The sequence below is a fragment of the Streptomyces sp. NPDC054872 genome (assembly GCF_053610705.1).
In genome coordinates this window covers 1-109,473 of the sequence record NZ_JBSGYY010000015.1, presented here as the reverse complement: position 1 = coordinate 109,473, position 109,473 = coordinate 1, and the positions used below count along the sequence as shown (strand labels likewise).

Below are 109,473 nucleotides of genomic sequence, written 5' to 3'. Positions count from 1 at the left end.
GTGGAAAGCGTGGCGGGCGTGCCGGAGCGGCAGGTCAGCGCATTTCCGGTGGGCGCCACTCAAGGAGCAACAGCGTCGCGTCGTCGCGCAATTGGTTGTCCTGCCGGTCGAGGATGGAGTGGATGAGCTGACGCAGGGCCTCGGGCGCGGGTTCACCCGCGGCGGTCGCGCGGATGATGCTGTCCGTGAACCGGTCCAGGCCGAACTGGGAACCGCCCCCGGTGCGCAGCTCGGTGACGCCGTCGGTGTACATCAGCACCCGGTCACCCGGCTCGAGTGCCTGCTCGTGGACCTCCCACTCCACGCCGGCCAGCTGAGCGGGCGTCCCCATGGGCGGCTGTGACGGCCGCTCGAGCGCCCGGTCGAGCACGCGGTGGTCCCGGATCAGCAGGGGCGGCGGATGACCGCAGTTGCACCACCGCAGGATGCCGTGGGCCAGATCGACCTGAGCGAGGATCCCCGTGCAGAACTGCTCGGGCAGCCAGTCGGCCAGCGCGTGCTGGACGGTGTCGACGAGTTCGGGCAGTTCGACGCCCGCGCGCCGGGCGTTGCGGCAGCCGGCCATGGCCACGGCGGTCGTCAGGCCCGAGGCGAGGTTGTGGCCCATGGCGTCGAAAATCGCCACGTGCAGGGTCGACGGGGTCAGCGAGTGATCGAAGGCGTCGCCGCCGATCTCGTACGCGGGTTCGAGGACGGCCGTCGAGATCACACGGGAGTTGCCGATCGTCCTGGGCGGCAGGAAGGCCCGGAGCATCTCGGCGGGAAGCTGCATGGTCTCGGACCGGGTCCGGCGCGCGAAGCTGTCGCTCGACGCCCGCTTCGAGGTGATGGTCATGGCCAGGATGGACGCCAGCATGCGGCACCGGCGCAGCAGCGCGACATCGATGGCCGAGGCCGTGGCGCCGATCACGCCGAGGCGTTCCGCGCCGTCGATCAGCGGCAGCCACGCGACGATCCTGCCGTGGGCGAGTTCCTCGACACGCAGCGTGTGCGCCCGGTAGGCCGAACCGGCGACAGAGGTGTCCACACCGAGCGTGGGCGGCCCGTCGGCCAGCGGCACCAGATCCCGCTGCTGGAGGTCCACGAGATAGACGTCGATCCGGTCGAGCCCGACGGCGTCGGCGAAGCGCCGCGCCAAGGCAGGGAGCTCCATCGGCGCCGCCGCGTGCGCCGAGGCGAGCAACTGCTCGAACAGCTGCTCTCCGGGGCCGGGCTGCCGAGGGTCTGACTTCCCCGAGCCGGTGCTCCCGGGGCCGGGACTTCCGAGACCCGGGTTCCCGGGTTCGGGCTCCCTGGAATGGCTCGCCATGTGTGATCACCGCCTCACCAGCAGTCTCACATCGGCCCGCTGATCCCGCCCGGCCTCGGGCGTGCGGGGCACCCATCTCGCCTACACCCGCCGGATTCCCGGCCTTCCCGGGCCTTCCCCGGTGCCTCGAAGAGGCCGTCTCACCGGTCGACCCCGGTCCGCGGAGGCCGCCGCGCGCAGCGTAAGGTCGCGGACCGGCCGCATGCGGCCGATCTGAACCATTACCGCCACCCGAACAAGGAGCCGCTGGTCATGCCAGCCAATGACGCCGCTGAGGCGCCGATCTACGAAACCCTCGTCCAGGAGCACGGCGACGTCCTCGCGACAGCCCGCAAGGCCGCCGAGGAGACTCAGCAGAGAGCCGAGGCCGTGCTGGACTTCAGGGGGCCGATCACTGTCGTGCCCGACGCCCCGTCCGCCGAACCCGCGGCGTAGGCGTCACTCCGGTCACTCCGGGGCACGGAAGGTTGCGGCCCTCACATGCCCCGCCGTCCTTTGTGGGCGACGCTGGAAGCACACGTAAGCCGTCGTGGTCCCCGCCGGCCGGAGGTGCTGATGGATCCCGTCGAGGCGCTGGAACGGATCGCCTTCCTGCTGGAGCGCGGCCGTGCCCCGACCTACCGGGTACGGGCCTTTCGCACCGCGGCCGCCGTGGTGGGCGGTCTTGCCGAGGGCGAGGCCGCGCGACGCGTCGCGGACGGATCCCTCGAGTCGCTCAAGGGGATCGGACCCAAGACCGCCGGTGTGATCGGCGAGGCGCTGGGCGGCGACGTGCCGGGGTATCTGCAGCGGCTCGAAGGTGAGGCGGACGCCCCGCTCGCCGGGGGCGGCGCCGAGCTGCGGGCGCTCCTGCGCGGTGACTGTCACCTGCACTCCGACTGGTCCGACGGCGGCAGCCCGATCGAGGAGATGGGCCGTGCGGCCCAGGCGATCGGCCACGAGTGGGCCGTGCTCACCGACCACTCACCACGGCTGACCATCGCGCGCGGTCTTTCACCGGAGCGGTTGCGCGAGCAGTTGGCGGTGGTGGCGGACCTGAACAAGCGCTGGGCGCCCTTCCGGCTGCTCACGGGCATCGAGTGCGACATCCTGGACGACGGTTCGCTCGACCAGGAGCCGGAGCTGCTCGACCGGCTGGACGTCGTGGTCGTCTCCGTGCACTCCAAGCTGCGGATGGACGCCGCCGCGATGACACGGCGCATGGTCGCCGCCGTCAGCAACCCCCGGGCCGACGTGCTCGGTCACTGCACCGGCCGTCTCGTCACCGGGCGCGGCAGACCGGAGTCGCAGTTCGACGCGGACGAGGTGTTCGCAGCGTGCGCGGCCGCGGGCACCGCGGTCGAGATCAACAGCCGCCCCGAACGGCTCGACCCGCCGCGCAGGCTGCTGCGCCGGGCCGTGGACGCCGGAGTGCTGTTCTCGGTGGACACCGACGCGCACGCGCCGGGCCAGCTGGACTGGCAGGTGATCGGCTGCGAGCGGGCCGAGGAGTGCGGTGTGCCCGCCGAACGCGTGGTGACGACCTGGACGGCGGAGAAACTGCTGACCTGGACGAGGGAGAAGCGGGCGGCGGCCTGAGCGAGGCGCGACGTACCGAGGCGCGACGACCCCGGTGCCTTCGGCTCACAGACCGCCCGCCAGCAGCCGGTCCGGGGTGAGGGGCAGTTCGCGCAGCCGCAGACCCGTCGCGTGGTGCACCGCGTTGCCGATGGCGGCGGCCGTCCCGACGATGCCGATCTCCCCGATCCCCTTGCTGCCCATGGGGTTGAGGTGGGGGTCGTCCTCGTCGATCCAGTGCGCCTCGATGGCGGGCACGTCCGCGTTGGCCGGTACGTGGTAGGCGGCGAGGTCGGCCTCCGTGAAGTCGCCGAAGGCCGCGTCCATGGTGCTGCCCTCGGTCAGCGCCATGCCGAGGCCCATCGTCATCGCCCCGATGAACTGCGAGCGCGCGGTACGGGCGTTGAGGATGTGCCCGGCCGCGTACACCCCGAGGAGCCGGCGCACCCTGACCTCACCGGACACCGTGTCGACGCCGACCTCGGCGAAGTGGGCGCCGAAGGCGTGTCGGGCGTAGTCGCTGTCCGCGTCGGCGTTGCCCTCGGTGTCGGCGGTGGCGCCGACGCCCTCCGGGGGCAGCTGCTGGTCCCGCTGTCCGGCCAGGCGTGCGGCCAGACGCGTGCAGGCCTCGTGGACGGCCCAGCCCCAGGAGGCCGTCCCGGAGGAGCCGCCCGCCAGCGGCGCGTCGGGGAGGTCGCTGTTGCCGATGTCGGTGCGTACGGAGTCCAGCGGGACGCCGAGCACGTCGGCGGCGACCTGGGCGAGCACGGTACGGGCACCCGTGCCGATGTCGGTCGCGTTGACGCGGACCACGAAGCTGCCGTCGGGGTAGGCGTGCGCGCTCGCCCGGCTCGGTCCGACGACCACCGGGTAGGTGGCCGCGGCGACCCCGCTGCCGATGAGGACGGGGCCCTCCGTACGCGAGCGGGGGCGCGGGTCGCGCTCGGACCAGCCGAAGCGGCGGGCGCCCTCGCGCAGGCATTCGGCGAGGTGACGGCTGCTGAAGGGCTTGGCGGAGTCGGGCTCGGTGTCGGTGTCGTTGCGCAGGCGCAGTTCGACGGGGTCCATGCCGAGGGTCGCGGCGAGTTCGTCCATGGCCGACTCCAAGGCGTACATGCCGGGCGCCTCGCCGGGGGCGCGCATCCAGGAGGGGCTCGGCACGTCGAGGGGCACCACGCGGTGGGTGGTGCGGGCGTGCGGCGAGGGGTACATGACGCGCGTGGCGGCTGCTGCGGTCTCCACGAACTCCTTGATGCGGGAGGTGTGCGCGGTCACCTCGTGGATCACGGAGGTCAGCCTGCCGTCCCGCTCCGCGCCCAGCCGCACCCGATGCAGTGTCGGCGAGCGGTGGCCCACCACGGCCGCCAACTGGCGTCGCGGCAGAACGAGTTTGACGGGCCGTCCGGTCGCGCGGGCGGCCATGGAGGCCAGCACCACGTGCGGGCGCGGCGTGCCCTTGGAGCCGAAGCCGCCGCCGACGTGTTCGGAGGTGACCGTGATCTGTTCCTTGGGAAGCGCGAACAGGGCTGCCAGGACATCGCGGACGGTGGTGGCGCCCTGGCTGCTGTCGTGCACCGTCAGTCGCCCGTCGTGCCACTGCGCGGTGGCCGCGTGCGGCTCCATGGGGTGGTTGTGCAGGGGCGGCACCCGGTAGGTGACGTCGACGCGGGAGGGCGCTGAGCCGAAGGCACCCTCCGCGTCGCCGCGGACGTGCTCTCCCGATGTGCCGTCCTCGTCCTCGGGTACGTGGGCCTCGGGGTGGTCGGCCTTGAGGGTGACGTCGTGCGGTTCCTCGGTGTAGGTGACGCGGACGGCCGCGGCGCCTTCGCGCGCCGCCTCCAGGCTGTCGGCGACGACGAGCGCGACGTACCAGCCCCGGTGCGGCACGCGCGCGTCCTGCAGCACGCCGAGCGTGGCGTCGTCCGGCTTCTCCAGGCGAGGTGCGTTCAGATGGGTGAGGACCTCGACGACACCGGGCACCTCCCGGGCCGCCGTGTCGTCGACGGCACTGACCGAGCCGCGCGCCACCGTGGCGGGCACCGGCCAGGCGTAGGCGCACCCTTCGGGGGTGTGCTCGGCGGCGTAGAGGGCGGCCCCGGTCACCTTCTGGGGGCCCTCCCTGCGCTCGGCGGGCGCTCCGAGGGCGCTGACGGTGTCCGGCATGGGGATCTCCCTGGAAGCGGAGGGCAGACGGGGCTGGGTTCAGGCGACGGGGGGCGAGTCCGCCAGGTGCCGAAGGACGTCACACGCGAGATCGCGGGCCAGACGCACCTTGAACGCGTTGTCGTGCAGCGGCTCGGCCGCCGAGAGCTCGGCGTCCATGGCCGCCCGGAACGCCTGGTCGCTCGGCGCGCCGCCGCGCAGTTCCTCCTCGGCGCGCCGGGCGCGCCAGGGCCGGTGGGCCAGGCCGCCGAACGCGATGCGCGCCTGGCGTACGACGGAGTCCTCGACGTCCAGGACCACGGCCACCGAGGCGAGCGCGAAGGCGTACGAGGCGCGGTCGCGGGCCTTGCGGTAGGCCGAGGGCAGTCCCGCCGTCGCGGGCGGGAGCAGCACTCCGGTGATCAGCTCGCCGGGCGCGATCTCGGTGTCCTGTTCCGGACGGCCGCCGGGCAGGCGGTGGAACTCCGCGGCGGGCACGGTGCGTCGGCCCCGTACGCCGTGCAGTTCCACCTGGGCGTCGAGCGCGGCCAGCGCGACCGCCATGTCGGAGGGGTGCGTGGCGATGCACTGCGGCGAGTGGCCGAGGATCGCGTGGTCGCGATGGACTCCGTCGCGTGCGCCGCAGCCGGTGCCGGGCTCGCGCTTGTTGCACGGCTTTCCCAGGTCCTGGAAGTAGGGGCAGCGGGTGCGCTGGAGAAGGTTGCCGCCGGTCGTGGCGACGTTGCGCAGCTGGCCCGACGCTCCCGCGAGCAGGGCCTGGGCGAGCACCGGGTAGCGCTCACGCACCAGCGGGTGGGCGGCGAGATCGCTGTTGCGCACCGTTCCGCCGGCCCGGACGGACCCGTCGGGCAGCTCCTCCACCGCGTCCAGCGGCAGCCTGCTGACGTCGATCAGGGTCCCCGGGCGTTCGACGCCCAGTTTCATCAGGTCGACGAGGTTGGTGCCGCCGCCCAGATAACGGGAGCCCGGGCGGCCCGCGTGGGCGGCGGTCGCCTCTTCGACGCTGTAGGCGCGCACGTACCGGAAGGGCTTCACCGGGTCACGTCCTCGACGGCCTCGACGATGTGCGGATAGGCGCCGCAGCGGCACAGGTTGCCGCTGAGCCGCTCACGGATCTCGTCCCGGGTCAGCTCCATGGGGGCGCCGGTGTCCGCGCTCGGATCGGTCACGTGCGAGGCGTGGCCGGCAGCGGCCTCCGCCAGGGCGCCGACGGTCGAACAGATCTGGCCCGGCGTGCAGTAGCCGCACTGGAAGGCGTCGCGCTCCAGGAACGCGCGCTGTACGGGATGCAGCCCTTCGCCGTCGTCGGAGCGCAGCCCTTCGACGGTGGTGATGTCGCACCCCTCGTGGGCGACGGCGAGGAGCAGGCAGCTGTTGGCGCGCCTCCCGTCGACGAGGACGGTGCAGGCGCCGCACTGGCCGTGGTCGCAGCCCTTCTTGGCGCCGGTGAGACCCATCTGTTCGCGCAGGACGTCGAGCAGCGTCGCACGGTGGTCGACGGTGGGACGGCAGGGCGTGCCGTTCACCGTCAGGGGCACTTCCGACCGGTACACATCGGTCCCCATGGCGTTCTGCTCCCTCGTCGAAGCGTTTATCTGCGGTTGACCGCGTAACCAGCCTGGGTCAGGGGACACGTTCCGGCATGTCGTGCGCGTGCATCGGGCCGAGCGGGAGGGGTGACGACGACAGGACCGCCGCCCCGCAGGGGACGGCGGTCCTGTCACGCCATGGGCTTACGGCTTACGGTTCACGGCTTGCGGGCGAGGCCGCCGTGCTCGCCGATGGGCTCCGGGGTGGGGGAGTCGGGGGCCGGGCGCCAGAAGGGGACCGAGACCACACCCGGGTCCAGGAGTTCCAGGCCGTCGAAGAACGCCGTGATCTGGTCGACGGGGCGCAGGAAATAGGGGACGGCGCCGGTCTCGTTGTAGGCGTCCTGGGCCTGTTCGTAGGCGGTGTCGGTGCCTCGGGAGCCGTCGTTGATGGAGAGGTAGCTGCCGGAGGGCAGGCCGTCCACCAGGCGGGTGACGATGGCGCGCGCCTGGTCGTAGTCGGCGACATGGCCCAGGATGTTGCTGAGGATCAGCGCGGTGGGGCGGGAGAGGTCGAGCGTCTCGGCTGCCGCCGCCAGGATGCGGTCGGGGTCGGAGAGATCGGCGTCGACGTAGGCGGTCGCGCCCTCGGCCGTGGAGGTGAGCAGGGCGCGGGCGTGCGCCAGGACCATCGGGTCGTGGTCGACGTACACGATCCTGGACCGTGGATCGAGCCGCTGGGCCACCTCATGGGTGTTGTCCACGGTCGGCAGGCCGGTCCCGATGTCCAGGAACTGCCCGATGCCCGCCTCCGACACCAGATAGGTGATGTTGCGGCGCAGGAAGGCGCGGCTGCTGCGGGCCACGGTGACGATGCCGGGGAAGACGGAGCTGTAGGCGTCGCCCGCCTCCTCGTCGACGGGGTAGTTGTCCTTCCCGCCAAGCCAGTAGTTCCAGATCCGGGCCGAGTGCGGCACCGATGAGTCGATCTTCTGTTGCGCCGCAGGTCCGGGCGTCGTGGCGTGGTCGGTCATGGGTAGCGTCCGTCTTTCCACCGAGGCGTGAACTGTTCAACGCACAACCTACGTCCCAACCGTCCGGGCGCGTACACCAGTTCACGTTCTCGGCGCGTTCCTCGGCGCGTTCCTCGGCTCGTCCGCGGGAGGTCGTGTCGACGGTATGGCGGGACCTCGCGGCCTCCGCGAGTATGACCCCCTTCGCGCGGGCGCCCCGCCGGGCTCCGCGGAGCCTTGGCGGCCGGGAGGAAGGGCATCGCGATGGGATCACACGCGGCGGCGGGACGGCGCAGGCCGATCGTGCTCGTGGCGCTCGGCATCACCCTGCTCGCCGCCCTGCTGTCCATCCCCAGCGCGGGAGGGGCGCCGCGCTCGGCCGACGCCTGCGGCAGTGTCGGCACCGAGCTGCCGCGCGGCGACTGCGGGCCGTTCTGGCAGGTCGTCGCCGAGGACTTCAACGGTGACCGGGTGCCGCTCGGCGCGTTCAGCGACTGCGACCATCGCGCCGACACCTCGGCCGCGTACTGCGATGGACTCGAAGGTGCCTACCGCGACAACTGGTGGGCCTACCCGACCGGTTGGCGCGACACCTCCAACGACCGCGGCCGTGACGTCGTCGGTGTCTACCACCCGGAGGACACCGTGAGCGTGGGCCCTGCGGAGAACGGCGACGGCCGTATGCGCATCCGGATGTGGCGGCCCGCCGACGGAGGCCCGGTGCACTCCGCCGCCGTCGTACCGCGCGCCGTCATGCAGATGAAGTACGGCAAGTACAGCGCCCGCATCAAGGTGACCAAGCCGGCCCCCGGTTACAAGTCGGCCTGGCTGCACTACGGCGGAGGCTGCGAGATGGACCACCCCGAGGGCAACTGGTCCGGATCCCTCACCGCCTTCCATCATCCGTGCGGCGGCGGCGAACAGGGTTACTTCCGAGGCGCCGACGAGTGGACCGAATGGCACACGGTGTCGACCGAATGGACCCCGGGACATGTGCGCTTCTTCGTGGACGGACGCGAGACCGGACATGACACCCGGGGCGTCCCTGACCGGCCGCTGTCCTGGATCCTGCAGAACGAGAGCGCGCTGGAAGGCCCCGGGGCTGCGCCCGGCAGCAGCGCGCAGCTGGAGATCACCTGGGTCGCCGCTTACGCGTACGACTGGAAGTAGGCGCGCGGGGCACCCGAGTACCGCCGCGTGGCGCGGGCGACGGGCTCACGCGTGCGCGAACGGTGAGGTTTCAGCGGGAGCCGTTCGGCAAAGCGTACAAATATGGTGCAAATCGGCTACACGATGATGACCGAGCAGGCGGGCCCCCGTGCGCTCGTCGACGATCTCGTCGCGGCGGAGCAGGCCGGGTTCGACTTCTCCGTCACCTCGGACCACTACTTCCCCTGGCTCGACTCACAGGGGCACGCGCCCTACGCGTGGAGCGTGCTGGGCGCGGCGGCGCAGGCGACCTCGCGGATCCCGCTCATGACGTACGTGACCTGCCCGACGGTGCGTTATCACCCCGCCGTGGTGGCGCAGAAGGCCGCGACGATGCAGCTGCTCTCCGAAGGCCGCTTCCGGCTCGGCCTGGGCTCGGGGGAGAACCTCAACGAGCACGTCGTGGGCGCGGGCTGGCCATCGCCGCAGGTCCGCCTGGAGATGCTGGAGGAGGCGGTGGAGATTATCCGCGCGCTGTTCACCGGCGACAACGTCAATCACCAGGGCACCCACTTCGACGTGTCGAACGCCCGCCTGTGGGATGTCCCCGACGAGCTGCCGCCCATTGGAGTGGCGGTTTCCGGCGGACGGTCCTGCGCGCTGGCCGGGCGCCGGGCCGACCTGGTCATCGCCACCGAGCCGAAGGCCGACCTGATCGAATCCTTCGACCGGCACGGCGGCAGCGGCAAGCCCCGCGTCGGCCAGCTGCCCGTCTGCTACGACACCGACAAGGACGCGGCCATCGCCCGCGCGCACGACCAGTTCCGCTGGTCGGTCGGCGGCTGGCCCGTCAACTCCGAACTCCCCGGCCCTTCCGGCTTCGCGGGCGCCACCCAGTACGTCACCCGCGAGGACATGGCGCAGCAGATTCCCTGCGGCGACGACGTCGACACCTTCGTGGATGCCGTACGCCCCTTCGTCGAGGCGGGCTTCACCGAAGTCGCCCTCGTCCAGGTGGGTGGCGACCAGCAACGCCCGTTCATCGACTGGGCGGAGAAGAAGCTGCTGCCCGCGCTGCGCGACCTCTGAGCAGTTCGGGTGCCGCCACCGGTCACCGTCCCGTCCCGGACAGCGGCCGCCACCTCAAATACCTGCCCTCACATCGGGTACCCGTGATCACACATCAGACCCCGCGACCCCACTGGAGCACCACGTGAACGACACCCCCGACCCGGCAACCCCCACCGCGCAGTCCGACTCCCCGGACCTGGTGCAAGTGGTACTCGGCGAGTGCTCCGCGGCCGACGCGGACGCCGTCTTCGGGGTGCTGCGCGCCCACTTCCCCTCCGACCGCGGCGAGGACGCGCCCCACCGCACGGAACAGGCCCGCCCCGCCGTCTGGACCGGCGAGTTCCTCGCCGCCGACAGTCCGGGGCCGGTCCGCGGTGTGCTGCTCGCGGGGCCCGTCACCGCAGACCTGCAGGGCAGCCCGGTGGCGGTGGACCGGCTGCGGACCACGCTCGAATCGGCCTTCGTCGTCTCGCCGAAGGGCAACGTGTCGGGCGACCAGGAGGTGCAGGTCCAGCTGCGCCTGACGGGCGCCGAACACGGCGAGCCGCCGCTGCCGGGCCACTGAGCGGCAGCAGAGGCTCCGGCGGGGGCTACTCGCCCCCGCCGAACATGCTGACCAGGCCGTGCGGCGCGTCGTCGCCGAAGAGGAGCTCGTGGAGCTGGGCGCCGTCGGTGGCGGCGGCGGCGCTGCGGGGGAACATGGCCTGCTCGTACGAGGCGAGGGCGGCCTCGATGCCCTCCGGGTGCGTGGCGATGGCCTCGCCGAGTTCGGCGCCGTCGTACATGGCCAGGTTGGCGCCCTCGCCGTTCGGGGCCGCGAGGTGGGCGGCGTCACCGAGCAGGGTCACGCCCGGCACGCGCTCCCACCGGTGTTCGGCCGGCAGTGCGTTGAGGGTGCGCAGGACCGGCGCGGTCTCACCGTCGGTGATCAGCGCGGTGAGCTCGGGCGCCCAGCCGTCGAATTCCTGCGCGATCCGAGCGGTGGCCGACGCCGCATCGGAGAAGTCGATGCCGGCGAACCACTCCCGCGGCTCGGTGAGCGCCACGTAGGTGTGCAGCGTTCCACCGCTCTCCCGGTGAGCCTGGATCCCCTTGCCCGGCGCGAGCGCGAACAGCGACCCGCCGCCCACCGCTTTCGCGGCGGCCGGGTGCCGGGCGTCGGCGTCGAAGAGATGGGTCTCGACGAACGATCTGCCGATGTACTCGGGCGTGGCGTCGGAGAGCAGCGGCCGCACCCGCGACCAGGCGCCGTCCGCGCCGATCAGCAGACCCGTGACGGCGGTGGTGCCGTCGGCGAAGGCCACTTCATGACGGCCGTCGCCGAGAGAGCGGACGCCGCTGACCTTGTGCCCCCACCGGACGGTGCCGGTCGGCAGGGAGTCGAGCAGCATCTGGCGGAGCGCCCCGCGCTGTACCTCCGGGCGTCCGCGTGCGCTGTCGTCGTCGTACAGAACGGTGCCGTCCGTGGCCAGGACCCGTGTCGCCTCACGGCCCTCCAGGATGAGGCCACGGAACTCGTCCATGAGGCCCGCCGCCTGGAGGGCCGGTTGGCCGGTGTCGTCGTGGATGTCGAGCATGCCGCCCTGGGATCGGGCCGTGGGTGAGACCTCCGCCTCGTAGACCGTGGCCGGGATGCCGTGGACGTGCAGGACGCGGGCGAGGGTCAGTCCGCCCAGGCCGGCGCCGATGATCGCGATATCGGCGATGCCAGTGATGTCAGTGGTGTGCAAGTTCATGGGGGCTCCTCAGGGTCATGCGCCTCCCGGGTGGGCCCGACGGGGCACCTCTGGAATGACGTTCCACGAACACACTGGAACCTCGTTCCAGAGATGTCAAGCTGGAACGAGGTTCCAGAGATATGCCAGGATGTGTTCATGGCTACGAGGACGCGTCGTGCGGAGCGACGAGAGGAACCGCTCTCCCGGGAACGCATCGTCGAGGCGGCGATCGCACTGCTCGACACGGCGGGCGAGAGCGGACTCACCTTCCGCGTGCTGGCCGAGAGCCTCGCCACGGGGCCCGGCGCGATCTACTGGCACGTCGCGGGCAAGGAAGAGCTGCTCAACGCCGCCACCGACGCCGTCATCGCCGAAACCGTGGCCGCCGACACCACCGACACCACGCCGCAGGAGGCCATCCGAGCCCTCGCGCTCGGCGTGTTCGACGCGATCGAGGCGCATCCATGGGTCGGCACACAACTCTCCCGCGCCCCGGGGCAGTCACCGATGCTGCGGGTCTTCGAACACATCGGGCGCCAGGTCCAGGCGCTCGGAGTGCCCCGGTCCGCTCAGTTCACGGCCGCGTCCGCGTTCCTGAACTACATCCTCGGCGTGGGCGGCCAGAACGCGGCCGACGCCCGCGCACACCAGGCACGCCGACCCGACACGAGCCGCACCGACTTCCTCGACGCCGCCGCGGCCGCGTGGTCCGATCTCGACCCCGACGAGTACGCGTTCCTCCGCAGCGTCGCGGACCAGCTACGCGTGCACGACGACCGGACGGAGTTCCTCGCCGGGATCGACCTCATCCTGACCGGCATCACCGCAGGTCACTGATCGGTCGGGCCGTACCAGACCGTCATGGCGTTGCAGAACTCGCGGATGCCGTGGCCCGCCAGTTCACGTCCGTAGCCCGAGCGCTTGATGCCTCCGAAGGGCAGGCCCGGGTGGGAGGCGGTCATGCCGTTGAAGAAGACGCCGCCCGCCTGCAGGTCCCGTACGCAGCGTTCGATGTCGGCGTCGTCGCGCGTCCACACATTCGAGCTGAGCCCGAACGGCGAGTCGTTGGCCAGGGTCACGGCCTCGTCCAGGTCCGCCACGCGGTAGAGCGTGGCCACCGGGCCGAACGCCTCCTCGCGGTGGATGCGCATCCGCTCGGTCACGTCGGCGAGGACGGTGGGGGAGTAGTACCAGCCCCGCTCCTGCTCCTTGGGGCGCTGTCCGCCGCACAGCGCGGTGGCGCCCTGGGCGAGCGCGTCGTCGACGAGCTCCTCCAGATCGGCGCGGCCCTGTTCGGTGGAGAGCGGACCGACGTCCGTCTCCTCGCTCGCCGGGTCGCCGACGGTCAACTCCCGCATGCCCGCGACGAAACGGTCCCGGAAGGCGTCATAGATGTCGGTGTGCACGATGAAGCGCTTGGCGGCGATGCAGGACTGGCCGTTGTTCTGCACCCGGGCGGTCACCGCCGTCGCGGCGGCACGCTCGACGTCGGCGCTCGGCAGCACGAGGTAGGGGTCGCTGCCGCCCAGTTCCAGGACGGTCTTCTTGATCTCGTCGCCCGCGGTGGACGCCACCGAACGGCCGGCCGGTTCGCTGCCGGTGAGGGTCGCGGCGACCACCCGCTCGTCGCGCAGGATGCCCTCGACGGCTCCCGAGCCGATCAGCAGCGTCTGGAAGCAGCCCTCGGGGAACCCGGCGCGGCGGAAGAGGTCTTCGAGGTACAGGGCGGTCTGCGGCACGTTCGACGCGTGCTTGAGCAGACCGACGTTGCCCGCCATGAGGGCGGGGGGCGGCGAACCGTACGACCTGCCACAGCGGGAAGTTCCACGGCATCACGGCGAGCACGACGCCGAGCGGGCGGTAACGGACGATCGCCCGGCTCGCGCCGGAGTCCTCCACGTCGGCCTGCGCGGGGTGCTCGTCGGCCAGCAGTCCTTCGGCGCGCTCGGCGTACCAGCGCATGGCCTTCACGCACTTGGCCGCTTCCGCCTTGGCCGCCTTGATGGGTTTGCCCATCTCGGTGGTCATGGTCCGCGCGATGAACGCGTTGTCCTCTTCCAGCAGGTCGGCGGCCCGGTTCATGAGCCGGGCGCGCTCGGCGAAGCTGCTGGTGCGGTACTTGCCGAACGTGGTGTGGGCCGCCGCCACACGGCGTGTGACCTCCGCGTCCGCTAGCGGCTCGAAGGTCTCGAGCGTCTCGCCGGTGGCGGGATTGACCGTGGCGATGGGCATGCCGTTCCTCCTCGGGACGCCTAGCGCGACTGCGAGGGACCCTCGTGGGGTTCCTCCCAGGAACTCGCGCGCGGCTGGGGCTCCTGCGGTGGGTTGGGGCGTCGGGTGACCTGCCGCCGTCCGAACCAGAAGAGGGCGAGCAGCACGAGGACGATCACCACGCCGATGATCAGCAACAGTGACGAGGATCCGCCTGCGGCGAGGGTCATGTACGGCCTCCGAATTCACCCTAGAGCGACCTGCGCGGGGAAGCATGCGCAGGACTTGCGGGTGCCCTGACATGCGGAGCGCACACGTCCCGGGCCTGGCCGGGTTCCTCGGGCGGGCCGCTTCGAGGGCCGCGGCCGATCTCCGTCAGAGGATCTCCAGGGGCTCCTTGCGCACCGGCGCGGGGAACGCGTCATCCAGTGCCTCGAGGTCCGCGTCCGTGAGGCTGACGTCCAGTGCGGCGTGGTTCTCCTCCACGTGTGCCGGGGTGGAAGCCTTCGGGATGGCGATGACGTCGTCGTGCCGCAGCACCCAGGCGAGTGCCACCTGCATCGGCGTGCAGCCGTGCGCGGACGCCACGGACTCCAGGGCCCGCTGACCGAGCAGGCGTCCCTGCTCCAGCGGTGAATACGCCATCAGAGGCATCGCACGCTCACGGCTCCAGGGGAACAGGTCGTACTCGGGGCCGCGGCGGGTGAGGTTGTAGAGCACCTGGTCCGTCTGCGGAAGGGCACCGTCGGGGAGTTCCGAGAGGTCGTCGACGTCGAGGTTGCTCACGCCCCAGGCGCCGATGCTGCCACGGCTCACCAGGCCTTCGAGGGCCTCGACGGTCTCGGAGAGCGGCACCCCGCCCCGCCAGTGCAGCAGATACAGGTCGATCCGGTCTGTGTTCAGACGGCGCAAGCTGGCCCGGCAGGCATCCACGGTGCCGCGGGCGTCGGCATTCGACGGCAGCACCTTGCTCACCAGGAACACCTCGTCGCGTCGCCCGCGAATCGCCTCGCCGACCAGCTCCTCCGAGGCGCCGCTGCCGTACATCTCGGCGGTGTCGATCAGCGTCATGCCCAGGTCCAGGCCCCTGCGCAGGGAGGCGAGCTCCTCGGCGCGCCGCGCGGGGTCGTCGCCCATGCGCCAGGTGCCCTGGCCCAGGGCGGGCACACTCACACCGGACGGGAACGTCACCGTCTTGGCCGCTGTCATCGCATGTCCCTTCTCGTGTCTCTGCGTGGGCGGGCGCCGCACGACAGCGCTGGTGCCCTAATTCCGCGGACTCCATGCCGGGCCATCGAGCCCGTCCCGCCGCCTCCTACATCACACCCGTCACACCCGTCACGCCGAGAACTTCACACTGCCGTACGCCGACGCACAACCGATCACCACCAGTACGCGGGATAGCGCGGCGCGCCGGGCCGGGCGCACGAAGCCGCCCACCCCACAAGGACGACCACGACGACCGCCCCGGCCAGCAGCGGCACGAACGTCGCGGGCCGGGGGTGGTGCAGGACGATGACGACCGCGGTGGCGCAGGCCGGCGAGTGCGGGGTGCGCGCGACGGTCATCACCGCCAGGCCGATGCCCGCGGCCAGCGCCGCGGCCCAGGGGGCGCTGCCCAGCGCCGCCAGGATCGCGTACCCGACGCCGGCGCACAGCAGGTGGCCCGCGATCACGCTGCGCGGCTGGGCCAGCGGCAGCCCGGGGGCGCTGTGCACGATCGCCGCGGATGCGGCCAGCGGGGGTATGAGCACCGGCTCGTGGACGACGGAGCCGACCGCCACCAGGGCCAGCAGCACAGCGGTGACAGCGCTGATGTTGTGCAGGGTGGTGCCCGTCGGCGGCGGGGCGGGGGCGCGGCCCGCCAGGCGGAGCAGGATGCGGGGACGGACAGGGGGAGTGGGGCGCGGTGAGGCAGGCGCGGGCGGCGCCTCGATCATTTCGTCGGTGCTCAAGTAAGGACGTTCCGGACTTCAGCCGGCGGGAGACCCGGACGGCGGGGTGACTAAGGGCAGGAGTCGCCACGGCCGCCCCTGCGGTCGGCAGGGAGCGCGGGCAGCATCGGCGGCCCGGGGTCGGGGGCGTCCGCGTACTCACCCAAGATCCTACGAAGCCCGGTCACGGGACCTGCGGCCAGGTCCCGTGACCACCGTTCTGACCAGGCGCGACACGGAGACCACGATGTGCCCCGCCGACCGGCCCCGCGGGTTCGGTCACGCTGTGCGGTTCGCCGGGGGCTTCGGAGCTGCCCGCGCCCCGCAGCCGCGCGAAGGAGAAGAAGGCCGCCACCGCCATGACGGTGGCCGCCCCGATCGCGGCGTAGCCCATCCCGTGGGTGAAGGCGTCGCGCGCGGCCGTCAGCACCCTCTGCGCCGTCTCGGCCGGCAGGTGCGCGGCCACGGTCGTCGGCCCGCCCAGGGTCTCGCGCACCGCGTCGGCCTGCGGGACACCGGCCGGTTGGGCGTCGGCCATGTCGCGGCTGTGGACCGCCGCGCCGACGGAGCCGAGGATCGCCATGCCGAAGGCCCCGCCCGGCTCCTGGCCCGACTCCAGGACGGCCGCGGCCGAGCTCGCACGCTCCGGCGGGGCGGTTCCCCAGGGCGAGCTCGTTGGCCGGCGTCATGGCGGCGACCGGACCGCCCGCGGAGACGAGGAAGCCACCGCCCATGACATACGCGCGGTCGACACGCTGCGCGAACGCCTGGACGGGGTCGAGGCGCTCAGCGCGAAGCCTTGAGCGGAGTGGTCAACGCACGAGACAGGGGCGCTTGTTGTCGAACTGCCAGTCGGGGATGAGGTAGCGCATGCCGGTGGCGTCGTCGCGTGCGCCCAGGGCTTTCTCCTTGTAGAGGTCGTGGGCCGCCAGGAGCCGGTCCATGTCGAGTTCGACGCCGAGGCCGGGTGCTTCGGGCACGGCTATCTCCCCGTCGACGATGCGGGGCGGGGTGGTGGTGAGGCGTTCCAGGCCCTCCTGCCAGATCCAGTGGGTGTCCAGGGCGTTGTAGTCGCCGGGAGCCGCGGCCCCGCAGTGGGTGACCATGGCCAGGGAGATGTCGAAGTGGTTGTTGGAGTGGCACCCCCAGGTGAGACCCATCGCGTTGCACAGCTGCGCCACGCGCACGGAGCCCTGCATGGTCCAGAAGTGCGGGTCGGCCAGGGGTATCGAGACCGACTGCAGGGCCAGGGCGTGGGTCAGCTGGCGCCAGTCGGTGGCGACCATGTTGGTGGCGGTCGCCAGCCCGGTGGCCCGGCGGAACTCGGCGAGCACCTCGCGGCCCGAGTAGCCGCCTTCGGCGCCGCAGGGGTCCTCGGCGTAGGCGAGGGTGCCGGTCAGGGGAGCGCACAGCTCGATCGCCTCGCGCAGGGACCAGGCGCCGTTGGGGTCGAGGGTGATGCGGGCCTGGGGGAAGCGGTCTTTGAGGGCGCGTACGGCCGCGACCTCCTGAGCGCCCTCAAGGACGCCGCCCTTGAGCTTGAAGTCGCGGAAGCCATAACGGTCGTAGGCGGCCTCGGCCTGCCGGACGATCGCCTCGGGGGTGAGGGCCTCCTCGTGCCGGACGCGGTGCCAGGCGACGGAGGCGTCGGGCTCGCGGACGTAGTCGAGGTCGGTGCGGTCGGGGTCACCGACGTAGAAGAGGTAGCCGAGCACGCGTACGGAGTCGCGCTGCTGCCCGTCGCCGAGCAGCGCCGCCACGGGCACCTCCAGGTGCCGGCCGAGGAGGTCGAGCAGCGCGGACTCGACGGCGGTGACGGCGTGGACGGCGGTGCGCAGGTCGAAGGTCTGGGCGCCCCGGCCGCCGGAGTCGCGGTCGGCGAAGCGGTCGCCGATCTCGCGCAGGACGCGCTTGTAGTCACCGACGCGGGCGCCGACGACGAGGGACTCGGCGTCGCGGAGGGTCTGGGTGATCTTCTCGCCGCCCGGCACCTCGCCCAGGCCGGTGCGGCCGTCGGAGTCCTCGAGGACCACGATGTTGCGGGTGAAGTAGGGGCCGTGGGCGCCGGAGAGATTGAGCTCCATGCAGTCCCGGCCGGCGACCGGATAGACGCTGAACGCGGTGACGGTCGGCTGCCTGTTCATGATGGGCGATTCCTCAGGTGTGAGAGCGGGTGTGGGATGTGAGGGAGGTGGGAGAGTCAGAGGCTCAGGACGTCCAGCGCCCACTCCACCGCGAGGACGCCGCCGAGGCCGAGGATCGCGAGCACGGTCGTATAGGTGGTGCGGACCTTGATCGCCTCGATGACCGAGAGGTTGAAGTACTCCTTGAACAGCCAGAATCCGGGGTCGTTGACATGGGAGAAGGCGATCGATCCGCAGGAGACGGCGAGCACGAGCATCTCGGGGTGGACACCGCCGCCCGCCAGGAGCGGCAGGACGACACCGGACGCGGTGACGACGGCGACCGTGGCGGAGCCGAGGGCGATGCGCAGGATCACCGCGATGAGCCACGCGAGGATGAGCGGCGAGATGGACCAGCCGTCGGTGGTGTCCTTGATGTGGTCGGAGATGCCCCCTTCGACGAGGACGTTCTTGAAGGCGCCGCCCGCGCCGATCACCAGGAGGATCATGGCCATGGCCTTGGCCGCCGACGCACAGGAATCGCTGACGTCGGAAAGGCTGCGGCCGATGCGCGGCCCGAACGCCCAGATGGCCAGGAGGAGGGTCAGGAGCAGCGCGATCGGTGCCGAGCCGATGAAGGCGACGAAGTGCAGGAACGGGCTCTCGGCGGAGGTGGCCATCTCGGTGACCGAGGCGCCCGCGATCAGTACGACGGGGAAGAGGGCCACGGCCAGGGACCAGCCCATGCCGGGCATTTCCTCGTCGGTGAACTCGTGCTCGCTGACCAGGCCCTTGGGGATGGTGGGGTTCATCGCCCTGACGAACGGGAGCCGGGGCCACGTCAGCGCGATCAGCGCGCCGGCGGGTATCGCGATGAACAGGCCGTAGACCAGGGTCAGTCCGACGGAGGCGTTGAAAGTGGCCGCCACGGCGGTGGGGCCGGGGTGCGGCGGCAGGAAGCTGTGCATCGTGGAGAGCGTGATCGACATCGGAAGCCCGATCCACAGCAGCTTCGCGCCGGTGACGCGTACGAGGGTGAACGCGATGGGCACGATGATGATGAAGGCGACCTCGTAGAACATGGTGACGCCGATGAGCATGGACGTGACCACCATGGCCACCTGGACCCAGCGCGGTCCGAACGCGTCCAGCATCTTGTTGGCGATGCGCTGGGCGGCACCGGAGTCCCCCATGACCCGGCCGACCATGGCGCCGAGCCCGATGACCAGCATCGTGTCGCCGATCTGGCCGCCGATGCCCTCCGAGAGGACGTCCGGGATCGTGGCCACCGGTATTCCCTGCACCAGCGCGACGCCGACGGCCACGAGGAGGAGGGCGGCGAAGCCGTTCAGTTTCAGGCGGGTCATGAGGAACAACAGGATCAAGACACTGACCCCGACTACGACGAGCGGCATTTCAGTTCCCCTTTGAACTGTGGGTCAACTCGGTGTGGGGGGTGGGGAAGTCAGGAAGGGCAGCGTGCTCAGGCCCTGCTGCGAACGGCCGAGACCAGATCCAGTCCGGCGTTGAGCACCTTCTCCAGGTCGGCGATGTCGGCCGGACCGGGGTCGGTGAGGGGCGCGCGCACCGGGCCGACCGGCAGGCCGCGCAGCCGGGCGGCGGCCTTGACGAGCGCGACGGCGTATCCCGGTGCCCGGTCGCGTAGTTCGACCAGCGGGACGTAGAACTCCCGCAGCAGCCGGTCCACCGCCGCGTCGTCCCGCTGCCGCAGCGCGGCGAAGAACGCGTCGGCGATCTCGGGGGCGAAGGCGTGCACGGCGGAGGAGTAGGCGGGTACGCCGACGGTGCTGTAGGCGCGGGCCTGGATCTCCGCGGTGGCGGCGCCGTTGAAGAAGAGGAAGCCGTCGGGGGCGGCGAGGGTCAGGCGCTGCAGCCGGTCGAGGTCGCTGTGCCCGTCCTTGAGGCCGATGACGGTGGGGATGTCTGCGATCTCGCGCAGGGCGTCGGCGGTGAAGGTGACCTGGCCGCGCTGATAGGCGACGAGGGGCAGCCGGGTGCCGCCGGAGATGCGGCGCAGCTGTTCCACCAGGCCGTCCTGCGAGGCCTCCACCAGGTAATGGGGCATCACGAGGAGGGCGTCCGCGCCTTCTTCCTCGGCGATCCGGGCGAACCGCAGCGACTGGGCCCACCCGTATCCGGTGCCCGCCACCACCGGCAATCGGCCGTCGGCGACCTCGACGGTGACCCTGACGACCGTCCGGTACTCGTCCTCGTCGAGTGAGAAGAACTCGCCGGTCCCGCAGGCGGGGAACACCGCGCCGGGCTCCGTCGCCAACTGGGCCGTCAGATAGGCCCGGTAGGCCTCCGCGTCGAGGCTGCCGTCACTCCCCATGCTCGTGAGCGGGAAGGACAGCACGCCGCGTGCCATGCCTTCCCGCAGTCGGCGGGCGATGTCCTGGGGCGTCGTACTGAGCTTGTTCATGCTGAGCTCGCTCACGAATCTCATCTCTATATGCAGATGGCGTCCACGTATGAGAATGGAGGCTAGAGTCATGAACGAGCGGGGTCAATGGTCAGATCCCGCGGATCTACGATGGGCGCATGTCGCAGAGCGAGACGGGCCCCGGGGTGGGCCCTGGGGCGGCGCCCGGGGCGGGTGCGGGTGTTCGCGGGGTGAAGTCGGCGCTGCGCACCGTGGCGCTCCTCGAACTGCTCGCCGAGCGCGCCGACCGGCCCGCCCGCCTGGACGAGCTCGCCGAGGAGTTGGGCGTGCCGCGCAGCAGCATGTACCAACTGCTTCGGACCCTCATCGACTGCGGCTGGGTGCGCACGGACACCACCGGGTCCCTCTACGGCATCGGGATCCGCACGCTGCTCACCGGCACGAGTTATCTGGACGGCGACGCGCGGGTGCGCGCCGTGCGCCCGTATCTGGATGAGGCGTCGGACGCCCTGGGCGAGACGATCCACCTGGCGCGGCTCGACGGTCCGCACGTCGTGTACCTCGCGACCCGTGAATCGCATGAGTACCCGCGCACCATCAGCCGGGTCGGCCGCCGCGTCCCCGCGCACGCCGGAGCCCTGGGGAAGGCGCTGCTCGCCGAGCGCCCGGACGGTGAACTCCCGCTCCCTGACGGCCCGTTGGAGTCCTTCACCCCGCGTACGCACGCCGACCGCGCCGCCCTGCTCGCCGACCTCGGGCAGGTGCGTGGGCGCGGCTACGCCATCGACCGCGAGGAAACGGTGACCGGCATCGCGGGCTTCGGCTTCGCCCTGCGGTACGACGTCCCGGCCGTCGACGCCATCAGTTGTTCGGTGCCCGTGGCCCGGCTCACCGACGCGCACCAGAGTCGCGTCGTGGCCGTCATGCGGGAGATCCAGACGAAGATCGAAAATTTGCTGTCACCCGTTGCGGGCGCTCCCGACTGGCGCTGATCACCCGCCCAGGTTCGCTGTGCGGCTCAAGGGCTCCGACTTGATAGGCAAGTCGTCACTTGCCTATCGTGGCGGTCATGTCGGAGGATGTGTTCAAGGCGCTGGCCGACCCCACCCGTCGGCGCATCCTTGATGAGCTGGTGGAACGGGACGGTCAGACCCTGTTCGAAATATGCGGCAGGCTGCTGAACAAGCACGGTCTCGGGCTGTCCCGGCAGGCGATCAGTCAGCATCTGGCCGTCCTGGAGTCCGCCGGCCTGGTCCGCTCGCGACGCGAGGGCCGCTGCAAGTTCCACGACCTGAACACCGAACCGCTTGAGTGCATCGTGACCCGATGGCTCAGGCCCGAACCCTCGGAGCGCATGCCATGAGGATCCACCTGACCAGCGTTTTCGTCGATGACCAGGAGAAGGCCGCGCGCTTCTTCACCGACGTGCTCGGCTTCGTGAAGAAGCACGACGTCCCCGTCGGCGAGGACCGGTGGCTGACCGTGGTCTCACCGGAGGACCCGGACGGCACCGAACTGCTGCTCGAGCCCTCCGGCCACCCCGCGGTGCAGCCGTACAAGACGGCGCTGGTCGCGGACGGCATTCCGGTGACCTCCTTCGCCGTGGAGGACGTGGCCGCCGAGTTCGACCGGCTGCGTGAGCTCGGCGTGCGGTTCACCCAGGAGCCGCTGGAGATGGGCCCGGTCACCACCGCGGTGTTCGACGACACCTGCGGCAACCTGATCCAGATCCAGCACAGCAAGTAAGTCGGTGGCGTGCCGGGCCCACACGGACGACCATGTCCCGCATGAGCGACCAACCCGAACGCTGGAGCCAGGCGACCACCTACCCCGACATGTGGGCGGACCCGGAAGACGACCCCCGCAACAGCGACGGGGTCAGCCCGGACGGTGAGCCGGCGACACTGCTGGACTTCCTGACGAGTTACCGCATGACCCTGAAGATGAAGTGCGAGGGCCTGGACGCGGAGCAACTGGCCCGGCGCTCGGTTCCGCCGTCGACGCTCTCGCTGCTCGGCCTGCTGCGACACCTCGCCGAGGTGGAGCGGGACTGGCGCAACTGGATCAGGGTCGGCGAGCCGCTGCCGAAGCTGTACGGCGAGCGCGACGCCGATTTCCACGGTGCCGTCGGCGAGCAGGCCGTGGTCGATGCCGCATACGCCGATCTGGCGCGCGAGCAGGCGGCACTGGACGCCGAACTGGCCGAACACCCCGACCTGGGCGAACGCCTGGGGAAGGACGGCTTCGCCGTTCGCGAGCTGATGGTGCACAGGATCGAGGAGTACGCCCGCCACTGCGGGCAGGCAGACCTGTTGCGCGAGTGCATCGACGGCAGGGTGGGCCAGTGACGGACGGCGCCACGCGTGGTTCACGAGGGGATGACGAGGTGACTGGGTGACGGGATTGCCCCGCTCATAGGGGTTCGCGGTGATGTGCCCCTTGTGTTCTTTCCTGCCCGCGTTCGCCGCTCGGCGCGCCTCCGCGTACTCGGCGGTCGGCTACCGAGCGGTGTGTGCATTGTGCGAAGATCCGGAGACCGTCCAACGGTCGTTGCGGCATAGTCACCGTAGACATGCCGACGGCAACGACCGGGTGGCCAGGCGAACTTACCGGGTGGGGAAGGCGGAGAATAGCGGTGGCGTCACAGCCATGGACTTCCGGCGTGCGTGCGGCCGGTGAAAGTGACTCTGCGGCGACCCGTCAGCTGTCGCCGCCGCTGGTGCTGCTGGTCGAGGACGATCCCGGCGACGCACTCCTGGTCGAGGAACTCGTCGCCGACAGTGCCTTGAAGATGCGGCTGCAGTGGGTGCGTTCCATGGCCGAGGCGCGCGAGTCACTGACCTTGGAAGTGCCGGACTGCGTGCTGCTCGACCTGCATCTGCCGGACGCCCAGGGCCTTGAAGCCGTCTCCATGGTCCGGTCCCGCGCCGAACAGGTCGCGATCGTCGTGCTCACCGGCCTCGCCGAGGAGGAGACCGGCTCCGCCGCCGTGGCCGCCGGAGCCCAGGACTACCTCGTCAAGGGCCGCGTCGAACCGGAGCTTTTCGGCCGGGCCGTGCGCTACGCGATCCAGCGCAAGCAGGCCGAGCAGGCGGCCGTCGCCCTGCAGGCCAGCCAGATGCAGGCACAGGAGAACGCCCGCCTCGAGCGCGGACTGCTGCCCAGGCCGCTCCTGAACAGCGCGGGCGTGGACGTCGTGGCCCGCTACCGGCCCGGCCGTGCCCAGGCTCTGCTGGGCGGCGACTTCTACGACATCGTCCAGGGCGCGGACGGCACCGTACACACCCTCATAGGGGACGTCTCCGGCCACGGGCCCGACGAGGCCGCCCTCGGCGTGGCACTGCGCATCGCCTGGCGCACCCTGGTGCTCAGCGGTGTCACCGGCGCCGAACAAGTGGGCCGACTCGAGGAGATCATGCTGGCCGAGCGGGTGAAGCCGTACGTCTTCGCCACGCTGACGAGCCTCTCCGTACCGGTCGGGGCAGCGCACGCGCACGTGACGCGCGCGGGCCACCCCGGGATGCTGCTGCGCACCGCGGAGGGCGGCGTCGAATGGGTGGAGACGTCCGGCGGGCCGGCCCTGGGCGTCGCACCCGGTTCTTCGCTCTGGCCGGTCGAGCAACTGTCCCTGCCCGCGGGGTCGGCACTGGTGCTGTTCACGGACGGCCTTTTCGAGGGGCACATAGGAAACGGACGCGAGCGACTGGGCGAAGACGGACTGCTGGGCCTCGCGCGAGAACTGGGCGACCTGGCACCCGAGGTTTTCGTCGACACGCTGATCCAGCGCGCCGAGGACCTCGCCGAGGAGCAGGGCGGCCTGGCCGACGACGTGGCCGTGGTGCACCTGCATTGGCACGGGGACGGAGAGGGCCCGACGAGATCTGTCGTCGAGGGCCGGTACAAGAGCAGCATCGGGGAGCAACGCCGTGGTTGAGACGACGAGCAGGACATGGATCGGCCGTCGGCTGACCGTACAGGGCTGGTTCCAGCTGGTGCTGGCCCTGATGGTGCTCCTGGTGGTGGCCGGCACCGTGATCGGCGCTCGCCTGCTGGGGCAGACCGCGGACGTGACCGACGAACTGGTCGACCGCCTGGAGCCGGCCCGCACGCAGACCTACCGCCTGCAGGCCGCCCTGGTGAACCAGGAGACCGGCGTCCGGGGCTACGCCATCACCGCCGACCGCCAGTTCCTGCAGCCCTATACCCAGGGCAAGCGGGACGAGGCCCGCGCCGCCGCCGAACTCCGCGACCTCCTCGCGGACCAGCCCCGGCTCCTCGCGGACCTCAAGGCGGTCCAGCGGGAGGCGGCGGACTGGCGGGGCGCGTACGCCCAACCGCTGGTGGACAAGGTCACACCCGGCCAACCACGCGCCGTCGCCGCGACCGACGCAGAGCGCGGCAAGGAGGTCTTCGACAAGATCCGCACCGTGTGGGCCACGCAGAACACCGACCTGGCCGAAGCCGTCGACGACGGCAAGGACGAGCTGGACACCTCGCGCACGGTGCGCACCGTGATCCTCGGCGCCATGGTCGTGGTGTTCCTGCTGGCCGGGATCGTCCTGGCGTTCCTGGTGCGCGCCCTGGTGGCCCGGCCCCTGGACGCGCTGCGTGTCTCGTCACGCCAAGTGGCGCGCGGTGATTTCGACCACGTCATCACGATCGACGGGCCCGCGGACCTCAGGGCGGTGGCGGCGGACGTCGAGGGGATGCGGCTGCAGATAGTGGAGGAACTGGCGGCCTCGCGCAGCCGACGGGACGCGCTGACCCAGCAGGCGGCCGAACTGGACGCCCAGGCGGTGGAACTGCGCCGCTCCAACGCCGAACTGGAGCAGTTCGCCTACGTCGCCTCCCACGACCTGCAGGAGCCCCTGCGCAAGGTCGCCTCCTTCTGCCAGCTCCTCGAGAAGCGGTACGGGGACACACTCGACGACCGCGGCAAGCAGTACATCGACTTCGCGGTCGACGGCGCCAAGCGCATGCAGGTCCTCATCAACGACCTGCTCACCTTCTCCCGCGTCGGGCGTCTCAACGACGCCAGGGTGCCCGTCGACCTCGACCAGGCCCTCGGCAAGGCACTGGCCAATCTGGAGACCTCCGTCCGTGACACCGGCGCGATCGTCGAACGCCCCGAGAATCTCCCCGAGATCGTCGGCGACCCGACGCTCCTGACGATGCTCTGGCAGAATCTCGTCGGCAACGCCGTCAAGTTCCACCACCCCGAACGCACTCCGCGGATCCGTATCACGTGCGAGGCGGACGAGGACTCCGGCAACTGGAGCTTCAGCGTCACCGACAACGGCATCGGCATCCCCGAGGAGTTCGCGGAGAAGGTCTTCGTGATCTTCCAGCGCCTGCACGGCCGGGATGCCTACGGGGGCACCGGCATCGGCCTTGCGCTGTGCAAGAAGATCGTCGAGCATCACGGCGGACACATCTGGATCGACAGCGGCCAGGCCGAGGGAACCCGCCTCTGCTTCACGCTGCCGTCCGACGCCGGGACGGACGCAGACGCCGAAGCTGAGGCCGCTGACGCCGAGGCCGCTGACGACACCGCCGAGAACACCGCATCCCGCAACGAGGAAAAGGCCCTGACATGACCACCCCTGATGCCGCGCCGATCGACGTGCTCCTCGTGGAGGACGACCCGGGCGACGAGCTGATGACGCGCGAGGCGTTCGAGGACAACAAGATCCGCAACAACCTGCATGTGGTCCGGGACGGCGAGGCGGCGCTCGACTTCCTCTACCGGCGCGGTGAGCACACGTCGGCGCCGCGTCCCGATCTCATCCTGCTCGACCTCAACCTCCCCAAGTACGACGGGCGCCAGGTCCTGGAGAAGATCAAGTCCGACCCGGACCTGCAGGACATCCCGGTGGTGGTGCTCACCACGTCGGCAGCGGAGGAGGACATCCTGCGCAGCTACAAACTGCACGCGAACGCCTACGTCACCAAGCCGGTCGACCTCGACCAGTTCATCGCCGCGGTACGGCAGATCGACGACTTCTTCGTCCAGGTGGTACGTCTGCCACGTCGCCAGTAGATTCCTCCTTCATGACTGAGACCTCCCCCTCCTACCTCGCCACGACAGCGGACGCCTACGGGTCCATCGCCCCGCTCTACGACGAACTCGCCCGCGGCGCGCTCGACGCGTTCCCGCTGGATCGCGCGGTGCTCGCCGCGTTCGCCGAGCTCGCGTCGGCCGGCGCCGGGCCGGTCGCCGAACTGGGATGCGGCCCCGGGCGGACGACGGCGCACCTGAGGGACCTTGGGCTTGACGTCTTCGGCATCGACCTGTCACCGGTCATGATCGACCTCGCCCGCGAGAACCACCCGGACCTGAGGTTCGAGGTCGGCTCCATGGACGCCCTGGATCTGGCCGACGGCAAGCTGAGCGGCATCGTGTCCTGGTACTCGGTCATCCACATCCCGCCGACGGACCTGCCTCCGTACTTCGCCGAGTTCCGGCGGGTCCTCGCCCCCGGCGGCCATCTCTTGCTCGGTTTCTTCGAGGCGGAGGGCGGGCCGGTCACGGCGTTCGACCACAAGGTCACGACCGCCTACCGCTGGCCGGTCGACGGCCTCGCGGAACTGGCCCGCGAGGCCGGATTCGTGGAAGTCGGACGGATGCTGCGCGAGCCGGGCGAGGACGAGCGCTTCCGCCGCGGCCACCTCCTGATGCGCGCGGGCGACTAACCCGGGCGGCCGCGCAGCGGGAACCCGCGGTAATCGACTCGCTCGCGTCGCGCGCTGAACCTATCCTCGGCGAAGCGGGACCGCGCGGTCCCGCAGGTTGCGGCGCCGTGGCAGAGCGGCCGATTGCGATCGGCGTGCGGGAAGCCCCCCGCACGCCGACTGACGGGAGCCGGGCGGGCCTTGCCTCTCCCTTTCCGCGGGTTCGAATCCCGCCGGTACCGCAGCCGACTCATACGAGAGCCGTACGTCCGCCTCCGCCGACTGGAGTTCGCATGAGCACGCCCGCCCCCGCCGCGGTGTTCGTCGCACCGGAACAGACCGCGGCCGTCGGGCGGGGGCAGATCAGCGTCCTGTGGTCGCTCGGCGAGCGGACGAGAGATCTGGACGCCAGCGTCGTGCGGCTGGCCCCCGGGGCGAGCCTCGGCGAGCACATGGAGGACTACGGAGTCCTGTTCAGCGTGCTGACCGGTGAGGGTGAACTCCGCACGCCTGACGGCTCCTGGCCGCTCGCACCGGGCGCCCTGGCGTGGCTTCCCGCAGGCCTCACCCGTTGCGTGGACGCGGGGGAGGCGGGGCTCGTCTACACGACCGCCCACCGCCCACGCGTGGCTCTCGGCGCCGGTCCGCACGATGGCTCCGACGCGGGCGAGCCGGTCTGCCTGCTCGGCCGCGTCTGCCCCGACTGCGGCCGACTGGCCACCGAAGATGACGCCCGGTACTGCGCCCGCTGCGCAACGCCGTTGGCGGACTGACCGATGTCACACGCGAAGGCGGGCCGGCCGGGACAGTCCGGTACGCAGGACGTCCTGACCGGAGACCACCGCACCGCGCACCTTCTCGCCGAGAACGTGCACTGCGTCCTCGGTGACCGCATGGTTCTGCGCGATGTCTCCCTGAAGGTGTCCCGTGGCGAGCGCGTGGGCCTGATCGGCGAGAACGGCCGCGGCAAGTCGACGTTGCTGCGCGCCATCGCCGGTGACCTTCCGCCGCAGCGCGGCCAGGTCGTACGGGCGGTGGCGGGCCTGGTGGGATTCCTGCCGCAGCAGCCCGGCTTCCCGGCCGGCGCGACCATCGAGACCGTCGTCGCACGAGCGACCGCCGAGTTCGCCGAGATGACCGAACGGATGCGGGCCGCCGAGGAGTTGATGGCGTCCGGCACGGAGGGCCTGAGCGATGTGCTCGGCGAGTACGGCCGTCTCCAGGACGAATTCGCCCGACGCGGCGGCTGGGAACTCGACGCCCGCGTCGGCGAGGTCCTCGATGTCTTCGGCCTCGGCGGCCTGGAGCGGCGTCGGCCCACCGAGACGCTGTCGGGAGGCGAGAGGTCACGCCTGGCGCTCGCCGAACTGGTCCTCACCGAACCCGCCGGGCTGCTCCTCGACGAGCCGACCAATCACCTCGACGACCGTGCGGTGGACTGGCTCGTCCACTGGCTGGTCCAGTACCAGGGGCCGTGCCTCATCGCGTCGCACGACCGGCTGCTGCTCGACACCGCCGTCACCGCCATCGTCGACCTGGACGGCCCCCGTGGCTCCACCGTGCGCTACGGCGGCGGCTACCGCGACTACCTCGACGAACGCGCCGCGGCCCAGGCGCGCTGGTGGCAGCAGTACCGCGACTGGCGTCAGGAACTGGCCGAGGCGCGGCGCCGGCTCGACCGGGCAGGTCGGTCCGGCCGCACCTTCGGCGCGATGCGGGACGGCGACAAGCTGTCGTACAACCTCGCCGGGGGCGGTGCCCAGGCCGCCGCGTCCCGCGCCACCCGCGCGGCCCGGCAGCAGCTCGGGCGGCTGCTGGACGAGGAAGTGCGACGACCGCCCGAACCGCTGTCCTTCCGGCCGCCTCTCCCGGTCGCGGGGCAGGAGCCGGACCAGGCTTCGGAGAGCGAGGGCCCGCACCGCGGTGTACTGCTGCGGGCCGAGGGCCTGGTCGTCGGCGATGTGCTGCGGGGCGTGGACCTGGAGCTCGCCCCCGGTGCGCTGCATGTGATCACCGGGGCGAACGGCGCGGGCAAGACCACCCTCCTGACCGTCCTGGCAGGCCTACGGGAGCCCGATGCGGGGGTGGTGGTACGTGAACCGGGTCTGCGTGTCGGCTACTTGCCGCAGGAGAGCGACCACGCCGAGGAGGAGCGCGGCGTGCTGTCCACCTTCGCCGCGCACCGCGCTGCCCATGTCGACGACGCGGCACGGGAGTTGACCAGGTTCGGTCTGTTCACGGCCGCGGAATTCGATGTCCCGGTCAACCGGCTGTCCGTGGGCCAGCTGCGGCGCCTCGAACTCGCGCTGCTGTTCTCGCGGCGCCCTCACCTGCTGCTGCTCGACGAGCCGAGCAACCACCTCAGCCTGGCGCTGGTCGAGCAACTCCAGGAGGCCGTCCACCAGTTCACGGGCCCGGTCGTGATGGTCACCCACGACCGTGCCTTGCGCGAACGCCATCGGGGCAGCCTGCTGGAGCTGACCGAGGGACGGCTGGTGCGGCAGGCCTGAAGCCGGGCGGCCGCCGCCCCTCTCAGTTGTCCACGTCTCCGTACGTCGTGCCGACCTTGAGCCCGTCGATCCAGTTGATGACGCGCTTGTCCTTGACCTCGGAGCCGTACGAACCGAATCGGGTGTCATTGCCCAGGTCGTCCCAGGTGCGGCCGGAGAACTCGGCGACCTTGGTGCCGTTGTAGAAGGCCGACACCCACCCGGCGGAAGCGTCGGACGAGGTGTGGATGCCGAGCACGATGCGCTTGTACGTGCTGGTGGTGACGGGCGTGGACCACTTGAGGGTCCACTTCTCACCGGCCTCGATGTGGAACAGCTTGAGAGCACCGCCCTCGACCTTCATCAACACCGGGTAGTTCTGCTGATGTTGGTCGTTGGTGCCGTACGACTTCCACTGGAAGATCGTGCCCGCGTCCGGGGTGTTGGTGGAGGTGTCCCAGCCGATCCAGTACGTCGAGTTGTTCTTGAAGGTGTACCGCGAGCCGCCGACGCTGATCCCGTGTGCCTCGCAACGTTCGAGGCCGAGCGGCTTGTTGAACTTGAAGACCTGACCGCGGCCGTCGTCGTTGTCCTGTGCCGAGACGCTGCCGGGTGAGTCGCACAAGGTCGAGGAGAACACGCCGGTCCCACCGGAGGCGTCGCCGTCCCAGATGACGGAGGCGTCGGCGGGTGCGGCGGTGAGCAGGACCAGGGAGGAGGCGGCGGCGGTGAGCGTGCCGGTTCGCTTACGCATGGGGGCTCCTTGCGAGTGGGGGGAGGGGCTCGCGTGGTAAGCGGTTTCTAGCACGGCTGCGGCGGAACGCTCAAGGGTGTGGCGCCAGTTGAGGACCTCGACGCAGAAAACGGTATCGGGGGCCCGGCGGGAGCTCGGCGCACGATCCCGTTCGCCGGGGTGGTGATCAGCCCAGGACGAGCGGGAGCCTCCCGGTCAGGTCACCCAGTGCCGACTTCTCCGCGTCGGTCGGGGCGCGCCGCCCGGTGCCGACCAGCAGGGCATCCGTGTCGGAGAACGACGTGGGGAAGGCGGCGCCGGCGATCTGCTCCAGCATCTCGCGGCTGCGGGCGAGCCCTTCGGCGGGCGGTCCGGCCACGTTCGGGAGGTGTGCGATCAGGTCGAGGTGGTGCAGGGTCCATTCCATGACGTACGTGGTGAGGTAGTCGCCCGTGGTGAGGACCTCGTCGCGGGTGCTCACCCGGGCGTCGGGGTCGGCTAGCGCGGCCGCGCGGCCGGCGGCCGAACCCAGGTCGTCGAGGTGGAACTTGAGCAGCCAGGGCTCCTCGTACGCGGCGGCCAACCGGACGGTCAACGCGTCGAGCGGGTCCTCGCCGGTCGGGGGCGTCGCGGAGACGTCCCAGTAGGTCAACGCGTCGCGGGTCGGCTCCGCGTCGGCGGGGGTCACGAGGGTGATCAGGACGTCCTGGGCGTCGACGACCAGATGGCACACCAGGTCCCGCACGAGCCAGCCCGTGCAGCCGGACGGCCGTGCGAAGGCATCGTCGGGGAGTTCGGCGACCGCCGTGCGCAGGGCCGTCCATGAGCGCGAGAAGAGATCCACGGCGTCAAGGTAGTGCGGCGCGGAGGAGGGGGACAAGGCGGTCGTGCGGGCCCGCTCACGCAGGGAGGGCGCGCGTGGCAGGGAGGGCCCGCGCCCGACCGTGCTGTCCCTGCCCTCCTCGCCCTCCTCCGCGTCGCAGCGCTAACTCAGCGGCGTGGCCCGGATCGCGGAGATGTCGAACTGCAGCCGGACCTTCTCGCTCACCATGGCGCCGCCCGTCTCCAGGCGCTGGTTGTAGACGAGGCCCCAGTCGGTGCGGTCGATGGTGGTGGTGCCGTCGAAGCCGGCCCGCTCGAAGCCGAACGGGTCGACGACCGAACCGAGGTAGTCGAGCTGCAGCTCGACGGGCCGGGCGACGCCGCGGATGGTCAGTTCCCCGGCCATCCGGAAGGTCTCCCCGCCCTCATGGACCGTCGAGGTGCTGCGGAACGACATCTCCGGATGGCGCCGCGCGTCGAAGAAGTCGCCGCCCACGAGGTGCGCGTCCCGCTGCTCCACGCCCGTGTCGACGCTGCCGACCCGGATGACGATCTCGGCCCGCGACTCGGAGGGCCGGGCACCGTCGAAGTACAGCGTGCTGTCGTAGTCAGCGAAAGCACCTCGCACCGTCGTCACCATCGCGTGCCGCACGGAGAATCCGATGCGGCTGTGCGGGCGGTCGATGGTCCACTCCCCGGTCAGCGCGCGAAGCGCCGGGTCGAGGGCGGCGCCGGAGGATGCCGAGAAGGGCGTACTGGGCCCGACCGCCGGTATCGGCTCGAGGGTCGGGGTCTGGCGACGGCTGAAGATACCCATGATGTCGCGTCGTCTCCTTCGGATGTGATCACTCCGTGTTATCACGCCGACGGCAGACGCAACTCAGCAAGATGAGAGGTCTCGTCCGGGTTCGACGCCGCGGACTGGAAAGATGCACAAGATCGACACGGATGTGGATGCACGAATGGGTGGTCCGGCATCACACACCGTCACAGGCGTGTCCGAATGGTCTGCGGATCAGGGGATCAGGGATTGTTCCGCCACTCGACGGCCCCGACGCCGAAGCTGTCTCTGAAGCTGTCATCGGCATTCAGAAGGTGCATACTTGAAATAATTCTGAGGGTCGGAGGCGCAATGATCGCACTCGGAATCATCCTGCTCATCATCGGTCTAGTGGCAGGCATCTCCATCCTGTGGACCATCGGTGTCATTCTTCTCGTCATCGGTGTGGTCCTGTGGATTCTCGGATCTGTCGGCCACGCGGTGGGCGGGCGAAAGCATTACTGGTAGGCGCATCCTCGATGTGCCGTGCGGGCCCCACGGCCCGATGTGCGCATGCGGACGGCTCCTCCGGGTAGCAGGCTGAACTGGATCAACCTGCTGGACGGAATGGAGTCGGTGCATGGCCGGCATGGGCGGAGGGCAGCGGGCGCAGTCCGCGGCCCAAGAGCGGTCGGATCGTGTGCGCCAGTGGTGGCGGCGAGCCTGGGACACACCGGGCTACGAACGCCACACCCTGCTCCTCGTCCTGAAGAGCACGCTGGCCGCGACGCTGGCTTGGGTGGTCTCCTACTACCTGCTCGACGCACCGTCACCGGCGTTCGCGCCGTTCTCCGCGGTGCTGATCATGCAGGTGACGGTGTACCAGTCCCTGCTGCAGTCGCTGCGCTACCTCGGCGCGGTGGCCGTCGGCGTGGCCATGGTGGCGGGCCTGGGATTCCTGGGCGGCCCCGACCTGCTGACGTTCGTCCTGGTCGCGCTGGTGGGCCTGTCCATCGGACGCTGGCCCGCACTCGGCGCGCAAGGTTCCCAGGTCGCCACCGCGGCCTTCTTCGCCTTCTCCACGTATGCCGCCGCCACGTCCGCCTCGCAGAAGATCACCCAGCTAGGGGAGATCATCCTGCTGGTCCTCATCGGCTGCGGCATCGGCGTCGTCGTGAACGTCACGGTGGCCCCGCCGATGCGCTACCGCAGCGCCGAGCACGGGATCCGTTCGCTGTCCACTGCTCTGGGCGAGCTGGTGAGCGACATGTATCCGGCGCTGCGTGAGGGTGAGGTGGACGAGGAGCGCTGCAAGCAGTGGCGCCGGCGGGCCGAGCAGACCGGTGGCCAGATCACCCAGGCCAGGGAAGGGCTGCGTACGGCGGAGGAAAGCCTCTACTTCAACCCTCGGCGGCTGTTGCGCAGGCATCGGGGCCGGACCTCGTTCGAGGGGTACGGCTCGGTGCTCGGAGCCCTCGAACGCTCGCTGTACCAGGTGGCGTCACTGACGCGTGGACTGGATCAGTGGCAGGAGGACGACGGGGGCCGGCACGACGACCGGGCCTTCCTCGACGACTACGCCGGCTTCCTCGAATCCCTCGCGAAGATCGGCGAGGTGCTCGGCCAGCTGGACGAGGACTCCCTCGTGGAACAGGCCCGGCAGCTGTGTCAGCTGGCCGACGAGGCCCAGGAGTGCTGCCGGAAGGTGAGGGACGGAGCGAACCGGGCCGGCCTTCCGCTGGCCGACCCGGCTCGTCCGTACGGGGTCCTTGTCGTGGAGTCCACCCGGTTGATGGAGGAGTTCCAGTACGCCTGCGACGTGCTTCAGCGGTACGTCGGTCAAGACGCGTGAAAGGGCCCCACGGTCACGGGTGACCGTGGGGCCCTTTCAAGGGCGACTGCGCGGTCAGTGGTGGCCGCGGGCGCTGGCGGAGGCACCTCCGAAGAGCCGGGCGACGGCGCGGAAGGGAAGGGTGACGACCGTGGCGATGGCTCCACCGATGGCTCGGAGTACATCTGCAATGGCCTTCAGCATGAGGGACCTCCAAAGAACGTCTTTACTTGCTCGTCTTGCCCTGCGTCGGGCTTCTTGCCCGCCGTCGGTTCGTTAACTGCCGTACGGCTTGTTCAATACCGGTTGCCCTGCGAATGGCGGCGAAAACATGGGCCGCTTCGGACGGGGTCCGTATGCCGCGGCGTTCTCCGTTCTTTAAAGCCCGCTTGATTAGGGTTGATCCAATCGGGAACGCCTCCAGGGATACACCCGCCCCCGCACCGAAGAATGGAGCATCACATGCGCGCGCTGTCCTTGGTATGCACGCTGAATTCCTCGCCGACCGCGTCCAGCAGCCACACGCTGTCCGATCAGGTCATGGCCGAATTCGACAAGCTGGGGGTCGAGGTGGAGACGGTCCGGGTGGCCGACCACGACATCCACCCCGGCGTCGCGGCCGACCTGGGCAACGGCGACGGCTGGCCGGCCCTGCGCGAGAAGGTGCTGGCGGCCGACATCGTGCTCCTTGCCACGCCGATCTGGCTGGGCCACCCGTCGAGCGTCTGCCAGCGCGTCCTGGAGCGCCTGAACGCGGACATGTCGGAGACCGACGACGACGGCCGGCCCCTGATGTACGGGAAGGTCGCGGCGGTGGCCGTGGTCGGCAACGAGGACGGCGCGCACAAGGTGAGCGCGGACGTCTTCCAGGGCTTCAACGACCTCGGCTTCTCGCTGGCGCCCTACGCCGTCACCTACTGGGTGGGCGAGGCGAAGCAGGGCACTGACTACCAGGATCTGGACGAGACCCCCGAGTCCGTCGCCTCCGCCACCCACGCCCTCGCCGTCAACGCCTTCCACCTGGCCGAGCTCCTCGCCCGAAAGCCCTACCCGGCCCCCTGACATCCCCGCACCGGACGGCCTTCGGCCGGAACGAAGCGAAACGGATCAGGCGTCGGAAGGACGGGAGATGACCACGAAGGCGGGCGCCGACAGATGGACGTGACCGCTGCGGACGTCGGATACGCCTGCATGGGCATCGGCGCACTGCTCGCCGCGGTGCTGCCCCGGCTGGTGGCGCGCCAGCCCATGTCGATGCCGATGGTCTTCCTGGCCGTCGGCTTCCTCGTCTATCTGCTGCCGACCGGGCTGCCCGAGCTCGACCCCTACGAGCACCGGGCGTGGTTGGAGCACCTCACCGAGGTGTGCGTCATCGTGGCCCTGATGGGCGCGGGTCTCGCGATCAACAGACCGTTCGGCCGCCGGTCCTGGTCCACCGCGTGGCGACTTCTCGGCATCACGATGCCCCTGACCGTCGTGGCCACCGCGCTCGTCGCCTGGGGTCTTGTGGACTGGCCGCCGGCCGTCGCCCTGCTGCTGGGCGCGGTGCTCGCCCCCACCGACCCGGTGCTCGCGGCGGAGGTACGGGTCGGCGAGCCGACCGACGCCGAGAACGACGAGGACGAGGTGCGCTTCGCCCTCACCGGAGAAGCGGGCCTGAACGACGGTCTCGCCTTCCCGCTGGTCATGGCCGGCCTCGCGATGTTCGCCGCCTCGGAGACGGGCTGGTCCGGCGAGTGGGTGGGCCACTGGCTGTGGAGCGACGTGATCGTACGCGTCACGGTCGGCGTGGCGGTGGGTCTGCTGGTCGGCCGACTGCTCGGGTGGATGTTCTTCCGGGCCGGCTGGGAGGCGCTGCGGCTCTCCGAACACCGGGAGGGGTTCGTCGCACTGGCGGCGACCTTCATCTCGTACGGCCTCACGGAAGTACTGCACGGCTACGGGTTCCTCGCGGTGTTCACGACGGCCTGCGCGATCCGGGCCGCCGAGCGCGCCCACGGCTACCAACTGGTGATGCACACCTTCATGGAGCAGGTGGAGCGGCTCCTCACGGCCGGTGTGCTGCTCCTCATCGGCGGGTTCATCGCCTGCGGCGGGCTCTCCGCGCTCTCCTGGGGCAGCGCGGTGACAGCCGTCCTGGTACTGCTCGTGATCCGTCCGCTCACCGGCTGGATCGCCCAGCTGCGGGGGCGGACGACCCCTGGGGAACGCGCGGTGACCTCCTTCTTCGGCATCCGCGGAATCGGGTCCGTGTTCTACCTCGCGTACGCGCTGGGGGAGGGGGATCTCCAGGCGTTCCAGGAGGAGTTGTGGGCGGTGGTGACGTTCATCGTCCTGCTGTCGGTGATACTGCACGGAACCGCGGCTTCGCCCGTGCTCAGGCGCCTGGACAAGGTCGGCTACCGCGGGCGGTGAGAGGGCGACGGGGGAAGCGGGGCCTATCCGTCCGGCCCATGGGCACTCGGTTGGTGACAGGACGCCAACCAAGGGGAAATCGTGGAGATTTCGGGTCTCATCAGCGCTGTGGTGATCGGAATCGTCATCGGGATACTGGGGCGACTCGTCGTTCCCGGACGCCAGCGCATCGGCATTCTCTGGACGCTGGTCGTCGGCATCGTGGCGGCGTTGATCGGCACGGCCGTCGCGGCAGGTCTGGACGTGGCGAACACCGACGGAGTGGACTGGATCGAATGGCTCATCCAGATCGGTCTCGCGGCGCTGGGCGTTGCCGCGCTGAGCAAGGTGAAGCTGCGCTGAGCAAGTGAAGTTGCGTGGAGCGAGCGGAAGTTGCGTCGGCGGCGGCACATCGGTGGCGGCGGCGTCGGCAGTGACAAGAAGCAGGCCGGCGGGCTTCCGCCGGTCCGACCCGGTCAGCCCTCGACGGCTGCTGCCTCCCAGGGGCTGGGGCCGGTGCCGTCCAGCCAGGCCCGCAGATCTTCGCCGTCCACGCACACGATGCCGCACTGCTGCGCGTACTCCAGGGCGGGAGCGGTGAAGTCGCTCGTCGTGACGAGCGCCGCTATGTCCGCCTCGTGGACGGTGAAGCACGTCCCGCCGAAACGCTGCAGGTCCTGCGAGCCGACCTTGTTGTCGTCGCCGTAGCGCTTGCACTGGATGACGATACGGAGCCCGTCAGGGGTGATCGCCAGGACATCCGCGCCCAAGTCGCAGGCGCCGCCGACCACTTCCACCTCGCGGCAGTCGTCACGGGCGCACAGCTCGGCTATGGCGTGCTCGAAGCCGTCGGGATCGAGTTCCGCGTAGTCGTCCGGAGCGTCGAGGACGACAGTCGCCTCCTCCCCGTCCAACACCTCTGCCGCGGGGTCGGGGGGTGGCACGTCGAGCGGGATCTCCCGCTCCGGAGGGTCCGCCGGTATCGCTTCGGGCTGTGGTCCGCCGACCGTGTCCGCGGCGCCGAGGCTCTCGGAGGCCCGCTCGGCGGCCTCCTCCAGTGCCTCGGCCGCGCGGCGCGCGTATCTCGCGGCGGAGAAACGCCGCCACCTGGAACGGCCCAGGTGCGCGGCCGCGATGCCCACCACGATGATTGAGCCTGCCCACAGCGGACGGCTCTCGACGATGTCCGCAGCGGTGCGGACCACGAACGCCAGGACGCACAGGATGATCGCGAGCAGGAGGAAGAACAGGGTGGTGGCCCGCAGGTTGAAGCGCCGCTCACGGTCGATACGTCGAACCGGGCGCGGGGGTACGGTCATTGCTCTCCCTTACGGAGGACGACGTTCTCCCTTAGGGAGGACGACAACGAAGATCACTTGTCTCCGTGTGCCCAAGATCAACGACCTGAAGATCCCTCGCCGCGATGCCTGTGGGTGCGCTCCACGTGCCGCCCGCCGGACTCGCTTCTAGGCTGGTGTCCTCGGGGCTGTCACGGAGGTACCGCATGCCCCGACCCGTCTGGTCAGGCGCGATCTCGTTCGGCCTGGTCACGATCCCGATCAAGGTTCTGCCCGCCACCGAGAACCACAGCATCAGCTTCCACCAGTACCACCTGGAGGACATGGGGCGGGTCCGCACGCGGAAGATCTGTGACCTCGACGGCAAGCAGCTCACGAACGCCGAGATCGGCAAGGGCTTCGAGGTCAGCAAGGACACGATCGTCGCCGTCACCGACGACGAGCTCGACGAGATGCCGCTCCCGACCGCGAAGGCGATCGAGATCGCCGGTTTCGTGCCCTATGAATCGATCGATCCGATCAGGATCGGCGAGGGGTATTACCTGCAGGCCGACGGGCAGGTCGCGAACAAGCCCTACACGCTCCTGCGCAAGGCCCTGGAGCGGAACAGCAAGGCCGCCGTCGCCAAGTTCGCATGGCACGGGCGTGAGCGACTCGGCTTGCTGCGTGTGCAGGACGACGTGATCCTGCTGCACGCCATGAAGTGGGACGACGAGATCCGGAGCCCCCAGGAGCTGGCCCCCAAGGAGATGGACCTGGACGACGACGAGGTCGACCGGGCGATCCTCCTCATCGACTCCATGACCACGGACGGCATCGCGGGCCAGGAGTGGGCCACCGACCGCTACACCGAAGCCCTGGAGCAGGTCATCCAGGCGAAGGCCGACGGGAAGAAGCCGCCCAAGCCGGATGAGGAGGAAGCGCCGGCCGGGCAGGTCCTCGACCTGATGGCCGCGCTCCAGGAGTCCGTGCAGAAGGCTCAGTCGTCCCGGGGCGAGACCGGCAGGGACGCCACCGTCCACGAGATGCCCAAGAAGAAGGCGTCCACCAAGAAGGCCGCGAAGAAGGCGACGGCCAAGACCTCCGCGCCCAAGTCTTCGACAGCCAAGACCTCAGTGGTGAGGAAGACCACCGGCAAGAAGACGGCCGGTACGAAAGCGACCGCCAAGAAGACGACGGCCAAGAAGGCGACCGCCCAGAAGCCCGCCGCGAGAAGGCCGAGGCGCACCGCCTGAGCCGCCGGCCCCATGCAGGGCACCGGCCCTGAACAGTCAGTCCGCTCGCAAGGTCGGGGCTGTCAGTGGCTGGACGGTGCCAGATGCGCACGCTCTCCCTGCGGGCCGAACAGGGCGAGCAGTTCCGCGGGCCGGCTGTCGGCACTGCCGATCCAGTGCGGTACGCGGGTGTCGAACTCCGCGGCCTCGCCCTCGCCGAGCTGGAACTCCTGCTCGCCGAGCACGAACCTGACGCGTCCGTTGAGGACGTAGAACCACTCGTATCCCTCGTGGGTCCGGAGACTCAAGGTGGGCGCCTGGCCGGCGGGCGGGTAGATCACCTTGTACGCCTGGATGCCCCCGGCCCGTCTGGTCAGCGGCACCATCACGAGGCCGGAGCGCCGCACCGGCCGCAGATGGACGCGGGGATCGCCGGTGGGCGGCGCCGCGACGAGATCATCCAGCGGGACGCCGTGCGCCCGCGCCAGGGGCAGCAGCTGTTCCAGGGTGGGGCGCAGCCTGCCGTTCTCCAGGCGGGACAGGGTGCTCGCCGTGAGGCCGGTCTCGTCCGCCAGCGCCGCCAGTGTGGCGCCCCGAGCCTGGCGCAGGGACCGCAGCCGGGGCCCGACCCCGGCCAAGACGTCCTCCGCGTGGTTGCTCCCGCCGTCCGTGGTGTCCATGCCTCGATGATGCGGATCGATGATGCGGATCCGCAACTTTTCTTGCAAGGGTGGAACGGCGGTGCCGATGCTGTCGGTACATCACCGGCGTCCAGGCGCGCATCGCGTCGCGCTCGCCACGTCGGCCGACGAAGGGGTACCGCAATGGATTCCACAGAAGACCGCCGGGCGGTGGCCGACACAGCCGGCGGGGATGGCCAAGGCGCGGCGGACGAGAACGCCGGCCTGTTCTGGGAGCGGCATTACCGCTCCCGGCGCCCCGGGGCCGCACGCGTCAACCCGCTGCTCGCCGAGACCGTCTCGCCACTGGCCCCAGGCGCCGCCCTGGATCTGGGCTGCGGGGCGGGCGGTGACGCCATCTGGCTCGCCCGCCAGGGCTGGCAGGTCACCGCCGTCGACATCTCCACCACCGCCGTCGAACGCGTGCGGGAACGTGCCCGGGAACTCGGCATCGCGGACCGGGTCACCGCCCGACAGCACGACCTGGCCGAGAGCTTCCCGGCCGGGCGGTTCGACCTCATCTCCGCCCAGTACTTCCACACCCCGCTCCAGCTGCCCCGCGCCCGGGTCCTGCGCACCGCCGCCAGGGCCCTGCGGCCAGGTGGGCTCCTGCTGATCGTCGATCACGGTTCCACAGCGCCCTGGTCCTGGAACCAGGACCCAGGCATCCACCACCCCACACCCACCGAGATCGCCGCCGAACTCGATCTCGACCCGGCGCGCTGGTCCGTACTGCGCGCCGACATGCCCCAGCGCCGGGCCACCGGACCCGCCGGTGAGAGCGCCACCGTCATCGACAACGTGCTGCTCGTGCAGCACGCCCTCGTACAGCACGCCGGAACGGAGTGACCCGATGGACGACGAGAAGGACACCCTGCGGGGCTGCCTCGACCAGTTGCGGAACTCGGTCGCCGACAAGGTCGCGGGTGTGCCGGAACCGCGGGTCCGGACGGCCGGAGTGCCCTCGGGCACCAGCCTTCTCGGGCTGCTCAAGCACCTGGCGTGCGTCGAACGCTTCTACTTCCTCGGTGAGGATGCCGGCGACTGGCCCGCGACGCTGCGGCCGTCGGCGGACGACTCCGTCGACGGCCTGCTCGCCGACTACCGGCGGACGGTCGAGCGGGCGAACCAGGTCATCGACGCCTGCCCGGACCTGGCCCGGCCCGCCCCGCGAGCCCCACGCCGAGGGGCGGTGCCGTCCATGCGATGGGTCCTGGTCCACATGATCGAAGAGACCGGCAGGCACGCCGGTCACGCCGACATCCTGCGCGAACAGATCGACGGGTCCACCGGCCGCTGACCCTGCTCATCCCAAGACCCACGCCCTCCGATCAGCCGCCCGCGACCTGACTCAGGGGTTCGGGCTGGGGTTCCGGCTGCTGTGCCGGCACGGCTTTCGGCTCCCACAACTTGGTGGTCCGCGCATAGCCCTGGACCACCGAGATCATCGCCAGGACGAGAAGCGGACCGAATATCCACGGGTGCCTGGCCATCTGCATCGGCAGATAGCGATAAGAGACCAGGAGCAGCGCGAATACCGTCGTGCCGTACACGACGAGCTGGATTCCCGCCCGGTCCCAGCCACGGGCCATCGAGCGCAGCGCCGCGTCGATCGTGAACGCGAACACCACACCGGCGATGATGTCCACGCCGTAGTGGTAGCCGAATCCCAGCGTCGCGCCGAGCGTGGCGACCAGCCAGAACACGCCCGCGTAGCGCAGCACCCGTGGGCCCCTGCGGGAATGGATGAAGATCGTGGTGGCCCACGCCGTGTGCAGACTGGGCATGCAGTTGCGCGGGGTGATCTCGTCGAACGGCATTGATTCCGGGGTGGCGATCGGCGGCGGTGTGTGCGGCCACAGGTTGGCCAGGGCCCACTGCTCGCCACCGGTGCCGAAGGCGCCGTCGCCGTAGGTGAAGATCGGTCCGACCACCGGGAAGATCATGTAGATGGCCGGTCCGAGCAGGCCGATGACCAGGAACGTACGCACCAGATGGTGGGCCGGGAAGCGGCGCTCGACCGACACATTGCGCAGTTGGTACAGGGCGACGATGACCGCGGCCACCGCGAGCTGGATGTAGACGTAGTCGAGCACGTGGGCACCGACGGGCCCGGTGGCCGAGACCATCCGGCCCACCAGCCATGAGGGGTTGCCCAGTGCGTGGTCCGCGGTGGCCACGTACTGGTCGAGCACCGCAGGGCGGGTCTTCGACGTGATGAGCAGCCAGGTGTCGCCCGTCTTGCGGCCGGCCACGAGGAGCAGGCTCAGCCCGATGCCCTTCAGCAGCAGGGCACGCTCCTGGCCGGTGCGGCGCGTGAAGGCGATGACCGCACAGCCCAGGATCACCCACAACGCGCCGTTGCCGAACATCATCTTGGCGTCGACAGCCCATCGCACCAGGAAGAAGACGACATCGATGCCGACCGCGACACCCAGCGCGATGAACCGCTGTCGCCAGGTGAACACCACCATCATCAACGCCATGCCCGCGTACAGCAGTGGCCCTGACTTGGGGGCGAAGATCACCTCGCGCGCCTGGTTGGTGATCGGCCCGGCCACGCCGTAATGGCGCGCGGCGATCTCCAGTGCGACGAGGAACCCGAGGGCCACCACGGCCGCCGCTGTCCACAGCATCGCGCGTGGTCGGCGCCATGCTGTGAGCACTGCCCTGTAATCGATGCGCGAAGAGCTTCGCGATTCTCTAGATATCAATTGTTTTGGCCGATTTGTTAGTTGCGGGTAATAGCTCACTCTTCGTGCTGAATGGCGTTGTTTCCTGGTGAAGTATGGGCGATCAGGGCACTCGTCGTGAGTTCGATCATGTTAGCGGAGCAGTGTGGAAGACGGGACAGAAGAGTTTCCCCCACTTCAACTCCGCCTTCAACATCCGTTTCCAGAAGGCCACTTCTTGGTCTATACCAGCAACCGCCGCCCCAGTATCCTCAAGCGTGCCAGTGGCACACCACCCCCACCCAGGTTGCGTGCTGGCGCGGGCGAACACCCCCGAACTCTGCCCCTAGCAGCCGGGTGACCTCCCCCTTCGCCGCCTCCAGGAGGATCACGGTGAAAGTTCGCACCAGAAGCTCGGCGATCATCGGCGCCCTCTGCCTCGTCGCCTCCCTCGCCTTGGCCGACGCGTCCGCCGACGAGCCCACCCCACCACAGGCCCCGACGGTCGCGCTCAAGAAGGTGACCACGGCCACGAACCCGACCGCGGGCGCCGCCGGACCCGGCGGCACGGTCTGGTTGGCCGAACGCGCGGGCACCGTACGGGTCTTGGACCGCAAGGGGCTGGGGAAACCCGTCCTCGACATATCCAAGGAGACGACCAGTGACGGCGAACGTGGTCTGCTGGGCATCGCGTTCGACAAGAAGTTCGCGCACTTCTACATCTCGTACACGAACCTCGAAGGCACCAGCACGGTGGACGAGTTCGCCGTACGACACGGCAAGATCCGGCCCGACACCCGACGCACCGTCCTCACGCAGACACAGCCCTACCCGAACCACAACGGCGGCGACATCAAGATCGGCCCCGACGGCTACCTCTATGTCGCCTTCGGCGACGGCGGCGCGGGAGGCGACCCGCACGGCAACGGTCAGAACCTCGACACACTGCTCGGCAAGCTGCTGCGCATCGACCCGAGAGGCGGCGAACCGTACGCGATCCCGCGGGACAACCCGTTCGTCGACGACCCGAAGGCGAGGGACGAGATCTGGGCGTACGGGCTGCGCAACCCGTGGCGGTTCTCCTTCGACGCCGGTACGGGCGACCTGCTGATCGGTGACGTCGGCCAGAGCGCGTGGGAGGAGATCGACTGGGCGCCGGCGGACAGCGAGGGCGGCGAGAACTACGGCTGGTCGCAGATGGAGGGCACCCACCCCTTCCGGGGCGGCACGGAGCCGGCCAACCACGTGCCGCCGGTCCACGAGTACGACCGCACCGGCCTCGGCTGCTCGGTCACCGGCGGATACGTCTACCGGGGCAAGGCCATCCCGGAGCTCAAGGGCCAGTACGTGTTCAGCGACTACTGCGACGGCACCATCCGCTCCCTGCGGATGCAGAACGGCAAGGTGACCGGCGTCAGCGACCTCGGAGTCAGCGCCGGGGAGGTCGTCTCGTTCGTACAAGGAGGCAACGGCGAGCTGTACGTGCTCGACATCGGCGGCAGCGTCTACCGCATCGCTCGCGGGTAGGTCCCGCCCCGAAACGCGGCCGAGCCGTCCGGGAGGGTGTGATCACGCCCGCCCGGACGGCGTGGGACGAGCGTGATGCCGTGGTGCCGGATTTCGGTGGCAGAGTGGAAGAGCTTGTTCCGTCGCCGCCCAGGGAAGGTAGTCCCCGCATGCGCCTGCTGCTCATACGCCATGGCCAGACCCCGTCCAACCTCAAGCACCTCCTGGACACCGGGGTCCCGGGCCCGGCGCTGACGCCGCTGGGGCAGGACCAGGCGGCGGCGCTGCCGGAGGCGCTGGCCGACGAGAAGATCGAGGCCCTGTACGTCTCCACGCTGCTGCGGACCCAGGTCACGGCCGCGCCGCTCGCCGCCGCGACGGGTCTCGAGCCGCAGATCAGGGACGGCATCCGGGAGCTGTCCGCCGGGGACCTGGAGATGCGGGGCGACCACGAAGCCGCCACCGTCTACATGTCCACCGCTTTCGCCTGGTCCGGGGGCGACGTGGAGCGCCGGATGCCCGGCGGCGAGAACGGCCGTGAGGCTCTGGGACGCTTCGACGCCGTCGTCGCGGAGGCTGCCGCGACGGGAGCCGAGACGGTGGCGCTGGTCAGCCACGGTGCCGTGATCCGTACGTGGGTGGCGGCCCGGGCGGTCAACGTCGACGTGGAGTACGCGGCGAGTCACCCGCTGGCCAACACGGGCGTGGTGATCCTCGAAGGCTCACCCGACGAGGGCTGGCGGGCCCTGGTGTGGGAGGGACGCCCGCTGGGCCCGGAAGGGGAGTCGCCCGAGGACAGCGGTCCGACGGGAGAGGCGCCCGTGCCGGTGGCCTGAGCCATCGGCGAGCCGCGCACGCGCCGCCCGCCCGCCCGCCCGGCGAAAGTCCTCCCCGGTGGCCTTGCCGACGGGCGCGGGGGCGCGAGTGACCGTACGGTGGCCGGAGGCGTTCCCGAGGACGCTGTGGGTGGGCCCGTTTCCGTTCGCACGTGACGGGCCCACCCCTTTTTGCGTGCGGGTGCCGGCTCGGCGACGCCGACCACGATGGTCGGGAGCTGGTCGCGCTCGTCCGCGGGCTCAGGCGCGGCGTGCGGCCCATACGGTGCGCTCGGTGCGGAGCGCGAGGTCGTCGCGGCGCAACAGACTGAGCGGGCCCTCGGTGTCGAGCAGTTGGTCGAGCGAGGCGAGATCCTCGGCGGTCAGGGCATGGGCGCCGGCCCGCAGGCGCTTCAGGCTGCTCAGCGCGTACCTGGCGACCGCCGGGCTGCGGGAGCCGTCTACGTGCACGCTGATCGTCCGCTCGCCCTCGACGGTGAACCCGGCGGCCGCCAGCTTGGGACCCCAGTCCGCGCCTCGGTGCGGTACATGCTCGGCTTCGTGAGAATCGAGCGCGGTGTGACAGCGTTCTTCGAGGCCGGGCCGGTCCGCCGGAGCGTCGGCGGGCAGGAAGCGGGGGAAGCCGGCCAGCTCGACGACGGCGAACAGCCCGCCGGGCGCGGTCAGGTCGTGCGCCCTGCGCAGGGCGCTGTCGGGGTCGGCCATGTGGTGCATCGACGCCGACGCCCACACCAGCTCGGGCCGGCCGAGGTCGGGCCAGTCAGCGTCGAGATCGGCAGCCACCGTGCGCACCCGGTCGGCCGTCCCCAGCGCCTCCGCCTTCGCTCGCAGGCGGTGCAGATGATCGGCCGACGCGTCGACGGCGGTCACCTCCGCCTCGGGGAAACGGGCCAGCAGCGCGAAGGTGCCCGCCCCGGTCCCGCAGCCCAGGTCCACGATGTGCCGTGGCGCTTTCTCGACGGGCAGCCATGCGGTGATGGACGCGATGTGCTCGGCGAGCACCTCCGCGTCCAGATCGAGGATCTCGGCCTGGCTGTCGGTGTCCGGTGCGTGGTGGGAATGGGGGTCGGTGCCGTGGTGGCCTGCGTGCGAGGAAGCGTGGTTCATGCCGACGACGCTAGGCCGGTCATGCGGTTTCGGCAGCAAGAATCCCCGGGTGCGCAAGAAGATGGCCCGCCGCGCTGCCGTACGCGCAATCGACCGGCTCCCGCGTCTCGGGTTGCGCGTGCTGGAGGCGGGCCGTCGCCCGGAGCGTCACCGGCCGGAGTGGTCGCCGTCTCCCTTGACGGTCTCGTCCGCCTTTTCCGCGCGCTGATGACCACGGCGGGCATCGCGGTCGAAGATGCCCAGGATCTCGCAGGGCCCGCCCTCGGCGCCGATGGCATGCGGCAGCATCGTGGGGAACTCCGCGGCCTGGTTGGTCTCGATGCGCAAGCGCCGGTTGCCCAGGAGGAGGACCGCCGTACCGGACAGCACGACGAGCCATTCGCGGCCGGGATGCGCGCGCATGCGTGAGGGGTTGTCGGGCGGCGGGTTCGTCATCCGCTGGCGTACGACGCTCATGCCGGGTTCTGCCTTGATCGGCCAGCGCATGAGCCCGTGGGCCGCGTCGATGGTCGGGCCGGTGATGACGTCGTCGGTGGCGGTCTCGACGAGTTGGTCCAGGGAGGTGTCCAGGGCACGGGCGAGGGTGACGAGCTGGTCCAGGGCCAGACGGCGCCGGCCGTTCTCGATGCGGCTGAGCGTGGACTGGCTGATCGAGGCGCGGGTGGCCAGTTCCTCCAGGGACCACCCCTGCGCAACGCGCAGGGCACGGATCCGTTTGCGCACCAGGCTGTCCATCTCGCCGTTGTCTTGCGTCATGAGCAACATCATATGCCCTGCCCGCAAGGCTGGCTTGTCGTCGTGACCCCGGCACTCGGGAAGTTGAGCGGGATCGACGGGCATGAGGGGGGTCAACACGGTGCCTCGGCTCCGAACTCGAGGTCGTGGGCGGGGCTCCATCCCGGAAATCCCAACTGAAGGAGTGATCTATCTGCTCGCAGGAGTGACGCTCCTTGCTGGGGCGCCGACAGTGTTGTGACCATCGCCGGATGAACGGACAGAAGCGGAAGGCCGAGTTGGATGGCGTCGCCGAGACGACGCTATGGACGTTGCACCACCGCGCTCTGGCCGCGAAGGACCCTGGCTCGGCACTGCGGGACCCCAAGGCGATCGAGGTGATCGACGCTGTCGACTATCCCTTCGAGGGGCGGTTCGGCACCGGCAACTGGGGCTTCGCACAGGGAATGGCAGTACGGGCACGCTGTTACGACCGCGAGGTGGGACGTTTCCTCAAAGACCACCCGGACGGCACGGTCGTCTCGCTCGGGGAGGGTCTGGAGACGCAGTTCTGGCGGGTGGACAACGGCAGGGTGCGCTGGCTCGGCGTGGACCTGCCCGAGGTCGCGGAGCTGCGCCAACGGCTGCTGCCGGACGCGCCACGCCACCGCACACTGCCCTGTTCGGCCACCGACACCCGGTGGATGGACGAAGTGGACGCCTCACGAGGGGTGTTGATCATCGCCCAGGGGATGCTGATGTACCTCCCGCGGGATGTGGTCCACCGTCTCATCGAAGCCTGCGCCGCCCGATTCCCCGGGGCGGAGCTGGTGTTCGACACCCCGCCCGCCTGGATGGCGGCCCGCACCGAACGCGGCCGCTGGAAGTACCCCGCCGGGTACCGCCCGCCACCCATGCTCTGGGGAATGACACCGACGGAAAAGCGCAAGCTGCGCACGGTCCACCCGAACATCACCGCCGTGCGGGCGGTCCGCGAACCACGGGGCCGGGGCTTCCTCTGCGGATGGCTCCTGCCGCTGGCCAACTTCCTTCCTGCGATCCGTACGCGAAAACCACTCTGGGTCACACGCGTGTCGTTCGGCCCGACGAAACAGCACCAAGGAGTCAACCGATGACCGAACGCCTGGAAGCCGCGCGGGAGCAGGCCCACCTGTGGCCTCCGCGAACCTCGCCCCGGGCGCGGGTCGACGAACGGCCGCCGCCGGTGCCGGAGCAGCGTGCGGTCCTCGTGGAAGGCGGCACGCTGCGCCTGCGGGAATTCCTGCCCAGCGATGTCGAGGGCGTGCTCGGCATCTTCGGCGACCCGCGCACGACTCGGGAGTTCGGTATGCCGCCCTTCCGGCACGCCGACGCCGCGGCGCTGGTGGAACAGGCCAGGGCGGGTGCGCGGCGGACTCCCCGCACGCACTACCGCCTCGGCGTCAGCGAGATCGCCACGGGTGAGCTGATCGGCTCGGCGAAGCTGATCGTCGAGGACCAGTCGGGCGAGGGCGGAATGGTCCGCGTCGGCTACCGCAGCGCGGAGGTGGGCCTGGCCCTGCGTGCCGACCGGGTGAGCGTGGGTCACAGCGTCGAGATCGGCTTCCTGCTGGGAGTCCTGGGCTTCGACCGGCTCGGCCTGCACCGCGTCTGGTCGGGCTTCATGCCGTCGAACGTTGCCGCGCAGCGGGCCATCGAGAAGGCCGGCATGGTCCGTGAGGGGCGACTGCGCCACTACGGCCATGTGGACGGGGTGTGGCACGACATCGTCCAGTACTCGATTCTCGAGGACGACTGGAAGGCTCTGCGCGGCCGCTGAGCGCGCGCTCCGGTTCTGCGTCAGTTCCGCGCTCGGCCGCCCGTCAGCCCGCTCGCTTCGTACGCGGCGACGAATGCGTCCCGCTGACTTGTGCCACCACACGAACGTCACTGAGCGTTCCCCTCGTAGCCTGAGGTGGTGATCAGTGACGTGCCCGCGAACCCTCGCACCAGTCTTGCCCGCGTGCTCGAGGACTTCAGTCCCGCCCTGCTCGATCTCGTGCACGGCAGCCCCGGGCCGACCGACGAGGTCGGCGGGGTCGTCATCCACGACCCGGGGGACGCGATCACGTATCCGCCGCGCGCCATCGTGCTGGGTGTCGGCGTCTACGGGGCGGAGGCGATCGCCCGGCTCATGCGCGAGCTGAGCGAGCACGGTGCGGCCGCCTTGGTGGTACGCGGCCCGGTGGAACAGGACGAGGCGCTGGCCGAGGCCTCGGCGGCTTCGTCGGTGGTCCTGATCAGCCTCACGCAGGGCGCCTCGTGGTCGCAGCTGACGGAACTCCTGCGGACGCTGCTCACCGACGGAGATGTCGGTGACGCGGGGGGCGAGTCGCTCGGGGGAGTGCCCTCCGGTGATCTGTTCGCGGTGGCCAACGCCGTCGCGACCCTGCTGGACGCGCCGATCACGATCGAGGACCGCCGCCAGCGCATCCTGGCCTTCTCGGGCCGTCAGGACGAGGCCGACCAGTCACGCGTCGCCACGATCCTGGCCCGCCAGGTGCCGGACGGATACCTGCGCATCCTGGAGAGCCGGGGCGTCTTCAGCGAGCTGTATCGCAGCGACCGTCCGGTGCACATCGCCCCCGCGACGGTCGAGGAGGGCGAGACCGCCATCCCGCGGGTGGCCGTCGCGGTGCGTGCCGGTGACGAGTTCCTGGGGTCGGTGTGGGCCGCGGTCGAGGAGCCGCTGACCCCCGACCGTGAACAGGCGTTCCAGGACGCGGCGAAGCTCGTCGCCCTGCACCTGCTGCGTCACCGGGCGGGCGCCGACGCGCGGAACCGGCTGCGGGCCGACCTCGTGAGCACGGTGCTCGAAGGCGGCAAGGGTGCGGTGGAGGCCCTGGACCGGCTCGGCCTGGTGAAGGAGCCCACGGTGGTGATGGCCATGGGCGTCGCCGGGGAGAAGGGTGATCACGCTCAGCTCGTGGCGGAACGTCAACGGCTGACCAACGCTCTGGGCATCCACCTCAACGCGGTGCAGCCACGGTCGGCGCTCGCACTCCTCGGTGACGTCGCCTACGCCGTGGTTCCGGTGCCGGCCGACCCGGTGGCGGGCCGGGAGCGTGCGGAGCAGATCGCGGCCAATTTCCTGGAGCGGGCCGGAAAACGGTCGCGGGTGGTGATCGGCATCGGTTCGGTGGCGACCGACCCGTCGGCGCTGGGCCGCTCACGCATCAGGGCCGATCGCGCGCTGCGTGTGCTGACGAGCGACCTGGGCAGCAGGCGGGTGGCCTCGATCGGCGACGTGTACATCGACGCGCTGCTCCTGGAGCTGCGGGATCTGGCCGCGGTGCAGGGGGACGAGCTGCTGAGCCCGGTGGCCCGGCTGGTGGAGTACGACAGGAGACACCGTTCGCACCTGGTCGAGACGCTGCGCGCGTGGCTGGACGCCTTCGGCGACATCATCGCCGGGTCGGCGAGCGTGTTCGTTCACCCCAACACCTTCCGCTACCGCATCCGGCGGGTCGCCGAGGTGGCGGAGGTCGACCTGCAGGATCCCTCGGTGCGTTTCGCCCTCATGCTGCAGCTGCGGTTGATGCACCCCTCGGGCACGGACACGCGGGAGTAGGACCATCGCTCTGGTGCGGCCCAGCAGCGCGGCTCCCGGGGCGGATCCGCGAAGGACCCGCCCCAGGGGCCGTCACCGTGCCTGCCGGCCGATCGCCGCTACAGCTGGATCCACTCCTTGGCCGTGGTCACCCGCTCGAGGATCTCGTCGAGCGGTTCGACGCCGAGCCCGGGTCCGGTGGGGACGTCGAGATGGCCTTCGGCCAGTTCGAAGGGCTCGGTGATGTCCGTGGCGAAGTAGCGGCTGGAGCCGGACGTGTCGCCGGGGAGGGTGAAGCCGGGCAGCGCGGCCAGCGCGACGTTGGCGGCGCGGCCGATCCCGGTCTCCAGCATGCCTCCGCACCACACCGGGACGCCGTGGGCCACGCACAGGTCGTGGATGGCCTTGGCCTCCAGGTAGCCACCGACCCGGCCCGGCTTGACGTTGATGATCGATCCCGCGCCCAGGGTGATGGCGGCGGCGGCGTCCTCGGCGGACTCGATGGACTCGTCCAGGCACACCGGCGTACGCAGCTGCTTGGCGAGCGCGGCGTGCTGGACCAGGTCGTCGTCCGCCAGCGGCTGCTCGATGAGCAGGAGGTCGAAGGCGTCGAGCTTGGCGAGCTGACGTGCGTCGGCCAGGGTGTAGGCGGCGTTGGCGTCCACCTGGAGCAGCAGGTCGTCGCCGAAGCGTTCCCGCACCGCGCGGACCGGCGCCACGTCCCAGCCCGGCTCGATCTTGAGCTTGATGCGTACGTACCCCTCGTCGAGGAAACCGCCGACGGCGTCCAGGAGTTCGGGAATGGAGTCCATGATGCCGACCGAGACACCGCACGGAACGCGCTCGCGCTCGGCTCCGAGAAACGACCCGAAGGACTGCCCCGTGGACCGCAGTTGGGCGTCGAGGACGGCCGTCTCCAGCGCCGCCTTGGCCATCTTGTGGCCCTTGAAGGGCTTCATGGCGCGCTTGACGGCGTGGGCGTCGGCCACGGCGGGGAGCGCCGGGATCAGGAAGCGGCGCAGTACGTCGGCCGCCCCGTCGACGTACTCGGAGCAGTAGCGCGGTTCGGACATGGCGACGCACTCGCCCCAGCCGTCGCCGTCGGGCGTGACCGCGCGGACGAGCAGGACGTCACGTGCGGTCTCGACACCGAACGAGGTCCGGAACGGTGCCCGCAGGGGCATCGCGATCCGGCGCAGTTCAATTCCGTTGATCTTCATGCTGGTTGGCTCCTGGAGGAGTGGTTCGGGCATCACGCGGTGGTGGCGCGCGTGACGACGTAGAAACGGCGGTCGTGGAAGCCGGTCACTCGGGCGCCGTCGGCCAGGAGACCGCCGAGCACGTCGCGCATCGCGAGACGCCACGCCTTGGCCGCGCCGGGATCGTTGCGACGCAGCCCCTCGATGTCCGGCGGCACCTCGACCAGCAGGGTCGCGGTGTCGGCGCGGCCGACGACGGGCAGACCGTCACGCACGGACAGCGCGGTCGCCGCGTCCTCGGGGACCGTCACGGGTACGGGGCGCGACGCTGCGGCGGCGATCACCGCGGCATCGTTCACCTCCCAGGCCACCAGAGCGCGGTCGGTGTCGTCACCGCCGTTGATCACGTCGTCCATCGGCCCGTAGAAGCTCGTGAGGTACTCGACCGGCCGCCCGCCCAGCTTGGTCAGGTTGAAGTGGGCGTTGCGCCGCACCAGCGGGTCATAGGTCCACGTGATCCGTCGCAGCCCGCGGTCCAGGGCCCACTCGCGCTGATGGAGCTTGAGGGCCAGGCCCGCCCGGCGGCCGGGCAGGGCGCCGGTGACGTGCGAGTGCAGGGCCTCTCCGGCCGGGGCGGCGAAGAAGGCGACGGACGCGCCGACCAGCCGGCCGTCGTCGAAGGCTCCGGCGACGTAGTTGCCCGCGTGGGAGAGCGCCCGCATCTGCTCGACGCCCATGGGGGAGGCACCGGGCGAGCTGCCCCAGATCTCCTCGAACAGGGCGTTCGCGCCCTCCAGTTCACGCAGGTCGTGGAGTTCTCGTACGACGAGACCGTGCGCTGGGTGCGGCTCGTTCGTGTCGACGTTGTTCACCGGGCGACCTCCTCGACGAGGGCGGCCAGCAGGCGGGCGCGGGGGACCATCTCGGCGACGATCAGATGCTCGTGATCGGCGTGCGCCCCACCGCCCACCGCGCCCAGGCCGTCGAGGGTGGGGCAGCCGAGCCCGGCGGTGAAGTTCCCGTCGGACGCTCCGCCGACCGCCGCCGACGACAACGGCTCCAGGCCGAGCCGCTCGGCCAGGCGATGGGCCCGCTCGAACAGCTCGGCGGAGGAAGCCGGCTCCAGCGGCGGCCGGTTGGGGCCGCCGAGCACGTCGAGGCGTGCGCCGGACACGGTGGGCTTCAGGGCACGCATCGCCGCGTCCACCCGTTCCTGCGCCCCGAGCGTCGGGACACGGACGTCCACCGAGACGCGTGCCTCCGCGGGCACCGTGTTGGTCGTCGTGCCGGCACCGACCACCGTGGGGACCACAGTGGTGCGCCAGTCCTGCGTGGCGCCGACGTTGATCTCCTCGGCCAGCCCCTCAAGGGCGAGGATCAGATGCGCCGCCTCCACCGCCGCGTTGATGCCCCTCTCCGGCTCGAGGCCGGAGTGGGCCGCCTTGCCGTGCGCCACCAACTCGTAGGCGGAGGTGCCCTTGCGGGCCGTCTTCAGCGCGCCGCCATCGGCCGAGGCCTCAAGGACGAAGGTCGCCGCGCACTGCCGCGCCACCTCCTCGATCAGCGGCCTCGACGCGTCCGAACCGACCTCCTCGTCGCCGGTCACCAGAACACAGACCCCCTCCAGGGAGGGCAGCGAGGCCAGCGCGTGGAACATCTGCACGAGCCCGGCCTTCATGTCGAAGATGCCCGGACCGCGTGCGATGCCGTCGGTCACCGACCACGGGTGAGTGGCCAGCGATCCCATCGGCCACACCGTGTCGTGATGACCGAGCAGCAGCACCCGGGGTGTGCCGAACATCCACCGCAGGTGCGTGACGCCGTCCACGACGATGCGTTCGGGCGGAACACCCAGGTGACGGGTCCCCTGTCCGGCCACGACGTCCGCGCTGCGTGCCACCGCGTCCAGGTCGGAGGAGAAGGACTCGCACACCACCAGTTCCTCCAGGTCAGCGAGCATCGCCGGCAGGTGGGGCGCCGGCCCGCCCGGCGTCGCGCCGCTCATCGGGCCCACCCCGGCTGCTCGCCCGTGCAGATCTTCGGTCACCTTCGACTCCTCCTCGGATGCATGCCTGCGACGCTATGCGACTCGGGAGGATCACAGTTCGTAGGAGAGACCCAACATCAACACTGTTCTCCGTACCTCCGGACAACCGACCCGGCGCCAAGCGATACGTGCCCGGAGTCCGGGGAGCTGAACGCCGTGCCGGACGGGGATCGCGCCGCACGCCGGCCGACCGCCACGGCCCACTCACTCATGCCCGAGCGCCTTGGCGTTGCGCCGGAAGTCCGACCAGACCGGCGAGGAGCAGGCGCCGCAGTCGGGGCCGAAGAACTCGGCGCGCGCCTCTTGGTCGCCCATCAGGAAGAAGCGGAACCAAGCGGTGATCGGGCCGCGGAAGCCGTCGCCGTCCCCCGCGGGGGTCACATGCGAGGCGCCCGCCAACTCGCCGTAGACGGCCGGGACGTGATCGGCGGCGTTGTACCGGGGAATCACCAGGAGCTCGGGGATCACCACCGGATCGCGCTCGCCGCCCAGGATGAACAGGGGGCCCTTGAGGTCACCGATCCTGCCCTGGGGGCCAGGCTCGACGGGGACGGTCACGTCGACGCGCGGGTCCGCGCCGGCGTTGATCGCCCCGCCGCCGCCCTGCGAGTGCCCCGACGCTCCGACCTTGTCCAGGTCGACCTTGCCGCGGTACGGGCTTCGCGGGTCCGCGTCGGCCTTTTTCAATACGTCGAGCCCGTCGAGCATGGCGGTGCCCGACCCCGACTGTGTGGTGTTCGCGGCGACCACGATGAACCCATGTGACGCGAAGTGCTTCAGGAGTCCGTCGTAGATGACCGGTGTCACGAACGAGCCGTTGCCCCAGATGATCACCGGGTGCCTTGCGCAGCCCTGACTGCCGAGCTCGGTGGGGCGCAGGATGGTGTGACTCAACCCGGCGCGCTCCTTGGTCACGGCAAAAGGGCCGTCGTCGGCCCAGTGGCCGCCGACCGACGGACAGCTGCCGGCCGCGCGGGTGGCCGTCGCGGGACCGGTGCCCTCCGACCGCGCCTGACCTTGGCCGGTGAGCGCGACGGACAGCACGAGCGACGCGGCCAGCACCGTGGCATACCGCCGCACTCCGGACGAGGCCGATACGGCGGCGGACCGCCGCGTCCGGTGGTTCGTCGGCGTGGGGTTCTCCCGCCCCGGGACTCCGGCCGTCACGGGCGTGCCGCCGCCTTCGCGATGGCTTCCCCGAAGGCGGCCATGCCGCGGGCGTTGGGGTGCAGCGGTGCCGCGACGCTGGTGGGGACCAGGCCCTCGATGTAGCGCTCGGACGGCGCGGCACAGGTGTCGTGACCGGCGCTGACGGCAGCGGTGTCGACGTACGTGGCGCCGTGGGCCTTGCTCTGCTCGGAGAGTACGCCGTTGAGCTGGTTCACGCGTGCCTGGAGGTAGTTGCCGTCCTTGTCCCAGATGGGCTGGGTCGGCCAGCAGCCGTCCTTGCGGATGTAGGTGGCATACCCCGCGACGACGACCCGGGCGTTCGGGGCGCGCCGGTGGACCTCGTCGAGTGCCTGACCGAAGGAGGCGCGCCAGGCCTCGATGGCCTTCGCGGTGGGGTCGCCCTTGGCCGCGGCGGTGTCGGCGCAGGAGATGCCGGTGGGCTTCGGCAGGAGGTTGACGCAGCCGAGCGCGGTGGCGACGAGACTGACGTCGTTGCCGCCGATCGTCAGGGTCACCAGGTCGGTGCTCGGCTTGAGGGCGTTGTACTGGGGCGGCAGCAGGCCGAACTGACGCCCGGAGAAGTCGCCGACCTTCGCGCCCGAGCAGCTGACGTCGGTGAGCCGCGCGCCCAGCGCCTCGGCGACGACGGCCGGGTAGTTCCGTGCGGAGCGCAGGCAGGACCACTGGCTCTGGTCGGGGATGAGGGGTCCCGCCGCGAAGGAATCGCCGATGGCGACGTACTCCAAGGGCTCCTCGGCCCGCGAAGACGTCGCGCCGGCCGGCGACACACCGAGGGCGCAGGCGGACAGGGCGGCGGCCATGACCGCGGTGGTGCGGGCGCGTGTGGGGCGCACGGGCTCTCCTGAGTGGGGTGTACCGGGGGTAACGGACGCCCTTATGATCCGGGCCATCGACGCCTTGGTGTTCTAGGCGCGCAACCAGACTTTCCGAGGGGTCAGTTGTGACCGGTGACAAAAGCGTGGGCCGCTTCCTGATCGCCGACGTACCGGGGCTGGCCGCGACGGTCACCCGGCGCCTCGCGGACGACCTGCCGGTCTACGGGCGGTTGCCAGCCGAGGAACTGCACGGGGACGTCCGCGCCATCGTCGACATGACGATCCGGGTCTTCGCCGATGTGCTGCGCACCGAGCGCATGCCACCCCCGGAGTTTCTCGGGACGGTGCGCCGCTCGGCGGCCAGGCGTGCGGAGGAACGCATCCCCGTGGAGGCGGTCGTCAGCGCCTACTACTACGGGGCCCGCATCTGCGTGGAGGAGGTGACGGCGCGGGCCGAACCGCAGGACCTGATCGAGGCCCACCGGCTGCTGCTCGACTGCCTGCGCGAGATCACGGCCGCCGTCACGTCGGGATACGTGGAGGAGAGCCAGTCGCTGATCGGGGAGCGCGACGCGGCCCGGCACACCGTCCTGTCCGCCCTGCTCGACGGGAGAGGCCCGCAACTCGACTCCGCCCAGCTGGGGATACGCCTCCCGCCGTGCTATCTGGTGCTCGCCTTCACCATCGGCCGTCACCCCGATGAGGACCGCGCGGACGTGGACGCCACCGTGGCCTCCCGGCGCAAGATCAGGCGCCTGCGCACGGAACTCGACCGCGCCCTCGGCCACCCCGTTCTCTCCCGCCTGTCCGCCGACGAGGGCCTCGCGCTCATCCCGTCCGACACCGCACCGGACCGCGCGGCGGACACCGACCGGGCCCGCCTGGAGAAGTTGACGGCATCCCTCATCACCGCCGGCGGCGCGCCCCTGGTCGCCGGTGTCGCCGCGAGCACCCCGGCCGAAGTCCCGCACGCCGTCCGCCTGGCCACCGAGCTGCGCGACACGGCGACGGGCACAGGGCGGCCACCGGGCGTCTATCCCCTGACCGCGCTGCTCCTCGACTACCAGCTCACCCGCGCGAGCCCCGCCCGCGCCCACCTGGCCGCCCTGCTGGCCCCCTTGGCGGACGGCCCGGATCTGACCATGACGCTGCGGACGTACTTCGCGTCGAACCTGGACCGCCGCGATACGGCGACCCGTCTGCACGTGCACCCGAACACCGTCGACTACCGCCTGCGCCGCATCGCCGCCCTGACGGGACTCGACCTCGCCGCCCACACCGACCTGCTGACACTGCGGGCCGCGCTGAGCGCGCATGACGCGGGAGTGCGGGAAGGGCACAATCCTTGCCTGTGACGATCACCGCGCGGGAACTGAACCGGGCCACCCTCAGCCGCCAACTGCTGCTGGAGCGTGAGGCATTGACCGTCCAGGAGGGCATGCGGCGTGTGGTCGCGCTCCAGGCGCAGCAGCCTGCCTCTCCTTACGTCGCCCTGTGGAACCGGCTCACCGGATTCACCGCGGCGGACCTCGACGCGGCGTTCACCGAGCGTTCGCTGGTCAAGGCGACCCTGATGCGGATCACGCTGCACGCCGTGCACGCCGAGGACTACCCCGCCTTCCGCGCGGCGTTGCAGCCCACGCTGTACGCCTCCCGGCTCGGCTTCCGCTTCGCCGCCTCGGGGCTGAGCCCGCAGGACGCCGACGCGCTGGTGCCGGAGCTCCTCGACTTCGCCGAACGGCCGCGGACCTCGGCACAAATGCAGGCGTGGGTCGAGGAACGCCTCGGCGCGGACAAGAAGGAGGGGGCGTGGTGGGGCCTCAAGGCGTACGCGCCGTTGCACCACGCCCCGACGGCACATCCGTGGTCCTTCGGTCACCGGCCGTCCTTCGTCGCGGCCCGCGACGGATTCGTGCCTACGGGCCGGGCGGCGGACCCGCAGGCGCTGCGGACCTTGATCCTGCGCTATCTGTCAGGGTTCGGGCCCGCGTCGGTCGCGGACGTGGCGCAGTTCGCGATGGTGCAGAGAGCACCCGTCCGCGCGGCGCTCCTCGCGCTGGGCGACGCCGTCGAGCAGCTCGGGGGACCGGACGGGGACGTACTCTTCGACCTGCCGGGCGCTTCCCGGCCATCCGCCGAAACCCCCGCCCCTCCCCGGCTCATGGCCATGTGGGACAGCGTTCTGCTGGCGTACTCCGACCGCGCCCGGGTGATACCCCCGGCCTACCGGCCGTGGGTCATCCGGCGCAACGGCGACGTACTGCCCACCTTGCTGGTCGACGGTCATGTCGCCGGCGTGTGGCGTCCGCTGGACGACGGCATCGAGGCCACGGCCTTCCATCCGCTGCCACCGGAGACGTGGGACCAACTCGCCGCGGAGGCACAGTCCTTGACGGCCCTCCTCGGCGAGCGCGAGGTGACGGCCTACAGCAGATACCACCACTGGTGGGCGAAGCTTCCCGAGACCGCGGGCGAGGCGCGGATGCTGTAGTCGGCGACCCCGCGCGGGCCCGTGCCGCTCACCGGGTCCTGCGGCTGTTCCACAGCGGCAGTTGCTCGAAGAGGGCGACGGCCTCGCCGTTCCAGTGCCGGTGCCAGGAGGCGGCTTCGGCTGCCGCGGCGTGGGCGTGCCGGTCGATGGCCGCCTGGAGGCGGGTGTGGACGCCGTGGCGGTGGGCGATGTCCCGGATGCGGTCGATGGTCTCCGGGGTGCAGTCGGGGTCCGCGAGAGCGGCTCTGACCGTGTCGTGATCGCCGCTGTCGGTGGCGGCGAGGAGTTCACGGGTCAAGTAGGTGTGCCGGCCTGCCCGTAGGTCGGCGCCGCTGGGCTTGCCGGTGAGGCCGGGGTCGCCGAAGAGGTCGAGGTAATCGTCGCGCATCTGGCCACTGAGGCCGGCCAGCCGGGCATAGCGGTGCAGACTCTCCTGGTGTTCCGCCAGGTCCTGGCCCGCGGCGAGCAGGCCCAGGCGCATGGGGCCAAGGATGGTGTAGCGAGAGGTCTTGTACTCGCACACTGTCTCCAGCAGCCCCGCCTCACCCGCCGCCTCACCCTGGCCGTCCTCATTGCCTGCGCCTTCGCCTGCTGAGGGGTTCACGTCGCGCTCGAGGTCGAGGACCTGGCCGATGACGGTGTCGGTCGTCACCCCGAGCTGGACATCGAGCATGGCCTGCTTGCGGTCGGCGGGCAGGTCGGCGTCGAACAGGACGCGCAGGGCCAGGAAACCGGCGAGATCCCCCACCATCATGGCGAGGCCGAGCGCGGCCTGCGGGTGATCGGGGAGGTCTTCGCGGCACGCGTAGTAGGTCGAGGGGCCACCGCGTCGCATCGGCGAGTCGTCCATGATGTCGTCGAGGATGAGCGCGTGGCTGTGGAGCAGCTCGAGACTCACGGCGGCTTCCGTGAGCCCCGGTATCTCGTCCCGGGTGACGAGGGCGGCGGCCTCGTAAAGCAGGGTGGTCCGGACCCGCTTCCCGCCGCGCAGTGACAACTGCGCCAAAAGTTCCAGGCAGCGAGGCGGGAAGCGGCCGAGATGCGCGCCGTTGAGATTCCCCGCGAGCTCGGCGAAGTACTTCTCGAAGGACGCGTCGAACCGCTGCCGGTGGCCTGCGGCACGCTCGAAGGCGCTGACAGTAGTGCTGTTCATAAGTGTTCGGGCCGACCTTCCTGTACGGGTGCGGTGCCCAGCCTGCCATTCGGCGCGAAAGGGTCCTTCGTCGACCGCACCGCCGGGATGAACGGCTTGCAGTCACCTATTTCGCCGACAAACCCAACTCCCCTTACATCGGCTCGCTCTGCGTCGTCGTGCCCCGAAGCAGTCCGGCGCGAGGCCGCGGTCACGTAGGACCCCGCCCCCCTTCGGGATGGACGATTTCTCCATCGGCACTCCGCGAGGCCGGAGAACTTCTCCCTGTGCCTGCCACGACCGGCTGCCTACGGTGAGCGGGCTCACCTGGCGAGACGGTCGTACCCCCGGCACAGGGACATGAGGAGTCGTCGATGACGGAAGCCGAGACGCTGCGCCGCAGCGCACTGCGCAAGATCGCCCGGAGGCTCATCCCGTTCCTGGGCCTCGTGTACTTCGTCAACTACCTGGACCGCACGAACATCGGCTTCGCCAAGCTGACGATGAGCGAGGACCTCGGGCTCACGGAGACCATGTTCGGGCTCGCGTCGGGTCTCTTCTTCATCGGCTACCTGCTGTTCGAGGTGCCGAGCAACCTCGCCCTGCACCGCTTCGGGGCGCGGCGCTGGATCGCCCGGATCATGGTGACCTGGGGCCTGTGCGCGATGCTCCTCGCCTTCGTGCAGTCGTCAGGACAGCTGTACGCGGTGCGCGTGCTGCTCGGCGTCGCGGAGGCCGGCTTCTTCCCCGGGATCATGCTGTACCTGACGTGGTGGCTGCCGCGGGCCGAACGGGTACGGCTGATCGGCACGTTCCTGGTCGCCATCCCCCTGTCCAGTGCCCTGGGAGCACCGCTGTCCACGGCGATCATCACGTACTTCGACGGGTTCCTCGGACTTGAGGGCTGGCGCGTGATGTTCCTGCTGGAAGGCGTGCCCGCCGTGGTGCTCGGTGTGGTCTGCTGGTTCTACCTCACCGACCGGCCCGAGTCCGCCGCCTGGCTCACACCTGGTGAACGCCGAGCACTCACCGACGCCCTGGACGCCGAGCGGGCCGAGGTCGCGCCCGGCGCGGAGGGCTCCGCCTGGCGGGCCCTGCTCAGCGGCAAGGTGCTCGCCCTTGGCGGCATCTACTTCGGGATCGTGTACGGCCTGTACGCCCTGTCGTTCTTCGGGCCGACGCTGGTGGCGGGCTTCTCCGAGCGGTTCGACACCGAGTTCAGCCTGGTGCAGACCGGAGCCGTCGTGGCCGTGCCGTTCGTGGCCGGAGCGATCGCGATGGTCCTGTGGAGCCGCCACTCCGACCGCACAGGGGAACGGCGCTGGCACCTGGCCGGACCCGCCGTCGTCGGCGGCCTGACGATCCCGGTCGCCCTCTACCTCGACTCCCCGTACGCGGTCATGCTCATGGTCACCGTCACGGCGATGGGCATCTTCTGCGCGCTGCCCGTCTTCTGGCATTTCCCGCCCACCGTCCTGACGAGCGCCGGAGCGGCAGCGGGCATCGCGCTGATCAACACCCTCGGCAACGCATCGGGTTTCCTCGCGCCGTACGTGACGGGGTGGGCCCGCGACGCGACCGGGGACATCGACACCGGGCTGTGGATCGTCGGCATCGTGATGGTCGCCGCCGGGGTGGGGGCGGCCGTGCTGCGGGAAGGGCCACGGGCCAAGGGCGGCGAGTCGGCAGTCCTCGCGGGTTCGGCCACCGAAGGGGGCAGGGGAGGGGCGTCCGTCAGGTAGGCGGCCGGTTGCTGCCGCTGGGCGCACGGCTCAGGTCGACCACGCAGAAGAGGTTGCCGTCGGGGTCGGCGAGAACGACGAAGTCGGGGTCGGGCGGATACAGATCCCACTCGACGGCTCGCGCACCCAGGGAGATCAGCCGCCGGACCTCTGTCCGTTGTTCCTCGGTGGTTTCGGCGAACAGATCCAGGTGCAGACGCGGCCGGGGCTCCGCCGGTGACGCACTGTGCAGCAGGGCGAGGGCGCGGCCGGTTCCATCGGCGTGGTCGAGCGTCCGCCAGGTCTCGCTGTTCCACTCCTCGGTGGCGACCAGGTCCAGCGCCTGCGTCCAGAAGGCGACAGCGCGAGCGATGTCGGTGACCCCGACGACGGGAATTCCGAGCTTCAGCATGGACGGGAGCCTAGGCCAGCCGGCCTGCCAGTTCGTGCAGCCGCAGGGCGAGTTGGATGTCCAGGGCCCGGTCCGCGCTGCGCCAGCCCTCGCCGAGCAGGCCGTCGGCCCGGTTGAGGCGCTGGTAGAGGGTGTTGGCGTGGATGTGCAGGTCCGCGCAGGTGCGGGCGTGGTGCTGCGCGTTGGCCAGGTACACCCCGATGGTGGCCGCCAGGTCGCCGCCCCGCCCCCGTACCCGGTCGTGATCGAGCAGCGGACCGACGGTGGTACGGACGAAGACCTGGGCCTCGTCGGCCCCTGCCTGGGTGAACAGGGAACGGTAGGCGCCCAGTTCCGCCGGCTCGGCCACCACACCGTGCCTGCCCAGCGCCCGCAGCATCGTCGCCGTCTGCCTGGCCTCCCGGTGCGCCCGGCGGATCTCCGCGACGCCCCGCCCGCACGCGGCGAGGCCCACGGGCCCGGCCGGACCGCGCTGTTCCACCAGTACTCTGAGCGCGGCCACGTCGAGACCCGGCACCAGGAACGTGATCTGGTCGCCGAGTTGAGCACTCCAGCCCGATGTCTCCTGGGCGAGCCGGGCGATCTGGTCGGCCGTGTGGTCGGTGTCGCGGGCGTCCACGACGGCGACAGCCGCCACGGAGTCCACGTCCATGCCCGCGCCCAGCGCCCGGCGCCGCACACCGGCCTCGTCCGCCTCGGCGGAGAGCAGCGAGGTCAGCACCTCGCCGCGGGTGCGCAACTGCGTCTCCAGGACCGAGCGTTCCAGCGCGGCCACCAGCGCCACGGTGACCGCGCCGATCGAAAGCAGCCGTACGTCCTCGTCGTGGAACGCGGCCTCCCCGGTCGCCACGAGCGAACCCGTGTGCCCGCCGCGCACCACCACGGGCAGGGCCACGCCGTGCCGGCCGTCGTGTTCGAACCGGCGCGGGGACTGCGGCTCGTCGTCCGCCCAGGGCCGCGGTCGCTCGCACGGCGGCCCGGCGACCAGCTCGCCGTGCGAGTCGAGGACCGACACCGTGAGACCGGTGGCGCCGGTGATGGCCTGTGCCACCTCGCGATAGCCGCCCCCGCCGACCACGACGCCGGTGAGCCGGTCGCGGAGTTCGGCCTCGGCGCGGCGCAGGGAATCGCTCCCGCGCAGCGTCAGGTTGGCCTCGCGCAGGTCCGCGATGAGCGCGGCGTTGCGCAGGGCCACCGCCGCGTGGGCCGCCAGCGCGGCGAGCAGCTCCACCTCGCGGTCGGTGAACCGGCGCGGGCTGCGGTCGGCGGCGAGCAGGACCCCGACCGGCTCGTCGTCGACGATCATCGGCACGCCCAGGATCCCGCCGAGCTGCTCGGCGGCCGCGGCACTGTCGACCGCGGGGGAGCGGTTGATGGCCGGGTCCTCGCGATAGCGGACGGTCGACTGCGGAGCACCGCTGCGCAGGACGAGTCCCCCGAGGCCCGTACCCGGTTCGAGTTCGATGCCCCGCAGGGTCGAGCCCATCGAGCCGTCGACGGTCTCGATGCGCAGCCGCCGGTCGTCGTGGAGCACCATGATGTAGGCGAGGTCGACGGAGAGCAGGCGCCGTGCGTGCGCCGCCACTTCCCGCAGGACTCCGCTGGACGCGGTGAGTGCCCCCAGGCGCCGGGCCAGGTCGTTGAGCGCCGAAAGCTCGGCCGACTCGCGCTGTTGCCTGTTCATGCGCCGCAGGATCTCGCGGGCGTGGGCTGCGGAGTCCTCGACTTCCCCGGCAGGCCGCCCCTCGGCGAGGAGCGCGAGGCGCAGCGCGTCGATCTCGTCGGGCGACGGAGCCTCGGACAGCAGCCGCAGCCAGCGGTTCTCACTCATGTGCACCCCCTCATGATGCAGCGGGCCCCGGAAGGCCACTGTGGAGGGTCTCTCCGTGGCGGAGGCCGGAACGTGGAGGTTGTGTCCGTACGGATCGCCGTGCCGCCGTGTTTCGATCGACATCAGCAGCACCGCCCGCGCCGGCCCGGCGGTACTGCGCCGAGGGGACGGATACAGGTATGCACGCCACCGGAAGGCCCGCCTCGGGGCGAACCCACCGAGAGGACACACGATGAGTACCACGGTCGTTCGAGCGATCCTCGAGCACATTCCTGCCGACCGGGTGCTCACCGATCCGGACAGCGTCGAGGCGTTCCGCCGTGACCAAGCGGCATGGGCGCCCAGCGGTCGCCCCGCGGCCGTCGTCCGCGCGACATCCACCCAAGACGTCGCCGACACGGTCCGCGCCTGTATCCGTCACCGCACCCCGGTCGTGGCCCGCGGAGCGGGCACCGGCCTCTCCGGGGGAGCCAACTCGGGCGAAGGGCACGTGGTCGTGGCGCTCGACGCCATGGACCGGATCGTCGAGGTGAGCCCCTTGGAGCGGCTCGCGGTCGTTCAACCCGGGGTGATCAACGACCACTTGCGGGTCGCGGTGGCCGAGCACGGGCTCTGGTACCCGCCCGATCCGGCCAGTTCTCCGTGGTCGACCATCGGCGGCAATGTGGCCACCAACGCGGGCGGCGTCTGCTGCGTCAAGTACGGCGTCACCGGTGACTATGTACTGGCCCTTGAGATGGTCAACGGACTCGGCGAGATCGTGCGGCTCGGACGGCGTACCGCGAAAGGCGTAGCGGGCTACGACCTCACGGGACTCGTCGTCGGGTCGGAAGGGACGCTGGGCATCATCACGGAGGTGACCGTACGCCTGCGGCCCCTGCCGCCGGCCGCGGTCACGGTCGCCGGGCATTTCGGTTCCGTCGTGGACGCGGGAGCCGCCGTACGCGCGGTCGCCGAGGCGGGGCTGACCCCCTCGGCGCTCGAACTGATCGACCGGCACTGCCTGCGCGCCGTGGACGCGTGGAAGAACATGGGTCTCTCGCTCGACGCGGACGTGGTGCTCCTCGGCCGGGTCGACGAGCCGGGCGAGACCGGCGCCGCCCAGGCCGAGCGCATGGTCGACTGCTTCCGCGCAGCGGGTGCCTCCTGGGCCGAGCGGTCCACCGACCAGCACGAGGCCGACGCTCTGTTCGCGGCCCGCAGACTCGCCTATCCCGCCCTTGAACGCCTGGGCCCGGTGCTCACCGAGGACGTCTGCGTGCCCAAGGAACGCATCCCGGAGATGCTCGGTCGCATCGAGAGGACCGCCACCCGGCACGACATCCTCATCGCCAACATCGCGCATGTGGGTGACGGCAATCTGCATCCCCTGTTGATCACGGAGCCCGGCGACGACGTCGCCCGCGCACGCGCCCAGGCGGCCTTCGAGGAGATCATCGCCGACGCGATCGACCTGGGCGGTACGGTCACCGGCGAGCACGGAGTGGGCCTGCTCAAGCGCCCGGGGCTGGCCGCGGAGGTCACGCCGGAGGTGATGGCCATGCAGCGGGCCGTGAAACAGGCCCTCGACCCGTACGGCGTGCTGAACCCCGGCAAGGTGCTGTCCTGAACGTCACCGTCGGGGGGGGCTCGCGGACGGGGCCTACGGCATACCCGGGGCGCCTTCCCCCGGGTCGTTGCGGCCCTCGGTCCTGGGCCGCGCCGCCAGCAGCCTGTCCACGCCGAGGAGCTGAAGGATCTGCCGTACGGCCCTGGAGGGGTGGAGCACGACGAGACGGCCACCCGCTGCTCGGCTCCGCTCGTGATGCGACAGGAGGGCGTTCACCCCGGAGGAGTCGATGAAGGTGACGTTGGCGAGATCCAGCTCGACCCTCTGGGCCATCAAAGGCTCCAGCACCGTCGTCAGCGACGGCACGCTGTCCATGTCCAGGTCCCCGCACACACGGATCAGTACGGGTTCGAGTCCCAGGACCGCATCCACATGCAGTGGTTCGGGTGAAGCGGGAGCCATGCTTCGTGGTCTCCTCACGTACGTGGACCAAGTCGGTCGGTGGCTACTCCTCCGTCGCGCATGAATATGCCCCGAAATGCTGCGCCGCACGCACGGCGTAAGTGGAACGCTGCTTCCAGGAACACCCCGGGCGGAGTCGGTGCCGTGCTGGGGTGGGCAGACCTCCGGATCATACGGTGCGTCTGCGCGGGCCCCGCCTGGAGTGCTCCCTCCTCGCGAGGCGAGGCCCGCTCCCTCGACCAAGTGCTCGGGAGCCCGCACGGCTCCCGGTCGGCGCGGCACTTGAGAGGCTGCCCTCGCTGGCATGCCTGCCCTCGTCACCGGCAGGTAGGCGGGCCATATCGCGTCAAGCAGAGCGAAGGCCCCGGGACACCTGCGAGGCTTTCTCCGCACCACCCTCGCCACGTGACCGGACAGGAGAAAGACACAGTGCAGAGCATTGGCATCATCGGGGTCGGCGAGATCGGCCGGGCCGTCGTGACGGGTTTGTGCGACGGGGCCGACGAGTCGCCGCAGGTGTTCCTCTCACCGCGCGGAGCCCGCACGTCAGCGGAGTTGGCCGCACGCCACGAGGGCGTACGGGTCTGCGCCGACAACCAGGAGGTGGTGGACCGCTCCGAGGTGGTGATCGTCGCCGTACGCGCGAAGGACCGGCACGAAGCATGCGCGGGCCTGAGCGTGGACGACGACAAGACGGTGATCAACGTCATGGCCGGCGTCGCCAACGACGACCTGCGCCGCATACTCGCCACCGACGCCGCGCTGGTGCGGGCCATCCCCCTGCCCTCCGCCCGCGAACGCCGCTCCGTCACGGTGACGTTCCCCTCCCACCCGGTGGCGGACGCCCTCTTCGAGCGGCTGGGCGGGGCGCAGCCGGTCGCGGACGAGGAGGCCTTCAACGTCTTCTCCGCGCTGACGGGAACGCTGACCACCCATTACGCGTACCTCGCCGCGCTCACCTCGTGGGCCGTCGGCCACGGCATCGCCTCCGACGACGCCGACCGCTACGTCCGCGGGCTCTTTCAGGCCGTCGGCCGCGCACTGGGCGACGAGAGCCGTTCCCTGGACCAGCTCGCCGCCGACCACGAGACGCCGGGCGGAAACAACGAACGCATCCGCACCACGTGGTTCGACCCGGCCAACTCGGCAGCGCTCGACAAGGCCTTGGACGGCCTGCTCACCCACCTGAGGTAGCCAAGGCGCCGGAACGGACACGTACGCGAGAGCGGGGCGCGCCCCGCGCGACTGCGGCCACTCGCGTACGTATCCGCCCTGTCGGCCTGTGCCTCAGACGCGTTCCAGGACCACCACGGGGATCTGCCGGTCGGTCTTGCGCTGGTAGTCGTCGTAGGCCGGCCAGGTCGCGGCCATCGTCCGCCACATGTCCGGCTTCTCGTCCGGGGTCGCGGTACGCGCACGGGCGGTGTAGCGGTCGCCCTTCACCTGCACCTGGACCTCGGGGTTCGCCTCGATGTTGCGGAACCACAGGGGCGGCTGGTCGGCTCCGCCGTTGGAGGCCACCACGAGCACGTCGTCGCCGTAGGGCTGGTAGATCAGGGGAGTGCTGCGCTGCTCACCGCTCTTGCGGCCGATGGTGGTGAGGATCAGCACGGTGGTGTTCTGCCAGTCGTGGCCCACCTCGCCATCGGTCTCGACGTAACGCTCGACGTGCTCTTTGCCGAACAGCATCTGCTGTCTCCTTCGTGTACTCGCTGGATCGTGCGTGTTCTGCCTGCGCTGACCAACTCTTCATGGTCACTCTGCGGTTTCCCGCCAGCGTGGCCGCGAATCGGCGCGCCCGGCCTAACGACACCCCGCCGGGCCGGCCATCCCCGATACGCCCGGTCGGCGCGGGAAGGGGCCCCTTCTACCCACTCCTTCTCGGCTGAAGACACCACCGAGGGAACTTCAGGCGTATGGACGGCTTGCGGGGGCGGTGTGTTTGCGCCCCCCAATACCCCCGCCCTCAGGCCTCGTTGGGCCGAACATGGACGATGACACGAGAGACCCGCGCTCCGCGCAGCCCCAAGGTCAACTCCTCACCGGAGCCTACTGGTTGGACTCCCTCGTCTACGCGGGAGACGAGTGCATGGGGTGCACGCGGGCGACGCACGAAGAGCCCGGCAGGACCCGCGGCGGCAAGGAGTACGGCCACGGACTCGCCCCGAGGTGAGCGGTGACCCTTTTACCGTGCGGTGTGGTGCGGCGGACGCCGGTCGGGGCATGTCGGCCTGAGGGAACTGCCAGCAGGTCGCCATCCCCCGTCCTTGTGGACCCAACCGCAGCCAGGCGGAACCCAGTTGTCTCAGGCTCCCGCCAGCTCGGCGTTCGCCCGCTCTGTGACCAGGGTCAACACGCGGCCCGCGATCGCCAGGTCCTCGGCCGGAATGCCGGCGTACAACCGGGCGGTGATCTCCGCGGCCTCGGCGCCGGTGTTGTCGTGCAGTTCCCGTCCGGCGTCCGTCAGGCGGACCGGGGACGCGTCCGCCGGGTCCGCCTCCAGCAGCTTCTTGGCCGTCAGCTCCTCGATCACGCCGCGCACGACCGACTCGTCGACCTTCAGTGAGCCGGTGACGTCGCCGACGAGTTCTTCATGGCCCATGGACCCGCCCCCGGTCACGAGGGACCGGAGCGTCACGTTCTGCTGGAACGTCGCGCCATGCCGGGTCAGTACGCCTTCCAGAAGGGCGCGCGAGGCGTAGTGGGCCAGGGCCACCACCCGGCCATTGGCCGTGGGTGCGGCTGTGGCCGCGGGTATGGGTGAGGTGGTGGGCGCGGTGGTGGTCATGTCTGCTCCTCGTTGTTCTCGGTGTGTGGATCAAGAGGTGCGTCGAGCAGGATCGCCAGCTCGTGGGTGAACTGTCGTGTGCGCGGGCTGCTTTGCCCGCCGAGCGGTTCGAGCAACTGGTCCAGCAGGCCCTGGACCACCTTGATCGCGCGACGTGTGACGTCACGTCCTTGCTCGGTGAGTGAAAGCTGCATGGCGCGTGGGTCGTTCGGATCGCGGGTACGTGCGACCAACCCGGCGGCTTCCAAGGCGCGGGCGAGCTTGGAGACGTACAGCGCCTCGAGCCCCGTGTGGTCGGCGAGCCGGCGCTGGCTGGGCTGCGCCCCGGAGCGCGACATGCCGTACAGCGACGCCATCAACGCGTACTGCGCATGGGTGAGGCCCAGCGGCCCGACCGCCCGGTCGACGGCCACCCGCCACTTCATCGACAGGCGCCAGACCAGAAATCCCGCCGTGGCGCCCTCAGTTGATGTACTCACAGGAAAGTACGGTACATGGCTACTATGTCCATGGCTACTATTTTCTTGCGACTCAGCACCCAGGGCCTGGCATCGAGTGCTCAGTGCCCGGGACCCGGCGCAAGATCTGTACGGTCTCGCCGCCTCTCGGCGGGCTTCAGTAAGGCAACCCCTCCGCCGCCGCACGCAGGGCCGCGAGCAGGCATGCGGTGATTTCCGCGCCGGACGCCTCGGGGTCGTCCGCGTACCGCTGGGCGAAGTCCTCCGCCGCCGCACGCAGCGCGCCGTTCAGGGTCGCCGCGTGGACCTTCACGCTCAGGTCGTCGGCGTTGCCGCCGGACCGCTGGGCCAGAAGCTCGGCGAGTACGGGCAGGGCCTCGTCGTGGGCCTGGAGCCAGACGGAGCGCAGGGCCGGGTCGGTGGAGGTCATCCGGATCAGGTCGAGGATGACAGGCGTGTCGGCGGACAGTTCGCCGATCCGGCAGGCCTCCGTGAAGAAGTCAAGGAGGCTCATGTCCGTTGGCCAGTGGCGCAGTTGCTCCACCGCGAAGTCGAGCCCGGCCGAGAGGAGAGGCAGTACGCAGCTCTCCTTGGTGGGGAAGTGGCGCCACATCGTGCGGGCGGAGATCCCCACCGCCTGCGCTATCTGCTCCCCTGTGGTGGCGGTGACACCTTGTGAGGTGAACAGACGGACGGCCTCACGGGCTATCTCGAAGCGGAGAGCCGCTTTCCGCCGTTGGACGAGCGACGGTCTGACGTCGGCTTCCGCCGTCCGCCCGCGCTCCGTGAATGGCGCCTCGCGCACTCTCGACTCTCCTCTGCCTGGATCACGGCAGCATAGCGAGCCGCCGGATGACTCATGCAGACGCCTTGTCACAGACTGACACCCAGCCTTACTCTCCCGTAAGTAACCAGCGGGTAACCCGCGTTGGTCTCTATGTCATGCGCACGTCAACACGTGCGCCGGTGTGCGCGCCATCGAGGAAGACGCCCCTTCCCACGTCCCGCCGTCAAGGAGCCACGCATGCCCCCTCCCAGCAGACGAGCCCTGCTCACCGGCGCCGCCGGACTCGCGGCCACGAGTGCACTGCCGTATCGGAATGCCGCAGCCGCGCCTGCCGCAGTACGCACGACCCGGGAGGAACACCGGGTCGTGATCATCGGGTCCGGCTTCGGGGGAGGCGTGGCGGCGCTCCGCCTGGCGCAGGCGGGCGTGCCGGTGACCGTGCTCGAACGCGGCCGGCGCTGGCCGACGGGACCGAACGCCGAGACCTTCCCCCGGGTGTCGGGCCTCGACAAGCGAATGCTCTGGTACGGCACCCTGCCGGCCGCGGTCAGGCCCCTCGCCGGACTGCTGGGAACCCCGCTGAACTTCGCGCCCTACGCGGGGCTCCTGGAACCCGTGCTGGGGGAGAACATCCTCAGTGTCTGCGCGGCCGGGGTCGGCGGCGGGTCGCTCGTCTACCAGGGCATGACCCTCCAGCCGTCGGAGGCGGTGTTCAACACCTGGCTGCCCGAAGAGCTCGACTACCGCCGCATGAACAAGATCCACTATCCGCGGGTCGCGAAGATGCTCCGGGTGGCCACCGCGCCCGACGCACTGGTCAGCAGCCCCCACTACGCGGCGGCCCGGATATTCGCCGAGCGGGTGCGCGGGGTCGGGTACGACCTGGAGAAGATCCCCATGCCGATCGACTGGGACTACGCCCTGGCCGAACTGCGCGGCGAGATGAAGCCGTCGTACACGAACGGCGACTGCGCCCTCGGCGTCAACAACGGCGGCAAGCACTCCGTCGACGTGACCTACCTGCGGCAGGCCGAGGCGACCGGCAAGGTCACCGTCGCGACGCACCACAACGTCACGTCGGTGGCGCGGGCCGCCGACGGCCGCTGGGAGGTGCGGGTCGACCGCACCGACGACGCAGGGCGGGTGCGGGAACGAAAGATCCTCACCGCACGCGGTCTGGTCATGGCGGCGGGCAGCGTCAACACCAGCAAGCTGCTCGTGCGCGCGGCGGCCACCGGCACCATCCCCGACCTGCCCGACGGCCTCGGCGAAGGATGGGGCACCAACGGCGACCGCATCTACGCGTGGACGAACCTGCGGGAGGACTTCGGCAGCGAGCAGGGCGGCCCGGTGGTCTTCGGCAGCAAGGCCTGGGAGAACCCCGACACCGCGAACACGATCATCCAGGCGTCGCTTCCGCCCCTGGGCCTCGACACCAGGACGACCATGCTGGTCGGTTTCGGGGTGAGCCCCGACCGCGGCCACCTCCGGTACGACGCTTCCACCGACTCCGTCTCGCTGCACTGGCCGTCGGGCGGCGACGCGGAAAGTCACCGGCACATCCACCGGCGGGTCTCCGAGGTGTCCAAGGGGCTCGGCGTGCTCACGGACACCAACTCCCTGGTCAACAGCACCTGGCACCCGCTGGGCGGAGCGGCGATGGGTGCCGTGTGCGACATCGACGGCCGCGTGCGGGGGCAACGCGGGCTCTACGTTCTCGACGGCGCGCTGATCCCCGGCACGACGGGAGCGTGCAACCCATCCATGACCATCGCCGCCGTGGCCGAACGGGCGATGGACGCCATCACCGCCCACGACATCGACACGATCATCTGAATCCCGAGCGAGGAGCACACCATGAGCCGCAAGAGACACCCTTCGCGCACTTCCCGTTCGGCCGAAACCCCCGCGAGCCCCGTCTCCGCGAGCACCGAGGAGTCGGCGCGCGGTGCCGCCCCGGCCCGTCTGCGCCTGGCGGCGGGCGCCGTCGTCGGCGCCGTCTGCGTGGGCCTGTCGGGGGCACCGGCCACCGCGGCCGACGGGGAGCCAGTCGTCTCCCGGGGAGTCACCATCCCCACCTTCTACAACCCGCCCGCCGAACTCCCCTCCGCCAACGGGGCGTTGGTCCGCACCGAACCCATGCCGCTCGGAGTGAGCATCCCGGGCCTCGACGGGCGCCCCATGCCGGGCACCGCGACCCGCCTGATGTACAAGTCCACCGACTCGACCGGGAAACCCGTCGCGGTGACCGGCGCCTACATCGAGCCCTCGGCCGCCTGGACGAAACCCGGGCCGCGCCCGCTGGTCGCGGTGGCCTCCGGCACCATGGGCCAGGGAGACCAGTGCGCTCCCTCCTTCGCCCTGCAGCACCCCCTGACCCTCAACGGCGAAACCGTGTCGGTGGGGTACGAGGCCCTCGCCATCTACCGGATTCTGGCCACCGGGGCGGCCGTGGTCATCACCGACTACGTCGGCCTCGGGGCCACCGACCGCGCACACACCTACGTCAACCGGCTCGACCAGGGGCACGCCCTGCTCGACGCGGCCCGCGCCGCCCGCTCCGTGCCCGGGGCGTCGGTCACCGCGGAGTCCCGCACCGGCCTGTACGGCTACAGCCAGGGCGGTGGCGCCAGCGCGGCGGCGGCCGAACTCCAGTCCTCCTACGCCCCCGACGTCCGCCTGACCGGGACCTACGCCGGCGCACCGCCCGCGGATCTGACCTCGGTCATGAAGGGCATCGACGGCAGTGCGCTGGCCGGGGCCCTTGCCTGGTCGATCACCGGATTCGCCCAGGCCGACCCCGACCTGCGCGCGGTCGTCGAAGCACACATCAACACCGCGGGGAAGGCCGCGCTGAAGGACGCCTCAACGATGTGCGTCGGCGACGCGCTGTTCGGCTACGGCTTCACCAAGAGCAACAAGTGGACCCATGACGGCAAGTCGGTCGGGGACATCATCGCCGCCGATCCCCGGGCGAAAGCGGCGCTGGACAAGCAGCGCATCGGCACACTCAAGCCCAACGGGCCGGTGCGCCTGGCGACGGGCGTCCAGGACGACATCGTTCCGCACGGCCAGGCCCGGCAACTGGCCGTGGACTGGTGCCGCAAGGGTGGCAACGTCACCTACGAACCCATCGCGCTGCCGAACCTCGGCGACAAGATCCTCACCAATCACCTCGTGCCTCTCATCACGGACCAGGGCGACGCCATTTCCTGGCTGACCGACCGGATCTCCGGCGAACCGGCACGTTCCAACTGCTGGAAGATGCCGCTCCAGCCCTGACCCCGTGATCGCCCGTCCCCGCCCCGGCCGCGACAGGCCTCAGGCAGGGACGGGCTTCTGGTCCACCTGGCCCACCTGGTCGAACGGCGGATAGTTCTCGCTTCCCGTGCGCTCGGCCGCCTCGATGTAGACGGCGAGGGCGTCACGGGACTGAGCAAGCCGGTGCATCTGGTCCTCCAGCCGCCCCAGCCGCGACCGCATCGCGGAAAGGAGCTCGGAACACCCGGGCAGCTCAGGTGCTTCCCCCACCGCACAGGGCAGTACGTACGCGATGTCCTCGGAGGACAGGCCCGCACCCAGCAGGTGCCGGATCTGCTTCACCCGCAGCACGGCGTCCTCGTCGTAGTCGCGGTAGCCGTTCGCCCTGCGGTCGGCCTCCAGAAGGCCCTGGGCCTCGTAGTAGCGCAACTGATGGGCGTTGACGCCCGTCCGACGACTCAGTTCCCCGATGCGCATCGAACCTCACTTGACCTTCATACCGGTATGAACGTTGACGATGCTGCCATGAACAACGAAACCGCTGCACCCGTATCAGTCATCGGACTCGGCCTGATGGGCCAGGCCCTCGCGGCCGCGTTCCTGAAAGCAGGACACCCCACCACCGTGTGGAACCGCACGGCCGCCAAGGCCGACCAACTGATCGCCCAGGGCGCGCTGCCGGCGCCGACGGTCGGGGACGCCCTCACGGCAAGTCCCCTGGCGATCATCTGCCTCACCGACTACCAAGCCGTGCACGAGTTGCTCGACGCGAGCGATGTCGCTCTGGGCGGCACGACGTTGGTCAACCTGACCTCGGGCGACTCGGCCCAGGCCCGGGAAGCCGCGCGCCTGGCCGAGCAGCGCGGCGCGCGCTACTTGGACGGCGCCATCATGGCCATCCCGGCGGGGATCGGCACCGCCGAGGCACTGATCCTGCACAGCGGGCCGGAGCCGGACTTCGAGGCGCACAAGCCGACGCTCGACGCGCTCGGCACCGTCAGCCACCTCGGTGCGGATCACGGGCTGGCGTCCCTGTACGACGTGGCGGGCCTGGCCATGATGTGGAGCGTCCTGAACGCCTGGCTCCAGGGCACCGCCATGCTCAGGACCGCCGGTGTCGACGCCGCGACGTACGCGCCGTTCGCGCGACAGATCGCCGCCGGGGTGGCCGAATGGCTGCCCGGATACGCCGAGCAGATCGACAAGGGGTCCTTCCCGGCCGAGGTGTCGGCCCTGGAGACCGACGTGCGGGCCATGGCGCATCTGATCGAGGAGAGCGAGGCGGTGGGCGTAAACGCCGAACTGCCGCGGCTGATCAAGGCCATGGCCGACCGTGCGATCGCCGCGGGCCACGGTGGCGAGCAATACCCCGTACTGATCGAGGAGTTCGTCAAGCCCCGCGTCGGCTGACCGGCCACCGGCCCCGGACGCCTCCGGCCGGTGGCGGTGACGCGGGGGTCAGCGCGGCCGCTACCGGCGGGAGGCGACCGCCAGTCGGTGAAGGTCTTCCAGGGCGTCGACGAGGACGGTGTGCTGGTGCCACTTGACCCAGGTGCCGACGGCCCGGCTGGTGGCGTCCAGGGACTGCAACTGCGCCTGGGTGAAGCCGACCAAGGGGTTGGCGTGATGGGAGGAGATGACACCGTGCACGGTGCCCTGCTCGTCGATCAGCGGAATGCTGTGGACGCCCCGGCTGCCGGCCGAGAGGATCACCCTGCGCGTCTCCTCGTCGAAACCGGCCGACGAGGCCACGTCCTTGACGGTGACCTGCTGGCTGGCGACGGCGGCCCGTGAGCAGGCGGTTCTTCCTTCGACGAACGCGAAGTAGTCGGTGAACTGACGGGGCAGGCCCGTGTGCTTCGCCATCCGCAGAACACCGTCCTCGATCAGCTGGACGTTGCCCATGTTCGTACCGGTCACGGTCAGGACGCGTTGCAGGGCGGCGCCCAGGACCTCGCCCTGGTTGGCGGGGTCGAGCGTTCCCGCCTCAAGCGCGGTCAGGTCGGGTTTCGGCTGCTGTGACCGCCCGCCGAACCACGACTTGGCCCCCGGTGCCGGTCCCGGCGTCCGGGCCACCGCGGCGGCCATCTGGTGCAGCTTGATGTTGGCTCGCTGGGACGCCTGGCGCAGCAGCGTGAACGCCGCCTCCGCGTTCGCCAGGCGATACCGCTCGACCAGGACACCCTCGGCCATGGCGATCCTGGGGCGCGCCCGCGCCTGGACCTCCAGCTCGGACACCTGGCCTCGCAGCTGCTCGGCGGTGGCTCTCAGCTCGTCGGCCTCGGCCCTCAGGGTGGGGGAGTCCTGAGGCGAGGGCTGATCCTCGGGCGGGGGCGCAGACGGAATGTTCGTCACGTTGTCTCCCATGGCGGCACCCTGGTCCGTACTCCTCGTCGATCGTGAGCAGCGCCGCGACGTCGCTGACGCCGCCCACCTCGGCCCCGTTCGCCGAAGAGGACCGCTGCTCACCACACCAGAGGTGACCTTAACTCGACGTGTGGAGGATGTGACGACCGGCCCTGGAAGTCAGCCGCACGCGGTAATGGTTGGAGGCGATGTGCCGGATTTGGGGCCCGAAACTGTACGGCTCCCGGGTCCGGCCGACCCCGCTGCCCTCGCCCACGCCGCCCGCTCTCCAGCCCCCAAGGCCGGGCAGCTCCTCGACGCGATGTCCACCGACTGACACCGACGCTGCCCGGGGTCGACTGGAGCCGCATCACCGACCGTACGGCTCCAGCCGCCGCCCTCCATGCGTGGAGGCGAGGCAACTCCCGCAGCCTCGCTCCGCCGGGGGCGCTTCGCGCGCGAGCCGATCGAGGGGGAGCCTCGGTCCACGCGCCCCCAGCCGCTGCCGCACTCGCGCGGCGACGGCCGGACACGCACAGCGTCCCACTGCGAGGGCGGCCTGTCCCCCTGTCGGTGCCATCCCGAACAGGCCGCCCTCGCACCGGTGTCGGTGGCGTCCGCGCGGGAGGACGCCGCTCCCCTCACAGCCGCTTCCCTCACAGGGAAGCGCGGGCCTGTTCGCGTACCCATGCGGGATCGGGGTTGACGTGGGGGCGGCCGGCCACGAAGACCGTCGGAACGGTCTCATCGCCCTCGTTGACCGCCCGCACCGCGGCGGCCCCGGCCGGATCACGCCAGATGTCGACCCAGTGCACCTGGCGGGCGTCGAGCCCCAGCCGGATGCGCATGCGCATGCAGTACGGGCAGCCCGACCGCCAGTAGACGATCGGCCGGCCGTCGGTCGCGGCGCGGCGTTGTGCGTCCAGCGCACCGATCGACTTCGGGAAGAACAGCGGTGAGTGCACCCCCGCGAGCAGCAGGAACACCAGCAGGAGCGCCGCGGCCGCGCCGGGGTGGCCCGTGGAGGCCGAGCCGGCCGCGGCGAACGAGCCGCAGATCACCAGCAGCAGGGGGAGAATCCAGGCGCGCATCATGAGGACGCAGGCTATCGGCGAACCGAAGCGCCCCGACAGTGCCCCCGTACGAGGGTGTCACCCCGGTGTTCGCCAGCGCGGGGCTCGGTCGTCAGGGATGTCCGGTGAAGCGAAGTGGAAGGGCACGCCGAGGTGATCGGCCAGCGCGCGGCCGGCCTCGGTGGCGGCGGTTGCGGGCGAGCGGCCGGGGAGGTGGTGGATGACCGCCACGTGCCCTTCCCCCTGCGGCTCGTCCAGGACCGCGACCAGCTCCACGAACCAGTCGTGCACGGTGTCGCCGTCCCAGAGGGCCTCGACGGCGACCACGCGGCCGGGGAGAGCCGCGGCACGGGCTGCGAGTGAGGGCGTGTCGAGCGGGTCGGGGGGTGTGCGCCGCACCTGGTCGCCGAGGGCCTCGTAGCGCGAGTGGACCACCAACTGCGCGTCGAGCAGCCCCAACCCCAGTGGGCGCAAGGCTTCCCAGACAGATCTGACCGCTGCCATCCGGCGGTCACGGAGCACGTCCGCGTCGACCTCGCGGCGGATCTGGCCCTCCAACTGGCCCCACCAGTCGCTCACTTGGCCGCCGCCTCACTTGCCGCGGCGGGTGTCGCGGGCCCGGTCGCCGGCGTCATGGAAGCCGCCGCTCGCCGATGATCCCCTCGATGATTCTCATCAGCCGATCCCCCGCCTGGTCGATGCTTCCGTTCTGCGTGCTGACCTGCGCGCCTTCGAGCAAGAAGGTGATCTCGGCCGCGGTCTGTCCGGGATCGGGCAGCCCGGCCTCGGAGCACATCCCGACCAGCCTGCGGGTCTGGTGCGCCTTGTGTTCCTCGATCACCCGCCGTGCCGGATGGTCGCCGTCGGGCAGCTCGGCGATGGCGTTGATGAAGGGGCAGCCCCGGTGCGAGATCGCGGGCAACCCCTCGGCGATGAAGCGGACCAGGCCCAGGATCTGCTCCCTGGGGCGGCCGGGGTGTTCCGCCTCGACCCGGTCGAAGGCCGCCTGGTAGTCGGCCGCGACGATCCGCAGCCACTCCGCGACCAGTGCGTCCTTGGTCTCGAAGTGCCGGTAGATCGCCATCTTGGTGGTCTCGGCCCGCTCGGCGATGGCCTGGACGCTCACCCGCCGGATTCCCTCGCGCTGGAAGAGCTCCTCCGCCGCGTCGAGGATGCGTTCGCGAGGCGGCAGCTTCGCCACCCTGCTGGGCCTGCCGGCGGTCGATGCCATGACTACTCCGTGAAGTCCTGTCAGTCGTGGGGCGTCGGGGGCCCCACATGCGCTGCTACGGTACCAGCCCGTCCCGAACGATACCGCTGGGTATCATCAGGGACTCGACGGTATCTTTCCTTCCGCTGGGAGTGACAGTGAGAATCAGCGAGTACGTGAACTTCGACGCGGTAGGGCTCGCGCACCTGGTCGCCGCGGGTGAGGTGACGCCCGCCGAACTGGCAGCAGTCGCACACGAGGCCGCGCAGGCGGTCAATCCGCGGATCAACGCCGTCGTGGAGGCATGGCCGGCCGCCGGCGAACCCATGCCCGCCGGCGCCCCACTGACCGGAGTCCCTTTCCTGGTCAAGGACATCGGAGTCGCCATGGCAGGCAGGCGCACGGAATTGGGCAGCCGTCTCGCGGCCGGCAACGTCGCCCCGGCCGACTCCTCGCTGATGCGTCGCTTCCGCCGCGCGGGCCTCGTGACGTTCGGGCGCACCGCGACACCGGAACTGGCCTACAGCATCACGACGGAACCAGTCCTGTACGGGCCGGTCCGCAACCCGTGGGACCTGGAGCGCAGCGCGGGCGGCTCCAGCGGAGGCGCGGGCGCGGCCGTCGCGGCCGGGGTGGTTCCGATCGCGCACGGCACCGACGCCGCGGGCTCGCTCCGTGTCCCGGCGGCCTGCAACGGGCTCTTCGGGCTGAAGCCGACGCGCGGCCGGGTTTCCATGGGCCCCGACGCCGACGAGATCTTCAACGGCCTGGCCGTGCAGGGCAGCGTCAGCCGGACCGTACGCGACAGTGCCGTACTGCTCGACCAGATACGCGGACCCGAGCCGGGCGACCCCTACTTCGCCCAGGAGCCGGCGCGGCCGTACGCGGAGGAAGTCACCCGGCCCCCGGGCACCTTGCGGATCGGGGTTCTCGGCCAGGCGTGGGGCGGGCGCCGCACGACCCCACCGGTGGCCGACGCCCTCGCGCGTACCGTGCGGCTGCTCGAAGCCCTCGGCCACCAGGTGGAGGAGTTCGAGGTCGGCCTCGGGGCCGCATGGGACGAGTTCGTTCTGGCCAACGCTCGCCTCATGACGGCGAACCTCACCGCCTTGGTGGACGAGCTGGCGGCCGCCTTCGGCCGGCCCGTCGACCCCTCGACCCTCGAACCGGAGACCCTCGCCGGCTACCACTACGGGCGGCGGGTCACCGGTCCCCAACTCGTCGGCGCTCTCGCGCTCCGCAACCGGGTCGCGCGCAGCCTGGCACGGCACTTCGACGCGCACGACGTGCTGCTCACCCCGACCCTGCCGGAGCTTCCGATGCCGCTGGGCGCCTATGCCCAGGGTGGGCGGACGCTGGACGGCCTCGGCTGGATCGACCGGCTCAACGACCGCTCGCCGTTCACCATGGTGTTCAACATGGCGGGTACGCCCGCCATGTCCGTGCCCGTGACGGCCGACGCCGGGACGGGGCTCCCGATCGGCATGCAGTTCGCCGCCGCATATGGGCGTGAGGACCGGCTCTTCCGCCTCGCCGGACAACTCGAACAGGCAAGTCCGTGGTCGGGCCGGACCCCGACGGTGTGGGCAGGGAACGAGTCCTAGCGCAGCACGGCGGACAGCAGGTCCGAGCCCAGTGCCGTCATCGCGGGCACGTTCAGGGTGTAGTGGATGTAGCGACCCTGCCGGCGGGCTGTCAGGAGGTCGGCGCGTCGCAGGGCGGCGAGATGGCGGGAGACCTCCGGGGGTGACAGCTCCCAGGTGTGGGCCAGTTCGCCGGTGGTGTGCGGGCCGCGGGCCAGGGTGCGCAGGAGCCGCAGCCGTACCGGGTGGGCGAGCGCCTCCAGCCGTAGCCTGACCGTCTCCAGGGACACCGGCTCCGGCGGGTTCGGCTCGACCACCGGGTACTGCACCACCGGTTGCCATCCGGGAGCGTGGACCACCACCAGGTGCGGGCTGCCGAAAACGCTGGGGATGAAGGTGACCCCGGCGCCGTGGGCGGCGGTCGATTTGTCCTGCAGCTTGTCCACGGTGATGCTGGCCCCGTCCGGCGCCAGCGCGATGGCACCGGAGACCGATGCGAGCGCCGCACCGATGCCCTGATGCTTCAGCAGGTCGTTCTTCAGGCGCAGATCGGCGGCGAGCCGTTCGGTCACACCGGCCCAGGAGCTGTCGAAGAAGGCTTCGGCGCACTGTTCGAGGGTGTGGCGCACGCGCGCCCGCACGGCGGCCGGGTCCGCGAGCAGCCGCTCCGCGAAGGCCTCCTGCCGGGCGCCACGGGCCTGGGCCAGGTCGAGGGCCCGCTCGCGCGCCCGCGCGTCGGTGAGCGGTGAGGGTGCGGTGAAAGGGGCCCGGTTGCCGCCGCACGTGGTGACGAGCGCGGCGGTCACGTATGTCTCGTCGTCGATCCGGTCCACGTCGTCCAACTCCTGGGCGAGGGTCGGCCGCGGGCGGGCGGGGAACAGGAAGTCGGCTTGCGAGGAACGCCAGAGGAACTCCGCCTCCCGCAGCCGCTCGGCCAACTCCGGGCGCAGCCGGGCCCGGACGTCCGCGCCCCAGTCCGCGAGATGCGGGTGATGCCCGGGGGCGGCCAACGCGTGCAGCATCGCCGTCAGTTCGGCCAGGGGAGAGGCGGTGAACCGCAGCCGGTCGGGCGGCAGGCCGGTGATGTCGATGCGCAGCGTCATCCGCTCATCATCGCTGGCCGGACGGCCCGTGACGGCGTCGGTTGACGGACCCCGTCAACCGACGGGACCACCACTGAGTCCGCCGTACCCGCGACGATGTGTGACGACGCGTCTTGTGACGACACGTCGACTCAGCGCTCCGGCGATCCCTAAGATGTCGATCATCGATGTGGGGTGACGGACGGGGTGGGTTGTGAACGACGTTCCATACACGGCGTGGCCGCGGATCGGAGGCCCAACTCCCTGGACTGCCTTGGACGATCACCTCCTTTACACCTGCCATGTTGTCATGGACCTCACGCAGGGCAAGCTCGGCGAGAGGCCGCCGGTGCCCTCGATGGCCCGCCTGTCACCCGGTGAGACATCGGTGGCGGTGGGGCCCGCGGCCCGTTCCACCTGGCGGGCCGTCGGGGACGGCTCGTACGCGTACAACACGACACTGGCCGTCGGGCGGCCCGGCTTCGTGATCGGGAGCATGGTCGGTTCGGCGCTCGGCAACGCGGCCCGTCGGCGTCAGGCGGCCGCGGATGCCCGGCCGCGCTGGGTGGCCGACGGCCATGGAGAGGTGACGGTCACCGACCGGCGGGCCTACTTCGGGCATCCGCAGAGCTCGCTGGACCTGGAATGGGGTGGTCTCGACACCGCGGATCTCGTCGCACCCGATGTCTTCCAGTGTTCCTTCCGGGACATGTACAACGGCTCGCCCCAGCTGATCCAGCTGCACGGCCTGTGGGCATCGCTGATGTTCGTCCTGGCCGCCCACGCCGCTTTCCCGGCCCATCCCCGGCTCCTGGGCGGGAACTGGCTGCCACCGGATTTCGAGACGAAGTGCCGGACGTACGGGCGGACGTGCCCTCAGGTGCGCTGAGCTCGGGCGCGTACCCGGCTCCGGGACCACGCCTTTCTATCTCCAACCTGTGTTGTTCCTAGAATGGACGGGTGGAGGACATCGATGCGATCGCGGTGCTGCAGGACCCTGTGCGGCGCCGACTGTACGAGTACGTGGCGGCCCAAGGCCGGGAGGTCGGCCGGAACGAAGCCGCCGAGGCGGCTGGGGTGGCGCGCACGCTCGCCGCGCACCATCTGGACAAGCTGACGGATGCCGGGCTTCTGGAGAGCGGTAGCCGACGCCTGACGGGGCGTTCGGGACCGGGCGCGGGGCGCCCCGCCAAGGTCTACACGCGGGCGCCGGGCGAGCGGTCGGTGTCGCTGCCCGCCCGCGACTACCGCACCGCCGCCGAGCTGCTGGCGGAGGCTGCCGAGCAGGCCGGTCTCGACGCCGGGCTCTGCGCGGCCGCGCGGCGCCGGGGGGAGGCCCTGCGAGGCACGGCCACCCCTTGCGGAGGCCTCGAAGAGGCGATGGAGATGCTGGCCGCGCGCGGCTACGAACCGCACAGGGAAGACCCCGAGGGAGCGGAAGGCGGGGTGCCGGTCGTTCGCATGCGCAACTGCCCCTTCCATGCCGTGGCCGAGCGCTTTCCGCCCCTCGTCTGCGGAATGAATCTCGCGTTGCTCGAGGGGCTGCTCGGTGCGGACGGTCCCGTTCGCGCTCGTATGGACGCGCGGCCGGGGGAGTGTTGCGTGGTGCTCGACTCTTCTAAAAACAATGAGGATTGACATAGAAAAGCCGGGCGTGCTGGGATGAGGCCATGACCGCATCCGAGCATGCCGCCCACCTCGCCGAGCTCAATGTCGCCACGCTCCTCCACCCCATCGACGACGAACGCATCGCGCCGTTCGTCGAGTTGCTCAATCCCGTCAACGCCGCCGCCGACGACGCCCCCGGCTTCGTGTGGCGGCTGGTGGAGGAGGGCGAGGGCGACGCCACGGGCATGCGCCCGGCGGGCGAGGACGTCATCGTCAACCTGTCGGTGTGGGAGACCCAGGACGCCCTGTGGGACTTCACCTACCGCAGCGGGCACCTGGAGGTGATGCGGCGGCGCCGCGAGTGGTTCGAGCGGCACATCGAGTCGCACATGGTCCTCTGGTGGGTCCCCGCCGGCCACGTCCCGACGGTCGGTGAGGCCCTGGCGCGGCTGGCTGACCTGCGGGCGCACGGACCCTCCCCGCGCGCGTTCACCTTCGCCTCGTCCTACACCGCGGCCGAGTCCGCCGACCACTTCCAGACCGCCGCGCCCACGCGGCCCGAGCAGAGCGCCGCACACGCGCGGCCGATGCCCGCCGGGGACGCGGCGGCGGTGTAGGGCCGGGACACCGATGAGTTCCACCTCGCCGGGTCGTCTGTACAGGGGAAGCACCCCTTCCGCGTTCGCGGAGGCCCGACGAGATGACGAGGAGCGTACACATCGTGGACCAGGAGTACGTGAGCGCCACCCTGACCGTCGATGCGCCCGCCGCCGACGTGTTCGCGGTACTGGCGGACCCGGCGACTCACTCCGCGATCGACGGCACCGGCTGGGTCCAGAAACCCGTCGACCGCGCGCAGTTGACCGAGGAGGGGCAGATTTTCCGGATGGGCATGTACCACCCCGACCACCCGGACGGTGACTACCAGGTGGCCAACAAGGTCGAGGTTCTCGACCCACCCCGGTCCATCGGCTGGCTGACGGGGGAGGAGAAGGAAGGCGGCCGCCTGGAGTTCGGCGGCTGGATCTGGCGATACGACCTCACGCCGCTCGGTCCGTCCCGGACCGAAGTCACGCTCACCTACGACTGGACGGCGGTGCCGCAGTTCATCCGGGATTACCTCGACTTCCCGATGTTCGGCCCCGAGCACCTCACCAATTCACTGCACCACTTGGCCGAGCTCGCCGCGCCGGCATCCCGGACCTGACCGGCCGTTGTGCCGCCCGGGTGGGTGGCGCGTGCTTGGTAGGTTGCCCTGTCATGAACCCGACTGCCTCCCACGCACGGCTCCAGAGGCGCGCCAAGAACGCGGAGGCGTGGGGTTTCCTGCTGCTGGCCGCGGGCGTCGCGCTGTGGGCGTGGTTCGCCCTGGCCCTGGCCCTGCCCTATGACGCCGACGGCACCTCGTGCGAGTCACGGCTGTTCACGGACGGCCCCACGGCCAACGCATCCGCGAGCTATTCCGATGCGTGCGGCGCCCAGCGGGACTGGCCCAAGATGCTCGGCATCCTCGGGCTGTCCGTGCCGGCATCCGTCGCGGGAGCGCTGCTCCACACCAGCGGCAAGGCTTCCATACGGCTCAACGAGCACGCCGTCGAGATCGCCCGGCTGAAAGAGCTGGTCGACCGACGCGACTCGTAGGGGAATTGACACCTGGGGCCGGGCAGTCACGCTGCCCGGCCCCACGTGCGTCTCGCCTCCGCCTATTCGTGGCACAGGAGTCCGGTGCGCAGAGCGGCGAGCGTGCTCGACAGGAGGCGTGAGACGTGCATCTGCGAGAGGCCAAGGGCGGCGCCGATCTGGGCCTGGGTCATCTCCTGGCCGAAACGCATCTCGATGATGCGGCGTTCGCGTTCGCCGAGGCCGGCCAGAAGGGGGGCCAGGGCATGCAGATCCTCGAACACCGCGATGGCCGGGTCCTCTTGGCCCATGGTGTCGGAGAGGGAACGGCCGGTGGTGTGGGCCCCGCCTTCCTCGCCCTCGCTGCGCGGGCTGTCCAATGACCCGGCGGCGTAACCATTGGCCGCCACGATCACCTCCAGGACCTGTTCCTCCGTCACCGCGAGCTCGGCCGCGAGTTCCGCGACCGTCGGTTCGCGGCCCAGCGCCGAGGACAACCGCTCCTGGGACTTGACCAGTTGGAGGCGCAACTCCTGCAGCCGCCGCGGCACGTGCACGGCCCAGCTCGTGTCACGGAAGTAGCGTTTGATCTCCCCGAGGATGTAGGGAACGGCGAAGGAGACGAACTCGAAGCCGCGGTCGAGGTCGAACCGGTCGATCGCCTTGATCAAGCCCACGGTCCCGACCTGGACGATGTCCTCCAACTGGCCGTTGCCGCGGTTGCGGTAACGGCCGGCCACGTAGTGCACCAGGGAGAGGTTCATCTCGATCAGGGTGTTGCGCGTGTACAGATAGGCGGGAGAGCCCTCCTCAAGCGTCCGGAGCTCCTCGAAGAAGAGCTTCGACAGCTCCCGGGCGTCCTTCGGCGCCACCTGGTCGGCTTCCTCGATCCGTGGCAGCCCGTCGCTCTCGCCCCGCGCCGCCCGCAGCCCGCTCTCGCCCCGCGCCGCCCGCAGCCCGTCGCTCTCGCCCCGCGCCCGCGGCCCGTCGCTCTCGCTCCACGCCCACTCGGCCGGCTCGGCGGCTTCGTCCACGTCCGCCGTTGCCCGCAGAAACATCGTCCGGCTCCTCGCTCTCTCTCGTTCCGCACTGCTCAGCTCGCGGTGACCGTGAAGGTGTTGCCCTCACGGTCCGCCAGCACGGCTTCGCGCCGATTAAGGGCCCCTTCGGGCGGTGCGATGACGCGCCCGCCCCAGCCGATGGCCGCCATGGCGGCCACGTCGACGTCGGCCACGTGGAAGCACGGGTGCCAACCGGACGGCGTGGCGTCCCTGAACGCGGCGACCGTGCGCAGCCCGTCGCGCACCTCGATCTGCCCGCGCGTGTACTCCACCTCGCAGCAGTCACCTGACGTGCCGGCCCAGTCCAGTACGTCCCCGTAGAAGTAGGCGGCGGCGAAGATGTCCCGGGTACGCAGTTCAAGCCGGGCGACAGGGCCCGCGCCCACCTTCCAGCGCTGGTCGGGGGCGCGTTGGCGCAGGCCGAACACCGCTTCCTGCTGGCCCGCCGCCATGGCGAGCCGCCCGGTCTCGGTGCTCAGGGGCCCTACGGCGACGGTGGCGCCGCGCTCACGCAGCCGCCCCACCGTGGCGTCCACGTCAGCGACGCCGAAATAGGGAATCCACCCGGCCGAGACGCCCAGCTCGCACGAGGCCTGGCTGAGGCTTCCGACCGGTGCGCCGGCCCGCAGCGCCAGAAACCGCGCCCTGCCCGGCGGGCCGAGCAGCGGGACATGACACCAGCCGAGGACCCGGGCGTAGAACTCCTTGGCCGCCACGGCGTCAGCGGAGGCCAGGCTCAGCCAGCACGGCGCGCCACGCTTCCTGCCCGTGGCCCCCGTGGTTCCCGAAGCCCTCACGGCGCCCTGCTGCGGGCCGTCGCCGTACGGGGTGGCCCGCGGCTCGCCCGGTGGCGGCACCAGGCGCAGCCCTCCGGCCCGGCGGAACGGCCTGATGCCGGTCCCCGCGCCGCCTGCCTCCCGGGCCCTGACTCCCACGTGCGGAGCGGCCCTCTCTCGCCGCTGCTCACGCTCCCTGCTCACACCGATGTCCCTTGGCACAGCGCCCTCTCCCCATCTGGTTCCGGCGGTCTCGCCAGTGGTTCCGCAGACGGGAGGCGCCATACCGGGACCTTCCTCACCCATCCAGGGGACCAAGGCCCCGACCTGGCCGGTGCCGAAAGCCCCGCTCCCGCCCCAGGGCGGGGCGGCGTGCGGGCGGGCGCCCGAAGCGGGCCGATGGTCCCGTTTGGGGATCACCGGACCTCAGGGTGCAGACGATCCGCCTCTGGGTGGAGACGGTCCGCCTCCGGGCGCGCGGAGCTCGGCCACCGCGCGCCGCGCCTCCTCGCGCACACCGGGATCGGGGTGAGCCACAAACGGCTCGACGCAGGACAGTGCACGCCTGTCGTGCGTCGCCGACAGGCTGAACAGGACGTACTCCAACAGCTGAGGTGCGAAGGCACCGCCATGGGCGGCCACGGAGCGAGGACCTCGAAGGGGATCTCGTGACGGGCGCAGGCCTCACCGACGGCGTGCAGGGCGGACTCCCGCACCGCGTGTTCCGCGTCGGCGACCGCCACCCGGACGAGCAGGCCGACGGCTCGCTCGGCGTCGGCCTGCTCCGAGCACCCCGACGCCAGAAGATCGCCGAGTTCGTCGGCCCCGACCTCGCGCCGACGCGCGTCAGCGCCGGTGAGCGCCAGGAGCGCCGAATCGAGCTCTTGCCGTAGCGGTCGGTACTCGCCCACCGGGAGCCTCAGCCGCGCCTGCCGTCCCTCACACCCGCCGCCCCGGCGAAGGCACCACGCCCGCGACCACGTGAGCCGTCTGTCGACCGAGGGCCGACACGACGGGGTCATCGGCCGGCACGCAGTGCCCCGCGGCGGGGTCGTGCACGCAGCCGAGTACCCCGGCGTGGTGGGTGGCCGGCTCGGACAACCGGGAGTCCCAGCCGTGGGAGAGCAGCGCTTCGTGCAGCTCGCGCGAGGAGTCGACGGGCACCGCCTCGTCGGCAGTGCCGTGCACGAGCCGGACGGGGATCGGCGTCACCGAAGAGCCCACTACTTGGAGGGGCACGGCGCCCGTGGTGCGCGCCGGGCGCCGGTAGCCGCCCGCGATGCCCACCACCGCGGCGGGCGGCGGTCCGTCGAATGCCTCCGGCTGGAGGGCTACGCCCACCGCGGCGCCGGCCCCCGCCGACCATCCCGCGAGGATCAACCGGCCTGGCCCGTCGCTGAGTTGGTGAACGTGGTCGTGTGCGTACCGCAAGGAGTCGACGAGGTGTTCCCGTCCGCCGTCGGGCCGGTCCGAGCGCCAGTCAGGGACAAGGACACGGGGACCGAGCTCGGCTATCTCCCGGGCCAGCGCGGCCATCACGTGCCGTTCATCGGGCCCCGTTCCGTGCCACAGCAGCACACACCGGTCGTCCTGCTGCCCGGAGGTGTAGATGTCGAGCGGTTTGCTGTCGCCGCCGGTGGTGTAGGACACCGTCCGGGTCGTGATCGTCAAGTCCGTTCCTCCAGGCCGGGCGGGGTCGCGGGACGAACCAGCCCTCGTATCCGAAAAAAAGTCGCACGGAGATGTCGAGAACGCGTGACCGGCTCCGTCCCCGTGGTGAACGCGACCACAATGGGTCGCATCAGCACCGAGGAGAACATCATGGCCAAGTACCTGCTGCTCAAGCACTACCGTGGCGCCCCGGCTCCGGTCAACGACGTTCCGATGGGCCAGTGGACGCCCGAGGAGATCTCGGCGCACGTGCAATACATGAACGACTTCGCGGCCCGCCTCGAGGAGAGCGGTGAGTTCGTCGACGGCCAGGCGCTCGCCCCCGAGGGAACGTTCGTCCGGTACGACGGTGAGGGCCGCCCGCCGGTCACGGACGGCCCCTTCGCCGAGACCAAGGACCTCATCGCCGGCTGGATGGTGATCGACGTCGACAGCCACGACCGCGCGCTGGAACTCGCCGGGGAACTGTCGGCGGCCCCCGGCGCGGGCGGCAAGCCGATCCACGAGTGGCTCGAGGTCCGCCCGTTCCTGGGCGCGCAGCACACCGTCACCGAGTGAAGCCGGACATGGACGAGAGGCGGCTCCGGAGCCTCACGCCGAGCGTGATCGGCATTCTCGTCCGCCGCGGAGCAGACTTCGCGGCGGCCGAGGACGCCGTGCAGGACGCCTTGGTCGAGGCGGTCCGCGTCTGGCCCGACGACCAGCCCCGAGACCCCAAGGGCTGGCTGGTCACCGTGGCCTGGCGCAAGTTCCTCGACGCGACGCGCGCGGACACCGCACGCCGCAGGCGTGAGAACTGCGTCGACGAGGAACCGGCGCCCGGACCCGCCCCCTCGACGGACGACACGCTGCAGCTCTACTTCCTGTGCGCCCACCCGTCGCTGACACCGTCCTCGGCGGTCGCGCTCACCCTGCGTGCCGTCGGCGGTCTCACCACCCGCCAGATCGCCCGGGCCTACCTGGTGCCCGAGGCGACCATGGCGCAGCGCATCAGCCGGGCCAAACGCACCGTGTCCGGCGTGCGCTTCGACAGGACCGGAGACGTCGCCACCGTGCTGCGTGTCCTCTATCTGGTCTTCAACGAGGGCTACTCCGGTGACGTCGACCTCGTCGCCGAGGCGATCCGGCTCACCCGGCAGCTCTCGGCCGCCATCGACCACCCCGAGGTGGCGGGCCTGCTCGCCCTCATGCTGATCCACCACGCCCGACGCGCCGCCAGGACCGCACCCGACGGCAGCCTGGTGCCGCTCGCCGAGCAGGACCGCGGCCGGTGGGACACCGAGGCGATCGCCGAGGGCATCGGGATCCTGCACGCGGCCCTCGCCCGCGACCGCCTCGGCGAGTTCCAGGCGCAGGCCGCCGTCGCGGCGCTCCATGCCGACGCGCCCACCGCCGAGGAGACCGACTGGGTGCAGATCGTCGAGTGGTACGACGAACTCGTGAGCCTGACCGACAGCCCGGTCGTCCGGCTCAACCGCGCGGTGGCCGTCGGCGAGGCCGACGGGCCGCGCGCCGGTCTGGCGGCCCTCGCCGCGCTCGACCCGTCCTTGCCCCGCCACGCCGCCGTGGCGGCGTACCTCCACGAACGGGACGGCGACCTGGCGACGGCGGCTCATCTGTACGCCGAGGCGGCCCGTAAGGCGCCCAACCTGCCCGAACGCGATCACCTGACGCGTCAGACAGCTCGGCTCAACGCAAGGCTCAACGCCCTGCGGAGTGATTGACGGGCCGCGCTCGGCGCCCGGCGCGGGTGGCTGGGGTCGTCAGGGCTCCCCGCGTTCCCTGACGACATCGGCCGGGTCCTTGTCGTCCCGCAGCCCTTGATAGCGGGGGTGGCGCAGCATGCCGTCGCGCGTCCATTCGGTGAAGGCGACTTGAGCCACGAGACGCGGCCGCGCCCAGTGCGCGGTCCGCTCCGCCACCGGGCCGTCGAACGGCGAGTCCGTCAGGCGGAGTTCGTCGAGCTGCCGGCGCAGGGCCAGCAGCGTACGCCGGTCGAAACCGGTGCCGACCTTGCCCGCGTAACGCAGCCGATCGCCCTCGTAGTAGCCGATGAGCAGTGCCCCGATGCCCTCCCGGCTGCCCGTGGGTTCGGTGAACCCGCCCACCACGAATTCCTGGCCCCGGGAACATTTCAGCTTGAGCCAGTCGCCCGAGCGGCGCGCCTGGTAGCTGCTTTCGGCCCGCTTGGCGATGAGGCCCTCCCAGCCGCGGCGGCACGCGTCGGCGAGGAGTTCGGGCCCGCCTTCGTTGCGGTGGGTGCTGAACCGCAAGGGGGCGGTGAACGTGATCGCACGTCGCAGCAGTGACTTGCGGGTACGCAACGGCAGCCGACGTACGTCCATGCCGTCCAGGCGCAGCAGGTCGAAGACGTAGTAGGTGACCGCGACCTTGCTCGCCGCGACGTCGGCGGGCCGGGTGAGTCCCATGCGCTGCTGCAGTCGCCCGAAGTCGGTCCTGCCGTGCGAGTAGGCGACGATCTCGCCGTCGAGCGTGAAGTCCGCGGTGTCCTGTCCCGCGAGGGCGTCGACGATCTCCGGATACGTGGCGTCGAGCCGTCGTCCGGACCGGGACCGCAGCGTTACCTGGCCGTTCTCGCGCACCGCGAGTGCCCGGACTCCGTCCAGCTTCCGCTCGAAGATCCAGCCGTCCGGGAAGTGACGCAGATCGGTGAGCGTCGCCAGCATCGGGGAAGCGGCCAGTTCGACGCCCGGCTGCGCCTCGCGGAGTCGGCCGTCCAGGCCCGGCGGCAGGCCGTCGAGGAGGCCGGTCATGGCTGCTCACCGCTGTCACCGCTGTCGGAGTGCCAGGTCGGGGCGTCCGGCTCCTCGGCGACCTGGCGCAGCGTACGGCCGCTGAGTGCTGACCTCGCACGGCGCGGGTCGGGGGTTCCGCCGCCCGAGCGGTGTCCGGTCCGTACGAGCAGCCAGGTCGGTTTGGCGGAGGAGCTTCCGCTCTTCTCCTCGCGGCTGTGGAAGCGGGTGAGCGCGTACTGCCCGCGCAGCTTCTCGCCGTGCAGGTCGAACGTGGCGTGGCCCTTCTCCAGGGCCTCGCCGAACGGCACCGGGCGGTGGCGCTTGTCGTGGCTGGTCGGCCGGTAGGTGCCGCGGTCCCAGACGATGACGGTCCCGCCGCCGTACTCGCCGGAGGGGATCACTCCCTCGAAGTCCCGGTACTCCAACGGGTGGTCCTCGGTGGGGATGGCCAGCCGTTTGTCCTGCGGGTCGGTGGAGGGGCCCTTGGGGACCGACCAGGACTTCAGTACGCCGTCGACCTCCAGGCGGAAGTCGAAGTGCATCGTGCTCGCGTCGTGGATCTGGACCACGAACGTGGGCTCATCGGCCGCATCCGCATCGGCTGCGTCCCGCGCCGATGGCTCACCGCTCGGCTCGCTCGTCCTGTCGAAGTGCCGCTTGCCGCGGTAGGTCCGCAGACCGTCCTTCTCGCTCACGCGGGCCCCTTCCGTCGGGTCGCTGATCCGTTCGCCGATCCGTTCGGGCGCCCCGTACCCCGTGATTTCCTCCGGCATGCGATCACCTGCCAGGTGACCTGCGGTGATGGGGTGGCTCGGCCCCGGCCAGGTTATGCACCCCCGATCCCACCCGCACGGCGAGCGCGCCCCGGTCGCAGGTCCTGTGGCCCCGGTCGGCGTCCTGTGCGCACTCGTATGTGTGGGACCGCGGCCCGCGGGACACCCGATGCACCGATGGCTCGCGTTCGCGCAGGTCGTACACCGTGAGCGGTATCAGGCGTTCGCGCCTCCGAGAGGTGCGGAGCAAGCTGGAGAGAGTGGATCCGAGGAAGGAAGAGCATCCATGGGTGACACCCCGCAGGACCCGACGACGAAGCACCCGCAGCCCGAGTTCGCCTCGCAGGACCAGGAGCCGCCGGGCTGGACCGGCCCGATGGACCCGCCCCCCGACCACGGCGAGGAGTCCTACCGGGGGAGCGGGCTGCTGCAGAACCGGGCAGCGGTCGTGACCGGCGGCGACTCAGGCATCGGCCGGGCCGTGGCTCTCGCCTACGCACGCGAGGGTGCGGACGTCCTGTTCACCTATCTGCCCACGGAGGCGGAGGACGCCCAGGAGACGGTGCGGCTCGTCGAGAAGGCCGGACGCCGCGGCTTGGCCGTGCCGTGCGACATCCGCGAGGAGGAGCAGTGCCGTCGCCTCGTGGAGCGTGCGGTGGCGGAGTTCGGGCGCATCGACGTCCTGGTCAACAACGCGGCCTATCAGATGTCCCAGCCCGAGGGCATCACGGAGATCTCCACGGAGCAGTTCGACCGCGTCGTACGAACGAATCTGTACGGCATGTTCTGGCTGTGCAAGATGGCCGTGCCGCACATCCCGTCCGGCGGTTCCATCATCAACACCACGTCGGTGCAGGCCTACAAGCCGAGTCCCCACCTGCTCGACTACGCCATGACCAAGGGCGCCATCGTCACCTTCACCCAGGGGCTCGCGCAGATGCTGGTCGAGGACGGGATCCGCGTCAACGCCGTCGCTCCGGGCCCTGTGTGGACGCCGCTGATCCCGGCCACGCTGCCCGACACCAAGGAGTTCGGCAAGCAGGCCCCCATCGGCCGTCCGGCCCAGCCCGCCGAGATGGCGCCCGCCTATGTGTTCCTGGCATCGGAGCAGGCGAGCTTCATCACCGCCGAAATCATGAATGCCACCGGAGGCACACCGCTGCCGTGACCCGGCCGGGGGAGCGAGACGACCGCGGAAGCATCGGCGTGAAGGAGACGGTGACGTGAGCCCCACTGTTGAGCTGCAGGTCGGACGACGCAAGGTCGAGGTCAAGCGAGCCGAGAAGGAACTCTTTCCGCAGGACGGCATCACCAAGGCCGACCTCGCCGAGCACTATCGGCGTGTGGCGCCGCGGATGCTGCCCGAGCTGCGCGGCAGGCCCCTGATGCTGGAGCGGATGCCCGACGGGATCGACGGCGACCGCTTCTACCAGAAGGAGGCCTCCGACTACTTCCCCGACTGGATCCAGCGCGCCACGGTCGCCAAGGAGAGCGGCAAGGTCACGCATGTCGTCTGTGACGACACCGCGACCCTCGTCTATCTCGCCGGCCAGGCCTGCATCACCCCCCATCGCTGGCTGAGCCGGGCCGACCGGCCGCGCTGCCCCGACCGCCTGGTCTTCGACCTCGACCCGCCCGCCGACGACTTCGAGCCCGTACGCAGTGCCGCCCACCGTCTGCACGAGCTGCTCGAAGAACTCGACCTGCCGTCGGGCCTGATGACCACCGGCTCACGCGGTCTGCATGTCGTCGTGCCCCTGAACCGGCGCGACGACGCCGACGACGTGCTCGCGTTCGCCCGCGCCGCCGCCGAGACCCTGGCGGCGCGGTACGACAAGGAGCTGACGACCGAGCCCCGCAAGGACGCGCGCAAGGGGCGGCTGTACCTGGACGTTGCCCGTAACGGCTACGCCCAGACCGTGGTCGCCCCGTTCGCCGTCCGGTCCAGGCCCGGCGCCCCCGTGGCCGTGCCGCTGGGCTGGGACGAACTGGACACGCCCGGGCTGACCGCCCGCCGCTGGACGGTGGCCAACCTCGGGGACCGCCTCGACAAGGATCCCTGGGCCGGACTCGCCCGGCACGCGCGCGGCGTGAACGCCGCCGCCAGGCGGCTGCGAGAACGCACGCAGGCATAGCGACGCCCTCACGGGAGAGACCCGCAAGGGGCCGAGCGTCAGCGCTAGTGGAGGAGAGTCCGATGCGTGCACTCACCTGGCACGGCAAGCGAGATGTCCGGGTCGAGACGGTCCCCGACCCCGTGCTCAAGGAGCCGACCGACATCATCGTGCGGGTCACGTCCACCGGCGTGTGCGGCTCCGACCTGCATCTGTACGAGGTCCTGGGCCCCTACATCGACCCCGGGGACATCCTGGGGCACGAACCGATGGGCATCGTCGAGGAAGTCGGCCCGGGCGTCAACGAACTGTCGCCCGGTGACCGTGTGGTGGTGCCGTTCAACATCTCCTGCGGACAGTGCTTCATGTGCGACCGAGGTCTGCACTCGCAGTGCGAGACCACCCAGGTCAAGGAGCGCGGTACGGTCGCCGCCCTGTTCGGGTACACCAAGCTCTACGGCCAGGTGCCCGGCGGGCAGGCGGAACTCCTGCGGGTGCCGTTCGGTAACACCCTGCCCGTCAAGGTGCCGGCGGGGCCCGCGGACGACCGGTTCGTCTTCCTCTCCGACGTGCTCCCCACCGCCTGGCAGGCAGTGGAGTACGCCGACATCCCGCCCGGTGGCACGGTGACGGTCCTTGGCCTGGGGCCGATCGGCGCCATGGCCGCGCGCGTCGCGCTGCACCGGGGAGCAAGCCTGGTGGTGGGGGTGGACCTGGTGCCGGAGCGGCTGAGCCGGGCCTACGCCGACGGCGTCAAGGCCTTCGACCTGCGCCGCTACGGCAAGGATCTCGGAAACGCGATCCGTGACCTGACGGACGGACGCGGCACGGATGCCGTCATCGACGCGGTGGGAATGGAGGCGCACGGCGCGCCCCTGGCCAAGGCGGTCCACTGGGGCGTGGGCCTGCTGCCCGGCGGCATGGCCGGAAAGCTCATGGACCGCGCCGGCGTCGACCGCCTCGGCGCCCTGTACGCGGCGATCGACATCGTCCGACGCGGCGGCACCCTCTCCGTCTCCGGTGTCTACGGCGGCGCGCTCGACCCGATGCCGCTCCTGACCATGTTCGACAAGCAGCTCCAGCTCCGCATGGGCCAGGCCAACGTCCGACGCTGGGTGGACGACATCCTGCCGCTGCTCACCGACGAGGACCCGCTCGGCGTGGACGACTTCGCCACGCATCACATGGCGCTGGAAGAAGGCCCCAAGGCGTACCGGATGTTCCAGGGCAAGGAAGACGGAATGATCAAGACACTGCTCAGGCCTTGAAGCCGGAGCCCGAGCTCACTGTGCCGGTTTCGAGTTCACCACGAAGTGCGCCCCGTCGGGGTCGCTCAGGAGTGCCTCCGTGGCCCCCTGCGCGCCCTTCAGAAGCCTGCCGCCGTGGGCGCGCGCGGCCCGGACACAGGCGTCCACGTCGTCGACCGTGAAGTGGATCGCCCAGTGGGGCCGGATCTCCGGATCGGGCGCCGCTTCCACCGCCCCCGAATGGATGCGGGCCACGACGTCGCCCTGGCTGCGCAGCACGACCCGTTCGTCCTCGTAGTGGACCTCGCAGCAGCCCGACGACGTGGACGCCCAGCCGAGTACCTCCGCGTAGAAGATGGCCGCGTCGAAGGCGTCCCGGGTGTAGAGCTCCACGAAGACCGGGGCCGCGCGGCGCCATGCCTCCCAGTCGGACACCAGCTCGCCCTCCCAGATGCCGAAGACGGCTCCCTCGCGGTCGGCGAGCAGCGCCGCCCGGCCCGGCGGGAACGAGATGGGCCCCACCGCGGTCGTCCCGCCACGCTCCTGGCTGCGGGCCACGGTCTCGTTCGCGTCGGAAGCGGCGAAGAAGGGGGTCCAGGCCACGGCCGCCTGCCCCACGGCCTCGACGGCGGACACTCCCGCCACCGGGACGCCGCGCACACTCGCGAACCTGTACTGGTCGCCCAGCTTGCCGACGCGCCAGTCCCACCCCAGGACGGCGCGGTAGAAGGCCTGCGCGGCCTCCAGGTCCCGCGTGGTCAGGCTGACCCAACAGGGTGCGCCGAACACCGAGCTGCTGGGTACGTGGCGGCTTGTGGATGCCTTGTGGCTGCTCATTTTCTGTACCGTTCCGAGGTCGAAGGACGCCCCACCCTCTTCGGGCTACTGGCGCCCGACCCTGCGCGGCCGGGAGACGGCCCGCATCGGCGGCCCGCGCCCGTGATCCCTGTCGGCTCCATCATCCCCACGAAGGGGCCGCGCGTCGCGCCGGGCAGAGGGACCGATACCTCCGCATGGACGACCTCGGGCCGGGCATCCGTGGCATCAGTGGTGTCAGTACGCATCAGGCGACTGGCGGGAGCGTTTTTTTCTCATATGGGGTACATGAGCGTTATGAGCACTCATAGCTATACCGTTCTGGCCGTCGAGGGCGGCGGCTCGCTGATCTTCATCATCGTCGGCGTCGCCGTGGTTGCCGGGCTGCTCGCCATGTTCGTCAGCGGACGGCGCCGCGCGGCCCGCCGTTCCGAGCCCACGACCCCCTCCCGCAACGTCGATCCCCCCAGCGGCGAAGCCCAGCGGGGCACCACCTGGCAGACCCCCGACGACGACCCCGACCAGGGACATCCCCACCCCTGAGCGCCGGGGCGGGGCGGTGAACGGGGTCTGGCGTCGACGGCACGGCGCGAGGGAGGGTTCTCTCGCCGGAGCCGAGTGCGGGAGAGTCCGCCACCAGGAGGGGAGACACCACCGTCATGCCATCTCAGCGAGGACTCGGTGTGGCCGTCATCGGCACCGGGAAGATGGGCGCCGATCATGTACGCCGACTCCACGACGTCATCAGCGGGGCGCGGGTGGCGGCCGTCGCCGACATCGAGGCGGAGCGGGCGAAGTCGCTGGCCGCCACGATCGAGGACTGCACGGCCTACACGGATCCGGCGGCCGCCATGGCCTCGGGAGAGGTGGACGCCGTACTCATCGCCTCCCCCGGTCCGGCCCACGAGGCGGCCCTGATCGAGGCGCTCGGCCATGACCTGCCGGTGCTGTGCGAGAAGCCGATGACTCCGGACACGGCCTCCGCCCTGCGGATCTTGGAGGCGGAGCAGCGGCTCGGCCACCGGCGCATCCAGGTGGGCTTCATGCGGCGCTATGACTCCGAGTACATGAAGCTCAAGGCGATGCTCGACAGCGGTGAGCTGGGCCGGGCACTGATGCTGCACCAACGCCACCGCAACCTGGCCATGCCGCCCGGGTTCACCGACGACATGCTCATCACCAGCTCGGTCGCCCACGAGGTGGACGCGACCCGCTGGCTGCTCGACCAGGAGATCGTGGCGGTCACCGTGCACAAGCCGGCGCCGACATCGCTCGCCCCGGCCGGTATGAACGACCCTCAGCTCGTCCTGTTCGAGACCGCGGCGGGCGCGCTCGTCGACGTCGAGATCTTCGGCCACTGCGGCTACGGCTACCAGGTCCAGGCCGAGGCGGTCTGCGAGCGGGGGACCGTGCGCATCGGGGACGAACAAGGGCCCCGGGTGAGCACCGACGGCCGCTGGGGAGGCCACGTGCCCCCGGACTACGTCGAGCGTTTCGAGGACGCCTACGACCGCGAGGTGCAGGCCTGGGTGGACGCCACCCGCAGGGGCGAGGTCACAGGACCGAGTGCCTGGGACGGCTACGCGGCCGCGGCGGTGTGCGAGGCGGGCGTCGTGTCCCAGGGGGAGGGCGGGCGCGTCGAGGTGGAACTGGTCGAACGCCCGGACTTCTACGGGCGGACCGTGCGACGCGACTGAGAGGCGGCGAAGCGGGGTGGGCGGCACCGATCCGGTGCCGCCCACCTGGCGTTCGTGCCGTGTCCGTCCGGTGCGCCTACGAGCGCACGGTGAGCACCAGCTTCCCCGTGACGCGGCCTGTCTCGCCCTCCGCGTGTGCCTTGGCGGCCTCGGAGAGCGGGTACGTCTGCGACACGTGGACCCGCAGCTGGCCGGACTCGGCGAGCGCGGCGACGGCCGTCATGCCCGCCTGGTCGTGCTCCACCAGCATGTCCGTGGCGCGTACGCCCAACTCGGCGGCGCGCTCGGCCACTTCACCGAAGTTGCCGGGCAGGATCGACACCAGGATGCCGCCCGGACGCAGCACCTCCAGGGATCGCAGCCGGTCCTCGCCGCCCAACGGGTCGAGAACGACGTCGATGTCACGGGCCTCCTTGACGAAGTCGGCGGTGCGGTAGTCGATGACCTCGTCCGCGCCAAGGCCCCGCACGAAGTCGTGCTTGGCTGCCGAAGCCGTGCCGATGACGTAGGCGCCGCGCGCCTTGGCGATCTGCACCGCCGCATGGCCCACGCCGCCGGCTGCCGCGTGCACCAGCACCCGCTGGCCCGGCTGTACTCGCGCGTTGTCGACCAGGGCCTGCCAGGCGGTCAGCGAGACCAGCGGCAGGGCGCCCGCCTCGACGTGGCTCAACCCCGCGGGCCTCGGCACGAAGGCGCGGGTGGGGCCGGTCACGTACTCGGCGTGCGAACCGGCCCCGTACGGGTACGGCAGCATGCCGAACACCTCGTCGCCCGGCTGGAACAGCGAGACGCCGATGCCGACCGCCTCGACGATGCCCGACACGTCCCAGCCGAGGGTGAACGGCGGCTCTCCCAGGAAGGCGCCGAACCTGCGGTGCTTCCAGTCGGTCGGGTTCACGCCCGCCGCGTGCACGGCGACGAGGATCTGGCCGACTCCGGGCTCGGGGCGAGCGACCTGGATCTCCTTGAGCACGTCGGGCTCGCCCAGGACGTCCTGGCTGATGGCGTTCATGGTCACGGTGTCGTTGGTCATGACTCCAGCGTGCGGCAAGGACCTGACCTGGGCAATGGCAAGATTGCCATGGAGCGATAGAATCGTGCCATGGCTTCGATGGATTTCCTCCCCGGTCGCCCGCACCGCGTGGTCGTGCTCGCCCTCGACGGCGTCTACCCCTTCGAGCTGGGCATCCCGAACAGGGTCTTCCCGTTGGTCCCCGGGGCCTACGAGGTGGTGACCTGCGCGGCGACGGACGACCGCACGGTGGCCACCGACGCCGATTTCAGCATCACCGTCGGGCACGGCCCCGAGGCTCTGGCGTACGCGGACACGGTGGTGCTGCCGCCGTACGACCTGCGGCGCATCACCGCCGAGCTGCCGGAGCCGGTGCGTGACGCGCTCTCCCGGATCAGGCCGGGCACGCGGTTCGTCTCCATCTGTACGGGGGCGTTCACGCTCGCCGCGGCCGGGCTCCTCGACGGGCGGCCCGCGACGACGCACTGGGCGCTCGCGGACCATTTCCAGAAGATGTTCCCCGGCGTCGACCTGGACCCCGACGTGCTGTTCGTCGACGACGGCGACGTCCTCACCTCGGCGGGGGCCGCATCAGGGGTGGACGTGTGCCTGCACGTGGTGCGCGCCGATCACGGCAGCGCGGTCGCCAACCGCGTCGCCCGGCACTGCGTCGTACCCCCGTGGCGAGAAGGCGGCCAGGCCCAGTACATCGAGCAGCCGATCCCGGACGAGGGCGCCACCGGCACGGCTGCCACCCGCGCCTGGGCCCTGGAACGCCTCGACCGGCCGCTCGCCCTGCGGGAGCTGGCCGCGCACGCCCGGCTGAGTCCGCGCACCTTCGCCCGCCGCTTCCAGGAGGAGACGGGAACGAGTCCCGGCCGGTGGCTGATCCAGCAGCGGGTGCACCGGGCACGGCACCTGCTGGAGTCCAGTGACCTGCCGGTCGACCGGATCGCCGCGGAGGTCGGCTTCGCCACCGGCGCGTCGTTGCGACAGCACCTGCACGCGGCCATCGGGGTGTCGCCGCAGATGTACCGGAAGACGTTCCAGGCAGGGTTGATCACCGGCAGCGCATAGGCCCTGACCAGCGCTGATAGGCGTCGATCAACGCCCGGGGCGGTACTTGTAACGGCCAGCTGCCAGGGGTGGGGTTGCACTGGAACGGTTACCGCACGCAAGGGTGCGTGCACCGAAAGTAAGGATCGGCCATGGGTAAACGTCAGTCTCCCCGGGACAAGCGCCGCGCTCGCGACCAGGAGCGCAGCAAGCAGCAGCCCCGCAGGCAGGACGAGCAGACCGACGTCGAGAGGGTCGAGGAGCACCGACGCCCTGAGCACGGCGGCAAGCCGGGCGGCGACATGGACTTCTAGGCCCCACGGCCTGGACACGGCGCCTCACCTGAACCTCCGAGGGGGGGGCGGTGGGGCGCCGCGGTCGTGCTCACCCGCACGTGCCGGAAACCACCAGGTAGGCTGCCCGCTCGCTGAAGTGGGACGAGGGGGAGCGATCATTCGCGGCGTCGTGGGGATCAAGGGCAGGGGAGTGGCGGTCGGCGTCGTGCTGGCCGTCGTGTTCGGGGCTGCGGGGTGCGGGGCGGAGGCCGAGCCCGGTGGGTCCGGGAGCACGGGCTCCGCCGGGAAGGGTGACCGGGTCAAGAACTCCCTCACCTGGGAGTTCGAGCACATCGCGGACTTCAGCGGAAAGCTCTCCGATGTCGCTGTCCTGGCCGAGGACGACATCTGGGCCGTCGCGAGCGAGAACAACGGCGAGGCTGGCGCCCACCTGTTGCACTGGGACGGCTCGAAGTGGAAGCGCGAACCCCTTCCCGAAGCGCTCGGCGACAGCGTCTACCCACCGAAGCTCGAAGAGGTCGCGGAGGAAGAGCTGTGGTTGCGGCCGCAGACCTCGCAGGACGCCTCCGCCGTGAGCCGCTGGGTCAAGTGGGACGGCAGCCGTTGGTCCGCGCTGCCCAGCCCCCCGCCGGGCAACGTCGGCCGGCTCGATGCCTCGGGCCCGGACGACATCTGGGCCCTCGGCGGCGAGCGGACCGCCCAGCACTGGGACGGCACCCGCTGGGTCGCGACCCGGCTGCCGTACGAAGCGTCCGACCTCGCCGTGGTGGGACCGGACGACGTCTGGGCGGTCGGCAGCCGCTCGACAGGCCCCGGCACCCAGATGGAGGGTTCCGGCGAGGAGTACGGCCAGCCCGCCTCGATGCACTGGGACGGCACCTCCTGGAAGGCGGTGGAGACTCCGCAGTCCCGCTTCGAGGAGCCGCTCCCGCCGGAGCCCGACGCCGGCCTCGACCAGGTCTTCGCGTTCGACAGCGGTGAGGTGCGCGCGTACGGCATCAACTCCTTCAACCACGGCGAGGTCGAGAACGAACCCGCGGAGCAGTTCATCCGGCTGCGCTGGGACGGCTCGAAGTGGGCCGAGCAGAAGGACGCGCCCGGCGGATGCGAGCTGCGGACCCCGGTGGGGCAGGACGACAAGGGCCTGTTCCTCGACGGCAACTGGTACATGACCGACGACGGCCGGTGCGTGAAGATCAAGCGCCATCGCCTGCCGCTGTCGACGGGAGCCCGCAGGGACTCCGACCAGTCGCTGTGGCTGGAGGAGATCCACCGGGTGCCGGGCGGCGACGAGTGGCTGGGCGCCGGGCACGTCCAGGTCAACCAGTCGGGAGACCCCTTCGGCGCCCCCGTCGTCGTACGCCTCAAGCGAGGCGAATGACCCCCTCCGCCCCGCCGGGAGGGCTACGCGCCGGCCCCGTACGTTCCGTACTCCGGGCGTCCCTTCGTTTCGTAGATCTGAATCGCCAGTCCGCCCGGCGTCGTCTCATTGCTCAGGAGCCGCAGACCGACCGGCGCGCCCCCGTCCGGCAGCAGGCGGCGGCCCGTGCCCACGACCACGGGTGCGACGGCCAGCCGCAGTTCGTCGACCAGACCGGCGGCCAGCAGGGACTGGCCGAGCCGCCCACTGCCGTGGATCTGCAGCTCGCGGCCGGGCTGCCGCTTCAGCTCTGCGACCTGGGCGGGGATGTCGCCGGACAGGATCGTGGTCGGGTCCCACTCGGCCGTGGTCAAACTGTGGGAGGCCACGTACTTCGGCAACCCGTTCAAGATGGCGGCCGCCGGGTGCTCGGTCATCTTCGGCCAGTCCCGGGCGAAGTTCAGATACGTACGGCGGCCGAACAGGAACGCGTCGGCCTGTCCGAGCCAGCTACCCGCCAGCTGTTCGAACTCCGCGTCGAGATGTGGCACGAACCAGCCGCCCCGGGTGAATCCGTCACTGGTGTCCTCGTCCGGTGCCCCCGGGCCCTGGTAGACGCCGTCGAGCGACAGGAACTCCTGCAGTACCAACCTCATCGCGCACCATTTCCGTGATCGGGGGACGGTCCGTCCCGCTCAGCCTTCAGACAGCGTGCCGTACGAGAACTCATCGGTCCGGGCGCCGCCGATCCTGATGTTCCCGGGTCCCCAGGCCCGGCAGAACCCGCGGAGAGCGCCCGTTCCGGCGGAGCGGAGGCCGCCCCCGTTTGACCTGCGATGGCGGGATCGGTGTGGCTTGAGCGTTACGTACGGTCCGTCCGGCGTGGCGCGGCCGCAGACGGGGTCCCGCTTCCCTCCTGAGCTTCAAGGGCCATACTGGTCGGGCCCCGATCACTCACAGAACGACTCCATGGCCAAGAAAAGCAGCTCCTCGACCACCGCCCCCGACACCGCGTGGCTGGGGCGCGGGCGCCACCTCGGGCCCGACCCCGAGCAGGACGTCCGGCGCAACCTGATCGCCCTCAAGGCGGCCGGGGTGCTCGACGACTTCCTGGACCTCGACCCCGTCGAGGCGGCCCGCTCCACCGTCCTGCATCCGCGGGACGAGTCCGCCGACCCCGGCCCCTCGGCCCGCCGCCTCTTCGAGGCCCGCTGGCGGGTGGACGACGACATCACGGTGCGCGCGCAGCTGACCCTGTACGACCCCGAGAGCCGCCGCAAGGACGGCGAGGGCGTCACCTGGGTCCTCGCCGCCGAGGCGGAGGGGGCATGGGACATGCACTGGCCGTCGCCCGCCCTCATGTTCTGGCCCGACAGTGAGCGGGTCGCCTGGGACCACGACACGGTGCCGGGCGTGCGCCTGCGGACGGCGAACCATCTGCCGAAGGACGACGACGAGCTGCGCCACCGACTGCGCGACTGCACCCGGCAGAGCTGGTTCATCCATCTCGTGGTGCACGAGGCGATGACGCCGGACGCCATCGGGGAGCGGCCGCTCTCCGTGTTCCTGCCGCCGAGCCTGCGCCACCAGGTGGTCGAGCACCGGGGTACACCGGAACAGGCACAGATCGCCGACTTCGCGATGAAGCGGGAGCTGAGTGTGCGGATGCCGCGCGGCGGCGCCGTCGTGCTGCCCACGGCGCCGCCGACCCCGGACTACGACGCGGAGCGCTTCACAGTGCGCACCGTGTTCCTGGACGGCACGGAACCGACCGAACTCCTCGACCGGATCAAGGACTTCGCGGCTCTGCCGCGACCGCTGAGCGCCGAGGCCGAGCAGGCCCTGACCCGGCTGCGCCAAGGCTGGCACCTGCTCACCCCGGACGAGGAACTGACCCACGCCCAGGACATGGTCACCAGGTACGCCGAGGCCCTCGACGCCATGACGACCTCCCGCGACCTGTACCAGCAGGCGGCCGAGGCGGCGCAGGCCGCGCTGGCCGAGGTGACCGGTGGCGACGGTGTGCCCAAGCCGTCGGCTCCGGGGCACGTCAAGGCGGACGGCTCGCCGCTGACCGCCCTGACGAAGGCGTTCGGCCGCTTCCGGGACCCGAACAAGTAGGCAGCGCGGGCGTACGGCATCGTCGGCCCGCCGCGGTCACCCGGTTGCCGCCTCCGGGCGCCGGGGCAGGCCCGTTGGTTTTTCCCGCATGGTGACGAACGCGACGTGGGCCTGGTCAAGCATCTCGCCGTCGTCGAGTACGGGTGGTTCTGCGGGACGTTCGGACGCGCGATGGAGCCCTTCCCGTTCGACCCGGAGGACGTGGGCGCGGACCTGCGGGTGGAGCCGCACGAGACCACCGCCGACATCGTGGAGTACTACGGTCGTGCACGGGCCGCCGCCGACGAGGTGATCGCCGAGGTCGGCATCGAGGACCTGGGCACGACGCCCTTCGGCGCCAACCCGTCGCTGCGCCGGGTGCTCATCCACATGATCGAGGAGACGGCCCGGCACGCGGGCCACATGGACATCGTGCGCGAACTCATCGACGGTGCCACCGGCGATCACCCCGCCGGCTGATCCCGGCCCCCGGAGGCGGGACCGTCCTCGCAACTGGGCGCGGGGGAGGCGGCATCGGCGTAACGGCGCGCCAAGTGGGCGCAGGCAGCGTTGAGTTCGCTCGGGCCGATGACCTCGATGTCGGCGTCGAACCTGCCGATGGCGGCGGCCAGACCGGCCCATGACCACGAGCCGAGGACGAGTCGGCAGCGGTCGGGCCCGAGTTCCTCCACGATCCCCTCGCGGCTGTAACGGGACACCACGGCAGCGGGCAGGTCCAGGATCACCTCGCCGCGGCAGGGCCAGTCCCCCGAGCCGTCGAAGCCCTGGAACCTGCCGGCGACGAAGGCCGCCACGTCACCGCCGGGCACCTCGCGCGGCGTGAAGCGGGGACCCGTGGGGACGCGCGGGGTGATCCGGTCGGCGCGGAAGGTGCGCCAGTCCTCGCGGTCGAGGTCCCAGGCGACGAGATACCAGCGCGAGCCCCAGGTGACGAGGTGGTGGGGCTGCACCCGGCGAGGAGGGGGCCCGGCGCCGTCGGTGCCGGTGGCCCCGGGCGGGGACACGGGGGCGTAGTCGAAACGCAGCACTTCGCGGGCGTGCACGGCGGCGCTGAGCGCCATGAGCACATGGCCGGCCACCTGCGGGTTCGGCGGGACGGACGGCCGCTCGACGGCAGTCACCTGAAACGTGTCGATGCGGCGACGCAGCCGACCGGGCATGACCTGGCGGACGGTGGTCAGCGCACGCGCCGCTGCCTCCTCGATGCCGGCGCCCGACGTGGCGGCCATCTGGAGGGCCACGGCGAGCGCCACCGCCTGTTCGTCGTCGAACAGCAGTGGCGGCAGGTCCGCGCCCGCGTCGAGGCGGTAGCCCCCGTCGGGTCCCTTGACGGCCACGACGGGGTAGCCGAGCTCGCGCAGACGGTCGACGTCGCGGCGTACGGTGCGCGCGCTGACGCCCAGCCGCTCCGCCAGCAGCGCCCCTGGCCAGTCCCGCCGCGCCTGGAGCAGCGAGAGCAGCGAGAGCAGTCGCCCTGAGGTTTTCGGCATGACTCCATGGTGCCTCGAGAAGCGGCCACAACCTGACCGCTTCTCTTGCGAAGGTGGTGCTTGCCCGACACCGAGCACGACCGCCCGGAAGGCGCGATCACCGTGACCACCACGCCCACTGCACCCACCACGCCCACCGCCCTCACTGCCCCGGCTACGCCCACATCGACTCTCGACGCCGAGCGCACCGACCTGCTCGCCGGGCTCATCAAGCACGTGGCGTCCATCGAGGACGGCTGGCTGCCCTTCGTCCTCGACGGCCCGTCAGCGATGCGCTACCACCAGAACGACTTCCGGATGCTGCCCGGAGAGACGCCGGCCGGGATCATCGCGCGCTACGAGGAGGTCGCCGCCCGCACCGAGGGGATCATCGCCTCCGTACCCGACCTCTCGCTGACGCACCCGCTGTCGGAAGCTCCCTGGCACGAGCCGGGAGCCGTGCGCAGCGTGCGGGGGGTGCTGATGCACGTCATCGCCGAGACCGCTCAGCACGCGGGCCACGCGGACATCCTCCGCGAGGCGCTCGACGGCCGGAAGGCGAGCTGAGCGACCCGCGGCGCACCACACCGCGGTACAGGATGGAACCGACAGAAGGGAACGGCGTGGCCGTCAAGACCCGCCTCAGGAGGTCTCCGATGACCGTTCTGGACACCCGGGCGCTCAACCGCGCGACGCTCGCCCGGCAGCTGCTGCTCGAGCGGGCCGACCTACCGGCCCTCGACGCGGTCGCGCACCTCGGCGGGCTGCAGGCGCAGGAGCCGCAGGAGCCGTTCTTCGGCCTCTGGGCGCGGCTGCGGGCGTTCGATCCGGCGGAGCTGTCCGACGACCTCGTACGGCGGCGCGTGGTGCGCACCCACCTCATGCGCCGCACCGTCCACCTCGTCACCGCCGACGACGCCCTGGCCTGGCGCGCCCGCCACGACACGATGCTGCGTCAACGGGTGCTCGGCGTCTACCGCGGCGAACTCGAAGGGACGGACCTCGACGAGCTGGCGGCAGCGGGCCGGGCGGTCATGGCCGACGGCGAGCCGCGCTCCATGACCCAGCTCGCGCGGGCCCTCGCCGAGCGCTGGCCGGGGCCCGGGCCGCGGGCGCTGGGGGAGATGCTGATGGCCGTCGTACCCATGGTGCAGTTGCCGCCGCGGGGGCTGTGGCGGACGAAAGCGGGGGTACGCAACGCCCCGCTGTCGGCCTGGCTGCAGCGCGAGGTCGCCCCGCTGTCCCCGGACGCCTCGGACCCCGTGGGCCAGGCGTTGCTGCGCCGCTACCTGGCGGCGTTCGGGCCCGCCGCATCGGCCGACCTGCGCGCCTGGTGCGGTCTCGCCGGGCTGCCGGCGGCCGTGGCCGCGCTGCGCGATGAGCTGATCACCTTCAGGGACGAGCGGGGCCGGGAGCTGCTCGACCTGCCGAACGCGCCGCGCCCGGACCCCGAAACGCCTGCCCCGGTGCGGTTCCTGCCCGCCTTCGACAACGCGATCCTCGGCTACCAGGACCGCACCCGCATCATCGACGACGCCCACCGCGGCCTGTCCGTCGCAGGAGCCCGCGTCGTCCTGGTGGACGGACGGGTCGCCGCCACCTGGACCGTGGAGGCGGACACCGTGACGGTCGTCCCGCTGCGCCGCTTCTCCCGTGCCGAGCGCGCCGCGGTCACCGAGGAGGGCCAGGCGCTGGCGTCGTTCCTCTCCGGCAACGCGAGCGACCGCGTACGCGTCTCGGACCCGGGCCCGCCGCAGTGAGGGAGGTGGCGCGAACGCCTGGGTTACCAAAGGGTTCCTCAGTCACCGGAAAGTGCGTTCTTCCACGTCAGCGCCGGCTCTCCTACGGTTCTCGAGTAACCACCGGAGAGCGCGGACGACGTGCCGCCGGTGGTATCGATCCGCAGATCCCAATTCCAAGGACAAGGAGCGAGCACACCATGGCCATCACTCTGGTGAATCCCGACGGGTTGCCGAAGATCGACGCCTACCGGCAGGTGTCGGTCGCGACGGGGTCGAAGCTGGTGTTCCTCGCCGGTCAGGTCGCCTGGGACGCCGAGGGAGTCACGGTCGGCGAAGGCGACCTCGCCTCCCAGGTCGAGCAGTGCTACCTGAACGTCGCCACTGCCCTCGCGGGAGTCGGCGCTTCCTTCGACGACGTGGCGAAGCTGACCGTGTACGTCGTCGACTGGACCCCCGACAAGATGCCCCACTTCCTGGAGGGGGCGGCCAGGGCCGCGGCGAAGTTGGGGGTCACGCCGGTGCCGCCGGGCACTCTGGTGGGCGTGGCGGCTCTGGACGTCCCCGAACATCTGGTGGAGGTCGAAGCCACCGCGGTCATCGACTGAACCCTCGGCTGAACTAGGGTGATCGGTGCGAATTCCCAGGAGCGGCCTGGTCACTGCGGTCGGTTGTCGCAACACGGTTGAGGAGAAGAGCTGTTGACGACATTCCGGCAGCACATGGCGGAGATGGCGGGGCGTGCCCTGGCGGCGTTTCCCCAGGTTGCGACCGCCGAGATCTACGCGGTGACGTTCCGGATCGACAGCGTCGACCAGGACCCGAGGTTTCCGTACCTGGCGATCGGTTACAACACCGAGACCGAGGTGGCCCGGCAACTCGCCGAGGGGGGCGGGGCGGAGCCGTGGGAGAGTCGCTGGAACTACGCCTACTTCCCGCCCTCGGGGCTTGAAGGCGTACGCGTCATCGGCCACGATCCCGTGAACGATCCGGTCGGCTCCGAGCTGCACCGGGCTGAGGCCGCGGCCCAAGACCTCTGGTACGAGGGTGGGGTCGACGACGAGGATGACGACGAGGGCGAGGACGGCCTCTCCGAGGAGGAGGAAGACGAGCGCGGCGAAGCGCTCGCCGAACAGTTCCACGAGCTCTGTGTCGACCTCGCGCGCGAACTCCACGGAGGCGGTCGGCTCGGCGGTGTCCTCGGACGGCCGGTGCCCGTGATCCTCTACGACATGTTCGACCCCGACGGGATGTTCGCCCTGACCCGTGCCGCGAACCCGCCCGAGCTGGTCACGGAGTTTCTGCGCGGGGAACCGCGGGGTTAGCCGCGGTCGGCCGGAGCCAGAGGGCCGTCAAGGGGGGGAGCGTCAGGCTGATGGATGCGGCGAAGCCGTGGCCGGCGTCAGGTTCCCGCCGGCATTGGGCGTTCTCGACGCCGCTGCCGCCGTAGCGTGCCGCGTCGGTGTTGAGGATCTCCTCCCAGGCCTCGCCCGCCTCGGGAGGTACGCCGAGGCGGTAGTCGTGGCGCACCACCGGTGAGAAGTTGAAGACGGCCATCAGCGGGCTGCCGTCGGTGGCGTGGCGCAGGAAGGCGAAGACATTGTCCTCGGCGGCGTCGGCGGTGATCCAGCTGAAGCCGGACGGGGAGGTGTCCTGCTCCCACAGGGACGGTGCCGTGACGTAGTGGTGGTTCAGGTCGGCCACGAGGTGCTGGATCGCGCGGTGTTCCAGGTGGGCGGGGTTGTTCTCCTCCAGCACCCACCACTGGGGCCCCTCGGCCTCCGACCACTCGGCGCCTTGCGCGAACTCCTGGCCCATGAACAGGAGTTGCTTGCCCGGGTGGGCCCACATGTAGGCCAGGTAGGCGCGGTGGTTGGCGCGCTGTTGCCACCAGTCGCCGGGCATCTTCGACACCAGCGCCTGCTTTCCGTGCACGACCTCGTCGTGCGAGAGCGGCAGGACGTAGTTCTCGCTGTAGGCGTAGACCATCGAGAACGTCATCTCGTCGTGGTGGTACTTGCGGTGCACGGGTTCATGCGCGATGTAGGCCAGGGAGTCATGGGACCAGCCCATGTTCCACTTCAGTCCGAAGCCAAGGCCCCCGAGCCCGGCCGCCGAGGGATGGTCCGTGGACCGGGTGACCCCGTCCCACGCGGTGGACTCCTCGGCGATGGTGACGACGCCCGGGCAGCGGCGGTAGACGGTGGCGTTCATCTCCTGGAGGAAGGCCACGGCGTCCAGGTTCTCGCGTCCGCCGTGCGCGTTGGGTGACCAGGCGCCTTCCTCGCGCGAGTAGTCCAGGTACAGCATCGAGGCGACGGCGTCGACGCGCAGCCCGTCGATGTGGAACTCCTGGCACCAGTAAGTGGCGTTGGCGACGAGGAAGTTGCGGACCTCCTTGCGGCCGTAGTCGAAGACGAGGGTGCCCCAGTCGGGGTGCTCGGCCCGCCGCGGATCCCGCGGCTCGTACAGGGGCTGACCGTCGAACTCGGCGAGCGCCCAGTCGTCGCGGGGGAAGTGGCCGGGGACCCAGTCCAGGAGGACGCCGATGCCCGCCTGGTGCAGCGTGTCGACGAGGTACTTGAAGTCGTCGGGCGTGCCGAGGCGTGCCGTGGGGGCGTAGAAGCCGGTGACCTGATAGCCCCACGAGCCGCCGAAGGGGTGCTCGGCGACCGGCATCAGCTCGACGTGGGTGAAGCCCAATGTCCGTACGTAGTCCGTGAGTTCCTCCGCCAGCTCGCGGTAGGTGGAGCCAGGCCTCCACGAGCCGAGGTGGACCTCGTACACGGACATGGGAGCCGCGTGCGCCGGTCGGTCGGCCCGGTGCTCCATCCATCGGGCGTCGCCCCACACGTGGTGGCTGCGTGTCACCACGGAAGCCGTCGCCGGAGGGGTCTGCGTGTGGCGTGCCATCGGGTCCGCGCGCTGCGTCCGGGAGCCGTCGGCCCGGGTGATCTCGAACTTGTACATCGCCCCTTCGCCCAGACCGGGCACGAAGAGCTCCCAGATGCCCGACGACCCGAGGGACCGCATGGGCAGCGCGGTTCCGTCCCAGTGGTTGAAGTCGCCGCAGACGCGCACCCCGATCGCGTTCGGAGCCCATACGGCGAAGCGTGTGCCCTGCACCCCTTGGTGCTCCCCCACGTGCGCGCCGAGCGCCGTCCAGAGCTCCTCGTGGCGGCCCTCGGAGATGAGATGCAGATCCAGCTCGCCCAGGGTGGGCAGGAACCCGTAGGGGTCCTCCGTCTCCACCACTGCCTCGGGGTAGCACACCCGCAGCGTGTACGGGGCGGCCGGCTGCACCGGGATGCCGCCCGAGAACAGGCCGTCCCCCTCGTCGTGCAGCTCCCATGCCAGGTCGTCCAGCACGACGGACACCGCCTGCGCTCCGGGGCGCAGGCAGCGCAGATGTACGCCGTGCGGCACGGGATGTGCACCCAGGACCGCGTGCGGGTCGTGATGTGCGCCGCGCAACAGCCGGGCCCGGTCCTCGGCGGCCAGTGGGGGCAGCGCGCATGCCCCGCGGACGGCTGCGGCGGCGGTGGCGGCTGGGGACACCTCGGTGACGGCCATGTGTGCTGCTCCTCGAACCCTTGGGACAATCCTTGGCGGGCGATCAGTGGTGGCGGGCGAGCCGTGCGACGGCCCGGAGGGGGACGGTGATCCAGTCGGGGCGGTGGGTCGCCTCGTAGAGAACCTCGTAGACGGCCCGGTCCGCCTCGTGTGCGTGCAGCAGTACCGGGATGTCCTGCGGATCGAAGAGGCCCGTCGCGCCGTATCCGTCGCAGAACGCGGTGCGGCAGCGCGCGGCCCATTCCGGGCGCGCCGCCTTCTCGACGTGGGCGGCGTAGTCGAAGGACCGCAGCATGCCGGCGATGTCGTGGATCGGGGAGCGATCGGCGCGCCGTTCCGCGAGGGGTTTGGCGGGCTCGCCCTCGAAGTCCACGACATGCCACCGGCCGTCGGCCCGCAGCACCTGCCCGAGGTGGAGATCGCCGTGGATGCGCTGCAAGTGCAGGCCACCGTCCGTCGCGGCGAGCCTGATGAAGACCTCCCGCAGACCCGACACGTGCGAGCGCAGGGCCGGCACGCCGGCCGCCGCCTGCAGAAGCCGATGGGTCATCTGGTCGGCCAGTCGCGTGTGGTGGTCAGCGGTGGGCTCGGCCACCGGGAACGACTCGGCGAGCGCCACGTGCAACTCTCCGGTCAGGCAGCCCAGTTCATAGGCCTGATCGGAGAAGTCGGCCTGAGCGAGGGCGGATTGCATGGCCAGGGTCCAGCCGTCCGTCGCTCCTGGCAGGAAGCGCTGGACGACGCCCAGGGTGCCCCAGAACGGCTGGGAGGTGTGGAACCAGGCGACGGGCTCCGGAACACGGGTGTACCCGTGCCGGGCCAGCACCCCAGGAATCTCCAGGTCCGGGTTGATGCCGGGCTGGATGCGGCGGAACAGCTTCAGGATGATTTCGTCGCCGTACACGATGGATGTGTTCGACTGCTCGACGTCCAGGACGCGCGGCATGAGACCCGCCGGGACCGCTGAGCGGGGGAACGACTCGAAGCGCAGGTCCCCCATGACGCCGCCGCGCCGGATCCGGTCGAGCAGCAGGATCGTGGCCCGCGGGTCGTAGAGCGCGTCGTAGACCCACAGGTCCTGTCCCCGGGATCCCTCCATCCGGCCGAGGAGGCAGCCTTTCATGCGGGGCGGCAGGTCGGTGACGGCGCCGAGCAGCAGTTGGTAGCAGGCGGTGTCCTGGGGGAGTCCGGTCTGTTCGACCCGTACCAGCAGGTGAAAGACGTCGGGGGTCAGCTCCGTCGCGGCCGTCACGGAGACGCCGGTGACGGCACGCTCCCGGTGGGCGAACCATCTTTGCCGTGGCAGCCAGCGACTCAGCAGGGTCGCCAGCGTCGGGCCGGCGAGGGGGTGAGGCTTGGTGCCGTACGACAGCAGCAGGGGCGAAGACATGACGTCACGTCCGATCACTTTGTGGAACGCACGGTCCTAGGCGCTCTTTCGCAGAGTCGGAACCAGTAGGAGCCGTGCCCGGCGAGGGTCAGGAGATAGGGAAGTTCGCCGATGGCGGGGAAGCGGACGCCGCCCATGAGCTCGACGGGGCTGCGGCCGTCGTAGGCCCGCAGGTCGAGCTCCGTGGGCTGCGCGAAGCGGGAGAAGTTGTGCACGCACAGCACCAGGTCGTCCTTGTATTCGCGCAGGAAGGCGAGGACGGCGGCGTTGGAGGAGGCGAGCTCGAGGTAGGAGCCGAGTCCGAAGGCGGGGTTTTGTTTGCGGATTTCGATCATCCTGCGGGTCCAGTGCAGGAGGGAGGAGGGGGAGGACATGGAGGCTT

115 protein-coding genes and 1 pseudogene are annotated in these 109,473 nt (G+C 70.8%); 62 read left to right on the top strand and 54 right to left on the bottom strand.

Annotated elements, in window-relative coordinates:
* Positions 1-34: 34 nt before the first annotated feature.
* Entirely contained in the window at positions 35-1,309 is a 1,275-nt protein-coding gene (locus ACWGIH_RS20385) for a PP2C family protein-serine/threonine phosphatase (RefSeq protein ID WP_453445646.1), read from the bottom strand.
* Between the two features lie 252 nt (positions 1,310-1,561).
* On the opposite strand from ACWGIH_RS20385, the gene ACWGIH_RS20380 reads away from it, so the two are divergent.
* The gene (locus tag ACWGIH_RS20380) at positions 1,562-1,744 is read left to right on the top strand and encodes a hypothetical protein (RefSeq protein WP_451207833.1); all 183 of its coding nucleotides are present in this window, start codon (positions 1,562-1,564) and stop codon (positions 1,742-1,744) included.
* Positions 1,745-1,864: 120 nt separating this feature from the next.
* Positions 1,865-2,887, top strand: a complete 1,023-nt coding sequence (locus ACWGIH_RS20375) for a PHP domain-containing protein (protein ID WP_453445645.1) — start codon at positions 1,865-1,867, stop codon at positions 2,885-2,887.
* 45 nt (positions 2,888-2,932) lie between these two features.
* Here ACWGIH_RS20375 and ACWGIH_RS20370 read toward each other — a convergent pair whose 3' ends face one another.
* The 4 genes from ACWGIH_RS20370 to ACWGIH_RS20355 all read right to left on the bottom strand — a co-directional run bounded on the left by ACWGIH_RS20370 (position 2,933) and on the right by ACWGIH_RS20355 (position 7,592).
* Positions 2,933-5,029, bottom strand: coding sequence for a xanthine dehydrogenase family protein molybdopterin-binding subunit (locus ACWGIH_RS20370; RefSeq protein ID WP_453445644.1), 2,097 nt, complete (start codon positions 5,027-5,029; stop codon positions 2,933-2,935).
* A gap of 39 nt (positions 5,030-5,068) precedes the next feature.
* Positions 5,069-6,064 (bottom strand): FAD binding domain-containing protein, encoded by a 996-nt coding sequence (locus tag ACWGIH_RS20365; RefSeq protein WP_453445643.1) that lies wholly within the window; start codon positions 6,062-6,064, stop codon positions 5,069-5,071.
* Entirely contained in the window at positions 6,061-6,594 is a 534-nt protein-coding gene (locus ACWGIH_RS20360; protein ID WP_453445642.1) for a 2Fe-2S iron-sulfur cluster-binding protein, read from the bottom strand. Before ACWGIH_RS20360 ends, ACWGIH_RS20365 begins: the two co-directional genes overlap by 4 nt.
* Positions 6,595-6,776: 182 nt before the next feature.
* Positions 6,777-7,592: an SAM-dependent methyltransferase gene (locus ACWGIH_RS20355; protein ID WP_453445640.1), complete on the bottom strand. Its 816-nt coding sequence runs from the start codon at positions 7,590-7,592 to the stop codon at positions 6,777-6,779.
* Positions 7,593-7,835: 243 nt separating this feature from the next.
* On the opposite strand from ACWGIH_RS20355, the gene ACWGIH_RS20350 reads away from it, so the two are divergent.
* The 3 genes from ACWGIH_RS20350 to ACWGIH_RS20340 all read left to right on the top strand — a co-directional run bounded on the left by ACWGIH_RS20350 (position 7,836) and on the right by ACWGIH_RS20340 (position 10,356).
* The gene (locus ACWGIH_RS20350) at positions 7,836-8,741 is read left to right on the top strand and encodes a glycoside hydrolase family 16 protein (RefSeq protein ID WP_453445638.1); all 906 of its coding nucleotides are present in this window, start codon (positions 7,836-7,838) and stop codon (positions 8,739-8,741) included.
* Between the two features lie 102 nt (positions 8,742-8,843).
* Positions 8,844-9,809: an LLM class F420-dependent oxidoreductase gene (locus ACWGIH_RS20345; RefSeq protein ID WP_453445636.1), complete on the top strand. Its 966-nt coding sequence runs from the start codon at positions 8,844-8,846 to the stop codon at positions 9,807-9,809.
* Positions 9,810-9,933: 124 nt separating this feature from the next.
* Positions 9,934-10,356 carry a hypothetical protein gene (locus tag ACWGIH_RS20340; RefSeq protein WP_453445635.1) on the top strand — a complete coding sequence of 141 codons (423 nt, stop codon included), beginning with the start codon at positions 9,934-9,936 and terminating at the stop codon, positions 10,354-10,356.
* Positions 10,357-10,381: 25 nt separating this feature from the next.
* Here ACWGIH_RS20340 and ACWGIH_RS20335 read toward each other — a convergent pair whose 3' ends face one another.
* On the bottom strand, positions 10,382-11,527 hold the full coding sequence (locus ACWGIH_RS20335; protein ID WP_453445634.1) for an FAD-dependent oxidoreductase: 1,146 nt from the start codon (positions 11,525-11,527) through the stop codon (positions 10,382-10,384).
* Between the two features lie 138 nt (positions 11,528-11,665).
* Here ACWGIH_RS20335 and ACWGIH_RS20330 point away from each other — a divergent pair, with 138 nt between their 5' ends.
* Positions 11,666-12,346: a TetR/AcrR family transcriptional regulator gene (locus ACWGIH_RS20330; protein ID WP_453445632.1), complete on the top strand. Its 681-nt coding sequence runs from the start codon at positions 11,666-11,668 to the stop codon at positions 12,344-12,346.
* On the opposite strand, the pseudogene ACWGIH_RS20325 reads toward ACWGIH_RS20330, so the two are convergent.
* From ACWGIH_RS20325 to ACWGIH_RS20305, 5 genes and pseudogenes are all read right to left on the bottom strand, one after another.
* Positions 12,340-13,741 (bottom strand): annotated as a pseudogene (locus tag ACWGIH_RS20325) (NADP-dependent succinic semialdehyde dehydrogenase). The gene ACWGIH_RS20330 and the pseudogene ACWGIH_RS20325 overlap by 7 nt on opposite strands.
* Before the next feature lie 20 nt (positions 13,742-13,761).
* Positions 13,762-13,950 (bottom strand): DUF6479 family protein, encoded by a 189-nt coding sequence (locus ACWGIH_RS20320; protein WP_453445631.1) that lies wholly within the window; start codon positions 13,948-13,950, stop codon positions 13,762-13,764.
* Positions 13,951-14,095: 145 nt separating this feature from the next.
* Positions 14,096-14,929 (bottom strand): aldo/keto reductase, encoded by an 834-nt coding sequence (locus ACWGIH_RS20315; protein ID WP_453445629.1) that lies wholly within the window; start codon positions 14,927-14,929, stop codon positions 14,096-14,098.
* A gap of 173 nt (positions 14,930-15,102) precedes the next feature.
* Positions 15,103-15,675 carry an HPP family protein gene (locus ACWGIH_RS20310; RefSeq protein WP_453445627.1) on the bottom strand — a complete coding sequence of 191 codons (573 nt, stop codon included), beginning with the start codon at positions 15,673-15,675 and terminating at the stop codon, positions 15,103-15,105.
* Positions 15,676-15,838: 163 nt separating this feature from the next.
* Positions 15,839-16,237 carry a hypothetical protein gene (locus ACWGIH_RS20305; protein ID WP_453445625.1) on the bottom strand — a complete coding sequence of 133 codons (399 nt, stop codon included), beginning with the start codon at positions 16,235-16,237 and terminating at the stop codon, positions 15,839-15,841.
* Between ACWGIH_RS20305 and ACWGIH_RS20300 the strand changes: the two genes are divergently transcribed.
* Complete coding sequence (locus ACWGIH_RS20300) at positions 16,236-16,457, top strand: hypothetical protein (RefSeq protein WP_453445624.1); 222 nt, start codon at positions 16,236-16,238, stop codon at positions 16,455-16,457. The two genes, ACWGIH_RS20305 and ACWGIH_RS20300, sit on opposite strands and share 2 nt — an antisense overlap.
* A gap of 9 nt (positions 16,458-16,466) precedes the next feature.
* Here ACWGIH_RS20300 and ACWGIH_RS20295 read toward each other — a convergent pair whose 3' ends face one another.
* The 3 genes from ACWGIH_RS20295 to ACWGIH_RS20285 form a co-directional block, all read right to left on the bottom strand.
* On the bottom strand, positions 16,467-17,798 hold the full coding sequence (locus ACWGIH_RS20295) for an enolase C-terminal domain-like protein (RefSeq protein WP_453445622.1): 1,332 nt from the start codon (positions 17,796-17,798) through the stop codon (positions 16,467-16,469).
* 56 nt (positions 17,799-17,854) lie between these two features.
* Positions 17,855-19,192: a gluconate:H+ symporter gene (locus ACWGIH_RS20290; protein WP_453445620.1), complete on the bottom strand. Its 1,338-nt coding sequence runs from the start codon at positions 19,190-19,192 to the stop codon at positions 17,855-17,857.
* Positions 19,193-19,260: 68 nt separating this feature from the next.
* Positions 19,261-20,220, bottom strand: a complete 960-nt coding sequence (locus ACWGIH_RS20285; protein ID WP_453445718.1) for a 5-dehydro-4-deoxyglucarate dehydratase — start codon at positions 20,218-20,220, stop codon at positions 19,261-19,263.
* A 119-nt stretch (positions 20,221-20,339) separates the two neighbouring features.
* Between ACWGIH_RS20285 and ACWGIH_RS20280 the strand changes: the two genes are divergently transcribed.
* From ACWGIH_RS20280 to ACWGIH_RS20235, 10 genes are all read left to right on the top strand, one after another.
* Positions 20,340-21,173, top strand: coding sequence for an IclR family transcriptional regulator (locus ACWGIH_RS20280; RefSeq protein WP_453445618.1), 834 nt, complete (start codon positions 20,340-20,342; stop codon positions 21,171-21,173).
* 77 nt (positions 21,174-21,250) lie between these two features.
* Complete coding sequence (locus tag ACWGIH_RS20275; protein ID WP_453445616.1) at positions 21,251-21,544, top strand: ArsR/SmtB family transcription factor; 294 nt, start codon at positions 21,251-21,253, stop codon at positions 21,542-21,544.
* The gene (locus ACWGIH_RS20270; protein WP_453445614.1) at positions 21,541-21,927 is read left to right on the top strand and encodes a VOC family protein; all 387 of its coding nucleotides are present in this window, start codon (positions 21,541-21,543) and stop codon (positions 21,925-21,927) included. Before ACWGIH_RS20275 ends, ACWGIH_RS20270 begins: the two co-directional genes overlap by 4 nt.
* Before the next feature lie 32 nt (positions 21,928-21,959).
* On the top strand, positions 21,960-22,529 hold the full coding sequence (locus ACWGIH_RS20265) for a mycothiol transferase (RefSeq protein WP_453445612.1): 570 nt from the start codon (positions 21,960-21,962) through the stop codon (positions 22,527-22,529).
* A 314-nt stretch (positions 22,530-22,843) separates the two neighbouring features.
* Entirely contained in the window at positions 22,844-24,115 is a 1,272-nt protein-coding gene (locus tag ACWGIH_RS20260; protein WP_453445610.1) for a PP2C family protein-serine/threonine phosphatase, read from the top strand.
* 70 nt (positions 24,116-24,185) lie between these two features.
* A complete protein-coding gene (locus ACWGIH_RS20255; protein WP_453445717.1) occupies positions 24,186-25,778 on the top strand; it encodes a sensor histidine kinase in 1,593 nt (530 codons plus the stop codon).
* The gene (locus ACWGIH_RS20250) at positions 25,775-26,221 is read left to right on the top strand and encodes a response regulator (protein ID WP_365826403.1); all 447 of its coding nucleotides are present in this window, start codon (positions 25,775-25,777) and stop codon (positions 26,219-26,221) included. The genes ACWGIH_RS20255 and ACWGIH_RS20250 overlap by 4 nt, the downstream gene beginning before the upstream one ends.
* 11 nt (positions 26,222-26,232) lie before the next feature.
* Entirely contained in the window at positions 26,233-26,874 is a 642-nt protein-coding gene (locus tag ACWGIH_RS20245) for a class I SAM-dependent DNA methyltransferase (RefSeq protein WP_453445608.1), read from the top strand.
* A 272-nt stretch (positions 26,875-27,146) separates the two neighbouring features.
* The gene (locus ACWGIH_RS20240) at positions 27,147-27,626 is read left to right on the top strand and encodes a cupin domain-containing protein (protein ID WP_453445606.1); all 480 of its coding nucleotides are present in this window, start codon (positions 27,147-27,149) and stop codon (positions 27,624-27,626) included.
* A 3-nt stretch (positions 27,627-27,629) separates the two neighbouring features.
* A complete protein-coding gene (locus ACWGIH_RS20235) occupies positions 27,630-29,363 on the top strand; it encodes an ABC-F family ATP-binding cassette domain-containing protein (RefSeq protein WP_453445604.1) in 1,734 nt (577 codons plus the stop codon).
* 22 nt (positions 29,364-29,385) lie between these two features.
* Here ACWGIH_RS20235 and ACWGIH_RS20230 read toward each other — a convergent pair whose 3' ends face one another.
* The 3 genes from ACWGIH_RS20230 to ACWGIH_RS20220 all read right to left on the bottom strand — a co-directional run bounded on the left by ACWGIH_RS20230 (position 29,386) and on the right by ACWGIH_RS20220 (position 31,714).
* Entirely contained in the window at positions 29,386-30,096 is a 711-nt protein-coding gene (locus ACWGIH_RS20230; protein WP_453445602.1) for a heparin lyase I family protein, read from the bottom strand.
* A 166-nt stretch (positions 30,097-30,262) separates the two neighbouring features.
* Positions 30,263-30,919: a maleylpyruvate isomerase N-terminal domain-containing protein gene (locus ACWGIH_RS20225; RefSeq protein ID WP_453445600.1), complete on the bottom strand. Its 657-nt coding sequence runs from the start codon at positions 30,917-30,919 to the stop codon at positions 30,263-30,265.
* Positions 30,920-31,060: 141 nt separating this feature from the next.
* Positions 31,061-31,714, bottom strand: coding sequence for a YceI family protein (locus tag ACWGIH_RS20220; protein ID WP_453445598.1), 654 nt, complete (start codon positions 31,712-31,714; stop codon positions 31,061-31,063).
* Positions 31,715-32,029: 315 nt separating this feature from the next.
* Between ACWGIH_RS20220 and ACWGIH_RS20215 the strand changes: the two genes are divergently transcribed.
* Positions 32,030-32,185, top strand: a complete 156-nt coding sequence (locus ACWGIH_RS20215) for a DUF6131 family protein (RefSeq protein WP_363206802.1) — start codon at positions 32,030-32,032, stop codon at positions 32,183-32,185.
* 121 nt (positions 32,186-32,306) lie between these two features.
* Complete coding sequence (locus tag ACWGIH_RS20210) at positions 32,307-33,509, top strand: FUSC family protein (RefSeq protein WP_453445715.1); 1,203 nt, start codon at positions 32,307-32,309, stop codon at positions 33,507-33,509.
* Positions 33,510-33,563: 54 nt separating this feature from the next.
* Here ACWGIH_RS20210 and ACWGIH_RS20205 read toward each other — a convergent pair whose 3' ends face one another.
* Complete coding sequence (locus ACWGIH_RS20205; protein WP_453445596.1) at positions 33,564-33,692, bottom strand: LPFR motif small protein; 129 nt, start codon at positions 33,690-33,692, stop codon at positions 33,564-33,566.
* A gap of 258 nt (positions 33,693-33,950) precedes the next feature.
* Between ACWGIH_RS20205 and ACWGIH_RS20200 the strand changes: the two genes are divergently transcribed.
* The 3 genes from ACWGIH_RS20200 (at position 33,951) to ACWGIH_RS20190 (ending at position 36,245) form a co-directional block, all read left to right on the top strand.
* Entirely contained in the window at positions 33,951-34,550 is a 600-nt protein-coding gene (locus ACWGIH_RS20200) for a flavodoxin family protein (RefSeq protein ID WP_453445594.1), read from the top strand.
* 93 nt (positions 34,551-34,643) lie between these two features.
* On the top strand, positions 34,644-35,903 hold the full coding sequence (locus ACWGIH_RS20195) for a cation:proton antiporter (protein ID WP_453445592.1): 1,260 nt from the start codon (positions 34,644-34,646) through the stop codon (positions 35,901-35,903).
* A gap of 81 nt (positions 35,904-35,984) precedes the next feature.
* A complete protein-coding gene (locus ACWGIH_RS20190; RefSeq protein ID WP_451207741.1) occupies positions 35,985-36,245 on the top strand; it encodes a GlsB/YeaQ/YmgE family stress response membrane protein in 261 nt (86 codons plus the stop codon).
* Between the two features lie 113 nt (positions 36,246-36,358).
* Here ACWGIH_RS20190 and ACWGIH_RS20185 read toward each other — a convergent pair whose 3' ends face one another.
* On the bottom strand, positions 36,359-37,201 hold the full coding sequence (locus ACWGIH_RS20185; RefSeq protein WP_453445590.1) for a restriction endonuclease: 843 nt from the start codon (positions 37,199-37,201) through the stop codon (positions 36,359-36,361).
* 185 nt (positions 37,202-37,386) lie between these two features.
* Between ACWGIH_RS20185 and ku the strand changes: the two genes are divergently transcribed.
* Positions 37,387-38,415: a non-homologous end joining protein Ku gene (gene ku, locus ACWGIH_RS20180; protein WP_453445588.1), complete on the top strand. Its 1,029-nt coding sequence runs from the start codon at positions 37,387-37,389 to the stop codon at positions 38,413-38,415.
* A 62-nt stretch (positions 38,416-38,477) separates the two neighbouring features.
* Here ku and ACWGIH_RS20175 read toward each other — a convergent pair whose 3' ends face one another.
* Entirely contained in the window at positions 38,478-39,074 is a 597-nt protein-coding gene (locus tag ACWGIH_RS20175) for a helix-turn-helix domain-containing protein (RefSeq protein WP_453445586.1), read from the bottom strand.
* Positions 39,075-39,218: 144 nt separating this feature from the next.
* Here ACWGIH_RS20175 and ACWGIH_RS20170 point away from each other — a divergent pair, with 144 nt between their 5' ends.
* Entirely contained in the window at positions 39,219-39,923 is a 705-nt protein-coding gene (locus ACWGIH_RS20170; RefSeq protein WP_453445585.1) for an SAM-dependent methyltransferase, read from the top strand.
* A 4-nt stretch (positions 39,924-39,927) separates the two neighbouring features.
* The gene (locus ACWGIH_RS20165; protein ID WP_453445583.1) at positions 39,928-40,374 is read left to right on the top strand and encodes a DinB family protein; all 447 of its coding nucleotides are present in this window, start codon (positions 39,928-39,930) and stop codon (positions 40,372-40,374) included.
* A gap of 31 nt (positions 40,375-40,405) precedes the next feature.
* On the opposite strand, the gene ACWGIH_RS20160 is transcribed toward ACWGIH_RS20165, so the two are convergent.
* A complete protein-coding gene (locus ACWGIH_RS20160) occupies positions 40,406-41,710 on the bottom strand; it encodes a phosphatase PAP2 family protein (protein WP_453445581.1) in 1,305 nt (434 codons plus the stop codon).
* A gap of 429 nt (positions 41,711-42,139) precedes the next feature.
* On the opposite strand from ACWGIH_RS20160, the gene ACWGIH_RS20155 reads away from it, so the two are divergent.
* Positions 42,140-43,273 carry a PQQ-dependent sugar dehydrogenase gene (locus tag ACWGIH_RS20155; protein ID WP_453445579.1) on the top strand — a complete coding sequence of 378 codons (1,134 nt, stop codon included), beginning with the start codon at positions 42,140-42,142 and terminating at the stop codon, positions 43,271-43,273.
* Between the two features lie 149 nt (positions 43,274-43,422).
* Complete coding sequence (locus tag ACWGIH_RS20150) at positions 43,423-44,088, top strand: histidine phosphatase family protein (RefSeq protein WP_453445577.1); 666 nt, start codon at positions 43,423-43,425, stop codon at positions 44,086-44,088.
* A 240-nt stretch (positions 44,089-44,328) separates the two neighbouring features.
* On the opposite strand, the gene ACWGIH_RS20145 is transcribed toward ACWGIH_RS20150, so the two are convergent.
* Positions 44,329-45,195 carry a methyltransferase gene (locus tag ACWGIH_RS20145; protein ID WP_453445575.1) on the bottom strand — a complete coding sequence of 289 codons (867 nt, stop codon included), beginning with the start codon at positions 45,193-45,195 and terminating at the stop codon, positions 44,329-44,331.
* A 147-nt stretch (positions 45,196-45,342) separates the two neighbouring features.
* On the bottom strand, positions 45,343-45,951 hold the full coding sequence (locus tag ACWGIH_RS20140; RefSeq protein ID WP_453445573.1) for a helix-turn-helix domain-containing protein: 609 nt from the start codon (positions 45,949-45,951) through the stop codon (positions 45,343-45,345).
* A gap of 230 nt (positions 45,952-46,181) precedes the next feature.
* Between ACWGIH_RS20140 and ACWGIH_RS20135 the strand changes: the two genes are divergently transcribed.
* From ACWGIH_RS20135 to ACWGIH_RS20125, 3 genes are all read left to right on the top strand, one after another.
* Positions 46,182-47,045 (top strand): class I SAM-dependent methyltransferase, encoded by an 864-nt coding sequence (locus tag ACWGIH_RS20135; RefSeq protein WP_453445571.1) that lies wholly within the window; start codon positions 46,182-46,184, stop codon positions 47,043-47,045.
* On the top strand, positions 47,042-47,728 hold the full coding sequence (locus tag ACWGIH_RS20130) for a GNAT family N-acetyltransferase (RefSeq protein ID WP_453445569.1): 687 nt from the start codon (positions 47,042-47,044) through the stop codon (positions 47,726-47,728). The genes ACWGIH_RS20135 and ACWGIH_RS20130 overlap by 4 nt, the downstream gene beginning before the upstream one ends.
* Before the next feature lie 138 nt (positions 47,729-47,866).
* The gene (locus ACWGIH_RS20125) at positions 47,867-49,519 is read left to right on the top strand and encodes a PucR family transcriptional regulator (RefSeq protein ID WP_453445568.1); all 1,653 of its coding nucleotides are present in this window, start codon (positions 47,867-47,869) and stop codon (positions 49,517-49,519) included.
* 98 nt (positions 49,520-49,617) lie between these two features.
* Here ACWGIH_RS20125 and menC read toward each other — a convergent pair whose 3' ends face one another.
* The 5 genes from menC to ACWGIH_RS20100 all read right to left on the bottom strand — a co-directional run bounded on the left by menC (position 49,618) and on the right by ACWGIH_RS20100 (position 54,768).
* Positions 49,618-50,718, bottom strand: a complete 1,101-nt coding sequence (gene menC / locus ACWGIH_RS20120; RefSeq protein WP_453445566.1) for an o-succinylbenzoate synthase — start codon at positions 50,716-50,718, stop codon at positions 49,618-49,620.
* Positions 50,719-50,750: 32 nt separating this feature from the next.
* Entirely contained in the window at positions 50,751-51,569 is an 819-nt protein-coding gene (locus ACWGIH_RS20115; protein ID WP_453445564.1) for a GNAT family N-acetyltransferase, read from the bottom strand.
* The gene (locus ACWGIH_RS20110; RefSeq protein WP_453445714.1) at positions 51,566-52,657 is read right to left on the bottom strand and encodes a M20 family metallopeptidase; all 1,092 of its coding nucleotides are present in this window, start codon (positions 52,655-52,657) and stop codon (positions 51,566-51,568) included. Before ACWGIH_RS20110 ends, ACWGIH_RS20115 begins: the two co-directional genes overlap by 4 nt.
* 291 nt (positions 52,658-52,948) lie before the next feature.
* Positions 52,949-53,911: a poly(ethylene terephthalate) hydrolase family protein gene (locus ACWGIH_RS20105; RefSeq protein ID WP_453445562.1), complete on the bottom strand. Its 963-nt coding sequence runs from the start codon at positions 53,909-53,911 to the stop codon at positions 52,949-52,951.
* Positions 53,908-54,768, bottom strand: coding sequence for an SGNH/GDSL hydrolase family protein (locus ACWGIH_RS20100; protein WP_453445560.1), 861 nt, complete (start codon positions 54,766-54,768; stop codon positions 53,908-53,910). Before ACWGIH_RS20100 ends, ACWGIH_RS20105 begins: the two co-directional genes overlap by 4 nt.
* A gap of 107 nt (positions 54,769-54,875) precedes the next feature.
* Between ACWGIH_RS20100 and ACWGIH_RS20095 the strand changes: the two genes are divergently transcribed.
* A complete protein-coding gene (locus ACWGIH_RS20095) occupies positions 54,876-56,105 on the top strand; it encodes a PucR family transcriptional regulator (protein ID WP_453445558.1) in 1,230 nt (409 codons plus the stop codon).
* Positions 56,102-57,241: a winged helix DNA-binding domain-containing protein gene (locus ACWGIH_RS20090; protein WP_453445556.1), complete on the top strand. Its 1,140-nt coding sequence runs from the start codon at positions 56,102-56,104 to the stop codon at positions 57,239-57,241. The genes ACWGIH_RS20095 and ACWGIH_RS20090 overlap by 4 nt, the downstream gene beginning before the upstream one ends.
* A gap of 28 nt (positions 57,242-57,269) precedes the next feature.
* On the opposite strand, the gene ACWGIH_RS20085 is transcribed toward ACWGIH_RS20090, so the two are convergent.
* On the bottom strand, positions 57,270-58,394 hold the full coding sequence (locus ACWGIH_RS20085) for a polyprenyl synthetase family protein (RefSeq protein ID WP_453445554.1): 1,125 nt from the start codon (positions 58,392-58,394) through the stop codon (positions 57,270-57,272).
* A 353-nt stretch (positions 58,395-58,747) separates the two neighbouring features.
* On the opposite strand from ACWGIH_RS20085, the gene ACWGIH_RS20080 reads away from it, so the two are divergent.
* The gene (locus ACWGIH_RS20080) at positions 58,748-60,115 is read left to right on the top strand and encodes an MFS transporter (RefSeq protein ID WP_453445552.1); all 1,368 of its coding nucleotides are present in this window, start codon (positions 58,748-58,750) and stop codon (positions 60,113-60,115) included.
* On the opposite strand, the gene ACWGIH_RS20075 is transcribed toward ACWGIH_RS20080, so the two are convergent.
* Together ACWGIH_RS20075 and ACWGIH_RS20070 are read right to left on the bottom strand one after the other, a co-directional pair.
* Positions 60,108-60,506, bottom strand: a complete 399-nt coding sequence (locus ACWGIH_RS20075) for a VOC family protein (RefSeq protein ID WP_453445551.1) — start codon at positions 60,504-60,506, stop codon at positions 60,108-60,110. The two genes, ACWGIH_RS20080 and ACWGIH_RS20075, sit on opposite strands and share 8 nt — an antisense overlap.
* Positions 60,507-60,516: 10 nt before the next feature.
* Entirely contained in the window at positions 60,517-62,337 is a 1,821-nt protein-coding gene (locus ACWGIH_RS20070; protein WP_453445549.1) for a GAF domain-containing protein, read from the bottom strand.
* 232 nt (positions 62,338-62,569) lie between these two features.
* Here ACWGIH_RS20070 and ACWGIH_RS20065 point away from each other — a divergent pair, with 232 nt between their 5' ends.
* Entirely contained in the window at positions 62,570-63,946 is a 1,377-nt protein-coding gene (locus ACWGIH_RS20065; protein WP_453445547.1) for an FAD-binding oxidoreductase, read from the top strand.
* Between the two features lie 33 nt (positions 63,947-63,979).
* Here the strand turns inward: ACWGIH_RS20065 and ACWGIH_RS20060 are convergent, their stop codons facing one another.
* A complete protein-coding gene (locus ACWGIH_RS20060) occupies positions 63,980-64,348 on the bottom strand; it encodes an STAS domain-containing protein (RefSeq protein WP_453445545.1) in 369 nt (122 codons plus the stop codon).
* Positions 64,349-64,777: 429 nt separating this feature from the next.
* On the opposite strand from ACWGIH_RS20060, the gene ACWGIH_RS20055 reads away from it, so the two are divergent.
* Positions 64,778-65,542 (top strand): NAD(P)-binding domain-containing protein, encoded by a 765-nt coding sequence (locus ACWGIH_RS20055; protein ID WP_453445543.1) that lies wholly within the window; start codon positions 64,778-64,780, stop codon positions 65,540-65,542.
* Positions 65,543-65,635: 93 nt separating this feature from the next.
* Here ACWGIH_RS20055 and ACWGIH_RS20050 read toward each other — a convergent pair whose 3' ends face one another.
* Positions 65,636-66,037 (bottom strand): nitroreductase family deazaflavin-dependent oxidoreductase, encoded by a 402-nt coding sequence (locus ACWGIH_RS20050; RefSeq protein WP_453445541.1) that lies wholly within the window; start codon positions 66,035-66,037, stop codon positions 65,636-65,638.
* Between the two features lie 298 nt (positions 66,038-66,335).
* Between ACWGIH_RS20050 and ACWGIH_RS20045 the strand changes: the two genes are divergently transcribed.
* On the top strand, positions 66,336-66,521 hold the full coding sequence (locus tag ACWGIH_RS20045) for a hypothetical protein (protein ID WP_453445540.1): 186 nt from the start codon (positions 66,336-66,338) through the stop codon (positions 66,519-66,521).
* A 132-nt stretch (positions 66,522-66,653) separates the two neighbouring features.
* On the opposite strand, the gene ACWGIH_RS20040 is transcribed toward ACWGIH_RS20045, so the two are convergent.
* The 3 genes from ACWGIH_RS20040 to ACWGIH_RS20030 form a co-directional block, all read right to left on the bottom strand.
* Entirely contained in the window at positions 66,654-67,136 is a 483-nt protein-coding gene (locus ACWGIH_RS20040) for a MarR family winged helix-turn-helix transcriptional regulator (RefSeq protein WP_453445538.1), read from the bottom strand.
* A complete protein-coding gene (locus ACWGIH_RS20035) occupies positions 67,133-67,615 on the bottom strand; it encodes a MarR family winged helix-turn-helix transcriptional regulator (protein ID WP_453445537.1) in 483 nt (160 codons plus the stop codon). The genes ACWGIH_RS20040 and ACWGIH_RS20035 overlap by 4 nt, the downstream gene beginning before the upstream one ends.
* A 136-nt stretch (positions 67,616-67,751) precedes the next feature.
* The gene (locus ACWGIH_RS20030; RefSeq protein ID WP_453445536.1) at positions 67,752-68,399 is read right to left on the bottom strand and encodes a TetR/AcrR family transcriptional regulator; all 648 of its coding nucleotides are present in this window, start codon (positions 68,397-68,399) and stop codon (positions 67,752-67,754) included.
* Between the two features lie 219 nt (positions 68,400-68,618).
* On the opposite strand from ACWGIH_RS20030, the gene ACWGIH_RS20025 reads away from it, so the two are divergent.
* On the top strand, positions 68,619-70,217 hold the full coding sequence (locus ACWGIH_RS20025) for a GMC oxidoreductase (protein ID WP_453445534.1): 1,599 nt from the start codon (positions 68,619-68,621) through the stop codon (positions 70,215-70,217).
* Between the two features lie 21 nt (positions 70,218-70,238).
* Positions 70,239-71,663: a lipase family protein gene (locus ACWGIH_RS20020; protein WP_453445532.1), complete on the top strand. Its 1,425-nt coding sequence runs from the start codon at positions 70,239-70,241 to the stop codon at positions 71,661-71,663.
* 39 nt (positions 71,664-71,702) lie between these two features.
* Here ACWGIH_RS20020 and ACWGIH_RS20015 read toward each other — a convergent pair whose 3' ends face one another.
* The gene (locus ACWGIH_RS20015; RefSeq protein ID WP_453445530.1) at positions 71,703-72,119 is read right to left on the bottom strand and encodes a MerR family transcriptional regulator; all 417 of its coding nucleotides are present in this window, start codon (positions 72,117-72,119) and stop codon (positions 71,703-71,705) included.
* 48 nt (positions 72,120-72,167) lie between these two features.
* Here ACWGIH_RS20015 and ACWGIH_RS20010 point away from each other — a divergent pair, with 48 nt between their 5' ends.
* A complete protein-coding gene (locus ACWGIH_RS20010) occupies positions 72,168-73,052 on the top strand; it encodes an NAD(P)-dependent oxidoreductase (RefSeq protein WP_453445528.1) in 885 nt (294 codons plus the stop codon).
* A gap of 60 nt (positions 73,053-73,112) precedes the next feature.
* On the opposite strand, the gene ACWGIH_RS20005 is transcribed toward ACWGIH_RS20010, so the two are convergent.
* From ACWGIH_RS20005 to ACWGIH_RS19990, 4 genes are all read right to left on the bottom strand, one after another.
* Positions 73,113-74,009, bottom strand: coding sequence for an ANTAR domain-containing protein (locus ACWGIH_RS20005; RefSeq protein ID WP_453445526.1), 897 nt, complete (start codon positions 74,007-74,009; stop codon positions 73,113-73,115).
* 635 nt (positions 74,010-74,644) lie between these two features.
* Positions 74,645-75,082, bottom strand: coding sequence for a glutaredoxin domain-containing protein (locus ACWGIH_RS20000; protein WP_453445524.1), 438 nt, complete (start codon positions 75,080-75,082; stop codon positions 74,645-74,647).
* A 57-nt stretch (positions 75,083-75,139) separates the two neighbouring features.
* Positions 75,140-75,640, bottom strand: coding sequence for a hypothetical protein (locus tag ACWGIH_RS19995; protein WP_453445523.1), 501 nt, complete (start codon positions 75,638-75,640; stop codon positions 75,140-75,142).
* Between the two features lie 52 nt (positions 75,641-75,692).
* On the bottom strand, positions 75,693-76,292 hold the full coding sequence (locus tag ACWGIH_RS19990; protein ID WP_453445521.1) for a TetR/AcrR family transcriptional regulator: 600 nt from the start codon (positions 76,290-76,292) through the stop codon (positions 75,693-75,695).
* Positions 76,293-76,429: 137 nt separating this feature from the next.
* On the opposite strand from ACWGIH_RS19990, the gene ACWGIH_RS19985 reads away from it, so the two are divergent.
* Positions 76,430-77,875 carry an amidase gene (locus ACWGIH_RS19985; RefSeq protein WP_453445519.1) on the top strand — a complete coding sequence of 482 codons (1,446 nt, stop codon included), beginning with the start codon at positions 76,430-76,432 and terminating at the stop codon, positions 77,873-77,875.
* On the opposite strand, the gene ACWGIH_RS19980 is transcribed toward ACWGIH_RS19985, so the two are convergent.
* Complete coding sequence (locus ACWGIH_RS19980) at positions 77,872-78,957, bottom strand: DUF5937 family protein (protein ID WP_453445517.1); 1,086 nt, start codon at positions 78,955-78,957, stop codon at positions 77,872-77,874. The two genes, ACWGIH_RS19985 and ACWGIH_RS19980, sit on opposite strands and share 4 nt — an antisense overlap.
* 289 nt (positions 78,958-79,246) lie before the next feature.
* Here ACWGIH_RS19980 and ACWGIH_RS19975 point away from each other — a divergent pair, with 289 nt between their 5' ends.
* The 5 genes from ACWGIH_RS19975 (at position 79,247) to ACWGIH_RS19955 (ending at position 82,185) form a co-directional block, all read left to right on the top strand.
* On the top strand, positions 79,247-79,825 hold the full coding sequence (locus ACWGIH_RS19975) for a hypothetical protein (protein ID WP_453445515.1): 579 nt from the start codon (positions 79,247-79,249) through the stop codon (positions 79,823-79,825).
* Between the two features lie 71 nt (positions 79,826-79,896).
* Positions 79,897-80,574 (top strand): helix-turn-helix transcriptional regulator, encoded by a 678-nt coding sequence (locus ACWGIH_RS19970; protein WP_453445513.1) that lies wholly within the window; start codon positions 79,897-79,899, stop codon positions 80,572-80,574.
* 32 nt (positions 80,575-80,606) lie between these two features.
* Positions 80,607-81,161 carry a DUF3291 domain-containing protein gene (locus ACWGIH_RS19965; RefSeq protein WP_453445512.1) on the top strand — a complete coding sequence of 185 codons (555 nt, stop codon included), beginning with the start codon at positions 80,607-80,609 and terminating at the stop codon, positions 81,159-81,161.
* Positions 81,162-81,244: 83 nt separating this feature from the next.
* Complete coding sequence (locus ACWGIH_RS19960) at positions 81,245-81,751, top strand: SRPBCC family protein (RefSeq protein WP_453445510.1); 507 nt, start codon at positions 81,245-81,247, stop codon at positions 81,749-81,751.
* 53 nt (positions 81,752-81,804) lie between these two features.
* The gene (locus ACWGIH_RS19955) at positions 81,805-82,185 is read left to right on the top strand and encodes a hypothetical protein (protein ID WP_453445508.1); all 381 of its coding nucleotides are present in this window, start codon (positions 81,805-81,807) and stop codon (positions 82,183-82,185) included.
* Between the two features lie 62 nt (positions 82,186-82,247).
* On the opposite strand, the gene ACWGIH_RS19950 is transcribed toward ACWGIH_RS19955, so the two are convergent.
* Entirely contained in the window at positions 82,248-83,222 is a 975-nt protein-coding gene (locus ACWGIH_RS19950; protein WP_453445506.1) for a SigB/SigF/SigG family RNA polymerase sigma factor, read from the bottom strand.
* A gap of 35 nt (positions 83,223-83,257) precedes the next feature.
* Entirely contained in the window at positions 83,258-84,205 is a 948-nt protein-coding gene (locus ACWGIH_RS19945) for a VOC family protein (protein ID WP_453445504.1), read from the bottom strand.
* Positions 84,206-84,669: 464 nt separating this feature from the next.
* Between ACWGIH_RS19945 and ACWGIH_RS19940 the strand changes: the two genes are divergently transcribed.
* Positions 84,670-84,894, top strand: coding sequence for a hypothetical protein (locus ACWGIH_RS19940; RefSeq protein WP_453445502.1), 225 nt, complete (start codon positions 84,670-84,672; stop codon positions 84,892-84,894).
* A gap of 46 nt (positions 84,895-84,940) precedes the next feature.
* Here the strand turns inward: ACWGIH_RS19940 and ACWGIH_RS19935 are convergent, their stop codons facing one another.
* On the bottom strand, positions 84,941-85,672 hold the full coding sequence (locus ACWGIH_RS19935) for an alpha/beta hydrolase (RefSeq protein WP_453445500.1): 732 nt from the start codon (positions 85,670-85,672) through the stop codon (positions 84,941-84,943).
* Positions 85,673-85,822: 150 nt separating this feature from the next.
* Between ACWGIH_RS19935 and ACWGIH_RS19930 the strand changes: the two genes are divergently transcribed.
* Both ACWGIH_RS19930 and ACWGIH_RS19925 read left to right on the top strand, forming a co-directional pair.
* Complete coding sequence (locus ACWGIH_RS19930) at positions 85,823-86,230, top strand: YciI family protein (protein ID WP_453445498.1); 408 nt, start codon at positions 85,823-85,825, stop codon at positions 86,228-86,230.
* 8 nt (positions 86,231-86,238) lie between these two features.
* Complete coding sequence (locus ACWGIH_RS19925; RefSeq protein ID WP_453445496.1) at positions 86,239-87,396, top strand: RNA polymerase sigma factor; 1,158 nt, start codon at positions 86,239-86,241, stop codon at positions 87,394-87,396.
* A gap of 39 nt (positions 87,397-87,435) precedes the next feature.
* On the opposite strand, the gene ligD (ACWGIH_RS19920) is transcribed toward ACWGIH_RS19925, so the two are convergent.
* The gene (gene ligD / locus ACWGIH_RS19920; RefSeq protein ID WP_453445494.1) at positions 87,436-88,446 is read right to left on the bottom strand and encodes a non-homologous end-joining DNA ligase; all 1,011 of its coding nucleotides are present in this window, start codon (positions 88,444-88,446) and stop codon (positions 87,436-87,438) included.
* Complete coding sequence (locus ACWGIH_RS19915; RefSeq protein WP_453445713.1) at positions 88,443-89,123, bottom strand: DNA polymerase ligase N-terminal domain-containing protein; 681 nt, start codon at positions 89,121-89,123, stop codon at positions 88,443-88,445. The genes ligD (ACWGIH_RS19920) and ACWGIH_RS19915 overlap by 4 nt, the downstream gene beginning before the upstream one ends.
* Before the next feature lie 364 nt (positions 89,124-89,487).
* On the opposite strand from ACWGIH_RS19915, the gene ACWGIH_RS19910 reads away from it, so the two are divergent.
* The 3 genes from ACWGIH_RS19910 to ACWGIH_RS19900 all read left to right on the top strand — a co-directional run bounded on the left by ACWGIH_RS19910 (position 89,488) and on the right by ACWGIH_RS19900 (position 92,583).
* The gene (locus tag ACWGIH_RS19910) at positions 89,488-90,369 is read left to right on the top strand and encodes an SDR family oxidoreductase (RefSeq protein WP_453445492.1); all 882 of its coding nucleotides are present in this window, start codon (positions 89,488-89,490) and stop codon (positions 90,367-90,369) included.
* 55 nt (positions 90,370-90,424) lie between these two features.
* Positions 90,425-91,336 (top strand): non-homologous end-joining DNA ligase, encoded by a 912-nt coding sequence (ligD, locus tag ACWGIH_RS19905; RefSeq protein ID WP_453445490.1) that lies wholly within the window; start codon positions 90,425-90,427, stop codon positions 91,334-91,336.
* Between the two features lie 62 nt (positions 91,337-91,398).
* Positions 91,399-92,583, top strand: coding sequence for an alcohol dehydrogenase catalytic domain-containing protein (locus ACWGIH_RS19900; protein WP_453445488.1), 1,185 nt, complete (start codon positions 91,399-91,401; stop codon positions 92,581-92,583).
* A gap of 15 nt (positions 92,584-92,598) precedes the next feature.
* Here the strand turns inward: ACWGIH_RS19900 and ACWGIH_RS19895 are convergent, their stop codons facing one another.
* Positions 92,599-93,399 carry a VOC family protein gene (locus ACWGIH_RS19895; protein WP_453445486.1) on the bottom strand — a complete coding sequence of 267 codons (801 nt, stop codon included), beginning with the start codon at positions 93,397-93,399 and terminating at the stop codon, positions 92,599-92,601.
* Positions 93,400-93,675: 276 nt separating this feature from the next.
* Here ACWGIH_RS19895 and ACWGIH_RS19890 point away from each other — a divergent pair, with 276 nt between their 5' ends.
* Positions 93,676-93,921 carry a DUF6479 family protein gene (locus ACWGIH_RS19890; protein ID WP_453445484.1) on the top strand — a complete coding sequence of 82 codons (246 nt, stop codon included), beginning with the start codon at positions 93,676-93,678 and terminating at the stop codon, positions 93,919-93,921.
* Positions 93,922-94,037: 116 nt separating this feature from the next.
* The gene (locus ACWGIH_RS19885; protein WP_453445482.1) at positions 94,038-95,075 is read left to right on the top strand and encodes a Gfo/Idh/MocA family protein; all 1,038 of its coding nucleotides are present in this window, start codon (positions 94,038-94,040) and stop codon (positions 95,073-95,075) included.
* A 76-nt stretch (positions 95,076-95,151) separates the two neighbouring features.
* On the opposite strand, the gene ACWGIH_RS19880 is transcribed toward ACWGIH_RS19885, so the two are convergent.
* Positions 95,152-96,108: an NADP-dependent oxidoreductase gene (locus ACWGIH_RS19880; protein WP_453445481.1), complete on the bottom strand. Its 957-nt coding sequence runs from the start codon at positions 96,106-96,108 to the stop codon at positions 95,152-95,154.
* 69 nt (positions 96,109-96,177) lie between these two features.
* On the opposite strand from ACWGIH_RS19880, the gene ACWGIH_RS19875 reads away from it, so the two are divergent.
* From ACWGIH_RS19875 to ACWGIH_RS19865, 3 genes are all read left to right on the top strand, one after another.
* A complete protein-coding gene (locus tag ACWGIH_RS19875) occupies positions 96,178-97,164 on the top strand; it encodes a GlxA family transcriptional regulator (RefSeq protein ID WP_453445479.1) in 987 nt (328 codons plus the stop codon).
* 131 nt (positions 97,165-97,295) lie between these two features.
* Complete coding sequence (locus ACWGIH_RS19870; protein WP_453445477.1) at positions 97,296-97,457, top strand: hypothetical protein; 162 nt, start codon at positions 97,296-97,298, stop codon at positions 97,455-97,457.
* 118 nt (positions 97,458-97,575) lie between these two features.
* The gene (locus tag ACWGIH_RS19865; protein WP_453445475.1) at positions 97,576-98,820 is read left to right on the top strand and encodes a hypothetical protein; all 1,245 of its coding nucleotides are present in this window, start codon (positions 97,576-97,578) and stop codon (positions 98,818-98,820) included.
* 23 nt (positions 98,821-98,843) lie between these two features.
* Here the strand turns inward: ACWGIH_RS19865 and ACWGIH_RS19860 are convergent, their stop codons facing one another.
* The gene (locus ACWGIH_RS19860) at positions 98,844-99,455 is read right to left on the bottom strand and encodes a dihydrofolate reductase family protein (protein ID WP_453445474.1); all 612 of its coding nucleotides are present in this window, start codon (positions 99,453-99,455) and stop codon (positions 98,844-98,846) included.
* 313 nt (positions 99,456-99,768) lie between these two features.
* Here ACWGIH_RS19860 and ACWGIH_RS19855 point away from each other — a divergent pair, with 313 nt between their 5' ends.
* Entirely contained in the window at positions 99,769-100,920 is a 1,152-nt protein-coding gene (locus tag ACWGIH_RS19855; protein WP_453445472.1) for a hypothetical protein, read from the top strand.
* A 105-nt stretch (positions 100,921-101,025) separates the two neighbouring features.
* Complete coding sequence (locus tag ACWGIH_RS19850) at positions 101,026-101,379, top strand: DinB family protein (protein WP_453445470.1); 354 nt, start codon at positions 101,026-101,028, stop codon at positions 101,377-101,379.
* On the opposite strand, the gene ACWGIH_RS19845 is transcribed toward ACWGIH_RS19850, so the two are convergent.
* Positions 101,364-102,410 (bottom strand): helix-turn-helix transcriptional regulator, encoded by a 1,047-nt coding sequence (locus ACWGIH_RS19845; RefSeq protein ID WP_453445468.1) that lies wholly within the window; start codon positions 102,408-102,410, stop codon positions 101,364-101,366. The two genes, ACWGIH_RS19850 and ACWGIH_RS19845, sit on opposite strands and share 16 nt — an antisense overlap.
* A gap of 96 nt (positions 102,411-102,506) precedes the next feature.
* Here ACWGIH_RS19845 and ACWGIH_RS19840 point away from each other — a divergent pair, with 96 nt between their 5' ends.
* From ACWGIH_RS19840 to ACWGIH_RS19825, 4 genes are all read left to right on the top strand, one after another.
* Positions 102,507-102,956, top strand: coding sequence for a DinB family protein (locus ACWGIH_RS19840; RefSeq protein ID WP_453445711.1), 450 nt, complete (start codon positions 102,507-102,509; stop codon positions 102,954-102,956).
* An 89-nt stretch (positions 102,957-103,045) separates the two neighbouring features.
* On the top strand, positions 103,046-104,149 hold the full coding sequence (locus ACWGIH_RS19835; RefSeq protein ID WP_453445466.1) for a winged helix DNA-binding domain-containing protein: 1,104 nt from the start codon (positions 103,046-103,048) through the stop codon (positions 104,147-104,149).
* Positions 104,150-104,328: 179 nt separating this feature from the next.
* The gene (locus ACWGIH_RS19830) at positions 104,329-104,736 is read left to right on the top strand and encodes a RidA family protein (RefSeq protein WP_453445464.1); all 408 of its coding nucleotides are present in this window, start codon (positions 104,329-104,331) and stop codon (positions 104,734-104,736) included.
* A 93-nt stretch (positions 104,737-104,829) separates the two neighbouring features.
* Complete coding sequence (locus ACWGIH_RS19825) at positions 104,830-105,453, top strand: hypothetical protein (protein WP_453445463.1); 624 nt, start codon at positions 104,830-104,832, stop codon at positions 105,451-105,453.
* On the opposite strand, the gene glgB is transcribed toward ACWGIH_RS19825, so the two are convergent.
* From glgB to ACWGIH_RS19810, 3 genes are all read right to left on the bottom strand, one after another.
* Positions 105,419-107,701, bottom strand: a complete 2,283-nt coding sequence (gene glgB / locus ACWGIH_RS19820) for a 1,4-alpha-glucan branching protein GlgB (protein ID WP_453445461.1) — start codon at positions 107,699-107,701, stop codon at positions 105,419-105,421. The genes ACWGIH_RS19825 and glgB overlap by 35 nt on opposite strands.
* Positions 107,702-107,744: 43 nt before the next feature.
* Entirely contained in the window at positions 107,745-109,091 is a 1,347-nt protein-coding gene (locus tag ACWGIH_RS19815; RefSeq protein ID WP_453445459.1) for a maltokinase N-terminal cap-like domain-containing protein, read from the bottom strand.
* A gap of 14 nt (positions 109,092-109,105) precedes the next feature.
* Positions 109,106-109,473, bottom strand: a 368-nt coding sequence (locus ACWGIH_RS19810) for an alpha-glucosidase C-terminal domain-containing protein (RefSeq protein ID WP_365826231.1), incomplete at its 5' end; no start/stop codon positions are given.

Bases quoted from the DNA above. Each gene is read 5' to 3' on its own strand.
- ACWGIH_RS20385 (WP_453445646.1), bottom strand. From the start codon at position 1,309: ATGGCGAGCCATTCCAGGGAGCCCGAACCCGGGAACCCGGGTCTCGGA.
- ACWGIH_RS20380 (WP_451207833.1), top strand. From the start codon at position 1,562: ATGCCAGCCAATGACGCCGCTGAGGCGCCGATCTACGAAACCCTCGTC.
- ACWGIH_RS20375 (WP_453445645.1), top strand. From the start codon at position 1,865: ATGGATCCCGTCGAGGCGCTGGAACGGATCGCCTTCCTGCTGGAGCGC.
- ACWGIH_RS20370 (WP_453445644.1), bottom strand. From the start codon at position 5,029: ATGCCGGACACCGTCAGCGCCCTCGGAGCGCCCGCCGAGCGCAGGGAG.
- ACWGIH_RS20360 (WP_453445642.1), bottom strand. From the start codon at position 6,594: ATGGGGACCGATGTGTACCGGTCGGAAGTGCCCCTGACGGTGAACGGC.
- ACWGIH_RS20355 (WP_453445640.1), bottom strand. From the start codon at position 7,592: ATGACCGACCACGCCACGACGCCCGGACCTGCGGCGCAACAGAAGATC.
- ACWGIH_RS20350 (WP_453445638.1), top strand. From the start codon at position 7,836: ATGGGATCACACGCGGCGGCGGGACGGCGCAGGCCGATCGTGCTCGTG.
- ACWGIH_RS20345 (WP_453445636.1), top strand. From the start codon at position 8,844: ATGGTGCAAATCGGCTACACGATGATGACCGAGCAGGCGGGCCCCCGT.
- ACWGIH_RS20335 (WP_453445634.1), bottom strand. From the start codon at position 11,527: ATGAACTTGCACACCACTGACATCACTGGCATCGCCGATATCGCGATC.
- ACWGIH_RS20330 (WP_453445632.1), top strand. From the start codon at position 11,666: ATGGCTACGAGGACGCGTCGTGCGGAGCGACGAGAGGAACCGCTCTCC.
- ACWGIH_RS20320 (WP_453445631.1), bottom strand. From the start codon at position 13,950: ATGACCCTCGCCGCAGGCGGATCCTCGTCACTGTTGCTGATCATCGGC.
- ACWGIH_RS20315 (WP_453445629.1), bottom strand. From the start codon at position 14,929: ATGACAGCGGCCAAGACGGTGACGTTCCCGTCCGGTGTGAGTGTGCCC.
- ACWGIH_RS20300 (WP_453445624.1), top strand. From the start codon at position 16,236: ATGCCGAAGGCCCCGCCCGGCTCCTGGCCCGACTCCAGGACGGCCGCG.
- ACWGIH_RS20305 (WP_453445625.1), bottom strand. From the start codon at position 16,237: ATGGCGATCCTCGGCTCCGTCGGCGCGGCGGTCCACAGCCGCGACATG.
- ACWGIH_RS20295 (WP_453445622.1), bottom strand. From the start codon at position 17,798: ATGAACAGGCAGCCGACCGTCACCGCGTTCAGCGTCTATCCGGTCGCC.
- ACWGIH_RS20290 (WP_453445620.1), bottom strand. From the start codon at position 19,192: ATGCCGCTCGTCGTAGTCGGGGTCAGTGTCTTGATCCTGTTGTTCCTC.
- ACWGIH_RS20285 (WP_453445718.1), bottom strand. From the start codon at position 20,220: ATGAACAAGCTCAGTACGACGCCCCAGGACATCGCCCGCCGACTGCGG.
- ACWGIH_RS20280 (WP_453445618.1), top strand. From the start codon at position 20,340: ATGTCGCAGAGCGAGACGGGCCCCGGGGTGGGCCCTGGGGCGGCGCCC.
- ACWGIH_RS20275 (WP_453445616.1), top strand. From the start codon at position 21,251: ATGTCGGAGGATGTGTTCAAGGCGCTGGCCGACCCCACCCGTCGGCGC.
- ACWGIH_RS20270 (WP_453445614.1), top strand. From the start codon at position 21,541: ATGAGGATCCACCTGACCAGCGTTTTCGTCGATGACCAGGAGAAGGCC.
- ACWGIH_RS20265 (WP_453445612.1), top strand. From the start codon at position 21,960: ATGTCCCGCATGAGCGACCAACCCGAACGCTGGAGCCAGGCGACCACC.
- ACWGIH_RS20255 (WP_453445717.1), top strand. From the start codon at position 24,186: ATGGTGCTCCTGGTGGTGGCCGGCACCGTGATCGGCGCTCGCCTGCTG.
- ACWGIH_RS20250 (WP_365826403.1), top strand. From the start codon at position 25,775: ATGACCACCCCTGATGCCGCGCCGATCGACGTGCTCCTCGTGGAGGAC.
- ACWGIH_RS20245 (WP_453445608.1), top strand. From the start codon at position 26,233: ATGACTGAGACCTCCCCCTCCTACCTCGCCACGACAGCGGACGCCTAC.
- ACWGIH_RS20240 (WP_453445606.1), top strand. From the start codon at position 27,147: ATGAGCACGCCCGCCCCCGCCGCGGTGTTCGTCGCACCGGAACAGACC.
- ACWGIH_RS20235 (WP_453445604.1), top strand. From the start codon at position 27,630: ATGTCACACGCGAAGGCGGGCCGGCCGGGACAGTCCGGTACGCAGGAC.
- ACWGIH_RS20230 (WP_453445602.1), bottom strand. From the start codon at position 30,096: ATGCGTAAGCGAACCGGCACGCTCACCGCCGCCGCCTCCTCCCTGGTC.
- ACWGIH_RS20220 (WP_453445598.1), bottom strand. From the start codon at position 31,714: ATGGGTATCTTCAGCCGTCGCCAGACCCCGACCCTCGAGCCGATACCG.
- ACWGIH_RS20215 (WP_363206802.1), top strand. From the start codon at position 32,030: ATGATCGCACTCGGAATCATCCTGCTCATCATCGGTCTAGTGGCAGGC.
- ACWGIH_RS20210 (WP_453445715.1), top strand. From the start codon at position 32,307: ATGGGCGGAGGGCAGCGGGCGCAGTCCGCGGCCCAAGAGCGGTCGGAT.
- ACWGIH_RS20205 (WP_453445596.1), bottom strand. From the start codon at position 33,692: ATGCTGAAGGCCATTGCAGATGTACTCCGAGCCATCGGTGGAGCCATC.
- ACWGIH_RS20200 (WP_453445594.1), top strand. From the start codon at position 33,951: ATGCGCGCGCTGTCCTTGGTATGCACGCTGAATTCCTCGCCGACCGCG.
- ACWGIH_RS20195 (WP_453445592.1), top strand. From the start codon at position 34,644: ATGGACGTGACCGCTGCGGACGTCGGATACGCCTGCATGGGCATCGGC.
- ACWGIH_RS20185 (WP_453445590.1), bottom strand. From the start codon at position 37,201: ATGACCGTACCCCCGCGCCCGGTTCGACGTATCGACCGTGAGCGGCGC.
- ku (WP_453445588.1), top strand. From the start codon at position 37,387: ATGCCCCGACCCGTCTGGTCAGGCGCGATCTCGTTCGGCCTGGTCACG.
- ACWGIH_RS20175 (WP_453445586.1), bottom strand. From the start codon at position 39,074: ATGGACACCACGGACGGCGGGAGCAACCACGCGGAGGACGTCTTGGCC.
- ACWGIH_RS20170 (WP_453445585.1), top strand. From the start codon at position 39,219: ATGGATTCCACAGAAGACCGCCGGGCGGTGGCCGACACAGCCGGCGGG.
- ACWGIH_RS20165 (WP_453445583.1), top strand. From the start codon at position 39,928: ATGGACGACGAGAAGGACACCCTGCGGGGCTGCCTCGACCAGTTGCGG.
- ACWGIH_RS20160 (WP_453445581.1), bottom strand. From the start codon at position 41,710: ATGCTGTGGACAGCGGCGGCCGTGGTGGCCCTCGGGTTCCTCGTCGCA.
- ACWGIH_RS20150 (WP_453445577.1), top strand. From the start codon at position 43,423: ATGCGCCTGCTGCTCATACGCCATGGCCAGACCCCGTCCAACCTCAAG.
- ACWGIH_RS20145 (WP_453445575.1), bottom strand. From the start codon at position 45,195: ATGAACCACGCTTCCTCGCACGCAGGCCACCACGGCACCGACCCCCAT.
- ACWGIH_RS20140 (WP_453445573.1), bottom strand. From the start codon at position 45,951: ATGACGCAAGACAACGGCGAGATGGACAGCCTGGTGCGCAAACGGATC.
- ACWGIH_RS20135 (WP_453445571.1), top strand. From the start codon at position 46,182: ATGAACGGACAGAAGCGGAAGGCCGAGTTGGATGGCGTCGCCGAGACG.
- ACWGIH_RS20130 (WP_453445569.1), top strand. From the start codon at position 47,042: ATGACCGAACGCCTGGAAGCCGCGCGGGAGCAGGCCCACCTGTGGCCT.
- menC (WP_453445566.1), bottom strand. From the start codon at position 50,718: ATGAAGATCAACGGAATTGAACTGCGCCGGATCGCGATGCCCCTGCGG.
- ACWGIH_RS20110 (WP_453445714.1), bottom strand. From the start codon at position 52,657: ATGCTCGCTGACCTGGAGGAACTGGTGGTGTGCGAGTCCTTCTCCTCC.
- ACWGIH_RS20085 (WP_453445554.1), bottom strand. From the start codon at position 58,394: ATGAACAGCACTACTGTCAGCGCCTTCGAGCGTGCCGCAGGCCACCGG.
- ACWGIH_RS20080 (WP_453445552.1), top strand. From the start codon at position 58,748: ATGACGGAAGCCGAGACGCTGCGCCGCAGCGCACTGCGCAAGATCGCC.
- ACWGIH_RS20075 (WP_453445551.1), bottom strand. From the start codon at position 60,506: ATGCTGAAGCTCGGAATTCCCGTCGTCGGGGTCACCGACATCGCTCGC.
- ACWGIH_RS20070 (WP_453445549.1), bottom strand. From the start codon at position 62,337: ATGAGTGAGAACCGCTGGCTGCGGCTGCTGTCCGAGGCTCCGTCGCCC.
- ACWGIH_RS20065 (WP_453445547.1), top strand. From the start codon at position 62,570: ATGAGTACCACGGTCGTTCGAGCGATCCTCGAGCACATTCCTGCCGAC.
- ACWGIH_RS20060 (WP_453445545.1), bottom strand. From the start codon at position 64,348: ATGGCTCCCGCTTCACCCGAACCACTGCATGTGGATGCGGTCCTGGGA.
- ACWGIH_RS20050 (WP_453445541.1), bottom strand. From the start codon at position 66,037: ATGCTGTTCGGCAAAGAGCACGTCGAGCGTTACGTCGAGACCGATGGC.
- ACWGIH_RS20045 (WP_453445540.1), top strand. From the start codon at position 66,336: ATGGACGATGACACGAGAGACCCGCGCTCCGCGCAGCCCCAAGGTCAA.
- ACWGIH_RS20040 (WP_453445538.1), bottom strand. From the start codon at position 67,136: ATGACCACCACCGCGCCCACCACCTCACCCATACCCGCGGCCACAGCC.
- ACWGIH_RS20025 (WP_453445534.1), top strand. From the start codon at position 68,619: ATGCCCCCTCCCAGCAGACGAGCCCTGCTCACCGGCGCCGCCGGACTC.
- ACWGIH_RS20020 (WP_453445532.1), top strand. From the start codon at position 70,239: ATGAGCCGCAAGAGACACCCTTCGCGCACTTCCCGTTCGGCCGAAACC.
- ACWGIH_RS20015 (WP_453445530.1), bottom strand. From the start codon at position 72,119: ATGCGCATCGGGGAACTGAGTCGTCGGACGGGCGTCAACGCCCATCAG.
- ACWGIH_RS20010 (WP_453445528.1), top strand. From the start codon at position 72,168: ATGAACAACGAAACCGCTGCACCCGTATCAGTCATCGGACTCGGCCTG.
- ACWGIH_RS20005 (WP_453445526.1), bottom strand. From the start codon at position 74,009: ATGGGAGACAACGTGACGAACATTCCGTCTGCGCCCCCGCCCGAGGAT.
- ACWGIH_RS20000 (WP_453445524.1), bottom strand. From the start codon at position 75,082: ATGATGCGCGCCTGGATTCTCCCCCTGCTGCTGGTGATCTGCGGCTCG.
- ACWGIH_RS19990 (WP_453445521.1), bottom strand. From the start codon at position 76,292: ATGGCATCGACCGCCGGCAGGCCCAGCAGGGTGGCGAAGCTGCCGCCT.
- ACWGIH_RS19980 (WP_453445517.1), bottom strand. From the start codon at position 78,957: ATGACGCTGCGCATCGACATCACCGGCCTGCCGCCCGACCGGCTGCGG.
- ACWGIH_RS19975 (WP_453445515.1), top strand. From the start codon at position 79,247: ATGGACCTCACGCAGGGCAAGCTCGGCGAGAGGCCGCCGGTGCCCTCG.
- ACWGIH_RS19965 (WP_453445512.1), top strand. From the start codon at position 80,607: ATGACCGCATCCGAGCATGCCGCCCACCTCGCCGAGCTCAATGTCGCC.
- ACWGIH_RS19960 (WP_453445510.1), top strand. From the start codon at position 81,245: ATGACGAGGAGCGTACACATCGTGGACCAGGAGTACGTGAGCGCCACC.
- ACWGIH_RS19955 (WP_453445508.1), top strand. From the start codon at position 81,805: ATGAACCCGACTGCCTCCCACGCACGGCTCCAGAGGCGCGCCAAGAAC.
- ACWGIH_RS19950 (WP_453445506.1), bottom strand. From the start codon at position 83,222: ATGTTTCTGCGGGCAACGGCGGACGTGGACGAAGCCGCCGAGCCGGCC.
- ACWGIH_RS19930 (WP_453445498.1), top strand. From the start codon at position 85,823: ATGGCCAAGTACCTGCTGCTCAAGCACTACCGTGGCGCCCCGGCTCCG.
- ACWGIH_RS19925 (WP_453445496.1), top strand. From the start codon at position 86,239: ATGGACGAGAGGCGGCTCCGGAGCCTCACGCCGAGCGTGATCGGCATT.
- ligD (WP_453445494.1), bottom strand. From the start codon at position 88,446: ATGACCGGCCTCCTCGACGGCCTGCCGCCGGGCCTGGACGGCCGACTC.
- ACWGIH_RS19910 (WP_453445492.1), top strand. From the start codon at position 89,488: ATGGGTGACACCCCGCAGGACCCGACGACGAAGCACCCGCAGCCCGAG.
- ACWGIH_RS19900 (WP_453445488.1), top strand. From the start codon at position 91,399: ATGCGTGCACTCACCTGGCACGGCAAGCGAGATGTCCGGGTCGAGACG.
- ACWGIH_RS19895 (WP_453445486.1), bottom strand. From the start codon at position 93,399: ATGAGCAGCCACAAGGCATCCACAAGCCGCCACGTACCCAGCAGCTCG.
- ACWGIH_RS19890 (WP_453445484.1), top strand. From the start codon at position 93,676: ATGAGCACTCATAGCTATACCGTTCTGGCCGTCGAGGGCGGCGGCTCG.
- ACWGIH_RS19885 (WP_453445482.1), top strand. From the start codon at position 94,038: ATGCCATCTCAGCGAGGACTCGGTGTGGCCGTCATCGGCACCGGGAAG.
- ACWGIH_RS19880 (WP_453445481.1), bottom strand. From the start codon at position 96,108: ATGACCAACGACACCGTGACCATGAACGCCATCAGCCAGGACGTCCTG.
- ACWGIH_RS19875 (WP_453445479.1), top strand. From the start codon at position 96,178: ATGGCTTCGATGGATTTCCTCCCCGGTCGCCCGCACCGCGTGGTCGTG.
- ACWGIH_RS19870 (WP_453445477.1), top strand. From the start codon at position 97,296: ATGGGTAAACGTCAGTCTCCCCGGGACAAGCGCCGCGCTCGCGACCAG.
- ACWGIH_RS19860 (WP_453445474.1), bottom strand. From the start codon at position 99,455: ATGAGGTTGGTACTGCAGGAGTTCCTGTCGCTCGACGGCGTCTACCAG.
- ACWGIH_RS19855 (WP_453445472.1), top strand. From the start codon at position 99,769: ATGGCCAAGAAAAGCAGCTCCTCGACCACCGCCCCCGACACCGCGTGG.
- ACWGIH_RS19845 (WP_453445468.1), bottom strand. From the start codon at position 102,410: ATGCCGAAAACCTCAGGGCGACTGCTCTCGCTGCTCTCGCTGCTCCAG.
- ACWGIH_RS19835 (WP_453445466.1), top strand. From the start codon at position 103,046: ATGACCGTTCTGGACACCCGGGCGCTCAACCGCGCGACGCTCGCCCGG.
- ACWGIH_RS19830 (WP_453445464.1), top strand. From the start codon at position 104,329: ATGGCCATCACTCTGGTGAATCCCGACGGGTTGCCGAAGATCGACGCC.
- glgB (WP_453445461.1), bottom strand. From the start codon at position 107,701: ATGGCCGTCACCGAGGTGTCCCCAGCCGCCACCGCCGCCGCAGCCGTC.
- ACWGIH_RS19815 (WP_453445459.1), bottom strand. From the start codon at position 109,091: ATGTCTTCGCCCCTGCTGCTGTCGTACGGCACCAAGCCTCACCCCCTC.